Source organism: Pseudoalteromonas sp. SG43-7 (assembly GCF_014164295.1).
Taxonomy (GTDB): Bacteria; Pseudomonadota; Gammaproteobacteria; order Enterobacterales; family Alteromonadaceae; genus Pseudoalteromonas; species Pseudoalteromonas rhizosphaerae.
Map to the genome: position 1 here is coordinate 1 of NZ_JACJEY010000004.1, position 115343 is coordinate 115343.

The window sequence follows — 115343 nt, forward strand, 5'->3', positions numbered from 1 at the left end:
AGCTCTGTTGTTTTTAAGCGATTCATAAGATCACAAAACACCATGAATGTTCCCTCGCTTCCCACATTTTTTAATACTATTAGTTCATTGATATATAAAGGCTAATTCTGGGGATACTTTAGGGTTAATGTAATACCTTACAACGAAAATCTCATTTTCCTTTCTGACAATAGTGGCAACTATGACTTTGTAATTAAAAACCAAAGAGATAAAGTTTTCACGCATCAAATATACGGTGATTACCTAAAGCGAGCTGATATACCAAGCTTTATTGAAGACTATCGTTTTAAGCGTTGGGAATACTTCGCGTATAAAGGTAATCGTGAATTAGATAGTCACTTAGCAGAGCGACATTACTATGCTAATGGTGGTTTAACGAAAAATTACCCTGGACAACCTGTAATACTTCAGAGTTATTATGAAGCTTCTGGTGATTATATTATCGAAAGCCGCAGTTCTAATAAGCACTTATATGGCTTTAAAAAAGTTAGGCTAGCAAATAAAGAGTTAATGGTTTCAGAGCTGATTACCATAGATGAACTAAATGATTTTTTACATAAAAACCATGAATATTTTGCTACCAGAAAGGGCGACTCGTTATCCCCATTAAATAGTGAGACGGATCAAAAGCTAGCCGCAACATGTACCTTTTATGATGTTTTAGCATATATAAACTGGGCAGAAAAAGAAACAAACGTTCCACTAAGGTTACTAGCATACGACGAGTACTTAGCTGTTAGGGATAACGACTTAGGGGTAAATGCTAGCTTTAAAAGCGGTGGCTATATGACCTTTTATACACCTAACGGCAAGCAATACCCAAATCATCCACCTTATATGAGTGAGAGTGACTTTGATGCATTAACACTGCGTTTTCCTGACAATTTAACTTGCTTTGAAAAAAACGAGCTAAAGTTTATAGACTCGAACTTTTTTGCAGAATGGCTGTTGGAAGGTATAAGTATTCGTTCAGCAAGTTTAACCTCTTTTTATGGCGATGCTCATGTATTAAGGGCATCTGGTCCGCGAGATTCAACTGGCAAGTACAAAGGTGTTAAAACCGGCTTTAGACTTTGCTATGAATTAAGCCAGTAGGCTTTATTAAAGCTACCCCGCTATGGGGTAGCATTTTAAGATGCTGTATTTATAGTGTCCCTTTTGCCAATCTTTTCACTTATCCATTCTTCAACTTCACTTTCTACCCAGGCTACTGAGTTGCCACCAAGTTCAACTTTCATTGGAAATCCACCAGCGCTCATAAAGCGATAAACAGTTGAGCGGCTTAAGCCTGTGATATGTAAAACTTCTTTTAATTTGATTAAACGCATGGGATTTCTCCGGTTAGGTTAGTAGTACATATCCTTTCCGGGGGTAGTAATTTTTTACTGGGACGAAACAAAAACGTTAAACATATACATCACTATTTTGCATAAACCATTAAGAGGGCATAACAATGCAAAATAACAAGTCACTATACGAATTTGATCACCCTGTAAGTGATGAACAAATACTTGAAGCAGCAGCTTACATAATCGCTCAAAAGCAATTTAGGCATGGGGCTTTAACATGTCCGAAAGACAGTGAAGAGTTTTTAAGGCATAAGCTGACGTTAATAGAGCATGAGGTATTTGCAGTCCTGTTCTTGGATAGCCAAAACCGTATACTTGAATACAAAGAGTTATTTAGGGGGACTATTAACGCTGCAAGCGTATACCCACGAGAAGTGGTTAAAGAAGTATTAGCGCTAAATGCAGCCTCTATTATTTTGGCTCACAACCATCCTTCAGGCGTTAGTACGCCTTCACAAGCTGACAAACTTATAACCACTAAGTTACAGCAAGCACTTAGCTTAATTGACGTTTCAATACTTGATCACATCATCATTGGTGAAACCAGTTATTCATTTGCTGAACATGGCTTAATTTAAAGGAAGTAAGTTATGGCTATTAAAATAGAACAAGTAGCAGGTTTGAATGTACCTGAGTCATTTATTGATGTGATTGTAAATGCAATTACAGAGGGAAGGGATTTTGTAGGGGTAGCTAAGGCGATAATACTCAACTTTAGAGATCCAGATTACAGTCCTGAAGTTGGAGGTTTTCATCCTGTAGAGGTTCGGCTGGAAAAACAGGCCACCAGCTGGCAGCTTGTTTATATTACCGACTTTTCATATCAGGGGCGATTTGAGCCAGAACTAATAAAAGAAATAGACGTTTGTTTTAGCATTAAGCAGGTCTATCACTTTTTGACTGGTTGGTTGAATGCTAGGGAAGGTAAAGAGTTATTAGCTTTGTTCATTACAAACTTTGTTGATTATTTTAATACCGGTTGCTATCAGGTTACGGTTACTACTGAATAAAGGGAGGTTTTTATGGCTGAAGTGCAGGCGATTAAGGACCTTGATACGGTTAAATTAATTAGCTACTTGCTCGAAAAACGATGCTCAAAGCAAATGAGTGATATTTGGAATATAGGTTTGAACTTGGCATTGCGTATATCTGATTTATTGTCTGTTAAATTTACAGATATTCAAAACGACAGGTTACTTATATTTGAAAGTAAAACAGGCAAGCTTGCAGAAATTAAGTTAAATCAAAAAGCTTTGGCGTTTATCCACGAAGTACGTATTACTCACCCAAATCATGTTTACTTGTTTCAATCGTATCGAAATCAACAAGCTAAAAGTTCAATACCACGGCCTTTATCACGCAGGGCTGTAACAAGAGCATTTGCGTTGGTGGGTGAAGAGCTTAATTTAAAGTTAGGCACGCACTCAATGCGAAAAACGCGAGGTTATCACCTCTACCATAAAACCCAAGATATTGCCCGTGTAATGAAAATGCTTCGCCATAGCTCCGAAGCAACAACACTTCGTTACATCGGCATAACCCAGGAGGAAATCGATAAAGACTTTGAAGAGTTAGAGCTATAAATTTATTACATATAATAGGAGTAAGTTTGTTATGTCGTTAGAAAAAGCCGTTACGTGCGGTGTAGTAGGAAATGAAGTATCTAAACAAATAACCGGCAGTTCTGAGCCTTCACTTAGTAGGACCGTCATTGCTGTAAGCTCTGGTGCTGTAGCAGGAGCTGCTGTATCTGGTGCATTAGTAGTTGGCTTAGGTGTTGCATCTGCACCTGTTACGGTGCCATTGGCTGTTGCTAGTGGCTTATTAGCTGGAGTAGCGAGTTTATTTGATTAGAAGTAAACAAAGAACGCATTTTAGCAGTGCGTTCTTTTTTTGCTTTTGTAGTGTAAATAGCGCTTCTCGTAATGCTATTTTGGGAACTTGCCAGCCTTTATATACCAAGGGTTTGAGCTTATTTAGCTAGTTGAAGGTCTCAAAAGCGCGTTAGAACAAGTTATGAGAAGCACAGGTCTTAATTAGAATATCACCTCTGACTATAACCAAAACAACGCTGCCCTAAGCCGTAATGTTTAGTTCTAAGCTTGGCGAAGTAACTTACTCGACAATAAAGAGCATGGAAGTTTTGAGCAAAATTAGGGTTATTAGCGTCAAGGTAATAGTGTGCATTATCAGGCAAATGAACAAATTCCATCGTTTCATCTACTGGTAAGGTCAACGCACTTGCCCAGGCCTTAGCTATTCGAGTAAACAAGTTATCACTTTCTATATTTATTTTACCCGTACAGTGATACCGGTCCTTATTGAAAAACAGTACAAAATGATAATGCTGATGGTGAGCTTCGTTTTTCTCTCTAGTCCAAATATATCTAATATTACATGGGTGTGGGGTTTTACCATCACGAGCTTTACGTTTTGTATCTGCTTTAATCTGCGCCTCAAGAGAAGCAATAAATCGTGTAATGATTTTATTGTTATCTAAATCAATTGTATTTGAATAAGCAGGTAGCCTTAAATCAATTCTGACTGCAAACGTTCTCTTATGCACAGAACATGCAGCATGTATGACTTTCTCAATAGTATTTAAGTAGGGAATAACTAGAGGTTGATCTACTCTAGCGAGTGTTTGATATTGCTTGTAGGTAGGGTTGGTAGTTACTGGGTATTGGGTTGGGTTATTCATTACCTTTCTCCTGTTATGTATTAGTTCATATCAGGTGTATGAGTCGTAGTTTTTTAATTGGTATTTGTCGTGGTAATGACTTCGTTACTAGTAACTCTAATAAATACTACCAAACCGAAATTTACACTAACAAAACCAGCTCAGTTTGTGATAGCTAATTTCATTAACGCATTGCTGTGATATTGTTTAGCGTATTCATAATCGCTCTGAAGTTATGACTGTCTTATAAAAATGAGCAAATAAACTATAAACACATTGAAAGATAGAGTATTCTCCATCTTTTAGAAGTGATCTAGGCTCTTTAAACTCTGAATACCCTTTTAAAATTTTGACTTTCGCACTCAGGTCTAAATTTGTAGATAAAACGAAATTTTCAATTGTTCTGCTATCTTGTAACTTGACTACTATCTGTGTTTTTATTATCAGAATATCTACCTTATCCCCTGAGCTATTTAATGAGTGTATCCAAGTTAAGTATTTTGAGCGATCAACATCTGCAAGATCATCTCTTTTCTCTCTATGAGAGTAAAAGGCGTATAAAATATAGTGAATAAGTATATTTGATAAATGAGTGATCAAATATGAACTTATACGACCTGCCAAGTTTGTTGCTAATTCATAGTTAGCAGGGCTTAAAATAAGATTGAATGTGTCTTCCTCACATATGGGCTTAATATTAGTACCGTGATTAAGTAAATGCGACAAGCCTTGAGATACTAACTTAAATAGTATTTGGTCAAAATAATTAAAAATATGGCTAGGCTGTTGTGCTAGGAACTTTAATTCATAAAGACAATAATCAGTGGTGATATTTGATTCTTTTGCTTCAAAACGAAGTAAATTTAAGAGCGTTTTTTCTTTAATATTTTCTTTATTCAAAAAATCTAAAAGTATTGCTGTGAATGAATTTCTATTCTTTCTGCTAGCCAAGTAGTGAGGAGTAGTTAGTGGAGGAGTAATAACTAGATATAAAAATTTTTGCTGGGTATCGCTCATGATTCTGAAGCAAGACGCACGCTTTAAATTTTTATTTCTGAAAGTACTTATTATTGTTTTGTTTTTTGTGATTGCAGGTGCTTTTAAAGTACAGCCTCTGATTACTTGAAAGATAATCTTTTTCTCTTTTAGAGCCTCTATAGCTGTTTTTACCTCTGTTACTTTTAACCCACATGCTTTAGCTATTTTAGCTACTGAAAAGCCTTCGATGTACCCCTGCTCATCTTGGTTTAATGCAAAGAAAGACCATACCAACTTTATAGGCACCCTTAGTTTGAGTCCTTCTAACTTTGTTAGCATTTCACTAGGTATTAATTTATCAATTTTGTTAGGGCAATTGTAAATAAAACTGTATGAGAGTGCTGGTCGTCCACGCTTAAAGCTCTCAACTTCGAGTTTTAAAATGGTATTAATCTTTTGTAGTTCTTCTATTACTTTTACGAGTTTATTGTGTGTGCAACCTAATTCAAGGAAGTCAGCTTTAGATAATTTGTCTCCAATTACTCTCCCTGTAATTAAGCGAATTAACACCCACTTTGTATATGGAGATAAATTAGATGTGAAAGTAAAAAACTCATTCATTTGATTGTTTTCGTGTGGGGGAGTATACCTGCTAGTAGAGCAGAATAGATTAATAAATACAATAACAGGGTGTTATTTTGTAATTTTAAAAACAAGGCGTGACACCAAATCTCAATTAGACTCTCATTTAGACTTTTTATTTATTTTAAAAAACTAATTGAGACTCTAATTGAGTGGCTAGCTGGGAGTCTAATTTAGATATTGATTAGTATCTAAAAGATATCTGGTGAGGTAGATTCTGACCGCAAAGCGGTTGCTTACAAATTGGTATTGGATTATTGTTTTCGATAACATCCGCAAACGGTAAAACACATGGAAGAACTAATGACAGATCGGATTGCTAGCAAGAAAATTTTGACGTGGGTCAATGAAGATAATCAAGATTTGCGTAACTGGCTAGCATGCCGCTATGACAGTTACAGTAGTTATTTTAAATCTCCAGATGCCACATTAGATAGCTTTATTAGAGATGAAATAAAACGTATAAGTGATAATGAAGATAGTCAAAAAGTTAGTCTTGATAAGCTCTATAAAGCATGGAAAAGCCATGAAAGAGGCTTAAAGAATATCTCTAATAAAGTCTGTAAACTTCAGCTCGAGGTGTCTAAATCAGCGCGTGATAAACTAAAGACGTTAAGTGCCGCGGATGAAATATCTCAATCTAAATATATTGAAAAGCTAATAAATTACGCTAGAAAAAACCCTAAGCTGATTTCTAAAAATACAAAAGTACAAGAACCTTACAAACACAAACAGAGAGCTTTTGATGATAGCCTTGACTTAAAAGCTATAAGAGAAAACTTATCAACTATTGATGGTAAGATTACTAGATTATTAGATGCTTGGGAGGAGTAGGGCAAGCTGAGCTTTCTTTAGGCCGCCTTGGTTATTTTTAAAAATAAATAACTTTTAGTATACCTATCGGTATTCCTTGGATTTATCTTTTTCAGTATTTTTATTTTTAATCAGTGGGTTATTAGGCTTTTAAGAATCCCTCCCTCCCGCCATTATTCTATATTAGGACGCCTCATGGCGTCCTTTTTTGTGCTTATCAATAAAGCTTCTAATTTTATATATCAATACGCCCCCCTTTATCTAGTAACTTATATCAATCTGTCAAATTATGAGCTCTAATGAGCGCACCGATACTTATCTACTTTTACTAAATTGAACTTAGAAGAATCCAAACAACTTTTAGCCTTATCACGTAAAGAGCCTAATGCGAGAAAGCGAATACGCCTGCTTGCTGTTTCATTATTCTTGAGGGTGAAAACAGAACGAATATTGCTAAGCGGCTAAATACAGCGCGCGGCAGTGTCAATAAATGGGTTTCAAACTACCTTAACAATGGCGTTGCTGGCTTGAACAACAAACCGATTAAAGGTCGTCCAGCTAAATTAACCTCAGAACAACTAAATACACTGTTAGATTATATAAAACAGTCAGCACGTTCTTCAGAAGGAGGCAGACTAATGGGGGAAGATATTGCTCAGTATATTCATGATCAGTTCAATGTAAGATATCACACCGATCATATTTACAAACTGCTCAAGAAGCCTGGGTTTAGCTGGATCACAAGCCGTTCTAAGCACCCAAAGCAGTCAAAAGAAAGCCAAGAGGCTTTTAAAAAAGTTCCAAGTGGAAACGATCCTTCACACCCAGGACATCTCCCTTTAGATCGCATTGATATGTGGTTTCAAGATGAAGCATGGTTTGGTCAGCAAAATCAAACAACACGCTTATGGGCTGAAACAGGCTCGAGGTCTCGCGCAATAAAACAACAACAGTTTGAGTATAGCTACTTGTTTGGCGCAGTATGCCCAAGTAATGGTAAAACAGAAGCGCTGATAAGCCTTATTGTTAATAAAGAAATCATGACTCAACACATGGAATTAATATCAAAAGCCACGGAGGCAGGACGTCATGCGGGAGTGATCGTAGACGGTGCTGGTTGGCATACTTTTGATACTGTCCGGCCATTCAATAATAAAACGTTGATAAAACTCCCAGCTTATTCCACAGAGCTAAACCCAATAGAGCAAGTATGGAGTTGGATACGGCAACATTGTTTATCAAATAGGGTCTTTAGTGATTATGAAGAAATAGTAGAGAAAGTTTCCCAAGCTTGGAATGAATTTATATCCGTTCCTAAAAGGGTCAAAGATATGTGTTTTAGAGATTGGATAAAACTGGTTTAATCTTTATGCAGATTGCTATTATAAAAGGCTAAAATTGATTTTTGTATGCAAGTAAAACATGAAACACACATCCCTAGCGTGATCCCCCACCAATTGGTCTGAGTCCAACTGCTTAATAATGCCATTACAATAGCGTCTAACCAATCAACGAGGTAGACGTAATGATGAAAACTATCACAATCAGCGACACTAAAAAAATGCAACGTTATGCAGCGCAAGTATGGTCAATACTCGTTGATAGCTATGCTCAAGTAAGTGGTGGCTTGCATTATGAATCGCTAAACGAGTTAATACAAGACACGCAGCGTTGGCGTTTAGTTGTTCGCCATGGCGAGGTCGTTGCCCTTACTTTATTTAAATCTAAGCGTGGCTGGAAACTCGTTGCTATGGCTGCTTGTCGTTCGCAAGGCAAGCGTGCTCGTCAAGCGTTAAAGCGCCTTATTCAGGCTGATTTACCTCGTTGCTGGATGGAGTTATCCGAACGCGCTGAAGCTTTTGTATTAAGGCATTGTGGCGGGCAGCACTTTGTTGTTCATGCAAGTTTAGCATCGGATTTACTTGGTAAACCGGTTTCGGATAACGTTGCCGATGGTTTTCATTATCAAAGAGAAGTTTGTGGTTTACTAAAGTCAAAAATGATTGTTGGTACACCGCAATTTTTAAAATAATACGATTTTTAGACACGCTAAAATCGTTTATAAACATTTCTAGGGGTTTTATATGAGCAAAGTACACTTCACCGAACAGCTGTCAAAACTTATCCAACAAGATGAAAGCTTAACTGAGCCGCAAAAAAAGAATTGGTTTAACAGAATGAACCAAATCAAAAAAACTAAGGTGAATATTTTAATTACGGGAGCAACAGGTTGTGGTAAATCATCAACTATCAATGCATTGTTTAACACAGAAAAAGCGAAAGTTGGTCAAGGTGTCGATCCACAAACTATGCAAATCAGCCAGTTTGAACTCGATAACCTAAGCCTGTTTGACAGCCCCGGTCTGGGTGACAGTAAAGAGGCAGACTTGCGCCACGCAAAAAATATTACAGAAAAACTACAGCAAAAAAATCAGCAAGGAGAATTGTTAATCGACTTGGTGTTGGTAATTTTAGATGGCAGTAGTCGTGATTTAGGAACATCGTTTGAATTAATTAACCGCGTGATCATTCCTAACCTTGGTGATAATAAAGGCCGATTATTAGTGGCAATCAACCAAGCCGATATGGCCATGAAAGGGCGTTACTGGGATCATACAAATAATCAACCTATGCCAGAGTTGATAAACTTTTTGGATGAAAAAGTAATGTCGAGCAAAAAACGAATATTAGAAGGCACTGGTGTTGAGGTTTCACCTATTTATTATTGCGCAGGTTATAAAGATGGGTCAGGGCAACAGCAACCTTACAATATGAGTAAGTTACTTTTACATATTATTCAAAATGTTAAAAAAGAAAAACGGGCAGTATTTATCCAAGACATAAACCGCGATAGTGACGTTTGGCAAGCCAATGACAGCCATAAAAATTATCAGGAAGAAGTTAAAAATACTTTGTGGAACTCTATTTGCTCTGCGGCTGAAAAAGGCGCCGATTTAGGTCAAAATATAGGGGAGTCTATTTTAGGATCTAAAGGGCGTGGAATAGGCAAGGTTGTTGGTGGTGTTGTTGGCGGTGCTGTTGGCTTTATAAAAGGGTTGTTTGACTGATGTTTTCTCGGTGTTTACAAAAAACCACTGATCTTTGTGGTTGAAATTCACTCACCTTGGGGTAGTGCAACCGCCTCAAGCGCGCGTGTCTTGCTCATGAACCTTACCATCACTCATGTATGCAACAAAGAGTAAATAACCCCTAAGTCAAAGATAAATTAAACCGGTGCTTTTATACAAAAGGAAAGTTTATGACCCCATTAATGCAACGTTTACAAAATACCATACAGGAACACAACCTATTACTACCTCTGGATATTTTATTAGTTGGTGCAACTGGGAGTGGGAAAAGCAGCACCATTAATGCCATTGCAAAACAAACATTAGCCAAAGTAGGCAAGGGGGTAGAGCCGCAAACGCAAACTATTAGTGCATTTCATTTAAATGAGTACTTTCGATTGCATGATAGCGCAGGGTTAGGAGACTGTATAAAGGCCGATTTACACCATAAAAATATGATTACGCAACAACTAAAAAAAACCTGCTCAGAGATAGGAGACCCTTCGCAAGAGTATGGTTTTATCGACCTAGTGATTGTTATTTTAGAAGGGGGTATTCGTGATATGGGTACAAGCTTACATGTGCTTGAATCTGTTGTTTTACCGTCAATAGAGCCTGAAAGAGTCATTATTATGATTAATCAAGCCGACATGTTAATGAAAGGTCGCTACTGGGATGCGCAGCGTAATGAGCCTGAACCCGAATTACTAACCATGCTTGCTGCAAAAGCAGAGTCAGTACAAAAAAGGATAAAGCACTCTACAGGGATAACTGTTAGAATACCGACCCATTACAGTGCAGAATTTGGTTATAATATTGATAAAGTTATGGCACAAATTATAGAGCAACTTCCCAAAAAGCGACGCGGGGTGAGTAACGCTACTATTAAAGGGTAGATAGCGATTAAAATTGTTTGCCTTGAGCGTACTGGTGTTATCTTAAGTTAATAAAAAAAAGAAGGAAGAAAATGAAAACACTCCACATCAATTTAGTATCTGAGCAAATTATCCCTAACTTAATACCTACATTCTCTGATTCAAACTGTAGCGGTGTGGTTTTGGTTTTTGGTGATGATAAACTCAAAGAAAAAGGCGAAACGTTAAAAGAAATCTACGCAGAACGCCACATACCTGTACTTGAAAGTATAACTGGAACAAGCAGCCATAACCTGTATCAACTAAATAAGCAAGCCGCTAAATTATTAGACTACTTAAAAGCCAACCACGCTGATAAACGATGGGTTCTTAACGTCACATGTGGCACTAAACCAATGGCCTTAGCAATGACGCTGGCATTTTATCAACATAATGAACACCACGCAAAAGGTGAAAACAGCGCCCTAATAATCTATACCGATACGCAAAATAAAACGATTTCAGTACTTAATGAAAATGTAGGATCTCAATTACCTTATCAATCGGTGCTGACGTTAGAAGAGTTACTAGCAGCCAATGGTTTTACAGTGACAGCGTCCACAGGAAGCGAAAACGACAATGACTTACAGCAACGAGCCGATTTGACAACGTATCTGGGCCAACAATTTTCAGGCCCATGCAAAGGTATGTTGAGCAGTTTGCAATATTTAGCAAGCGAAGCTGCTAAACACTTCCCAGAAAGCAGCAAACAAGAAATGCCAAGCGCCCCCCATGGCGCTTATGCTGAGGTGTATTTAAAATTAACGAACGCCAAGTTAATAGATTGGCGTTCAGGTAGTAAAGAAATAACGTTTTGCTCTTTTGATGCCTGCAGGTATTTAGCAGGATTATGGCTAGAAGAACTCACTTATTTACAAGCATTAGCCTGTGATTTTGAAGAAGTGGCAATGAATGTTGAAGGCGTATGGGCAGCAAAAGCAGAACAAAAATTTGCAACAGACTACGACAGTCCTTTAAAGGGTAAAAACAATGAGTTTGATGTGTTAGTACGCCATAAAAACCAGCTTTTAACAATAGAATGCAAAGCACAAAACTGGGGGGCGAATAAACAAGAAAAAGATGTTTCAACCAACCAAGACACCATGCATAAACTAGATAACCTAGGTTCAAAGCTAGGCGGCTTGTATGCGCGTAATTTATTGATTAGTGCAACTGAATTAACAGATGCAATGCATGCGCGAGCAAAAACAAACCATATTAAAGTATGCCAAACCAGTAACCTCTTTAAAATTAAGGCGGCATTACAGGATTTTCATAATGAGATGGATTAATTTGTATTAAAAACCGCAATAGTGTACTTGTAATACAGCACAGTTAAGTTACATATACAGTAGCGTAAGGTAACCAGGCTTTACCAATTGGTGAAACCAGGTTACCAACATTAAAATTGTTATTATATAGGCTAATTATTCAACAGAGATAAGCCTATGACGATTTTAGTACTAGATACACCCAATCACCAACTTTCATTGCAAAATGATTTACTCCATATAGCTCACCCAGAGCAAGCTCCCCGATTAGTGCCCTTGTCGGGTTTTGAAAGACTCGTTGTTGGCAGGGGGATCAGCCTAAGCTCAGACTTACAACTAAAATGTTCAGAACTTGGCAAAGAATTAGTTATACTTGGGCATAAAAGCAGCGCTGTACTTATCAACCCATCCACAGCCCCTAATAATTTGCGTTTATTGCAGTATCATGCTGTGACCCGTGAGGATATACGAACTCGTTTGGAGTTTGCGCTACTTGAAGCGCGACGCCATGGGCAAAACCGAGTATTAAAACGTTTAGCCATGCCCTTATTACCCCCACCGGTTGCTATGCCAAATAACTTAATGTTGCATGAAGCGCATATGAGCCGAACTTATTGGCGTGCATGGAGTTATTGTTTTAAACACGATGATTTTGCAGGGCGAGAAAGGCAACCCCCTCAAGATCCACTCAATGCACTACTTTCTTTAACATCAACATTAGAGGACAGTGCATTAACCGCGCCATTATTAGCTGAGGGTTTTGACCTTACCTTAGGTTTACACCACGCCACCGGTTATCGACGCGCTAGTTTAACGCTAGATATTAAAGAGTTGACCAGGGCAGAGCAAGAACTGTGGATTATTGCACAGTGGCAAACTGCCAAGTTAACTAAACACGATTTTGCGCAAACAGAATATGGGTGTCGCTTAACTCGTTCAGGTCAACAAAAATTTTATCCTGCATGGTTCAAGTGACAAAAAAAGAGGAAACCACGCTTAAGAAAAATGGTGCGACTTTGTCGTCTCATGTTACAAAGGGAATGCACTTATGGCTAAGCCTTTATGGATCATTAGTTACGATATTTCATGCCCAAAACGGTTACGAAAGGTACATAAATATTGTGCAACGTTTGGTTGGCAAATGCAAAAATCACTTTATTTATTTGCGTTTTCACGAAGTGAGCGCGAAAAAGCATGCCACCAGCTTACAGAATTAATAAATTTACAGGAAGATAAATTACTGTGCTTACCATTTAATGTACTTGAAGGGAGTTTTCATCACGTACCAGAGAGTCCGTTAATTTTAATACATGACGATCCTAGGTTAGAGGGGTTTGTATATTAAACGTTGTAATTAGTATAAATGAGTGATGTGTTAAAAATCATGGCTTAGATTATGCATTAATAAGGGGTTTGTGCTCACCGTTTAATGCATAATTTTTCACAATGCTTGCTTTATTTAAATCAATGAGTTATAAAAAACACTTGTCTAAACAGACAACGCCCTGACTGAAGGGATTATGACAGTTGTTTTACTTTTTCTTTAATTTTTTCTAGGGGTCTAAACAGACAACGCCCTGACTGAAGGGATTATGACCGAAGCCCATACGTTATCGACCGGTCCTTTATTGTCTAAACAGACAACGCCCTGACTGAAGGGATTATGACCATGACGATTGATGATAATTTCATAGTAGTAATTCGTCTAAACAGACAACGCCCTGACTGAAGGGATTATGACGATGCTTGGGTCATCCTTTAGTCTTTTCTGTTTAGCCTAAACAGACAACGCCCTGACTGAAGGGATTATGACTCAGCTTTCTCATAATCACGACGTTTGAATAACGTCTAAACAGACAACGCCCTGACTGAAGGGATTATGACTCATTAGTTCATTCGTTAATTAATGATACCGATGGTCTAAACAGACAACGCCCTGACTGAAGGGATTATGACACATGAAGCCACTAGTAAATCCATCATAGTTAACGTCTAAACAGACAACGCCCTGACTGAAGGGATTATGACGCAACTGTTGCACCGATAACTGCACACGTCGTTGTCTAAACAGACAACGCCCTGACTGAAGGGATTATGACGAGAGCAGTTTGTCGATCTCCATGAATAAGTTTAGTCTAAACAGACAACGCCCTGACTGAAGGGATTATGACACGTACGCCTGGTTAAAAACTATTTAGCAGCTATTGTCTAAACAGACAACGCCCTGACTGAAGGGATTATGACAGCGCCGGCAATAGCACCACCGATCACACCTGAGTCTAAACAGACAACGCCCTGACTGAAGGGATTATGACTGGTCGGGTCAAACTCTAACTTAACTATTTGTGTCTAAACAGACAACGCCCTGACTGAAGGGATTATGACTCAAATGTTAACTGTTGTGATGCATGTAAGAACGGTCTAAACAGACAACGCCCTGACTGAAGGGATACTTTAGGATCTAGACCCGTGAACCTGCCTTTGAGCTTACTAAAACAAAAAGCAGAGTAAGTTAACTCTGCTTTGCTTTTAGTTTCAGATACCCTTTATGCCTTTAAAGCTTTAAGTGAATATTCTCTGCTGCTAGTTTTAAACCCTTATATTCAAAGCGTGTTCGCCCATTATCTTCGTCTTTTGCTGTACTTACGGTCACAATTTGATAGTACTCAGCCAACCGCGGCCCTAGGTCATCTTTAATGGCTTGATTGGTTTCTTTTAATAAACGATCCCATAAGTTTTTATGAATTTTAAATAAGTCTTGCTGGTCGCGATCGGGCTGTGTATTTGAATAGAGGCACTCTGTCTTTTCATTACTTTTTAAAAGCCAATTATTGCGAGTCGATATTTTAGTGTATGCAGTCTGTTGTTGCTGCTCGTGCTCTATCATCTTGTATACAGCGTCATTCGCTTGCTCGAATAGCTCATCTAATGTCCAGCTGTTATTCATAGTCACTTCGGGGGGGAGCGTCGCTTTGAGGTAATCTGAGAATCGCTCATCGAGCTCATCCATCTTCATCTCTCGCTTTGGCGGTTCAATACCTTCGCCAGGATATTTTTTACTGTCTTGGGCAAGCCAGCTATAAAAGGCGAAGCAATCAGCCTTCAGCGCAATAGTGATGCCATCGCAACAAATACTCATGGTGGTGAAGTCTAGTTCAACGGTAGCACTTTCGGTGCTCAGTGAGTTAGCGCGGTTAATTCGCGCTACGGTGTTGGTATAACTTACACTCGGTTCATTCATCAAGCTGGTGGGCATTTCTTCACGCATTAACACCAGCGGAATTTTTGCCAGCATCACGTGTGCTTGACTTAAATCATGTTGAGATTTTTTATCGCGGTCGGCGCGCATCACTGTGTTTGGCGTTGGGTAGTAAAAATCGGGAATGGTTTCGTAAGGCTCACTGACCAAAACATGGCTTAAAGTATCTTGTGGGCGGCCAAATAAGCTCATGGCATAACCGAGTGCAAAGCCCATGGTTTTGCGGCCACCGGCCAGTGACGCATGAATAATGATGTTAGGATCTTGACTTAGCTTACGCACGTGGTCGGTAATAAAATCGGTGATAATTTCCTGCTCCCGCTCGCTTTTTATATCATTAAGAGGTTGGCTATCGTCACCTTCAGGAACTTTGATGTCTTCTGGAGTGAAAGTAATATTAGGTAACTGATAATCGTTAATTAGTTGTTTCAACGGGCTATTTTTACCGAGTAAGTTATTAATTAAACGCTCACGGCCATCTTGTGTGGTGATCACTTCAATGCGTTGTGGCACTTTTGTTGGATCTTGACGATAAATGCCGTATAAGGTTTCGGTGATAATTTGCGGTGTCATGCCAGACACGGCAAGTAATACATGTTGTTTGGTGCTCATAATATGTGGTCCTTTGTTTTTATTCGTTGATTAACACATTTTAACAAGGTTTGGTGCGTCGGATATTGCGACCAATTGGTCAAGGTAGTTTAAGTTATCAATTGATATTTACCTAAGCCAAAGGTGGTTTTACCACCAATGTGCAATAACTCACCGATTTTAAGTACTGGAATAAGGTTGGTTAGATCACCATAAAAACTGACTTGGCCTTTTAGGCCCCCAAAGGGTAAATGCTCTTGATTTTTATGGGAAAACCGCTGCCAATCTTCAAAATAACAGTGATTAGTGGTTTTCAGTTGACGTATTGCTGGTTGGTAGGTGTATAGCTCATCAAACAAAACGGGTTCATCTAATACCCAAAAACGCGTTAATTGGATTAAGCGTCTGAGGATTTGCTGGTTAAGAAAATGTATATCGGGTATGTGTGTTTTGCATACTTTACCTTGTGACTTGAGGCGTGTGGGAGTGATGAATGTCACCGCCAGTTCGCGTTCGGTATCGATTAATGGTGGCGTATCTGGCAGTAGTATCATTTGCGCTAATGTTAAAGGTGCGGCCCCAGCTTGCAAGCCATAAGGATTTTGAGTGGCAATGCTAATGACTTGAAAGGGTGTTCGTTGCGGGCCAAAACCTAGGCCTTCACCTATTTTTAAAGCGACAAAAAGTGAGTCGACCAATTGAGTGGCTTGTCCAAATAGTGAAAGTTCAAACCGATATAATTCGCCTTTACGCCACTGCGTTTTATGATCATCGCTTGGGCAAATCACATAAGGTTTAGGCTGTTGATTATGGTGTTCACCATAACAGATAAAGTAGGCGTGTTCATCTGCCGCTTTAAGTGCATGGCCAAACCAGCCATGCAACATTGAGCCTTTGAAAGCAGGTAATTGGGTATCTTGCTGTAACTGAATAGTAATCGTCAGTTTTAGCAAATTGAAATTCGCCATTACGTGCTGTAAAGCTGGCGTCATTTCACCTTCTCCAAAAATGTGGCTGCTTTTTTGGTTTCTTTTGAACAGAATTCAATCTTAGTTACGTTCGCAAACAGGGTTTGAGCCTGCTCTGGCGTTAGTTCCAACGTTTTTAGCGCTTTAATTTGCTCCCGAAATACTTTGGTTTGCTCTTTTTTCTCGGTAGCGGTGAAACCTGCTTGACTTTTTATTAACCACTCAGTAATTTGCAGCAATTTTTCATAAGGGGGGAGATCTGCATTGGTAATAGCTTGTTTTTCCTCAGTTAGTTGTGCTTTTTCTCGGCGCTGTTCAATACGACGTTGATAGTGCGCTTTACCCTCAATCTGTTGTTGGTGAAAGTGATTATCACTATCAAAAAGAGCACTTAAACGCCCTTGAGCAAAGGCGAGTGATGCTGAATGGGTTTTCTCATCCTTATCCACATCAGAGCTGGCTATATCTTCGCGGCTTAATGTTTGGCCATTGTATTCAAGGTCTGGCATTGAAGCCGTTTTATTTTTAATGCTTTGGTAATCTTTTAAATTGAGATAAGCAAATTCATTGGCATTCTCGATGTCTTTATCAGTCAGAGCCAGCAGATATTTTAGTTGTGGAGATTGTTCCCATTTACCATTGGGTTCAAAACGTTGATTCATGTGTTCGGCAAACCTGTTTACCCATTTAGCAATGTCAATGGTTTCTAGGAGAGAGCCATTATTTGCTTTGATGGTTGAGGTTTGTGGGTCGATTTTTATCTGGATCGCGCCAGCACCTAATGGTTTGGCATGGCCTAAACTGTGGTTGTGGATATCACTATTCGCTAGTGTTAAGCACCAAACTAACGCCGCTAGCTCTTCCGCTTTGAGATTATGAAAAACAATTTTACCTTCAAAATCATGGCCTTTTGGGAGCAGTTCAAAACGGTTCTGTACCGATTGGTTACCGTTACTGGGTTCATGGGTTGTATATTCTTTGCGTGTTGGGTAACGCTTCCATCCTGCTAGCAGTGCTCGGTCTTGATCATAGGTGGCATATTTTTGTGCATCCTTTTGTTCAAGGTATGCCCCCAAGAAAGTGGCTTTAGGGGAGGAGAGCACGGTTGGAGCAGCGAGCTTTAAAATGGTATCCCATGGCTGTTTTTGTGAGGGTGAGGCATCTGAAAAAAACACACGGCTTTTTAGGCCTAATCCATTCTCTCGTAAGGTACCAAACATCAGTTCTGCCATATCAAAATAGGCCTCATCCAAATGAGCTGGGTTGAGATGGTTTATGAGATCATGGATGCTGTTTTTATAACTCACCCGAGGCGTTTTTGCAAACCCTAGCGAATCCACTTGCGATGGCGCGTCTTTTTTGATCAGGGCAAAAACGGGTATCCCCAATTCTTGATGCGCATGATCTTGTAAGTATTTAACGTGTTCATCGCCGTGGTTAGCAAACAAGCTTTGCACTTGTTGCTCTAAATCGTTATAGCTTGGTGCAGCTTCTGGTTGGTAAAAGAAATAACTGAATTCATAATCCTGTGCATCACCTTTCCCTTTGATTCTATTATGAGTAAAAACAACGTGACCTTGTGCTTTACCGGTTGTCTGTCCGGCACTAAGTTGTTCTGCCCAGCGATTTTTTTGTTTGCCTTTGGGTCCTGAAATAATGGAACTTAAGCTGGTTGCTAATGGTAGTTGTTGATATTTTTCTTGAGCTGGTGTGGTGTTTTTGATCTGGACGCCAAGTTGTTGCTTGATCTCTTTGTGGGACACTTTGGCAAATTGACATTTTCTTAATTGCCATTGACTGATTGAGGGGTTGAACTTTAACCAACCTGCAATGACATTGTTAGTACCAATCACTTTAGCCAAGTAATGATTTTTACTAGAAGAAAAGTCACGATATGAGAAGCGCTGATCATCGACTGCATTGAATTTACCAAAACTAGCAATTTCTAGTACATTGCGAATCATGCCTTTTAAGCTTGAGCCGGGAATAGTGAGGTTATTATTACCATCCCGTGCAAAGCGTAAGATACCAGCTTGATCGACGCTACCACCAACACATAAATCGGAATGGTTAGTTAAGCGATAGTTAAGTGCACCAGAGTAGCCGTCTTTCAGAGGGACATCATGGCTGATCAGGTGCGCCCAATCTGGCATATAAACCCATTTAGAAAGAGGAACAAAACGGTAAGGTGCTTGAACATCAGTCATATTATTTCTCCTCTTGTTGGCTAAAGCCGATAAATTGTTGGACAAATGCTTCCCAGCGGCCACTGTTTTCACCATTTATATGTTGTTGGTACCAAAGTCGATAAGTAATGGCTTTAACTCCGTTAAAGTGTTTTTGAACCAATATCGATTGCTCTTTGTATACCATATGGCTGTTTGGTGTTGGATTCATCGCCATCTTGCATACTGAATAATGCTCAGGCCCGATTAAACGAATTTGTAAACTCTCTTCACCTCGGCTGTATTCGGCTTCAATTAAGTCGTTTCTGCTGGGTACGTTACTGCTGATAGTGACGCTGTCACGATACATTGCCCAGCCTTGTTGTGGTTGAAAAGTATGTATCTTAGAGCAGAGCTGATCAAAATTGCAGTATTCATGGCTGAGAGTTAAGTTACTTTGGATCAGTGTAGGTAATTCAACGCCTACAAAATCAGGTGCTGTGTGTGTATGAGATTGCAATATAGAATAAGTATTTAGGCTCATTATGCTTGTTCCTTTGCCTGCTTTAACATTGTTAAATGATTTTCCCATGGTGCATTTGGCTGTGGTATTACTAAGCTATTACCACGTCCACTGCCAGCTCCCATAGGTAACAAACCGGCGTGTAAGTCATCGAGAGTATCGCGTAGGGCACTGATTAACTCTGATGATAGCTGCGTTGAGCGTTCAATCAGAAGTGTAATGGTGAATTTGGGTTGATAGAGTAACTGCTCTGAATAGAGTGCACCTTGTTGCACTCCACCGGTAAACCGATCTATTTTATTGTGTGTACGAGTGATGGTTTTATAGTCTTCAAGCTCAACGTCATCAACGTATAGTTTACCTGCTTGGTACTTGCCATCAGTCTCTTGGGGTTTATCTGCAGCATACCCTAATAGCTCAGTTAAGGCTGCGGGTATTTTGTTCCACTCTTCGTGAGGCTGCTCGGCTTTGGTTTGAGCCCACTCTTGGTTGTGGCGTCGCAAGTGATAGGCAATGCGGTGGGCTAAAATTCCTTTAATGCTACTGCCACATAATACGGGACGTTGTGCCGATAGCGTGGCGGTGTTGTCTTCCCAGTTAATGTGTGGCTCGCTGAAAGTTATTAATGAAATTGAACCGCTGGCTTTATCGGCAATGGTGGATTGAGTTGTTGTATCGTTAGCGGTTAGTGAATCAATAAGCTCGCTCCCCGTACCGCATCGCCAGTTGTCTAGGGCTTGTAGGGGCAATTTGGCCAACAAGGTTAGCTGTTGTGTCTCTAGTGGTGGAAGGTCGTTGCCACTGATGTTTGCTTGTGTGAAAAACGTTTGAAATTGGCGAGCGGTTTTGACGCCTTCTTTTAAATCAAAGCTTTTTTGTTGGCAAGCGATAACTTTAATCTTACCAAAGCCATTACGGGTGCTACTACCAAATGCGAACTGTCGGTCATTCCATAGCGCCAATAACAGTTGCCACTCTTGGTGATTAAGTTGTTGTTGATCTTGGCGTTCGTTTAAATGCCATTTTAACGTTAGGCTAAATCGAACGCCTTTGGGGAGTAATATTTGATCAAATTTTCCGGTATCGTTGGCTACGCCACGATCATTAATTGCGACTCGTTCGCGATGATGGGGGCGCTCTAAAGCAAGCTGGTTTAAAATTGGGTCTTTGGTAATGCTTTTTATGTTAGTAAGTGATGACACAGGTTGATTGTGTTGATTATGAACCACCGCGTGCGAGATAACTAAGCTAGAACTCTGCTTAGTTGTTCCTAACCATTTATCTCTTAGAGCCACATTATGATGTTGGCTGATTAAGTGACCCCACACGCCAGCAATTGCACTGGCAGGAATGTAGGGTAAGCCGCTTGCATCAAGGGCAAGCTGGTTATCAAAGCCTTCTTCTCGTCCACCAGAATGGATTGCCATCGGGCTCTGTGTTTCTAGCACTAGTTTGGTGACATGAATGGTACTCATTTTTCCGTCTCCTGATGGTGAGTAAACTCGCGCTCTAGGCGAAAATTAAGTTCTTTTGCGGCTTTTTTTAGCCCTAATAGGGTAGACAAATCATAACGACTTATACGGTTGACTAAGGCCAGCACAATATCTGCTTTTTGCTTGTCTGTTTCGTTTTTAGTCAGGTTTTCTTCAAGTAACAATTTAAAAAACTCAGCAAAGTCGACCATTTTTTTGCCGTTGTGCCAGCGAATACCCCAACCAAGTTGATCATTGTTGGCTTTACAGATGCAATGGTCACCTTCAAAGAGCGTGTTTTTCCAATCTTGATTGGCCTGTCTAAGCTGATTACTGATCCGTCGCCACTGGTTGACGGATGGGCCGGCTTGATAGTGGTCAATAATATAGTTGTAGTGGCGAGCATTGTGGTAGGCAAGGCCTATCTCGGCGATTAAGCTCTGAACTGTGTTTTGAACATTATCTTCGATTTGGGTTTGAGAGTATCGTTCCGCTAGCCACTTAGTTAATACGGATGTTGGCTCATCATTAAAGTTTTCAACCTGAGTGTTAGGTAGGGTAACAGCTTTGAAAATAGCGTCTTGTTGTAGCTGTTGTTGGTTTGCCCATGTTGGATTAACACTGATCCAACCTAAACCTTGTTGCTGGTTGATCCCCATACCTTGCTGTTGTAGGGCACTTAATTGCTCAACAGTTAATGGTTTGTTGAGCTTGTACACCAAGACGGAGCCTTTGGCGATGAGTAATTGTTCAGAATCGAGCCCTTGTCGTTTTTGGTTAAAGCGACGCACTCTATGACTACGAATAAAGCTTTTCTGAGCGTTTAATGTGCCTTGGGCGGTAGAGATGAGATCAGTAAGATCGGGAGTAAGTGTCACTAATCCTTGTTGATTGAAGCATTGGCAGTCACTTAAACACCAAATGGTTAGCGTTTCGATATGAACTTCCGGTTGCGATTGAGATGGCTGGTCAATGATATTGATCATAACTCGTCCAAATTCAGTATTGCGTGAACGCCCGATAGTAAACTGCCCCTTGAGCTGCTCACGGATGACTGCTAGCTGTTGCGGGTTGTCTGATTCTATCCAGCCAATAAAGGTTTGTTTGGCATCTAAGTAAGCAAAAGAAAATAGCGATGATTCTTTGGCTATGCCAGTTTGACGCTCAATTGCGGTTTTAACTGTCATTCCCTGTTTAATATTGGCTTTTTTAGTGTGTGCATTGATGTAGCCATCACGGCATTGTTTGTATTGCACCTGATCTTGCCGGACAAAATGTGGACTGGCTTGGTTGTATATTTGAACTTGATTGAGTGCTTGATCCTTACTAGGGTCCTGACCTTTAGGAAAGTGCCAGCTAGCGGGAATGGGTAAAGCTTGCTGTTGATCAATTGTTGGGTAGCAAGGGCCAAATTTTACCCCACCTGAATGAAATATCTGCCAGCTGGTTGTATCGTCAAGTTGCGTATAAAGTCGAGCGGCTAATGCACCTAATATTGCGCTGCCTGGGATGTAGTCTAAGCATTCATGGTTATTGGTGGTTGCCGTAGATTGACTAACAATAACCGGATCTAAAGTGGTGAGTGAATAATATATACGCATTAGGTTATACCTCTTTTACGCAAATAGTGACTTTGCCTAAACCACGATGACGTTTATTGCCCAATTCGCTGATTAAGCAGACAATATCGGGTAATAGTTCATTAAACTCGTTCGCTGTCTGTGAGTGATAATTAGGATGAGTGGTGTTGAGGCTGATTTGCGCGATTAATGCCATTGGTACGGCAACTTCAAGACTACGCAAGCTGGTTGGTTTTGCGGTGCCAGTAGTCGCGTCAATGGCAGTGAACTGCAAAACTCGGTAAAGATGCTTGCTAGCTTGTTTAGTAAGAATGTAATGGCGTTCTTGAGCAGTTAACTGGGCGCTTGAAATTTGTAGTATGCCTTGCTGAGTTTGACCATCTTTACTTTCTTGGCCGAACCATTGTTGAACTTGTGATGTCTTTAGCCAGCCAGAATGAGAAGCGAGTAGGAAGGCTTCTTTTAATAATCCTTTGCAAGATTTCCCAGGAATGTAAGGCAGGCCATCATTATCTTTTAGACATAAGGCATCTGCATAGGCTCCTCCTTCTTTACCGCAGCCAATGTGCCAGTCACTATGAATATTAAAAATCAGTTGCAAATTAGCCATGGTTAAGTTCCTCTTTGTGCTGAGTTATTTCGGCATTGGCATAGCTTTGAAAATGATGAGTAATTAGCAAGTCATTGATTATCGAATAATATTTTTTGTGATCTGACTTTTGTTTGTTGTGCCAATACCAATTGGTTTGTTCACAGCCATCAGGTGTTAATGAGGCTAAAAGTAAGTTAAGTTTTTCAACCTCTTTAGGGTTAGCTAAACTGCAGCCACGGTGATAAATACGATCGGCTTCGGTAATATCACCTTGTGCAATACAGGTCGCCATTTGTCGCCATCTTGCGATAGATACAGGGGCATCGGTTTGGCACGATAGCTCGACGAGTTGTGCTAGTTTGTCGAAACTAAAAGGCGCTTGACGTGAGGTTTGATCATCAACAAAATAAGCCGATTGACCGATTTGCATACTTTCTTTTTTACGCAAAGTAAACGTCAACGAATTTTCAACTATGTCGTTAAAATCATCATGCACTGCATTAGAAAGACGATGAAATGCCAGCGTTGCTGGACCCACTTGTCGCTCGTTTTCATTAACACTTTTTGTGAGCCTTTTAGCATGATTACACAGTGCTTCTACAAGGTGGTGTGAATGTGTAAAAGGGTGTCCAGCTTTGTGATAAACAATGCCACCACTGGCCGTTAGGTGGTCGAGTATGTGGTTTGGTTTTTCTGTTGCGGATGAACCTTGGCGCAAGTAATTATTAAACAGTGGTTCAAGCGCTTTTTGTGATGCTACTTTAAATTCACTGCAAAATATTTGACTGTATTCTAATGCGAGATCAGCTCGACAAAGTAGGGTGATATCATCCCCACCTAGGACTATTGGCCGAATTGGAACCATTAAGCGTGGTTGTTTTGGGTCGTTATAGTTTAAGTATTTTGCACAGTCATAAACAAACTGCGTGGCTTGTTGAGCTGCTTCAGTGGTCGCTTGATTAAGTGCTTCGGAAAACTGACGAAACGCTTTTCTGAAATCATCATCATTACTACCTTGTAATGCTGATTTTAATGCCATTAGCAATATGCCAAGGCCATTGCCATCAATATGAATTAATGCAATATCTTTAATCGCTTCTGACTGTGAACGATTAAGTTGTTCGTTATTGTGCTCAAATTGAAAGTCATTTTCTAAATCAATTGGATAAAATAAAGTGCCCTTTAATTTACCTGGGGTAAATTTGTCTTGTAGAGCCGCGGCATTGCGCATCTTAAGTGTTTGATAAGCTTGACGATGTAGGTCTGTGTCAATATCAATGTCTTCATCTGACGTTGTGGCTTGGCGGGCTTGAGCTGTTATTGACACGCTCGCCTGTCCAGTGCGAGAGAATGCTCGACATGGCGCAGAGGCTAATGGTAATTTGAGTGAAGGGACATTACGGTCCGCTGCTAATTGACTATGAGCTTTATCTAAGGCATCGGCCAATTGGTCTGCTTCAACTAGAGCATCTGTGTATTCCATCGAAGGAAATAATTGTTGTAAGGTGAGGGTCCATGCCGAGCGTAAGTCGAGAAGTGGCTGTTTCTTTTGTGCGTAACAGTAAAAAGCGCCCCCTTTACAACGCATAAAGCGAATAAGCTTGCAATGGTTGGGTAAATTTTCATCCAGAAGATCAGAGTTGAGCTTTGCACTGGTGAGTACATGATGCAGAACGCTCGATTCGCTGGAGTCAATTAAACGGTCAAGGCGCTCACTGGCGCTTATTACATCAATTAGCTTGCCAGATTGAAACAGATAAGACTGTATCGATTTGGCTTCAAATAAATAAATATACATAACGTCTCCTTTTGTAAATTACTTTCCTAATATCGACTCAAATGTATTTTAATTTTTAAGTTGTTACATTCGTTTCTATAATTAATAACTTTAAGTTATATAATTATGATTTAAAAGGATTATATGAACTTACTGGCATTTATTTAAATTACTTGTAATTTAAGGGGTATGATTTTTAGCGCGTTCGTAAAGTGTATTAGCTATGCTCCACCCTGCAGCTTCAATGATAGCTACAGAGATAGCCGGTGATATTAATTGTCCCAATAGAGGTATTACTTTACTTACTTCCTTTACTAGTACTTTTATAGGTTGCTTCAAGATTGTTTCTTTTATTGCTGCAATTGCTAATCCTTTTGCTACTTCTTCGCTAATGTCTCCTTTAAATAGTGACGATAAGCTCATGCACATAGAGGTCATTGTTGTGATATCTACTGCGATACCAGCCCCTGGGACGGGCATTAGATTGCCTGCTCCAGCTATAGTTGCATGCGTATGTATAATAGCATGACAGCTGTTACGTTGACGTTCGTTCATATAGTTACCTCAAAAATCACAAAGTTCAATGTATGGGGTTCACTTATTGTGTTGTCCCAAGTAGTTGAACTTATCTTAAGCTAAATAGAGTTTTTTTTGGCTGTGACCAATTGGTGGAATAGATTAAATAACGTGTATTGTTTGGGTGTGTTTAATATTGTGTTATGTGGTTTTATTATTTTTGGGATATAAGGGTTACGGTGTGTGTCGGTTGTTGGGTTGTTAATGTCGGATGGCGTGGCTTCGCCACTTAACCGACCTACGTAAACGTTGGAAATAATAAGAGTTAAACATTTGGGAAATCATATCTCATGTTGCCTAAGCGCTTTACTCATAAAAGCACCAATCGCAAAGAAAAGTGTATACCCATAGAGCGACTGAATCGCCTTTCGTTTATAAATCATCATTCAGTTATAAGCGAGGTGGACAATTATATTCAGTTTTACAATTACAAACGTAGGCATTCTACGCTTCATTATATGACGCCACATCAGTAATATAATGAATTAAAAAATGCCGCTTAGAATCTCTACAGAATTAGTTGACCATTACAAATCTCGCTGTCGCAGCTTAATGGACTGTTTTTTGAAGTATCGCGGCCCAACAAATACCCATGAGACTACTCGTCCTTTTTTGTTGAGTTAGCTTGAAAAGTGCCTGTCTTTCCTGCTTTGTTTATCACTGCACCGAGCATCATTGAGATGTTCCGAGCTTAACGAAAGACCTAGTAGCAAATGTTGAACAACTCAAACAGGATCTAACCCATAAAGAAGAAGTACTAAAAGGCTATGATGACGTATTACAAAAAGTTAGCACTGACCTGGCAGGATTAGACTTTAACCAATAAATATTACTATAGTTAAGGCATTATCGTGTTTTAAAAAACATAGATAATGCCTATAAAGCAACCTTACCCATCAATAAGCAGGTAGTGGGTATAACTCCAAAGCTCAGTATCCATCATAATATCGATAATAAATATAAAATGAGCAGCGCTAAAGTTGTAGTTAAACTTAAAACGACCGTTATTTAGTTATTTTGTTTGCTAGGTTAGTTAATAAATCAACGGCTTTAAAGCTCGCCGCTTCCATTTGCGATATATGATCAATCATTTTATCCGAATGGCCATCTGCAAAGGCTTGCAATGCTTGTATGCCATGGTTGTGAATCTCGGCGTGCGGGGCTTCTAAGTTTTTAAATTCAATATGGGAGGCGTATTTAGCTGCACCATCACCTTTATAGTACCATTTACCTAAACGACACATTGTGTGATCGGCAAATTCATCTGTGGTTTTATCAGATAAACCAAGTAGTACCTTATAAACTTCCAGTTTCCAAACGATATGATCCATTTTTACCGTCTGAATAAATGCGTTTTCAGTTGAGTCGGTAATAACTGAATACATGTTTTGTGAGAACGTAACAATTTTATTAGCGGTATCTTCGATAGCCGCTGAACTTTCACTGATCTCATTACTTTGTTTCCCGACGTCGGTAATGTTGCCAACAACGTGGTCCATTTGTTGGTTTACTTGTTCAATTAAGCCTGAAATTTCATTCGATGCATCAGCTGAGCGTTGTGCTAATGTGCGAACTTCATCTGCAACTACGGCAAAGCCTCTACCTTGTTCTCCAGCTCTGGCGGCCTCAATAGCAGCATTAAGGGCTAGTAAGTTAGTTTGGTCAGAGATGCCTTTGATAATGTTTACAAAGTCATTAATCCCTGCTGTGACTGTTTGTAATTGCTTTACAGATTCAGAGGCTGTTTTAGTGTCTCTGGATATCACAGAAGTTGATTGCAAAGTGGCGGATAGCATTACAATAATGTTATCAAGCAACTGCTGTGATGATTGAAAGCCATCTCTGTGCATTACAAGTTCACTTGAATTTGCTGCTAGGCTCTCCCTGATTTGCTCTATTAAAATTGAAGACTGTAGCCACAAGCGGTTTAATTCGTCTTGTTGTTTGGCAGTTTTATCAGTTTGATTTATTTGCGCTACTAACTGACTTTTAGCATTCTTAACTTGTTCTAGTTCATCATGCAGTGCTTCATTTTGGTTACGAATATCTACAATTTCATTTTTTAGTTTTGCAATTTCTTTTTTATACTTAGAATTAAATATCACGTATTTGTCCAACTGTTTCTGTAAATGTGCCCAGAGTAAATCTCAGCGTTGTGCTAGCACACTTAATCTAATAGGTTATTAGGTTAGTTTAGCAAACTATGTCGTAATTTTTTTGAGCAAGCGCAATAAAACAGTGTGCCATTGCTATTTTTAGGTCAACAGAGCAGCCTTAATGCGAGGAAATAACATCGCTTTATTAGTAAACTATATGTTTGAAGATAGTTGCGCGCAAGAACATTTGTTAGTTTAACTGAGACAGACGACTTTATTCCGCCCTGTTTCTTTAGCTTTATAAAGACCAAGATCGGCTTGTTTAACCATGTCTTTATATTCACCTTGTTGATTATATTCACAGACACCTAAAGAAACAGTGACCTGAAGTAGCTTATCTTGGTAAGTCAATTCAATGTTACTTACGGCTAAGCGTAACTTTTCTGCAAGATGCGATGCTTGCTCTTTATTGGTTTCAGGTAAAAACACCAGAAATTCTTCACCTCCCCAGCGAGCAACTTTATCCATACTTCTAATTGAATCTTGCAATGCGCTAGCCACTTTTTGCAATACAATGTCACCATAGTCATGTCCATAGGTGTCGTTGAGTACTTTAAAATGATCTATATCCAGCAAAATAATACTAAAAGTTTTTTTATTGCGATTAACCCGGCTCATTTCTAATTCAAAGATATCGTGCAATGCGCGGCGATTAAATAGTCCCGTGAGCTGATCGCGCAACGCAAGCTCTTTAACTTGCAGGTAGGCAGAGTGTTTTAGTCTATAGGCAATATAAATAAATAAGATAATTAAAAGACTGAAGGCAATGATCCCATAGAGTCGTAGAATTGCATTTTCATTGCTTGTTTGCGCTAGTTTAGCTTCGATTAATGACTTTTCTTTAGAGGCAATATCATAGGCTGCTTGTGATTGATCAAATTTTTCTTTTGCAGCTAATGAGGTACTTTCATCATCTAATTCTTTGTATTCAATCATAAGTTCTAATGCGCGTTGGTAATTTCCTAATGATTGATAATTTTCGATCATTGGCGGATAGTTTTCTAAACGTTTGATGAGTTGACTCTCGCTTGAAAATATAGCAAGGGCTTGCTCAAAATAGTCGGCAGCAAGTTTATAATTACCTAAACTTTGATTTCTTTGTGCCAGATTACTTAAAACGGTAGGCTTATGTATTAAATCATTGTTTTTATTTACAATATCTAACGCTTTTAAATAATAATCAATGGCTTTTTGGTGCTCATTTAGCTCAGCATAAATAGTGCCTTTATTAATAATTATAGGAACTCGGTCAAATATATTATGGAAGTGGGCTACTTTTTCGGCTTGATTAATGGCAATTAATGCCTCTTGGTATTGGGCTTTATCAACGTACATTGCAGCTAAGTTTGCATACAGCTCAGTGAGCAGTATGTCATTTTCAGGGTATGCTGCTATTGCCTGTTGAGTGTATTCAATCGCTTTGTCGTAGTTTTTCATATAATAATTGGTAAACCCTAAACCAATTAATATCTTCGGTGAAGCATATCCTTGAATGTTTATTTGTAAATCGTGAGCATGTAAGATTTTATCGAGTCCATCTACCATTTTTCCTTGTCTAACAGAGTTAATTCCATACAAATAGTAAGTCATACTCGTAGCAAGCTGTGTGTCATCAGCAAAAGACACTGCTTTTGATAAATAAGAATCGGCTTCGGCAAACTTACCTAAGCGATATTTCATTAATCCGAGGTTGTCATAAAGTGCGTATTTAGTTTCTATATCGACTTCGCTATCGAGTAATTGTGAGACATCGTCTTTGAGCAAGTCGAATTCATGCCAGTTCTTGTCTTCATTCATAAATGCAAGCCAAACAACCATTAACTCAGCTTGTTGTGTGGTTGATTGTGCCGAGGAATATGTTGCTCTTAATTGTTGATAAGCTTGTGCGGATTCACCATCACTTTTGAGCTGTTTTATTTCACTGAGTGTGGATTCTAGTGAGTCAATTTGCTCTGTGGCATAGCCACTATTAATAAACGTTAGCAGTAGTAATATTAAAATACCTTGTCGTACCATTATAAAGTCCAAAGAGTAAGGGGCGTGTTGAAGTCAACTAATGCCAAAGTTTTTGCAGTGGGAGCTGTGTTTATTTCACTGATCAGTGTGAATAAGCATAAATTAATTATCGCTAAAAGCGACATTATTGCCGTTATATTTTAATTTTTATAGGTATTAATTTTGTATCTTTGTCTTAAAGCGTTGCGCGTAAAAAATTTAAAGTTTGCGTGGATAAGTCGCAGAACAACACGTCTGCGACTCAATTATAGCGAAGTGTAATTAGTAACGTTTTTTAGGTGCTTTTAGTTGTGAATCAAATTCATCAGGAAATAAAATCGTGCCGTCGTCTTCTTCAGTTGGAAAAACGGCGATAAGTAAGTCATCTTGTTCAAGACCGGGTGTCCATCGGGTTGTCCAATCTTTCAATGGAATTGCTTTAGCTGTGCAATTTTCCCACTCACCGGTAGCCCATGCCTCGGCATAAATACGTTCAGGCCATACCGGTACACAATCATCATCTTCGTTGGCGAGCATAACACAGCCATCGTCGTCATTTAATATCCACACTTGTTTGAACTCTTGGACGGTCTCAAACATAAAAGCCAATCTTTTTTTGGCTCCTAAATTTAAGATTGTCTCGAATTTTTCAGATGCGGTTGCAGTTGCATTACTCATTAATAGACTCTCTCTAGAATGGCTTAGGTATAGTATATTGACTAATATGACAAAATGTCGATTAGTTAAAAATTAATTACACATTGCGTGGTATAAATCGTCGGCGAGTTGGCTTAGATCTTGTTCGCAGCGGTTAGTCAGTGCATAGGTTCGCAAGCCGTAAAGGCCCATTGCTAAAAAACGAGCTAGATGCTCAGCTGTGCGTGTGTTTGGGATTTCACCTTCTTTTATCGCGCGCTCAAATTGTTCGGCGAGGGCGTTTTCGTAGGCATTTAAATTTGTCATCAGTACGTGGCTGATCTGTGAATCTTGCCCTTCAACTTCACTAATACTTTTAGTCAGTAAACATACTTTCATCGCATCACCACTGATACACTCGTTGACTATTGAGTCTAAGTATTGGCGTAGGCTTGGTAAAACGGGTTTATGTTGACAAAAAAGTGCCGTAAATTGCTGATTTCTATCAGCCTGATATTGCTCAATAGCCGCTAAAAAAATACCTTTTTTATTGCCAAACGCAGCATATAAAGATCCCGGATGAAGCGCTGTAACTTGCGTTAATTTTTGCATACTCGTTTTAGCATAACCGTGTTGCATAAAAGCCAGCATCGCTTGGCGAAGTACAAATTCACGGTCAAATTCGGCTATTCTCATAGGGCGCTCTGTTGCATTCTATTTGACTTATAAGGTGTATGTGGGGTTAGTTTACTTAATCTTGAACAAATATTCAAAAATAGACTTGAATGTTTTATTGTTCGCCCTTATCTTGAATGTACACTCAAGATAAGGATTGATAAGAATGACCACTGATCTACTGCAACCGTTTAAGCTTAATGGCACGATTGAATTACAAAACCGTATACTTATGGCACCGCTAACGCGTTGTATGGCTGACGATAACTTAGTGCCAACCCAAGCGATGGTTGATTACTACGCACGCCGTGCTGAAGCCGGTTTAATAATTAGTGAAGCCACGATTATTCGCCCTGATGCGCAAGGTTACCCGAATACGCCAGGTTTATTTACCAGCGCACAAATTCAAGGCTGGAAAAAAGTAACCGATGCTGTGCATGAGCAGGGCGGTAAAATGTTTGCACAACTTTGGCATGTTGGTCGGGTTGCACATCCACACTTTTTTGATGGCGACGTTTTAGCCCCATCTGCGATTGGTGTTGAAGGCTCTGTACCACGTATGCGTGAGCTTACTTATATTACCCCAAAAGCAGCAACCACTGCCGATATTAAGTCATTAATTGCAGATTATGCAAAGGCTGCAGAGAATGCGCTTGAAGCAGGGTTTGATGGCGTTGAGATCCATGGTGCGAATGGTTACTTAATCGATCAGTTTTTACATTATGCAGCCAATGAGCGTGATGATGAATACGGGCAAACTCCAGAGAATATGTCGCGTTTTGCACTTGAAGTTGTTGATGCGGTAATTAACGTCATCGGTGCAGATAAAACTGGGCTACGTTTATCTCCTGGTGCTTACTTTAATATGAGCGAAGATAGCCGCGATAAAGCGGTATTTGATTACCTCTTAAACGAGTTGAATAGCCGAGCACTCGCTTACTTACATGGCGGTATTTTTGACGATAGCATGCGCTTTGCAAGCCTTGCAGATAAAACGACGTCAGAATATTTACGTGCGGCTTATTCAGGTACTTTAGTGGGTGTTGGTAGCTATGATTTTGACACGGCTAAAGCTGCGATTAACGCCAATAAGTTTGATTTAATTGCTATTGGTCGCCCGTTTATTGCAAACCCAGATTACATCAGTAAAATCAAAAATGCTGAAGAAGTGGTTCCGTATAGTGATGAAATGCTGGCTGAACTAATTTAAACGTAATTTATTTTAGTCACTAAACCACCTACGCTCGTAGGTGGTTGCATTAACGCCATACATGTTGATTGCAAACTCGTTTTAGGTATTTATTTGCGATTAGCAATATTGCTTTTTAATCGTTACTAATACTGTGAAAAATACTTTTTCGTATTGATTTAACTCCCTCTCTATTTCCTACAAATATTACCGCGATAGACTGTTATTTAAATTATAATATCTTTATATGTTAATTGGTTAAGCTGCATTGTTGCCATAAATAATCAATATTTTTGTCACTGTTACGTCAATTTTTTCGAGCTTTTTTGTCATATATTCCCTCCATACTTTGCCCGTATACAAAACAATAATTGCAAATGGGACAACAATGCGTACTTTTACTAAAAGATCGACTTTAAGCTTAGCAATCGCTTTAGCGTTTTCAACTAATAGCTTTGCAAATACCAACGAAATCGAAGAAGTCACGGTAGTGGCAAAACCAACGAGCTATGCAAATAGTGTGATTGAGCAATCAATGATTGAACAGCAGAGTTCGGTATCAAGTGTATTATCGGTGATGGATAACCTACCGGGAATTAGTATTAACGAAGGTGATGCATTTGGTGGTGATGATTGGTCTACCACTATTACGATGCGCGGCTTTAGTATCGATGGTAACCAACAGCAGTTAGGTATGACGGTTGATGGTATTCCAAACGGCGGCTCTAATTATGGCGGTGGTGCAAAAGCTAATCGCTACCTAGACAGCGAAAACTTAGCCACGGTTGAAGTGGGCCAAGGTACCTCAGATATCGCCTCGGCATCACTTGAAGCGCTCGGTGGTACGTTTAATTTTGTTAGTAAAGATCCTAGCCTTGAGCGAGGAACTACATTTGCTTACACCAATGGTGACCATGATGCGACCCGTTATTATTTTAAGCATGAAACTGGCACTCTCTTTGATAACACGCAAGCTTATGTGAGTTATTCACAAACCAATACTAGCCGCTGGATAGGTGATGGCAGTAATGGTGGTAAAGATAATCAACATGCTGAGGCTAAATTTGTATCTAATTTTAATGCGCTGACTGTAACAGGGCGTTTATCGTATGATGATGTAAGTGAGACCAACTATAACAGTGTGAGCTTGCAGCAATTTGCGCAAACACCAGATTGGGATCAACTAACTTGGAATTGGACTGGCGTGCCACACTTTGACCAAATGTTTGCAGAAGGTTGGGGTACATTGCGTGAAAATGCGTTAGGTTACGTAAAGTTTGAATATGCAATCTCACCTTCGTCATTATTAACAATCAGCCCTTATTACCATAAAAACTCTGGGCGTGGTGATTGGATCCCACCTTATTTAACATCACCTGTCGATAAAGACGGTAATCCAACAACCGAAGGCGGCACAAATGCTGGCTCATATGGTTTTGCAGATAGCCAAGGTAAGCCATTAACGCCTAACGCAAATTGTACGGATACACTCAGTTGGCCATGGGATTCAGGCACAGGGTTGAATCCGGCGTGTTACCCAGATTCCGCAATACCGGTAATGTCATATCGCCATACACACTATGACAAGGACCGTTTAGGTTTAACCGCCGATTATAAATTAACCTTAGGGATGCACGATATTGAAGCAGGTATTTGGCTTGAGCAAACTGATCGTGACGAATCTCGTGATTGGCATAAAGTTATTGACGCTCGCGTGTATCATCACTTTGATAGCACCCCATACTGGACGCAATATAAAAATACTTTTGAAACAGATACCTTTAAGTGGTACGTACAAGATTCTATCAGCCTAGGCGATTTTACAGTTAATCTTGGCGCTAAACAGTATTTAGTTGAATTACAAAAATACGATCATTTTGCAGATCTACGCTCTGATAAAATAAACAGTGATTCAGATGTGTTATTTAGTGCAGGTGCTTTGTACCAGCTAACTAGCAGTACTGAGTTATTTGCCAGTTTTAGTGAAAATTTCTCAGCAATTAAAGATGGAGTGCTGGAGCGTGATAGTTCTACACTCACAGAAATTGAACCAGAAACAGCTGAAAATATCGACTTTGGTGTACGTTATAAAGCAGACCGCTTGAGCCTAACTGCGACCGCTTATTCTATTGCCTTTGATAACCGTATTACTTTTATCGCACCTGGCAGTGATACCGGCGGGATTGATTATACGATAGGTACAAATGGCTCTTACATCAATGTAGGTGGTATTGACTCGCAAGGTATTGAACTATCAGCAAGTTATATGCTTACAAATGAATGGAATATTTATACTTCATACACTAATAACAGCTCTGAATACGCATCGCACGATCCAAGTGCCTACGATGCCGATGGTGTTATCCTCAAAGATGAAGACGGAAAAGCGCTACCGCCAAGCTTTAAAAAAGGCGATGACGTTATCGATTCACCAAGCGATATGTTTGTGCTTTCGACCGATTATTACAGTGGCGACTTCCGCTTTGGTATATCCGCTAAATATACCGGTGAACGCTTAGGTGCATTTTTAGATGAGCAAACTCGTACACGTAATAAAGTTGATGGTTATACCGTGCTTGATATCAATGCCGGTTATGCTGCAGACGTCAATGCCGGCCCATTTAAATCAATCGATATTGCTTTTGCTGTCACTAACGTAACAGATAAACAGTATTTAGCGGGTGGGACAGGTAATGGCAGCACTTATTTTATTGGTGCACCACGAACTGCAGCACTTACATTTACTGCTAATTTTTAAGCCCTAATTATAAAAATAATAACCAAAACCCATCCTTGTTGATGGGTTTTTATTGATAGGAATACTATGAAAGCAATAGCTAAACTGGCCGTAATAGGCTGTACATTAATGGTAAGTCATATTGTCAAAGCCAGTGATAATGTCGTGCTTGTGACGCTTGATGGAGTGCGTTGGCAAGAGGTATTTAACGGCGCCGATCAAAAATTGTTAGCAAATCCCGATTTTGTTAAACAGCCTGAGCAATTGAAACAACAGTTTTGGCGCGATGACAAACACGCCCGACAAGCTCAGTTAATGCCATTTATTAGCAATACGATTGCTCAACACGGTGTGTTAATTGGCGATAGAGAGAATGGTTCAACAATGTCGGTGAGTAACCCGTGGTATTTTTCATACCCAGGCTACAGTGAGATCTTAACTGGCAGTGTTGATGAGGCAATTAACAGTAATGATAAAACGCCAAATCCAAATAAAACTATTTTAGAGCGATTAGAGCAACGCGCTGACTATAAAAATAAAACCGCCTTATTTGGTAGTTGGGATGTATTTCCGTTTATTGTTAATACCAAACGCAGCGACGTATATGTAAATGCGGGTTTTATGCCAATTGAGGCAGACTTATTTGCCGATGCGCCACTATTAAATGCTTTACAACAGGAGATCCCAAGTCCTTGGCATAATGTGCGTTTAGACAGTTTTACATATCGTTTTGCCAAAGCTTATATGCTGGCAAAAAAGCCTAAGTTATTAGTGATCAGCTTAGGTGAAACCGATGATTTTGCCCATGATGGTCATTACGATCACTATTTGCAGTCGGCTAAACAAAGTGACGCTTTTATCAAAGATTTATGGCAAACCATTCAGACTACATCTGGCTATAAAAATAACACAACGCTTATTATCACCACGGATCATGGCCGTGGCAGTAACGCTAATGATTGGCAGCATCATAGTTCAAAACAAGCAATGGCAAAATCGGAGCAAGGTCGTAAAGCTTTTCCTGAGGGAATTATTGGCTCTGAGCATATTTGGTTAGCTGCAATTGGCCCAGATATTAAACCGCAAGGTTTATTAAAAACAACAACAGAGCTCAAACAAGCACAAGTTGCGGCAACGATTTTAACCGTACTTGGCGAAAACCCTAAGCAGCTTAATCCCGCTATGGCGGATGCAATTGATGAGATTTTAAAATGAAGCATTTAATTAAAGCGGCCGCATTGGTAAGCATTGTTGCGAGTTTTTCAGTATTAAGTACACCGCAAAAACTAACGCCGCAAAAAATACTGTTTGGCTCATGTGGGCATCAAGATAAAGATATTCCGATTTTTGACGCGATCAATAAAGAGCAGGCAGATTTGTTTATCTTTTTGGGTGATAACATCTACGGCGACACCAACGATATGCGCGTACTTGCCGATAAATATCAGCGCTTAGGCGCTAAGCCCGGCTTTAAAACGTTAAAAGCACAGACTCCCCTTATTGCCATGTGGGATGATCATGATTTTGGCCAAAATGATGCAGGTAAAGAGTACCCACATAAAGAACAGTCTCGGAAAATTATGCTCGACTTTTGGCAAGAGCCAACGGGTTCAGTGCGTCGCACACGTGCCGATGGGATTTATACCTCGTATATGTATGGTGAAGGTGAGCACACGATACAAGTGATCATGCCTGATCTGCGTTGGAACCGCGATGCACTTAACCACGTTAGTGAAACACAATACAAGACTGAGCGTAAAGCGAATAATCAAGGGCCTTATAGCCCAAGTGAAGTAAAAGGCGCATCGATGTTAGGTGAGGCGCAGTGGCAATGGCTTGAACAAGAGCTTAAAAAGCCTGCTGCAATTAAACTGATTGCTTCGAGCTTACAGTTACTGCCTGACTTTACCGGCTGGGAGTCATGGGCTAATTTTCCGGAGGATAGAAACCGTTTATTTGCGTTAATTAAAAAACACAAAGTAAACGGCGTGGTAATTATCAGTGGTGACACACATTGGGGTGAGATATCAAGGTATGAACAAAACCTTGATTATCCACTGATTGAAATGACCAGCTCAGGCCTTACTGAAAAATGGAAAAACGTCAGTCCTAATAAACACCGCGTGGGGAAGTTCACACATGACGTTAATTACGGTGATTTAAGCATTGATTGGCAACAAACAGATCCAGCTATTTCACTCCAGCTAAAAGGCATTGATGGCGATGTGATCATGCAAAGCCAATTTAGCTTATCAAGTATTAGCCCATATAAATAATGACTCCCTCAGAAAATAAAACGCACAGTAGCTATACTGTGCGTATAAAAAGTGAGTTAATTATTGTGCTAACTCGCTGATTTATTAATGCCAATTAGCGACAATGGCTACCCCTATAATTGAAAATATCTTACACTGTTTTTATCTCAAGCAAGAACAGTGTCGCTATGCTCAATATTATTCAATCTAACCGTATGGAAGCCCTGCAAGCGCAGTTTCATCAGCTTTTAAAAGTAAACCCATTAAGCAGCCCGTTTGATAAAGAAGTGGTGTTGGTGCAATCTCCGGGTATGTCGCAGTGGCTGAAAATTGGTTTAAGTGAAAGTTTGGGGGTGGCAGCACAGGTAGATTTTCCATTGCCATCGAGTTTCATTTGGCAGTTATACCAGCAGCTATTACCGAATGTACCCAAAGAGTCGGCGTTTAATAAACCTAATCTTGCTTGGAAATTATTTGCTATTTTACCAAACTGCATTGATGAACCGTTATATTTACCCCTTAAAACCTACTTAGCAGGTGACACAGACGGTCAAAAAACCTTTGCTTTATGTGAAAAAATAGCCGATGTATATGACCAATATTTAATGTACCGTCCGCACTGGATAGCCACATGGGACAGCGGCACTGATAAATTAGATGATGTAGATATTAGTATCGCGCCGTGGCAGCCTGATCTGTGGCGAAAAATAGTAGCGCATAGTCAAGTGCTTGGGCAAAGTCAGTTTCATCGCGCCAATATGCAAGGGCAGTTATTAGCCGCGCTTGATAAAATGGACAGTAGCTTATTACCAAAGCGGATCAGTTTATTTGGTATTTCAGCCATTGCCAGTTCGCAACTTGATGTGTTTGATGCATTGAGTAAAAAAACCGAGGTGTTTTTATTCTTTTTTAATCCCAGCGAACATTATTGGGGGGATTTAATTGATGAAAAAACGGCGGCTAAAATAACGGCTAAATACGCCAAAATGCCATTGTTGGAAGCGCAGCAAAAAAAGCAAAGTGAGCCAGAGCAAGACTACTATTTTATTGGTAATCCGTTGTTATCATCGTGGGGTAAATTAGGCCGTGATTACTTTGAACAACTGGTACAGCGTGACGCAAGCTGGATTGATGGCTTTATTGATGTGTTTGACGACAGTTTACTTGGTCAAATTCAAAGCGAAATTTACCAGTTAGCGTTTAAAGGTGAATCCCTTACTGACAATAAAGAATGGTTTATAAACGATGAAGGTAAGCTTGCAATAAGCACTACCGATACCAGCATTGCTCTAAGTGATTGCCATACTCCACTTAGAGAAGTTGAGCGTTTGCACGATTACTTACTTAATTTATTTAATCAAAACCCCGCACTCACCCCAAAAGATATTATAGTAATGATGCCGGATGTTGGCACTTATAGCCCTTACATCGAAGCGGTATTTGGCGGTGCGCAGGGTAACCGTTTTATTCCCTATGCGTTAGCTGATCTAGCCATTGAGCAAGAAAAACCGGTACTGAGTTCGTTTGCAAGCTTAGCTGATCTGCCGTTTTCGCGCTTTGGTGTGTCAGATATCCTTGATTTACTGCAAGTGACGCAAATAGCTGAAAAGTTTAGTGTTGAAGCGCACGAATATGAGCAAATTCAATATTGGCTTGAGCGTGTTGGCGTCAAGTGGGGAATAAACGCCGAGCATAAGCATAGCTTTGATTTACCCGCGATAGAATTAAATACCTGGCAACATGGCTTAAACCGCTTATTGTTAGGTATTGCCCAACGTGATGAACAATGCCCGTTTAATGGCATATATAGCGCTGATGAAGTGGAAGGGATGGCACTTGATACACTCAATAAATTAGTGCATTTTATTGATGTATTGCAACACTTTAAACACAGGCTCACCCCAGACGACACGCTAACTAATAAAACCCTTATCCTGAGTGAACTATTAACGGCTATTTACGAGAGCGAAAGCGACGATAGCTGGGATTTACTGGTACTGCAAAAGGTGCTCGAAGAGCTGCAAAAGCACCATGATAATGGCGATTACACGCAAGTAGTGTCACAGCGTATTGTGAGTTATTTAATTAAACAAGGCATTCAAGAAAAAGGTGTAGGGCAACGCTTTTTAGTCGGCCAAGTGAATTTTTGTACGCTAATGCCAATGCGTGCTGTGCCATTTAAAGTGGTGTGTATGTTAGGGCTTAACGATGCCGATTACCCACGAACGGTGCAGCCGATTGGTTTTGATTTAGTGCCTTATTCGAAAAAGCAAAAAGGTGACCGATCGCGCAAATTAGATGACCGTTACTTATTTTTAGAAGCGCTGCTCAGTGCCCGTGATAACTTATACATGAGTTATATTGGCCGTTCATGTTTTGATAATCAACCGCGTATGCCATCAACCTTAGTGAGTGAATTACTAGAATACATTGGCCGCAGTTTCAAATTTGCTGAGCCAAGTGAGCAAACCTTGCCTGAGTGTTTGATCAATAAACAGCATTTACAGCCTTTTAATAGCCTAAATTATCAGGCAGATACCACTAATACGCTGCAATCCAATCACAGTTATAATCCAATTTGGTTACCCGCTCAGGCGATAATCCCAGAGCCACTGACGGCGCTTGAGGTCAGCGCACCTGAACATCTTGAGCTGGATATGTTTATCCGCAGCGTATGCAATGCACAAGAGAGTTTTTATCAGCAAAGTTTAGGGTTGCGTTTAGCACAATTTAACGAAGTAGCTAAAGATGAAGAGCCATTTAGTTTAGACGCACTGCAGCGTTATTTTTATCTCGACGAAATACTCGAAGCGGCTATTTTTGAGCAGCCCCTTAGTCGTGAGCAAATACTGCAACGAGGCGAGTTACCGCAGGCGCATGTTGGAGATTTGATTTTTGATAAAATGCAGCACCGGGTTGATGCACTGGCAGGGCAAGTTAAAGAGCACATCAAGGGCGGCAAAAATGAACCGATTGAAGTTGCGCTAACACTTCACAGTGATAACAACAGTACTGAGCTTGAAGGCTGGTTAAATCATCTTTATCAGCACAAACAAGTGTTTTATCGAAGTGCCAGTATCAAGGCAAAAGATCTCATCAAGGGCTTTATATATCACCTTGTTGCGCAGTGCGTGGATCAACATGTAGAAACTGTATTACTTGGGCTTGATAAACAAATCACTTTTGCAGCTTTGGATAAAGCAGATGCCCAAGCACTGTTGCAAGATTGGTTTACTTTATATAACGCGCTACTTAAAGAACCCGTAGCGTTTTTTCCTGTGAGTGGCTATGAGTACGTAAAAAGTGGTGGCGATATCGGCAAAGCAATGAGCAAATTTAGCCCACAATATATTGGCCGAGGCGAGGGCGAGAACCCCTATATTCGCTTAACAACGCAATCGTTGAATGAGTGCCAAGAGGAATTTATACGCTGGAGCGATATGCTACTTGCGCCGTTATTTGCACATGCAAAGGAGAGTGACCATGCAAGCGCTTAATCCACTTACGATGCCGCTTATTGGGCAAAGTCTCATTGAAGCCAGTGCAGGCACCGGTAAAACTTATACTATTACAGGTTTATATTTACGTTATTTACTCGGCATGCAAATCGCGCAACAACACTCATCGCCCGTAAATACTCCGTTGAGTGTTGAACAAATATTGGTCGTTACGTTTACCGATGCCGCCACCCAAGAAATTAAAGACCGTGTGCGCACTCGTATTATAGCAGCACGTGATGCACTGCTTGGCCAAGCAACAGAGGATGAGCTGATCAATGCTGTGATCGCCACAATCGATGATAAACACCGTGCATTTGATTTGCTCGATGCCGCCGCTAAATCGATGGATGAAGCAGCAATATTCACCATTCATGGTTTTTGCCAACGAATGTTAAAACAGCATGCGTTTGAGTCTGGTGTGGCGTTTAATTTGGAGTTTATTTTAGATCAACGGGAGATCTTGCTTGAAACCATTAAAGATTTTTGGCGAGTGTTTGTATATCCACTCAATAAAGAAAAAACCGATGCAATTTTAGAGGTATTTGCTGCCCCTGAAGCGTTATTTAGTAAAGTGGCCAACATACTTAATAAAGGCAATGCGCTGGTTACTCCGCAAATAAAACTAGATGATGTGTGGCAAGCACGCGAGCTATATCTTGGTAAAGTCGCGAGCTTTAAAAAAGCCTGCCTTGATAGCGAATTTATTGCAGCTGTAAAAAGCTCTGGCTTAAGTGGTGCCAAAACACCTGCACGTAAAGGTAGCCTTGCAGCGCTTGAGGCATTTTGTAAAGGTGATGAGCTATTTTTTGAGTTTGGTACAAACAAGTACTCTTATGAAATATGGAGTACTGAAAACCTCAGTGACGAAGCTAATTATAAAAAAAATCAGCCTTTGTTTAGTCATGTAATGCTTAGCCAGTTTGATGAAATGGCTAAGCTTGTTAACACTGTTAATCAAGGCTTGGCAATCGCTATTGTGCAACATGCGGCAAGTTGGGTTAAACAAGCCATTGTAAAACGCAAGCAAGAGCAAAGCGTTATAACTCCTGATGATTTATTAACTAATTTGCACAGTGCACTCAATACAGAGCAAGGCGCAGCACTGGCAGAAAAAATAGCGCAGTTGTTCCCGGTAGCGATGATTGATGAGTTTCAAGATACTGATCCCATTCAGTACGGTATTTTTAGTAAAATTTATAGCCAAGAAAACACCACGCTTGCCATGATAGGCGACCCTAAACAAGCTATTTACGGTTTTAGGGGCGCGGATATTTTTACGTACATTGGTGCTAAACACGAAGTGGCAAAGGAGCAGCAATTTACCCTTGGTACTAACTTTCGTTCCAGTAGCGATGTGGTTGCAAGCGTCAATGCACTGTTTAGTAAACACGATAACAGCTTTATTTATAACGATGCGATCCCGTTTAATCGCGTGGCGGCACAAGGTAAAAAAGCCGATAAATCGTTTTTAATAGATGGCCAACCTGCCACCGCCTTTGAGTTTTGTGTGTTTGCAGATAGCGCCGCAGATGAAAAAAATAAACCAACTAATAAAGGCATTGGCCAGCAACATTTAGCTAGCTATTTTGCCAATAAAATAGTGATCTTACTTGAGCAAGCACAGCAAGGGCGTGCGTGTATTGCGAATAAGCCAGTCACGGCGGCAGATATTTGTATTTTGGTGCGTGATCGGGTTGAAGCGCAAATTATGAAAAAAGCCCTCAGTGATGCCAAAATTGCGAGCGTGTACTTATCCCGTGAGAGTGTATTTAGCCAAGAGCTGAGCCATCATTTACTTAATTTTTTATCGGCTTTACATGGCCAATACAACGAATCATTGTTGCGAGGCGTGTTAGCTGGGCCACTATTTTGCTTAAGTTATAATGACATTTATGCCTTGGCTGATGATGAAGCACAGTGGCAAGAGCATCTTAACTTTTTTGCTTACCTGAGCTCTATTTGGTACAAACAAGGTGCAATGGCAATGCTTGAGCACTTACTCAGTCACAATCAATTAAGCGCGAAATGGCAAGGGTTGGGTTACAACGTTGAACGTTGGCTGACCGATTTTCGTCATTTAGGCGAGATCCTACAGCAAAAACAAATCGAGCTAGAGGGTACTTTACGGTTATTACGTTGGTTTGCGCAGCAAGTAAGTCAACAAGATGGTGAAACCGTGCAAGTACGCCTTGAGAGTGATGCCAATTTGGTAAAAATAGTCACTATGCATGCTTCAAAAGGGCTTGAATACCCGCTGGTATTTATGCCATTTGCCAGCGGTTATCGTGAAACGAAAGATGCGTTGTATCATCAGGATGGCCAGCTGATTTACGATCTCAGTAAAAACGATGATGCGTTACAAAAAGCGGAGCAAGAACGCCTAGCTGAAGATCTACGGTTATTGTATGTTGCACTCACTCGCGCCGTTCATTACTGCGCAATTGGTATGTATAACCTAGGCCAAGGACAAAGTAGTCGGTTGGCAATTCAAAGTAGCTCCTTAGGGCATGTATTATTTGCAGGACTTGATATCACCAGTAGTTTAGTGTGGCGCACGCATTTACAAGAGTTTTGTGCTGACAAACCAGCCATGAGCTATCAACAGTTTACTAGCGAAGAGTTATCTCAGCAGGGTGCATTATCACTGCAATCAAGCCAAACACAAAGTCACAGTGTGAGTGTTAATAAGGTTAAAGTTAAAATTGAACGTGATTGGCGCACCACCAGTTTTAGTGCGCTGAGTTTTAAAAGTCATAGCGAGCATTTAGAACCTGGGCGCAGCGACGAAGATCATCAAAAAGATGAGTTTGCCACGCAACAAGACGATATTCGCTCACCTTATAGCTTTCCCAAGGGGGCAAAACCGGGTAGTTGTTTACACGAGATTTTTGAGCAATTGGATTTCACCAGCCCAGAGCAGCACCCCACAAACCATGAGCAAAACCTAAGCGTGGTAGTTGAGCGCAGCTTAAACAAATACCATATTAGTGAGCAATGGCAAGAGACAACTGAGCAATGGGTGCTTGCCGCGTTAAACTGCCCATTGAATGAAAACGGTTTAAGCTTAAGTAAATTAACGCCACGGGATTGTTTGGTTGAAATGGAGTTTAATCTGCCAATTACCAGTTTAACGGCAAAAGGCTTGAATGAAACATTGATTAAGCACTTTGGTTTTAATCAAAGTAGGCTCGATTTTTATGATGTAAAAGGCTTATTAAAAGGGTTTGTCGATTTAATATTTTGTCATAACGAGCAGTATTTTATTTTGGATTATAAGTCTAACTTTTTAGGCAACCAGCCAACTGATTATGAGCAAGAGCATTTAGAGCAAGCTATGAGTAGCCACCAGTACCATTTACAGTATCTAATTTACACCGTGGCATTGCATCGGTTATTAAAACAACGGATCAACAATTACAGCATTGAGCAGCATTTAGGTGGCGTATATTACACCTTTTTACGTGGTATGGCAGATGGAAAAGGTGTGTACTTTAAAAAGTTGACCGCCGAGCAAGTTATTATTTTAGATGGGCTTTTTAGTCAAGGCAGGGTTGCCCAAAGCATAGATGAGGCAACCGAAAATAGCCAAGGAGCAATGCTATGAGCGTGTTAGATACCAATACAGCCATTGCAACAGCAGCGACGAACGACGTACAAATAGTGCCATTATTTGATTACCTACTTAGCGAAAACCGGCTACGAATGGTTGATATAAAACTGGCAGAATTACTGTGTAGCAGTGAGCAAACTCAACAACCAAACGACGTTTATTCACTGCTTTTATTACTCTGTTTATCGCAGCAAAGTCAGCACAGCTGTTTAGATTTAGCGCAGGTAGATTGGCGTAATCCGTTTAATTTACGCCAAAGTGATTTTACCAAACTAGCGGGCATAATTCCTGACACACTCAGCCCGTTTAACGACACATTTACCACCGCAGAGGCAATTAATTGCTTGCAAAACCATCCTAGTGTCGGGGAGACTAAACCGTTACAGTTACTTGAACAACGACTTTATTTTGCACGTCTAAGCGGTTATGAGCAAACACTGGCATCAAGATTGTTGTTAATGAGTGAGCGTAAGCTCGATATTGATAGCGATAAGTTAACTCAGTTACTTTGTGACTATTTCCCCGAACAAGATGCACCAGAGCAAGGGCTCGATTGGCAAAAGGTTGCCTGTGCGATGGCAGCAACCAAAGGCTTTAGCGTTATTACCGGTGGCCCAGGAACAGGTAAAACCACGACCGTGACTAAGCTACTAGCAATTTTACAATCGCTTTATCAAAATGCCCCACTGAGTATTAAGTTGGTGGCACCGACAGGCAAAGCCGCTGCGCGATTAAGTGAATCAATCCTTGGGGCAAAACAACAGTTAAAAGATAAAATAAGCGCTGCTATTACGCCGCTGATCCCAGAAAGCGCGCAAACGATTCACCGGTTACTGGGGGTAAAACCGTTTACTAATAAGTTTAGGCATAACCGCAGTAATCCATTGCATTTAGATGTATTGATCATTGATGAAGCGTCGATGGTTGATTTATCGCTGATGGCTAAACTAATTGAGGCCTTACCAGAGCATGCGCGACTTATATTACTCGGTGACAAAGACCAGCTTGCCTCGGTTGATACCGGCAGTGTAATGAGCGATTTATGCCAAGGTTTAGTGCTTGGCCAAACACCAAGTTATTCAGAGGCGCGTTGCGCTGAACTAAACAGCTTATGCTTTAATAACCAGCGCAAATTAGTCGCAGGTAATAGTCAATTCAAACTGGCCGACTGTATCGCGTTTTTACAGCACAGTTACCGTTTCACAGCCGACAGCGGCATAGGTCAATTAGCATTAGCGGTTAATACCAATAACAGCGGCAAGCTCAATTATGTAGAGCAAGAGCTGAGCAGCGGCCAATTTAAAGACGTTATTTTAGACTATGACATTGTAAGTAAACCGATTGATAAACTAGTACAAAGCGCCGCCAGTAAATACGCTCAGTATCTTAATTTAATTAAACAACACGCGAGCGTACAAGACATACATAAAGCTTTTGCCAGTTACCAGTTGTTAGCCGCAGTACGCGAAGGCGATTATGGCGTTCATAGTTTAAATAAACGCATTGAAACGCAATTAAGCCAGCAAGGATTGATTAATGTAAACTCAAATCAGCGGCATTATTTGGGCATGCCGATTATGATTGCGCAAAACGATTATCAGCTAAAACTATTTAATGGAGATATTGGGATTTTAATGCACGACGACAGTGCCCAGCTCAAAGCCATATTTATTGACGAGCAGGGCAATCAACGGGCATTTTCACCAGCCAGACTACCAGCCCATGACACAGTTTATGTAATGACTATTCATAAATCACAAGGCTCCGAGTTTGCCTATACGGCTATGGTACTGCCACCACAAAACCAAGCAACTGCCGGCATCAACCGCCAGTTAGTCTACACCGGCATTACCCGTGCTAAAAACACTTTCGAGCTGGTGGCTGATAAAAAAGTGTTGTTAATGGCAATGAATAAATCAGTCAGCAGGGCATCAGGATTGTATGAGAGGTTGGTGGAGTTTTGAAAGGGAAAGCTTTAAGTTTTAAGCTGCTTGCTCTGACCCCGTTAAATTTATCATGTAGGTCAAGCTTTAGCTTTTTTGTTGTCACAGATGCTTTGATATAAAATGCTGGTTAATCAGAATCATGGGATTAAATAGATGAATTCTTTATTGGTTATTTTGCTTTTAATACCATTTGTGGCATTTTCACATAGCCCAAAATTTCAACAAGTGGAGCAAGAAGCTAGGTTAATCGAAGTGACGCTTTCGGGCCGGATAGGGGTAACGGTTCTTGATACTAAAAATGGAGAATACTGGGATTACAAAGGTGATGAACGCTTCCCTTTGACAAGTACTTTTAAAACAATTGCTTGTGCAAAGTTATTGTATGACTCTGAGCAAGGGTATATTAATCTTAATAGTACAGTCAAAATTAAAAAGACAGATCTTGTGACGTATTCTCCGGTTATAGAAAAGTATGTAGGACAAGCAATAACCCTTGATGATGTGTGCTCTGCAACCATGAAAACAAGTGATAATACCGCGGCAAACATCATCATAAATGCAGTAGGGGGCACAGAAAGCATAACTGATTTTGTAAGGCACACAGGGGATGAAAAAACTCGCTTAGACCGTTTTGAGCCCGATTTAAATGAAGGAATACCAGGAGACTTAAGGGATACAACGACTCCTAAATCAATAGCAAACACTTTAAATGAGCTATTATTCGGCTCAACACTTTCTCCAATGAGCCAAGAAAAGTTAAAAACATGGATGGTCAATAACCAAGTAACTGGTAACTTGTTGCGCTCAGTGTTGCCTGAAGGTTGGAACATAGCCGATCGTTCCGGGGCTGGTGGCTTTGGTGCTCGAAGCATTACAGCTGTAGTATGGAGTGAACATCAATCACCGATCATAATTAGCATCTACATAGCGCAAACTGAGGTCTCAATGAAAGAACGCAATGAGGTGATCGCTAAACTAGGGAACTCTATTTTTAAAGTTTATACATCGCAGTCTCGTTGATAAAGCTAACGTTGAGGTCTTTCATGGATAAAGAGTTAAGTCTGATGATCCTGCCAGAACAGCTAAACCATTGAATCAAAATAGCAACTCGGCTATGGTTGATGGATTAAAAGATAAATAAAACGAGTCACTCTTAAGGCTCGTTATAGAGGGAGTTGGTACAGGTGGATATTGAAGTTGCTTTGGTAAACGCGTTTACAGTAAATGGCAAAGGTGGCAACCCTGCAGGCGTTGTTTTTAATGCTGACAGGCTCACAGATGCTGAAAAATTAAAAATTGCTCAAGTTGTCGGGTATTCAGAAACGGCTTTTGTTGCTAGTGATAATGAAGCTGATTTTGAGGTGTCTTTTTTTACTACAACAGCAGAAGTTGATTTTTGTGGTCATGCTACGCTAGCTACTTTTTCTACTATGTTCCAAGAAGGTATGCTTACTGCGGGCACTTATGTTCAGCGCACCAAGGCTGGCATGTTATCTGTGAGTATTGAACCAAATGGTAAGGTTGTCATGGAGCAGCAATTACCTGAAAAAATAGCTGGTTTTTCATATCAAGAAATTGCCCATGTGATAGGTATTGAAAGTAATATACTTGAAAGCACAAACTTACCTATTGAAGCTATCTCAACAGGACTAGCCGATGTCATTATTGCTGTTCCTCATGGCTATTTAGATGCAATAGAGCCAAACGATGAACGTATCGCTGATTTTTGCAAACAGCATAACCTTGTTGGCTTTCATGTTTTTGAGCTTTGTGAAGTGCAAAGTAAACATACAGCCAGCTGCCGTAATTTTGCTCCTTTGTTTGGTATTTCTGAAGAGTCAGCAACAGGAAGCTCTTGTGGGGCTTTAGCATGTTACCTTACCGAGCATCTTGCTGAGTTAGGGAGTGAATATGTTTTTGAACAAGGTAGGGCTATGAATTGCCATTCAATAATTACAGCATCTGTTGAGTCTAACAATTCAATAATAAACAGCGTAAAGGTGGGTGGTTTTGCCAATAGTATAGGCTCAGTAATAGTCGCCGTATAACAGCTACTCTCTTAAGCCTAGTAATTGACAATAGCGTACAATTGACTGTTTTTATTCTATGTTGAAGAAGCTTGTTTTAGCGAAGGTTAGATTACTTTAAAGGACTCAGTGTGAAATGAATACTATATTTTTGCCCATGTTCGCGCACGTGATTTTGTGTGTTGTGCTATATGGTTTGCTCACTATTGCCAGAGCCCCAAGTGTATGGGGGCTTGGTAAAAGAGCGGATGGCTCTAATCCATTTCAATCTATACAGCCAAAACTCAGCGCTAATTTGAGCAACCAATTCGAGTGGCCGGTATTTTTTCATCTGGTTTGTGTGCTTTTAATTTCTACTGATTCAACAATTAGTTCAGCTTATTATTTGCTAGCTTGGGTCTTTATCGCTGGGCGAGTGTTGCACAGTGGTGTTCAAATATTCACTTCAAACATCAGGCTGCGAGGAAGTGTTTTTACAATTAACTTCATCGCAGTACTCGCAATGTGGGTGATGTATAGCATTGAAAAAATGAGCAGTTAACAAGGTGGAAAGACTCGCAAACGTATCAAAAAATCAAACTAAACAGCTTGTAACCACTTAAGCCAAAAATAAGCACTAACACCGGTAAAGTAAGTAAGTTTACCAACATTGAGTTGGTGTATTTGCCCATTACTGTTTTTTGGTTAACCAGCCACACTAGGTAGGTGGTTACAATAGGCAGTAATAGTCCATTAGCTGCTTGGGCAAAAATTATCACGGCAACAGGGTCTAAACCCAGAGACGCCACGGCTGCACCAAATAATAAAATAACAATGGCGACACTTTTAAAGCGGGTGTTATCCATTTTATTTGACCAACCTAACATGCCACATACTGCATACGCACCGGCAAGAGGGGCTGTAATTGCACTGGTTAAACCAGCTGCAAATAAGCCAATAGCAAAAAAGTAATGGGCGGCATCGCCAAGTAATGGCTCAAGTTGTACCGCCATGTTGGCAGCGCTAATTTGCCCTGCATCTGTGCCATAAAATGCCACTGACGCGGTTGATAAAATAGCCAGGGTGATCACGCCACCTAAGGTGATAGATACGCCAGTGTCTACATTAGTTTGCTTAATGACTTTTTGCTTATCACTTTTGCTGTCGTGTCTTGCAGCTAAAACACCTGAGTGTAAAAATAAGTTATACGGCACTATGGTGGTGCCCACTAATGCCAATACGGTGGTAATTGAACCCTCAGGCATACTAGGAATAAACCCTGCTAACACATCACTGAGCGAGGGAGCAGCCATAACAAGTGTAGAGATAAACACTAGGCTCATTAAAATCACTAATAAAATAAGCGCGTTTTCAACGACTTTGTGTTTACCGCTGTAAAGTAACACCGCACTTAAAAATGCAATGAGTGGCGTCCAAAGCTGGGCATTAACATGAGGGAATATTTCAATTAATCCCATGCTGGCACCGCTAAGGTTGCCAGCTTCATAGGCGGCACTGCCTACTCCAATGGCGCTGATCACTAAAAATATAGCGAGAGATTTAAATAGGGGCGTTTCAATGTGAGCTCTTAGCGCTTGCGCTAAATCTTGCCCGGTGGCTACGCCAAGGCGCGCCGCCATAGATTGTAATAATATGGTGGCAATAACTGAAAACAGTAATGTCCATATTAGTGCAAAACCAAAGTTTGCACCTGCCACGCTGGCAGTCGTAATAGTCCCTGGTCCAATGAAGGCAGCGGTGACGAGTAGTCCTGGTCCTAATCGCATAATTGACCTTAATAGTACTTTTGTATATTGCTATTTAAAGTTACATCTAACGTTTTATAACGCGATGCCTGTATTATTGCTGCCACTTATATTAAGTGCCTTGCAGCGATAGCCGCCCCTTGGCAAACCCTTTTTTGATGATAATCATATGTTAAAAAAGGTCGCGTAGCATACCAACTTATATAAATTTAAAGGGTGTGTGGCGCGTTTGCACAAAATTAATACAATCAATAAATAACAGTAATAACCGCTTACCTCAGTTTAGGGCTTATTTAACGGCTTAGAGGATGACTGAATAACCTTAAATTGTTCACAGGTTTATGCCAATAACTATAGGCACTATAAACGCTTTGCACGCACTGTATTCACGCAAAGGGTTTGAATGCCCTAAATATCAATTCATGCCATCACGGCTTTAATAGCCTCTAAGCCTTTTCGCAAAGTGCTGGCATCGGTTGCATAATTAATGCGAATACACTGGTGTTTGTGTGCCCAAGCATCATCAATACCAATAAAAAAATTATGCCCGGGAATAATATAAACATCCTGCTCTTTGAGCTTTTGGTAAAGTTGTTCGCTGGTTATTTTTGCCTCTTTAAACCACAGCCACATAAAAAATGCGCCTTCTACTTTGTGTAAGTAAACGGGGAGGTGGGCAAATATTTCATCAAACAAGTTCATTGCTGTTTGTGCTTTTTCTCGATAAAAAGGCAGCACTGAATTTTTACACAGCGGAAGGAGTTCATCTTCATTAATAAGGCGCGTTACTAAACTTGGGCCAAAACTGTTCGGCGACAAAACCATACTGCCATTCACACGGCCAATGGCTTTAATTATGTCATTGTTAGCCACTACAATACCGGTTCGCAAACCCGGTAGGCCAAGCTTTGAAAGTGACATGCATAAAATAATGTTTGAGTTCCAGGTTAAGTTTGCGTCGGTATAAATACACCCAGGGAATGGGTCGCCGTAGGCGTTATCAATGATCAGTGGGATATTATATTGCTTAGCTAATAAATCGAGATGATGTACTTCTTCATCAGTAATGACATTGCCTGTTGGGTTAGTCGGGCGCGATACACACAGTGCGCTAATGCTGCTGTCGCTTGCTAATACTTGCTCAACAGCTTTAAAATTAATGATATATTTAAATTGGTTTGAGCCACTTTCAGTATTTAAAATTTCGATATCGGGCTTTATTGCTACAAACATATCGTCAGTTAAGCCTTGATCTGCATAGCCTACATATTCAGGTGCCAGCGGAAATAAAACCTTTTTATGGCTTCCATCAGGCATACTTCCAGCTAACAGATTAAATAACACAAAAAAATTGGCTTGGCTGCCATTACCAAGCGCTATATTATTTGCGGTTAAATCCCATGAGTATTCACTTTTTAGTTGCTTAGCCAGAGCTGCACGAAATGCATCATTACCCGTTGGGCCATCGTAAAGTCCAAATACGTTGGAAAGTGTATTATTAGCAACAAGCTTTTGTAACTCATTGATAAAAATATCATTAACCTCAGGCACTAAGGCCGGATTACCACCACCGAGCATAACAATATTTGGATTGTTACTGTTTTTAGCATCACCTAAATCTTCCATTAACTGAGTAATACCATTAGGTTGAGTAAATTTAGTGCCGAAGTTTGAGTAATCCATAATGACCGTGTGCCTTAAAAAATGATAAGTTAGTGTAAATTAACACTAAGAATTTGATATTGAAAAATTTTCACCGCTTAGATTAATATAGCCATAACCCGCTATAATCGTTTTTCATATTTTAAGTAGGGCAGCCTTATCAGCAACCTTGAATCACACACTAAAACACATTTAAACACCACTGCAGACGATTCGGTTATTACTAATACGATTCTTAAAATTGCCACTTTTAACTTGTTTAATTACCTTGAGCCGCCTAATGCCTATTATGAATTTGAACGCATATACACCGCAGAGCAGTGGGCTAAAAAGCAGCGTTGGCTTATTAATTACTTAACCGAGCATCAGCCTGATGTGATTGGCTTTCAGGAAGTATTTAGTATTGAGTCGCTTAAAGAATTAGTTAAAGAGCAAGGTTATACGTACTTTGGCGTGGTAGATGAGCCCCAGGTAATCGACGACTTTATTTACAAACGCCCTGTTGTGGCAATAGCCGCAAAATACCCAATTGCTGAAGTGGCAACTGTTGAGCATGACCATGAGCTTGCTGAAACCCTTGGTTTAACTGAGGATTTTACATTTAGCCGAAAGGTGCTTAGAGCTACAATAACCTTACCGCATATCGGCAACACGGATTGTTATGTGGTGCATTTTAAGTCTAAGCGCTCAATGATAGAGCTTGATGAGCAAAACAAAGACCTCACACCCGAAAAAAATATTATCGAGCTATTAAAAGCCGATATAGCAGGGAGTTGGGGCTCAACTATTCAGCGCGGCAGTGAGACTACATTGCTGATGATGGACATCATTGCACGCCGCGAATCTACACAAAACCCAATGGTTTTAATGGGCGATTTTAACAACGACTTAGCTGATGGCGTTTTAAGCCATTTACTAACAAATACACTGCGCTTTGCCCCCACGTTTGACAGTAACACGTACCTTGCAAAATATTGCCTTAACGATGCATGGCAGTTATTTGCAAAGTCGCAATTAAATTCGGCTAATCAAAATAATGAAAATACAGTGGATTTAAAGCGAAAGCCTACCCATTATTTTGGCGCGAGCAGCTCAGTGCTTGACTACATTTTGTTATCTTGCGAGTTTGACTCAAGTTACGACGACAGCTTTTTTGAGGTGAGCCAGTACCATACTTACGATCGTCATTTAATTAACCCTGAATTTGAGCGTGATGATTTAAGCACCGATCATGGCGTGGTATTGGTTACCTTAGCATTAAGGTCGTAACGCGTTTTTTACTAAAAATTATAAGCTAATCTGCCGCTGGCATAATTAATATCAAGGCGCTCAGTAGGTGCCTTGATGTTCTCTCTTTCTTTTATCCTGTTGTTTTAAAAAATCACTAATAATTAGTGCATTAACTCTAATTTATATTGATCCACATCATCTTTATTAACGGTGAGAGTGGTAGATTAGTGACGATGGATTTTTAAGTTCGTTTAAATCGCTTATTACAACTACCCTTGTTGCACTTACAAAGCAGGGTTGCTTTCATATAACAATTAGCGTGCTGTATCCTAAAAATTATTTACCTTGACTACCCTCACTTACATTACTTTTACATACATGGAGTTTTAGCACATGACAATTAAATCAACGTTCAAATCTTTGAGTAAACTCGCTGTTTTGGTCATTGTGGGCGGGGCTGGCTGGTATGCTTGGCAAACCTTGCAACCTACATCATTTTCTGAACAACTCCCTGACAGTGTTGCCTATGGAAATGGGCGAATTGAAGCGACCGAGTACGATATTGCTACAAAATTACCGGGCCGCTTAGTTGACGTTATGGTACAAGAAGGCGATATGGTCAAAGCCGGTCAAACGTTAGCGGTTATTGATACTGATGATTTAAATGCACAGTTACGTGAAGCTCAGGCGGGGCTTCGTGTTGCTAATGAGTCTCGTAAATACGCATTAGCGATTGTAGAGCAGCATAAAAGTGAGCTTAATTTTGCACAAACTGAATTGCGCCGCTCTGCAAAATTATTGGAAAAAGGCCATATTTCAAAAGAAGTGGTAGATCAACAACGAACCACCTCTGCTATTGCGCAAGCTGCTTTAACCGCGGCAAACGTAAAAGTTGTGCAGTCGGATGCTGAAATAGAAGCAGCGCAGGCACGTATTGAGCGATTACAAAGCAACATAGCCGACAGCACGCTCACAGCACCAATCAATGGACGTATATTGTATCGATTAGCTGAACCTGGCGAAGTGCTTGGCAGTGGTGGTAAGGTTTTATCGTTATTGGATTTAACCGATGTTTATATGAGTATATATTTACCAACAGCGCAAGCGGGCAAGGTAACAATAGGCTCACAAGCGCGCATTGTTATTGATGCTGTTGCCGAGTATACATTACCGGCTAAAGTGACGTTTGTATCTGCACAGGCGCAATTTACCCCTAAATCGGTAGAAACCCGAAACGAGCGCGATAAACTGATGTTTAGAGTTAAGGTAAAGCTCGACTCGCAGTTATTAAAAGATCATATCAAACAAGTAAAAACAGGGGTGCCAGGGCTTGCTTATGTGTTGTTAGCGCCTGAAAAAAATTGGCCTACGTCATTACAGGTACGAGTGCCTGAATAATGGATAACGACGATAAAAACATTCAAGAGCCACCAAGTGAAAGTGTGGTTACGCTTACTAAGGTGAGCCATCGCTATGCTAATAATCGCGTGCTGGACAACATTAGTATTTCATTACCTGGCGGGAAAATGGTCGGGTTTATAGGCCCTGATGGCGTAGGAAAATCAAGCTTGCTGGCACTTATAGCGGGGGCAAGGGCGATTCAAGTGGGAGAGGTTGAGGTATTAAACGGCAATATGCGCAGCAGTGGTTTTCGTAATACGGTGTCGCCACGCATTGCTTACATGCCTCAAGGGCTTGGCAAAAATGTGTATCCAACACTTTCTGTGTTTGAAAATATAGATTTTTTTGGTCGTCTATTTTCTCAAAATAAAGCCGAGCGAAAACAACGAATTAATAACCTTTTAAAAAGTACAGGCTTAGAGGCATTTGCCGATCGCCCCGCAGAAAAGCTCTCTGGCGGGATGAAACAAAAACTCGGTTTGTGCTGCGCACTGATCCATGACCCTCAATTATTAATTTTAGATGAGCCAACTACCGGAGTTGATCCGCTATCGCGTCGTCAATTTTGGCAATTAATAAACAGTATTCGCGCTGAAAATACACAAATGAGCGTACTGGTTGCGACCGCCTACATGGAAGAAGCCGATGATTTTGATTGGCTAGTTGCTATGGACGATGGAAAAGTAATCGGTACGGGCAGCCCACAAAACCTGAAAGCGCAAACTAATAAAGAATCGCTTGATGAAGCCTTTATAGCATTACTTCCTGAAGAAAAGCGCCATGATCATCAGCGGTTAGTTGTGCCACCTCGTAAACAAGACATAAAAACAACTCAGTTCGCTATAGAAGCAAATGGATTATGTAAAACATTTGGCGATTTTACCGCCGTTAACAAGGTGAGCTTGAGTATTGAACAAGGTGAAATTTTTGGCTTTTTAGGCTCAAATGGCTGTGGAAAAACTACCACAATGAAAATGCTTACGGGGTTACAACCCACAACCAGTGGCGAAGCAAAATTGTTTGGTGAAAAGGTCGATGCCAATAACATCGAAAGCCGCAAGCGCGTTGGTTTTATGTCACAAGCGTTTTCGCTTTATAACGAGCTTACAGTGAAGCAAAACTTGGTATTGCATGCGCGTTTATTTCACTTACCCGCAGAGAAAATAGAGCCGCGCGTTAAAGATTTAATTACTCGGTTTAACCTTAAAAAATACAGTGACGATTTTCCTACCGATTTGCCCCTAGGTATTCGCCAGCGTTTATCGCTTGCTGTTGCGGTAGTACATAGCCCTGAAATGCTCATACTTGATGAGCCCACATCGGGGGTAGACCCCGTTGCAAGGGATGACTTTTGGCAGCTACTCATTGAGCTTTCGCGCGAACAAGGCGTGACTATTTTTATTTCGACTCACTTTATGGATGAAGCGGCACGTTGCGATAGAATTTCGTTAATGCATGCAGGTAAAATACTTGCCAGCGATACGCCAGCTGCACTGTGCCAAGCGCGTAATACCGACACACTAGAAGCTGCCTTTATTGAATATTTAGAAGAGGCGGTAAATGCAGCCGGAGCAAGCTCGGCGATACAAGCATCGATAACGGATAAACCCAAAGCATTGGCTACAGCGCCGGCTACTCGTAAAAATAACATTAACCCCGCATTTAGTTTGTTGCGGTTATTTGGTTATGCGCATCGCGAAACGCTAGAGTTATGGCGCGATCCTATTCGCCTAACGTTTGCTTTAATGGGCTCGATAATTTTGCTGTTTATTTTAGGTTACGGCATTACATTTGATGTTGAAGATTTAAGCTTTGCGGTACTAGATCAAGACCAATCACCCGAGAGCCGCAACTACATTCAAAATATGGCAGGTTCACGTTACTTTATTCAAAGAGCAGATATTAAAAGCCCGCAAGAACTTGATAAACGAATGCGCAGTGGTGAGTTAAGCGTGGCCGTTGAAATTCCACCTAACTTTGCTCAGCAATTTAAACGCGGCCGTAAACCTGAAATTGTAGTGTGGGTTGATGGTTCTATGCCGTTTAGGGCAGAAACGATTAATGGTTATATGAGCGGCGTGTATTACAGCTATTTAACCAACTTATCTTTACGCACTTATGCACAAGTACCAAACTTAGTGCCAGCTAATATTGAATCTCGATATCGTTATAACCAAGATTTTAAAAGCATTGAGGCCATGGTGCCGGCGGTTATTCCACTACTATTGGTATTTATACCTGCGATATTGATGGCGCTTGGCGTAGTGCGCGAAAAAGAGTTGGGTTCAATCATAAACTTATATGTAACACCGGTTAACCGGCTGGAATTTATTATTGGCAAACAGCTGCCTTACATTTTAGTGAGTATGATTAGCTTTTTTGGCTTAGTTGCACTTGCTATTACTGTGTTTGGTGTGACGCTAAAAGGCAGCTTTTGGGCGCTTAGTTTGGCTGCATTATTATACGTTACAGCGACTACCGGAGTGGGGCTGTTAATTTCGGCTTTTACAAAAACACAAATTTCAGCACTGGCAGCCACTACGGTGGTGGTGTTAATGATTGCCGTTAACTTTTGTGGGCTAATTGACCCTGTTTCTTCCTTGGAAGGGGTTGGGGCGATTATTGGCAAACTGTTTCCGACCACCTACTTTTTAGAGGCGTGTCGGGGGGTCTTTAATAAAGCGCTTAATTTTTCTGATTTATCAGCCCAGCTACTGCCTTTATTCGCTTTTATACCCGTGCTGACTCTGGCCAGTGTATTTTTACTTCCAAAGCAGGACAAATAGCCATGCAACGTCGCGGAAACATTATTAATTTAGGTATTAAAGAGTTGCGTAGTTTATGGCGTGATAAGGTTTTGCTGCTATTCGTTTTTTTTGCTTTTACTGGGCTGATTTATGTAGTGGCTTCAGCCACGTCGATAGAGTTAAATAATGCACCAATTGCAGTTGTTGATCACGACCAATCGCAATTATCCAAGCGTATTATTAATGCCTTTTATGAGCCTTACTTTAAAACGCCAGACAGTCTTTCATTAAGCGATATTGACTCAGCTATGGATAATGGCCGTTATACTTTTGTGCTTAATATCCCGCCTTATTTTGAGCGTGATGTACTTGCAGCTAAGCAACCTACGATTCAAGTAAATATAGATGCTACGCGTATGTCGCAAGCATTTATTGGTGATAACTATATTCAAACTATTATTAACGGCGAAGTAAATGAGTTTGTGCAAGGTTATCGAACCGTTTATTCACTGCCAATAAAGCAATCGGCACACATTATGTTTAATCCAAACATGACAAGTGTATGGTTTGGTAGCGTGATGGAATTGATGAACGTGATCACAATGATTTCGATTATTTTAACTGGCGCCGCGGTGATCCGTGAACGCGAACACGGCACATTAGAGCATTTATTAGTGATGCCATTAAGCCCCTTTGAAATAGTGATGGCGAAAATTTGGGCCAATGGGTTAGTGATTTTATTACTGACTACGTTTTCATTATTTATTGTGATCGAAGGTTTGTTACAAGTGCCTATTCATGGCTCGCCGGGCTTATTTTTATTTGGCGTTGCTATTCATTTATTTGCGACCACATCGCTGGGTATATTGTTAGGAACGCAGGCGCGCACTATGCCGCAACTCGGGTTACTGATGATCTTAATTTTATTACCATTACAAATGCTGTCTGGCGGTGTTACGCCGCGAGAAAGTATGCCTGAGGTGGTGCAAAATATTATGTTATTGGCGCCAACAACGCATTTTGTAAAATTTGCTCAAGCTATTTTATACCGAGGGGCAGGGTGGGATGTAGTTTGGCCTTACTTTTTAGCGTTAGTTGTTATTGGCAGTGTGTTTTTTACTGTTGCATTAATGCGCTTTCGTAAATCAGTGGCGCAAGGTTAGGGTAATATACCAACCTGCATAAATATTTGAACAATTTAACGAATTAAATCACCCTATAACGTTGTTAAAAATTTTTCATTTAGAACAACTAGATATCAAAAATTTTGCCTAGTTATAGAGCAATTTTCTTATCGTTAAAATAGATCCCATATCCAAGCAGATTGGTATTAAATATAACGCGTGTTTTCAAAAAAGTGGCTGTTTAAGATAAAGCCACCCGTTAACGTTAAAGCGCTAATGGGTGGCTACTGAAGATACCATCCGCAATAATAATTAAGCGAATGGGGATGACTTAGTTTAGTCTTGGGTTAATTTCTAAAGGAGACAGCGTAATGGTCGCATTACTGCTTGCTCCTTTATATTCTTGATAGTCTTTGTTTTCAAACAGCGTGTAAAAAACATCAACATAATCGTCATTATTAGTAAACCATTCATCCGGCATTGCTTTTAGTAGTTCATTGGTCAGCTTAGGGATAATGGCATAACCTTGCGCTTGTAAATCAGGAATGCTCGCCATTACTTGCTCTGATATTTCTAATAATTTTATTGCTAGAGTTTTATAGTTGGTGTTGTCATCTTGTTCCATTAAGAGTAAATCGACCGCTTGCCAACGATAACGCTGCCAATGAATTAAAACCTGATTAGGGCTGTAATCGGTTTTGTCATGATCTAAATAAGGTAAATCAACGATATCTAATATTGGTTCATCTCGGGTGGGGTCGATACCCGTTACAATGGCATAAATTTCAGCACCACCTGAGATCCAAGGTTCTTTGTCATCTTCTAAGCGTATTTTTTTCAATACACTGGTTTGCAGGGGTTGTTCATTGCTTAACTGGTTTTGTGGACTAACCGTGGTTTTACTGAATTTGTTAGCAGATAAAATTCCTCTCATTACTGCAATACCCGCATCTTGTACTTTTTGTTGATCTAATTCGACAATAAATACAGGTTGGGTCGGCATTTGATCAACACTAAGATAGTGAATGTCACCAAACTGATCGAACGCTTCAATCTCGCTCCATTGCGAATCGTCACCAGCAGGTGCAAATGCAAATAAAGGGCGTTCGCCTTGCTGCCAAGCGCTAAGCATTTCATCGCTAGCCAAACGCACTTGTAACAAACTACCGGTGTTTTGTGGTAAACCTTTAAGCTGTTGTAATGCGCTGTTTGCTAAACGAGTATTTTGTTGTGTGTGCATGCCTAAAGACGGTAGCTGATCCGCATTCAAAATCAGTTTATATTGGCTTAGCGTTTGTTTAAGATCAGCGTTTAATACACTGTAATTAAGCGCTATTTGTTTTGCGAAATTGCGTTTAATGGTGGTTACGTCTTTGTATTGCGCCAACTTAGACAAGTTTTCACCTTTTTCGATTTCATATTGAGCTGAAAAAGCGGGCGCTGATACACAGTTCAACAGAGCTAAGGTTGCCAAGCATTTGGTTATTTTATTCATCATATTTATTTTACCGTTCCGTTATCAGTAACGCTATAAAACAATACTTAGAATAAATAATCAAACAAAATTTATAAAGTAAGTAATTAGTATTGTTTTTGTGGTTGCGCTTAGGCTGCAAAAAATACCAAGCCGCTGTTATAGAGTAAGTTTTATATAAAGAATGAATCTATTACAAAAAATCATTTTACTAAAAAGTAATTTCTATATATATCAGTGGCTTATATGTGGCTTGATAGTTGCTATAACTACTACTCTAATACCAACACAAAGGATTAAGCAATGACCGATATAGCACATTCAGCGTTTATAGCATTTTATTTATATTTAATTATGGTGTTAGTACAGTGGGCAGTGGCGACGTTTAGTAAAGCCAAACAGCCTGGCGCTGTGCCAGGAAAAATTGATAAAGACCTATCTCATGAGAGTTTTATATTTAGAGCGCATCGCACCTTTCATAACACATTAGAAAACAGCGCGTTATTTATAGGAACGGTTTTATTTGCCTTTGTGATTAATTACCACAGTTCGGTTTTTGCAATCTGTATTTGGGTTTACGTCATTGCACGTTTAATTCATATGGTACTGTATTACGCAATTGCCACAGAGAAAAACCCCAGCCCGCGTAGCTACTTCTTTTTGATTGGCGTAATTGCGAATCTAGTTATGCTGGTGATGCTAGGGCTAAGATTAGCCAACTAATAAAACCTGATAAAGCGAAAAGCGTTATTTGCTTTTCGCTTTTACATTTAGTTATCTACTACAGGTTTTTTTGTGCGGGTAACCCAAAAGCAAATTAACGACCCAATAGTCACGAGTACAACACCTTGTAAAAAATAGTCAGCTAAAGCAACGGATAAGTTAATAGAGGCAAACACAGTGGAGAAAATAGGGGTAAAATAAGACAAGGTGCCTAAAAGTATCATATTTCCACCTATAAATGGCTGACTTCACAAAGCAAATCCTGACCCAATAACAAGAGTATCGAGACTGGAAATACGATGATCTACTTATGGAGCTTGAATTTAAGGCAAACGATATATTCTTGCTTATTTCAGCTTAAATAACTATGAATTTTATGCTGTAACCTGGTACGAAAAATGGACATTGGGATGTAAGATTCAGTTTAATACGTCATCATCGATGAAAAAGGTACGTACAAAAGTTCGGCGTTTTAATCGGAACTTCACATAGCAAACTATTGTTTTCTAACCGACCTTTTTCTAAATATATTTGGTTGCCATCCCCAGTGTAGGGAACCGAGCCGTAAAAATACGGTAATAAAGAGTGCGCCTAAAATACACCAAACATAAGGTACTTCTAATAGAAACAGTGTGGCATAAGTTAAGCCACCAGATAGGCACGCGGTGGAGTAGAGCTCTTCGCGCATGACAAGGGGGACTTCACGGCATATTACATCGCGCATTAGACCACCAAAGATGCCCGTGGTCATGCCCATAGTAATAGCCACAATCATCGTAGTGCCTTCGATTAAGGATTTTTCAATGCCAACAATATTAAAAATTGCCATGCCCAAAGCATCGACCAGCAACATGTAATAGTTTGATACGTGAGGTAAATGACGAATAAATATTACGGCGATAAATATGGCGCTGTATGTTGCGTATAAGTAATCCGGTTCGGCTATCCAAAATACTGGCTGGTTTAACAATACGTCGCGCAGTGTGCCACCGCCGAGCGCTGTTACTGACGCGACAACCACAACACCAAAACCTCCAATGTTTTTTTCATGGCCCATCAGAGTACCTGAGATGGCAAAAAACGCTACCCCGATCAAATTTAACAAATGAAAATAGTCAGATGCCATTGTGGTCTCCATACCATTACCAAAAAAGTAGCTTATTAGGATAGCGTACTGATGATTTATTTAGCCTGAACATAGGTATTGTGCATGATTAAGTTTTAAAACAGTGCTTGCAGGGCTCTTATATTCTCAGTACAAGAATGCAAATAAGCGCTGATACAGATAAATTCGGCACTATAAATTGACTTAAATCGCAAATAAATTGAACGCATTAAATGGTTGTTCGTCCATAAATCATTGCTATTAGCTGTTGTTATAGTTATAACTGATGTTGGTTGTTTCAGAAATTTCTGAAAGTAAAAAGGAGGTTGCCGAGTGTTTTGCACTCAAATTACCAGAATAATACCCATCTAATGCGCGTGCTTTGCGCCTCTCTAATTGGAGAAGTAAGTGAATAAACATGTTTTTGCTGCTGCCGCCCTCAGCTCTGTTATGGGCTTTACGCTTCCAGCGTTTGCTGATGTTCCAAACCCGATTGATACTCCATATTCCGGCACTATAAAAATAGCGGTTGATGCCACAGATCTAGCTCATCGTATTTTTAAAATAAACGAAACTATCCCTGTTAGTGCTGGTGAAATGACTTTGCTTTATCCACAATGGATACCTGGACATCACTCACCAGTTGGACCAATAAGTCAGTTGGCTGGATTGAAAATGTCAGCAAAAGGTAAAGTGATCGAATGGCAACGAGATCCTGGCAATGTATATGCTTTTAATCTTAAGGTTCCTAAAGGTGTACGTGAGTTGCATGTTGAATATCAATTCTTGTCACCACAAAGTTCAGCGCAAGGGCGCGTTATGATGACGCCAGAAATGCTCAATTTACAATGGGATACAGTAGCGCTTTACCCTGCTGGGCACTATAGCCGTAAAATTAAATTTCAACCGAGTGTAACGTTACCAAAAGGGTGGCAGTTTGCTACTGCACTTGAAAAATCTTCGCAAAAAGGCAATACAGTTACCTTTGAGGGAATTGATTTTGAAAACCTTGTAGACTCGCCAATGTTTGCCGGTAGCCACTATAAGCGTGTTGATTTAAACCCAAATGCAGATACTCCGGTGTTCTTAAATGTCTTTGCCGATAAAGAAAAAGATCTTGAGATCAGTGCTGAAGGGTTAACAGCACACCGTGAGCTTATTCAACAAATGTATGCGCTTTATGGTGCACATCACTTTGATCATTATGACTTTTTACTTGCCCTGACAGATAAGTTAGGCGGTATCGGCATGGAACATCATCGCTCAAGTGAAAATAGCGCGAAAGAAAATTATTTTACTGACTGGGATAAGTCATGGGTCGGTCGCGATTTATTAGCACACGAATTTAATCATTCATGGAATGGTAAATATCGTCGCCCTGACGCATTATGGACACCGACCTATAACCAAGTTAAAGAAGCTAATGGTTTATGGGTATATGAAGGGCAAACACAGTTTTGGGGGCAAGTCATTGCGGCTCGTTCTGGACTTTGGAGCCAAGAAAATGCGATGGATATGCTAGCTCGTTTAGGTGCAACCTACGACCAAGGCCGACCTGGCATGGCATGGCGTAATATTTTAGATACAACCAACGATCCAACTATCGCTCAGCGTTCATCTTTGCCTTATCGTAGTTATCAAATGAGCGAAGACTATTACTCTGGTGGAGAATTAATTTGGTTTGCGGTTGATGCAAAATTACGTGAATTGAGTAACAACAGTCATTCATTAGATGATTTTGCCCAGAACTTTTTTGGCGTAAACCCGGGTGATTGGAATGTGTTGACCTATAAATTTGATGATGTGATTAACACGCTTAATGGTATTGAAAAGTATCAATGGGATGACTTTATTAATTCGCGTTTAAAAGGCCATGTTAACTTATCTAAATCACTGGAAGACCAAGGTTGGAAATTGACCTATAACGATAAAGCCTCTGATGGCATTAAAGCAATTGAAAGCCGCTATAAATCGACTGATTTACTTTATTCTCTGGGCTTCTCGGTAAATAAAGAAGGCAAAATGCGTGACGTATTATGGGATAGCCCTGCATTTAATGCGGGTCTTGCGCCAAGTATGCAAATTGTTGCCGTTAATAATACTCAGTTTAGTGCTGATGCACTCAAAGATGCAGTGACGGATGCTAAAGGCTCAAAAGCGCCAATTAAGCTCTTGGTGAAAAACTTTGATCAGTACAGTGAAATCCAGATCGATTATCATGATGGCCTTAAATATCCTCACCTTGAACGTATTGAAGGTAAGCCTGACTATTTATCACAACTACTAACCGCACGATAAAATAAATCCGCGTAGGTTTATCAATACTTTTAAATATACCCACAGAGTGTGGGTATATTTATTTCATGCCAACCGATTATGATTTTGCATGTACGTTGAAGTTATGGTTATTTTTTCATTGCAAAGTAATCCACAACTAACTGCGTCATAGCATTCACGCCTAATTGCAGTGCTTGCTCGTCAGCGAAAAACTGTGGTGAATGATTACTTGCTGCCGTTTTTGCATCTTGACCTTGTGGGGTAACACCTAAAAAGAAAAACAATCCAGGAGTTTCTAAAGCGTAATAGCTGAAATCTTCAGCGCCGGTGATCAAATCAGTGGTAATGATATTCTCAGCCCCAGCAACTTTAGTTAGTGTTGGCGTCATTTTTTGCGTGAGTTTTACATCGTTTACGGTGACAGGGTAGCCGTGGTCGATATGTACATCAGCTTTAGCACCACCGGATTCAGCGACCATTTCAGCTGTTTTCACTAAACGTTTTTTGATATCAGCGCGCATTGCTTGGTCAAAGGTGCGAATCGTGCCAATTAACTCGACACTATCGGGAATGATATTGGAACGTACGCCGCCATTAATAGCACCAAACGAAATAACTGACGGCGCTTTAGTAACATCAACTTGGCGAGATGAAATTGTTTGTGTGGCCATAATTATTTGTGATGATGCCACAATCGGATCAACACCATTCCATGGTCGTGAACCATGAGTTTGGCGGCCTTGTACATTGATTGTAAATGAATCTTCACTGGCCATAAGCGGACCTTCACGGAAGCCAATTTGGCCTGTGTTTAATGAACTGGTTACATGTAAACCAAACACGGCATCAGGTTTTTCTTTAAATAAGCCTTCTTTTAGCATGAGTTCAGCACCGCCTTCTTCACCTTCTGGGGCACCTTCTTCAGCTGGTTGAAAGACAAATAATACATCACCCGCTAAGTCATCTTGAATTTTAGCCAAAGATTCAGCTACAGCCATTAGAATAGCGACATGGTTATCATGGCCGCAGGCGTGCATAACACCTACTTCATTACCACGGTAGGTTGAGGTCTGAGTTGAAGCAAACGGTAAATCAACTTGCTCAGTGACAGGCAAGGCGTCCATATCGGCACGCAGTGCCACCAAAGAGCCTTTTTTACCACCTTTGAGTTTAGCAACTACACCAGTATGGGCTATCCCAGTTTGTACTTCGAGCCCCAGTGCTTTTAAATGTTTAGTAATGTATTTAGCCGTTTCAAATTCGCGGTTACTAAGCTCTGGGTATTGGTGAAGATGGCGTCGCCAAGTGATCACTTTTTCACTTACACTGTGGTTAGCTTTTTTTAGATTCTTGTTGATCTGTTGATCAGGAGCTGCTGCAAAACTTGGTGCAGATAACGTACTTAGCAATAACCCGCTGTAAATAACTTTGTGTAACATAGTGATCCCTTTTATTATTTGATTATTAAAACTAATGTAGAGTAAACCGATATGAATGAACAGGACCGTGCGATAATTAACCAAGGAAATTGGTTTAGTAGCCGCTCGGAAGAATTTCAACACCAGCTATTGTTACATGCAAAAGTAATTAAACTCGATGCGGGTGAAGCATTATTTTTAAGAGGAGATGAAAATGCGGGTTTATACGCTGTTGTTAATGGAGTTATGCGAGTCAGTGGAGTAAATGGAGGAGGTAAAGAAGCGGTACTGAGTTTTATAGATCCCGCTATTTGGTTTGGTGAAGTTGCTTTATTTGATGGTGGTTTGCGTACCCACGATGTTTATGCACAAACACCCGCTCGATTGCTACATGTACCGCATCGGGCACTGATACAATTATTAACAATCACGCCTGTTTATTGGCATGATTTTGGTGTTTTACTTTCACAAAAAATGCGGCTGCTGTTCACTTCATTAGAAGATCATGCTTTATTAACTGCACAGCAGAAAGTCTGTAAACGGCTGGTTATGATGGCAACCATGTCGCTGCCCAGTAATACCGCTACTATTATGTTATCGCAGCAACAACTCGCAGATATGACCTATTTAACTCGTCAAACTATTAATCAAATCTTGCAGTTATTAAGTGAAAAAAAGCTTATTTCACTGCATTACCAGCGTATAGAAATTCTTGATAAACAACAGCTGGCTTTACTTGTACATTAGCTGTGCTATTTTTTACCTGATATGGGTTCACTGGCCTTAAATTTGCTTTATAAAATAAAACTATCAATGGATTCGAAGCAATAACCGAATTGCCAGAAACGGCAAAAAATAGCCAAGCTGATACTGTTAGTAGCCTTAAAAACCCTTCATATGGAAAAGACTTTTTAGAAGAAGTAAATGAAGCGCTTATTTATCAACGACTAGGTGTTGATAAAGATTAAATAGCTGAACATAAGGCCGCGATTGAAAAGCTGACAGAAAAAATACAACAGCAGGGGGGAATGACGAATTAGCAAAACAAATGGAATCGTTACAAAAAATGCTTGGACAAGAATATCAAAAAGGCCGTGAGTTACAATCTCAACTTTGTAGCGAGTTACCGGCTGGACAACACAAAGTAATACCTCTTGATTTATCACAACCTGAGCGGGTACTTGAGTATGTTACAAATAGTATGGCTACGATTGGTAACGTTGATATTTTAATTAATAATGGTGGCGTGTCGCAGCGTAGTTTGTTTTTAGAAAATGACTTTATTGTGTATCGTCAACTTATGGAAGTTAACTATTTTGGTTTGATTGCGCTAACTAAAGCGGTATTACCGAGTATGGTTAAAAATGGCGGCGGCTGTGTAGTATCAATCAGCAGTGTCGCAGGTAAAGTTGGCTCTAAGTTCAGAACCGGTTACTCAGGCTCTAAATATGCAGTCGTTGGTTTTATGGATTGTTTGCGAGCTGAAGTGGCCAATAAAAACATTCATTGTTTGACTATCTGCCCAGGCTCTATAAAAACGGCTATTGCTCATAATTCACTTAATGAACATGGTATTGCGCAAAATAAGGCTGAATACTCCATTGAAAATGGTATGGATGTAACGGCTGCTGTGAAGCAAATGGTCAGTGCAATAGCTAAACGTAAAGATGAAGTGGTGGTTGGCGAGGGGATCAGTGGCTGGGCTCCGACTATAAAACGTTTCTTTCCTAGTTTTTTTAATCGTATGACAGCGAAAAAGAATTATCGTTAAACAAACGATGAATAATACCGTGCTGGTATGCATTAACAACGGCTTTATAGTTTATAAATTAGCTATAAATTGATTTTTCTGCTGTATTAGTAAACAGTTGTGCGTAGAACGATGGGTTAGAGTGTAGAAAAAACAGGCGATCGTTTATGATCTCGCTGGAATTGGTCTTTTATACTTGCACCGATAATTATATGCACTTAAAGTAGCTAAAATGATGTAAACGAGTGATGAATACTGTGGAACAAAAACAACTTAAAGAATTAACACCAGAAGAACAAGAACAAGCAAAGCAGCAAAGTATTGCATGGCAACGTGAGTGTTTTCAAAATGCACAAAAGCATTTAGCAGAGAAGGGCGTAATGCCAAAAACTTTGCTAGAAAAAGAAAGCCGCTTTATCGCTCCGTTATGTGCCCTATGGAAGTTTAAAGGCCAAGACGGTAAAAGTTATTGGGTTATCACAGGTCGCTTACCAACTGATCATGCGTTAGCATCAGTTGCCGAAAATGCGCGTGATGCGCTGCGATATTTTTCTCTGCAATGGCAGTTAAAAGCAGATCAAATTATGCAAACCGGTGGACACGATAAAACTAAAGTTGATTTTGCAAACCTACTAATTAATCGTGCGCATGGTATTTATGAAATGTACGAAAAAGAACAGCTGTGGGCAAACGAAGTTAATTGACCTGAAAGCTTATTTATAATTTTAACTTAAAGATTTTAATATAAAGAACAGCTTTAAAAATTAAAAAAGCGAACGTGTTATGTGGAGTTACACATTAATATGTTCGCTTTTTTAATGCCCATTGCGTTAAATTGGTGGTTTTTAACTCGCTAGGATGGCCATTTTTAATAAATTTTTATCAATGCACCAGTGTAAATGGTTTCGTATTGAATTTATTAATGGGGCATTGCATACGAAGCCGTGGAATACCTGCTTCCATAAACACACAACCTTGTTGTTCAAAGCCATTACGTTTAAATCGTTCTACCTCATTTAAAATACAATTAATGCTGACGCAATCACAACCCTGCTGTTGTGCAAGCTCAACAATATAATTCAGCAATGAACGATAGACGGAGCGATTACGGTGCTCTGGAAGCACCGCAATACGGCCAATAAGGCCATCGCTACATAATCGGCCTGTTGCAACTGGGCCTTGGCTGTCATCTGTTACCAGTATATGATGAGCATATCTATCAAGATTATCAAACTCGATATGTTTGGGAATATGTAGTTCACATACAAATACCCGCTCTCTGATCTGTTGTAGTAACTCCTTGCCTATATCCCATTCTACCTTGTTGATATGATAGCCCATACAAACACACTCCTAGCAAAACCAAATCCCCTCATTAATTAGTGTAGTAAAGGTTTGTATAAAAACTAAACTATTTTTTGAACTATTTAGTTGCTCTGCTGTCACCATAGTATGGTCAGTGAGTAATTTAACCGCAGTTAAGTCACTAACAGGGAGTGGGTAGTTTTCACCATTTACGCTGAGAAGTATTTCATTTTCAAAAACTTGATACAATGCACGGGTGCCACCGAGGCGCTCAAAAATCACATCATCATTCAATAGCTCAGCTATTTGTTCACTATTAAATAAATCTTCTGGCGGCATTAAATCCATTTCATGCTTAGGTTGACTAAGTGTATTACCTAACCAAGATTTAAGTAATGCATCGTCATTTAGGGCCGCTTGCATTAATAGTTTAATGTTTTCGACTTCGCAAGCTTGGATCTCACCTTTAGAATCGCGCAGTGTTATTGCAGGGTCTTGATAACGGCTATTTCCCGCTTCTTTATCAATAATGTGATCAGCAAAGTTTGATAATAGATCGCGTTGATTTGGTGCACGAAATCCGATCGAGTAGTTTAATGCGTTTTCTACAGCATAACCTTCATGTGGACAGCCCGGCGGGATGTATAAAATATCGCCTGGTTCTAGGATGCAATCAATCACGGCTGGAAATTGTTCAACTTGTAATAAACTTTTATTTTGTGCAAATTGTTTTAGTTTATTATCTGGCATACCGACACGCCAATGACGCTTGCCTTCACCTTGAATAATAAATACGTCGTATTGATCTAAATGCGGACCGACTCCACCCCCAGGCGTTGAAAAGCTGATCATTAGGTCATCAATACGCCAATTAGGAATAAACCGAAATGGTTCCAGCAGCTGCGCAGCATTAGGATGCCAATGATCGACTGCTTGTACGAGTAGGGTAGAATGTTGCTCGGTTAGTAATTCAAAATCTTCAAATGGGCCATGATGCGCTTGCCAGTCATTATCATGATTAGTGATAATACGCGATTCAATGCTCTCTTCCATGGCAAGACCGGCAAGCTCATTAGCATCAAGCGGGTCGGCAAAGTCTGTAAACCCTTGCTTGATCAAGAGCGGTTTTTTTTGCCAAAACTGTGTTAGAAAGTCTTGCTCGGATAAGTCGTTAATCGTTAATTGATACATGCTGCGCCCATTAAAATGAAAAAAGCGAAAGGCAAGAGCCTTTCGCTTTATAGTGTATATAAAATAAGTTGTCGCAGAAAGCTTAAACTAGGTTGTCGATAAACTCGACAGCACGACCAATATAGTTAGCCGGTGTTAGTTTTTTCATTTCTACTTTTGCTTCTTCCGGTAACTCTAAACCATCGATGAAGTCAGCCATGATCTCTTGATTTACACGTTTACCACGGGTTAAATCTTTTAGCTTTTCGTATGGTTTTTCGATGCCGTATTTACGCATTACCGTCTGAATTGGCTCTGCTAGCAGTTCCCAGTTCTGATCCAACTCGTCAAGTAATCGTTGCTCGTTTACTTCTAACTTGCTTACACCTTTTAGGGTTGACTGGTATGCAATTAGCGCATAACCCATACCAACACCTAAGTTACGCAGTACTGTTGAGTCAGTAAGGTCACGTTGCCAGCGAGATACCGGCAGCTTTTGCGCTAGATGAGCGAAAATAGCATTTGCTAGACCTAAGTTACCTTCTGAGTTTTCAAAATCAATCGGGTTAACTTTATGTGGCATAGTTGATGAACCAATTTCACCCGCAATGGTTTTTTGTTTAAAGTGATTTAGCGCTATATAGCCCCATGCATCACGGTCAAAATCTAATAAGATAGTGTTAAAGCGAGCAATCGCATCAAATAACTCGGCAATGTAGTCATGCGGTTCAATTTGCGTTGTAAATGGGTTGAATGTTAACCCTAGGCTAGTTACAAATTGCTCAGCATGATTGTGCCAATCGTAATCAGGGTAGGCACTGAGGTGAGCATTGTAGTTACCTACAGCACCGTTGATTTTACCTAGCATTTCAACTTGTGAAATTTGGTCACGTTGACGCTTTAAACGCATATATACGTTGGCAAATTCTTTGCCCATAGTTGAAGGTGTTGCAGGTTGACCGTGAGTACGTGTCATCATTGGTACTGCTTTGTACTCAATGGCTTTTTCTTTAATTGCATTAAGTAGTTGATCACAGTAAGGAAGTAATACTTCGTTACGTGCTTCAGTGAGCATTAAACCGTGAGACAGGTTATTGATGTCTTCTGATGTACATGCAAAGTGAATAAATTCATTAATTGCATGTAACTCGGCGTTGTCAGCTACTTTTTCTTTTAATAAGTATTCAACGGCTTTAACATCGTGGTTTGTAGTACGCTCGATATCTTTTACACGTTGCGCATCGGCTTCGCTGAAGTTATCAACAATCGCGTTAAGTAAAGCATTGGCTTCGTCGCTAAATGCCGGTACTTCTTTGATCGCATCAGCTGCTGCAAGGGCTTGTAACCAACGAACTTCGACTGTTACACGGTATTTTATCAAGCCAAATTCGCTGAAAATACTGCGTAGTTCAGTGGTTTTGCTGCCGTAGCGACCATCCACCGGAGAGATAGCTGTTAACGCTGAAAGCTCCATAATAACTCCTAAATTTTAGTTTTGAACGATAATTAAATATGGTTTTTAGCAATGGCGATAATTCTTCTTTTCGCAAAGAAAAAGTGACGGCGTTTACCGCCCATTTGTCGCCATAATACTGCACTGCGAATACCTGCTAATAATAATGCACGTATTTTGTGTTGTACTAATTGCTGTTTTAGTAAGTCAGGCTTGCCATAAACCTGAATTCGGTGCCCTAGGGGGCTAAGCACCTTTGAATAAATATCGGCAAGAGCCGTAATAACAGTGTCATCAGTAATAGCAAAGTGATCAAGACGTCGCTTGATATCATCAATGCTTTTACCAAGCTCTGCTAAGCTACTTGCTTTTGCGCTCAGTGCACGCTCAAGTTGCATTAAACCGCCAACGTATTTGACGATTTCAACATCTTTCTTTTCACCTGCACTGAGTTGATCAAGTAAGATTTTATAACCATCTCTTAGATTCTCAGTGCCTTGATACACATCACTGGGTGAATCAGGGGAGGTTTGTACAATACTGGTTAATAGTTTTTCTAATTCGTAATCGTTGCTACTGCCGTACTGCGCTATTTTTTGAACTTGTTTAGCAACTTGGCACATGGCTGCTAATGCCATGACTTGGTGTTCATTCATTATTTGATCACCGAATCAATAATACCGCCACCTAAACATATTTCGTTGACATAAAACACCGCAGATTGTCCTGGGGTTACTGCTTTTTGTGGTTCATCAAATAATACTCGGGCAAAACCATCATCGCCAACGAGCAGCGTACAGTTTAGGTCTTCTTGACGATAGCGAGTTTTTACCGTGCAGCGGGTGGTACCTTTTGGCCCAACACGATCAACCCAGTGTAATTGGTTGGCATTTAGTCCATTGCTGTAAAGACGCGGATGGTCTTTACCTTGACCAACAATCAATACGTTGCGTTCTAAGTCTTTATCTACTACATACCATGGTTCGCCAGAGCCTTCTCTCATGCCACCAATTAGCAAACCTTTGCGTTGACCGAGAGTGTGATACATTAAGCCTTCGTGCTCACCAACGTTGTTACCGTCTGTGTCTTCAATAACACCCGGTTGTGCAGGTAAGAATTTTTGTAGGAAGTCTTTAAACTTACGCTCACCGATAAAGCAAATACCGGTACTGTCTTTTTTATCGTGGGTAATTAAGTCTTGCTCTTCAGCAATGCGACGCACTTCAGGTTTGGCAATATCACCAACTGGGAACAGCGTTTGTGCAATATGTTCATGACTTAATGTGTATAAAAAGTAGCTTTGGTCTTTGTTATCATCAAGACCACGACACATAACGTATTTATCATCGCGTAATTCACGGCGTACATAATGGCCCGTGGCTATAAAATCAGCGCCAAGCGCCGTTGCTGCAAATTCTAAAAAAGCTTTGAATTTGATTTCTTTATTACACATGATGTCAGGATTTGGCGTACGGCCTGCTTTATATTCAGCAAGAAAGTACTCAAATACGTTATCCCAATATTCTGCGGCAAAATTAACTGTGTGTAGTTCAATCCCCAGCTTGTCACAGACTGCTTGCGCGTCTTTTAAATCGTCGGCAGCAGCGCAATATTCATCATTATCATCTTCTTCCCAGTTTTTCATAAACAGGCCTTCAACTTGATAGCCTTGTTGTTTTAATAAATAAGCTGATACAGAAGAATCAACACCGCCGGACATGCCAACGATGACTTTAATGTGACTATTTTCGCTCATGGATAATTTCGCTTATACAGGTTGCTGTCATTTAAACTACTAGCGCATATGCGTATTACAGAGCTAAAAGGAGACACTCTGACAAATTACGCAGGCTATGAAAGGCCGCGATTATAGCAGTATACCCAAACCACCTCAAGGTGCAGAATTCAGCGTTTCACAGGGGCTTAATATCAAGGCGTTACTTTGCAACAATGGCAGTCCCTTTTAAGAAGTAACAACGCTGAGAGTAAGTGCCTGTGAAACTCCCAACAGGTTGGTTTAAAGCGATTTATACTGCGTTATTGATTTTAACAATAGAACCACTATTCCTTGCAAGCAATGCCTTGCCTAAATCGCTTTTAATTCCAACGACGCTCGCATCTTGAGGTGGTTTGGGTATAAAGAGACGGCCAAGCCACCCAAAATATGAGTTTTGTAGGGAACAGTTTCATAGCCAAATTGGCAGGGAAGGTATGGTTTTTAAGTTGTATTAAAAACGATAAAAATTTTCGTAATGACACTTGGCTGGTTAAGTTTCAAAAAACAGCGCTTGGATTTTGAAACTTAACTAAGGCGTTATGGCTAGGTAAAAATTATTCTACACCAATAAACCCGCCGGTTTGGTGTGTCCACAACGCGGCATAAATACCATTTTGTGCCAGCAGTTCTTCATGGCTACCTAGCTCTACAATGCCGCCCTCATCAAGTACGATGAGCCGATCCATTTGTGCAATAGTGGATAGTCGATGCGCGATGGCAATGACGGTTTTACCGGCCATTAAATCATCAAGACTAGCTTGAATAGCCGCTTCAACTTCAGAATCGAGCGCGCTGGTGGCTTCATCTAAAATTAATATCGGGGCGTTTTTCAGCAGCACCCGAGCAATGGCGATACGTTGGCGTTGACCTCCAGAGAGTTTTACGCCGCGCTCACCCACTTGGGCTGCAAAACCTTTGTTGCCTTTGCTATCTTCAAGGTCATCAATAAACTCTAGCGCTTTGGCTTGTTTAGCCGCTTTCATCATTTCTTCATCGCTGGCATCTGGGCAGCCATAAAGGATATTTTCTTTGACTGTCCGATGCAGTAAAGAAGTATCTTGGGTAACCATCGCAATGTACTTACGCAGGCTTTCTTGACTCACTTTTGAGATATCTTGGCCGTCGATGTTGATACTACCGCTATCAATATCGTAAAAACGTAGCAACAAATTAACGAGTGTTGACTTACCAGCGCCAGAGCGACCAACAAGACCTATTTTCTCTCCGGCTTTGATGTTGAGATTTAAGCCATTGATAACAGCGCCGCGATTCGTTTCGTTTGCGGCCTTACCATAGTTAAAATGCACATTATTAAAGTCAATTGCACCTGTGGTTACACTTAATGTGCTGGCATCAGGCAGATCATCGACTTCAATTGGGTTTGATAACGTTTTCATACCATCAGCGACAGTGCCGATGTTTTCAAACAAGCCACTAATTTCCCACATGATCCACTGTGCCATGCCATTTAAACGCAGTGCTAAGCTTACCGCAATTGCAATTGCGCCGGCACTAATGGCACTCAGAGTCCATAAATACAAAGATAATGCCGCAACACTAAATACTAAGAAGTAGTTAAGCGTTTGAATGGCAAAATTTAAACTGGTAACTAAGCGCATTTGCTTATACACAGGTTGTAAAAATACATCCATGCTGTCTTTTGCGTACTGCTCTTCACGTTGGGTATATGAGAACAATTTAATAGTCGAAATATTCGTATAACTGTCAACTATTCGGCCGGTCATCTCAGAGCGAGCGTCTGCTTGCGAGCTAGCCACTTTTTTGAGCTTAGGTACATAGTACATTTGGATCAAAATATACAGAGCTAACCATACAAGCAAAGGAAGCATTAAGCGCCAATCGGCTTCGGCTACTAAAAACACCATAGCGCCAAAATAAACCACGATATACATTAATACATCAAGTAGTTTCATCACGGTTTCACGCACCGCGAGGGATGTTTGCATTACTTTGGTGGCGATGCGCCCTGCAAATTCATTTTGGTAAAAGCTCACACTTTGGCGAAGCAAATAGCGATGTGCTAACCAACGAATTGACATCGGGTAATTACCTAACAAGGCTTGGTGCAATATCGCAGAATGAAAAAACACCACGATAGGTAGGACAACAAGTAGCACTATCGCCATTTTTATGAGTTCAGATTTTTGCTCAACAAATAATGTTTCAGGGGTGTAGATACTTAGCCAATCAACAAGCTGGCCCATATAGCTAAACAGTGATACTTCTAAAATCGCGAGCAATGCTGCGCTTAGCGACATAAAAAATAGCGAGACTTCCATACCTTTAGTGTAGTGACGACAAAATGCAAATAGCGTCGCAGGAGGCTGGGTAGGCTTTTGTTCGGGAAACGGCTTGATCATCCGCTCAAATAATCGATACATTTTAATATCTTGAATAGCAAAAATGGCGTTAACTATATCACTGAAAAGCGACAAAAACAGGTTTGCATAATGATCTTTTTGCTTGTTTGTCGGTTATTACAAAACAACAGTGACTACCATTTTATTTTGCCAATCAGCATATCTTTAAACATCACCCAGTCTGCCCATAAGCTATAAAACGGGTATTTGAAGGTAGCAGGGCGGTTTTTCTCAAAGAAAAAATGACCAACCCAGGCAAAACCATAACCAATAATGGGTAGCAACCACAACAGCATAAATTGTTGGCTATACAGCACATACAAAACGATAATAAGCACCAAAGAGCTACCAAAAAAATGTAACCGTTTGCAGGTAATATTTTTATGTTCTTGTAAGTAGTATGGGTAAAACTTCTTAAAGCTAGTAAATTCTGGTGTACTTTTCATATCACATATCTTGTTAATGCTAGCTATTACTTGAAAAAAGGCGTTGGTGTGTTTTAAACGCATACTCGTCAGTCATGCCACTTAAATAATCACAAATTACTCTGTGTGTATTACCATTTTGTTGTTGTGCTAGGCGAAACACATTTGCTGTGGTTTCAGGTAAAAGTCGTAATGGTTCGCAGGCAAATGCTTCAAATAATTCAATAATTAACTTTTGTCCTTTAAACTCAATTTGCTGCATATGTGAAGCACGAATGAGTCGTTGATAAATAAATGACTTTAAAGTCTCAAGTAAATGCTGATAACAGTGGGGTAGTTCAACGGTGTAATTTAAAATTGGATTTTCAAACTCAAGTTCTGTGTGCACAATGGATGATTGAGTAATAAATAAGTTTACTAATTCCCCAATCACATCTTTACGTTGTGCTTCGCTACCTAAAAATAGCCGCTCGGTTAAGTTACTGTCGCCAAGCCACTCACATTGCACAAGCTCAAGTGCGGGTAAGGCATGATTTTGCCACTCTTTTAGGGTGATTTGCTCTGTTGCAATTGCGTCTTCAAGGTCATGTACGGCATAAGCAATATCGTCGGCAAGTTCCATAATTGCTGCATCAAGGGATTTAAAACTGGTTTTAGATCTAAACTCATCGACGGCCTTAAAATCGCCTAAGCGTTGTTTATCAGCGTCAGATAAAGGCGCTACAATCCAGTCAAAGGTCGCTTTATCATCCTTGTATAAACCTTTTGCTGGACGCCAGTCGTCAGCTTTTATAAATGCACGTTGCGGATCATGATGTGGGATGGTGTGCCATAAGTCATCAATAAAAGCCGGGTATTTTATAAAGCCAAGCAAAGTACGGCGCGTTAAGTTCATACCATGACCATCACTGTATGGTTCGAGTCTTGAAACAATGCGCAGTGTTTGTGCATTGCCTTCAAAACCACCATGTTCACGCATCATGTAGTTAAGGGCAATTTCACCGCCATGGCCATAAGGAGGATGGCCTATATCATGCGCCAAACAAAGCGTCTCAAGCAAACTAGGGTCGGGGAAATGTGTGAAGTCAGGGTGTTGTTTCTCTAAATGACGAAGTAAACCACTGCCAATTTGCGATACCTCTAAAGAATGAGTTAATCGTGTACGATGAAAATCATTTAGGCCAATTCCCATTATCTGAGTTTTAGCTTGCAAACGTCTAAATGCAGCTGCATGGATTATCCGGGAGCGGTCTACTTGCCACGCTGAGCGATTGTCATTAGGGCGAAACTTGTTTTGATTTATTATGCGGCTTTGCCAGTCTAATTCCATTAATGAGTATCCGGTAACTTTTTTAGCGTTTCTATGCGCTTAATTGTAGCTGATTTTTTGAGATTATAAATCCTTCCAATGGGTATATTCGCCTTTATTGAAGGGCTTAGGTATAATGAATGGTCAGATGCGTGTGGATATACCATGCATAAATGTTAGTTTCTTTGAGAGAATACATGCTTAAGTATCTTTTTCGTTTAATCGTTAGCCTATTTTTTATTTGGGCATTGAGTTACCCATTTATAGAAAAATCGGATCCAGTTATTGAGGACGAAACAACCTCAATCAAGCCACCAGTCAAAAAGAAAGAAAAGCCATTACATAATGTTAAACTTCCTGACTTTGATGGTTTTAGTGATGTAAAAGAAAAAAAACATGCTTTTTTTAACTTTATTCGGCCGCATGTTGAGGCTGAAAATAAAAAAATTCTGCAGCAGCGGGCAACGTTGGAGATTGCATTGATGATGATGCAATACGATGAACCATTAAGTCGCACGCAAACCAAGCAAGTTAAAACGATTTTAAATAGCTATAAATTACCAGAAACGATTGATAGTTTGTCTTTGCGTAAGGCATTAAACCGAGTTGATATTATTCCTAAAGAGTTAGCGCTGATGCAAGCGGCCAACGAATCCGCATGGGGGACGTCTCGGTTTGCTCGAATAGGTTTAAACTTTTTTGGTCAGTGGTGTTATAGCAAGGGCTGCGGTATGGTGCCTAATCGTCGAAATACCGGTGCAGATCATGAGGTGGCGGCATTTAAATCTGTGCGCGCAGCCGTGACTTCTTATTTTAAGAATATTAATACTCATGCCGCCTATAAACACTTACGTAGTATCCGCGCCGATTTACGTTTACAAGAAAAGCCAATTTCAGCGACTAAACTAAGCTACGGATTAACCTCATACTCTGAGCGTGGTGAGGCGTATATCGAAGAATTAAATCAAATGATCAACCAAAATAGAGCCTACTTTGATGAATAACCCAGTACGTAGTATCAGTCATATTATGGCAGCTGCCGTTGTACTAATAGCAACGTTTACTGTGCAAGCAAAAGAGTTTGTGGTCTCCTATGATGGCTTTTATGATCGTTTAAAAGTCGTCAATAAAGGTGATTTTCAATTTGCTCAGGTCAATTTTTACATCACCGACATTGCTAGTAATGATGAATGTTTAATTAAAACCGGGCGCATTATTACTGAGCGAGAGGAGTTTCCACTTAATTATACTGAGCATGCTCAGCTTTTACTTCCTTTTGATAAACAACTTGATACAAATAAAGCTGTGGTGGTTATCGAGCCTCAGAACGAAAATCACGATTGCCAGTTAAAACTGCAAATTGAAGCGCGTGAGTTTAATAATAGTAATTTGAATAAACACCAGTTGTATCAGCTTAATAATGAGTTTGATGAATTATTATCGGATCTGTCGGGTTTTTTTGTTAGCAAACTGATGAGCTTTTTATTGCCTGAACAACAAGGTGTAGTGCTGACTTTTGCAGAGCCAGTCACTATTGCCGATCCTGCTTTGGATTGCCAAGGGGCAATTTGTCATGTCAGAGTTACTGAGCAGTGGGAAGACGATAAAACAGCATTTGCTGTGTCGGTGCCATTACTAAAAGTAACGCCATGGATAGCTAAGTAGTAAAAAACAGTTCAGCAAGCGTTGTTAACAGCAGCGCTTGATTTATGTTATTACTAATCAATGCCTATGAATAACCTTGTTTTTAGGCAATTAAGTTACACGCAGCCCAAAGCACGTTAAAATACAGTCATTATAGATTTAAAATAATTCCTTAGATATGAATAAAACCCATGTGATTGAATGCCTGCGTTTTGCTTTAGAAGCGCAACTTACTACCGCGCAGGCTGCTGCAAAGACAGCCCATGACACCGCCACTCATGAAGAAAATATTGCTGAAAATAAATACGATACATTAGGCCTAGAAGCTGCCTATTTGGCACAAGGGCAAGCACAGCGTGTGAATGACTGCCATTTGAGTATTATCGAGTTTGAAAAGGCATTTAAAATCGCTGTATCAAGTAAAGTTACCATTGGTTCGCTGGTCTGTATCTGCGATGAAGACGAAAATCTAAAATGGTATTTTTTAGGACCACTTTCTGGTGGTTTAAGCATTAAAATAAAAGACACCACAGTGTATGTTCTCACACCACTGTCACCATTAGGTCAATTACTGATGGATAAGCAACAAGGTGATGAGTTTAGTTTTACAATAGCAAATAAATCCACGTTATTAGAAATTGTTTCAATAAGTTAGTGGTGCTGAAAGGCGCTTTAACCAGCTTTATTAGACCTTACTGTGGTTGATTAAATTTACTTATCTTAACGCTAAAAATTACTCGTTGGTAAGGTAGCGAAAAACCCTTTATAAATCACCTGTAGGTTAAGCAGTAGCTGAATCTAAAGCACCCATCCTGTTAAGTACACCAGTAGCACAACAATGACTTAGCAGTATGGGTGTTTCTATTTACATTCACTCTTATATTTGTATTTTGACTTATTTTAGGAAAAGTCGTGTTTAAAACCTTGATTGTGGTTGATAACAACGAGCAGGCACTTGCTCATTCATTCGAAAACGTAATTACCTTCAACACTTACTTACGAGATTACCCAAAGCATAATGAGCCAAAAACGCGCATTATTAATCTATGCGACTCAAGCCAATACTTGAGTAAAGGCTATTATTGCTCATTACTTGCTGAGGCACGTAAACATCAGGTATTACCAAGTGTAAAAACGATTAATGCGCTACGTAGTGGCCAAACTTTAATGCTTAATGTTGGTCATCTTGATGATGCCTTATATTTTGGGCACGCAGTAAATGAATTACAAAACAAAGCGGCAAAAATGGTATTTAAACAATACCCAGCGCCTATTTTATTTGTAGATGAAGCTGGGCTGTTACAGCAAGGTTCATTGGCGTCGCTTAATGCTCAGCAGCATCAAGACTTTGTTGCTAAATTAACTGAGTTTACGCAAACACAGTGGCGTATAAGCAGTACGCAAAAACGTTACCGCTGGGATATGGCTATTTTAGTTGATCACAATGAAAAAGTACCACCAAGCGATAAAGATGCTATAGCCCGTTTTATTAAAGCGGCAGCTAAACATGGTATCTATGCTCAAGCGCTAAGCTTTGACGAAATAGATAATATCGCTCAGTTTGATGCGCTATTTATTCGCCAAACAACTGCAATTGACCACCCAACTTATCGTCTGGCAAGTAAGGCGCAGAGCCTAGGATTAGTGGTGATTGATGATGCTGAGTCTATTTTACGCTGTTGTAATAAAGTGTATTTGCATGATGCGTTTAATTATCAAAAAGTACCGAGCTTAAAAACCGTAGTAGTAGTTGATCAAAGTGATGAAACCATCAGTCAGCTTGAAGAGGCATTTACTTATCCATTAGTGCTTAAAATGCCGGAAGGGTCGTTTTCAAAAGGTGTCTACAAAGTAACTGATCGCAATGAGCTGGCAGCAAAATTGGCTGAGCTATTTGAATTTAGCGCTTTAGTTCTAGCCCAAGAATATATGTACACAGAATACGATTGGCGAGTAGGGGTACTAAATGGTCGTGCTATCTATGCATGTCGTTATTTAATGGCTCGCAATCATTGGCAAATTTATAATCATGATGCAAAACGGTTTTTCTCTGGTGGTTTTGAAACACTACCTACTTTTGAGTTGCCAAAAGCAGTTTTAGATGCGGCATTAAAAGCATGTAAAACTGTCGGTAAAGGACTCTATGGTGTGGATGTTAAAGAACACCAAGGCCGTGCATATGTGCTTGAAGTAAACGATAACCCAAGTATTGACCATAAAGTAGAAGATGGTTACTTAGGTGATGAACTTTATATGATCATTATGGAAGAATTTAAACAACGCCTCGAAGCACGAGGCCGGAGTTAATGACCGAGCATAGTGTGGCAGTTCGCGCTGCCACAGACAGCGATTTAAAAGCGTTACTTGAGATAGAGCAGCAAAGTTTTAATCAAGATAGATTGAGTGCGCGTAGCTTGAAGCGCTGGATTGCAGCCAAACATGGTATTTTAATGGTTGCAGAGTTAGATCAACAGATACTCGGCTATGGCTTAGTGTGGTGTCATAAAGGCACTCGTTTAGCACGTTTATATTCGCTAGCAGTTGCACCAAATGCACAAGGCAAAGGCATTGCTCAGCAGCTTTTGAAAGCACTAGAAAGAGCAACGGCTGAACGCGGGCGGTTATTTATGCGTCTTGAAGTGGCGGTAAATAATAAAGCTGCAATCGCACTTTATGAAAAGCTTGGCTATCGGGTATTTGGGCAATACAGTGACTATTATGATGATCATAGCGATGCCTTGCGGATGCAAAAAAACATTCGTAAAACTAATGAGCTTGAGTTTTCGCGTGTAACGCCTTGGTATCAGCAAACAACCGAATTTACTTGCGGGCCAGCGGCATTATTAATGGCAATGTCATCAATAAAAAAAGCGATTATTTCACAAGTGAATGAGCTTGATATTTGGCGTGAAGCAACCACTATTTTTATGACCTCTGGTCATGGTGGTTGTCATCCATTAGGACTTGCTTTAGCTGCCAATAAACGCGGTTTTACAGCCGATGTGATTATTAATACACGTGATACATTGTTTGTTGATGGCGTAAGAAGTGATAAGAAGAAAGCAATTTTACACACGGTTCATAATCAATTTGTGGTTGAGGCAATTAATCACAAACTAGATGTGAAGTATCAAGACTTAACCCTTGAGCACATAGAGCGCTGGTTAGCAGCCAAAATGGCCGTGGTGCTATTGATCAGTACGTATCGCTTTGATGGTAAAAAGTCACCGCATTGGGTGTGTGTAACGCATTTAGATGAGCATTGTCTATATGTTCATGACCCTTTTTGTGAAAGCGATAAACAGCTGGCGATTGATTGTCAACACGTACCAATCGCTAAGAGTGACTTTTTAAAAATGGCCAGTTTCGGTAGTTCTCGTTTGAGTACGGCACTGGCTATACACATGCAGTAATTTTAGGATTTTGAGTGACTTTTTTTGAATTAGTAGATATCGCCCCCTATTCGTGGTCGGCAATAGGCAGTGCTGCATTTTGTGGCGCTTTGATTGGTATGGAACGCCAGTTACGAGGCAAACCAGTAGGAATAAGAACCTCAGTACTGATTATATTAGGTACTTATTTGTTCTTAGCCACGGCGTTTATGCTCCATGGTGATGTGATTGACCACTCGCGCGTGGTTGGTCAAATTATTACTGGCATCGGCTTTTTAGGTGCTGGAGTGATGCTCGCTAAAGATGGTGCTGTGGTTGGGGTAACATCGGCGGCAACTATCTGGGTTTTGGCATCTATTGGTGTAGTGATTGCAACCGATAATTTATTGGCAGCTATTAAACTATCCATTTTAGTGGTGGGTATTTTATATGGTGTAGATGTCCTTGAAGCTAAGTTTAAAAGCTTAAGTAAAGGTGTACACGCTAAAGTTAAAAGTTATCACAAACGATACTATCGAAAAGAAATTAACGAGTCAGAACGCCACTAAGCGTGGCGTTTTTATGTTGATAAAGTCATGCTTTGATAGCTCAATGCATCTTCAATAGGAGCAGGGCGGCCAATAAAGTAACCTTGCACATTATCAACATTTAATTTTCTTAATGCGTTAAGCTCTGCTTGCGTTTCAATGCCTTCGGCAACAATCGTACAGTCTATTGCTTTAGCAAAGCCACACAGTGCCTTGGCCAGTAAAAACTTCCGATTGTCTTTATTTATATTTTGCGAAAGGCTGATATCTAATTTAATAATGTCGGCTTCTAGTTCTAAAATATGTTGAAACGACGAAAAGCCAGCACCTACATCATCAATAGCCAAACGTAGCCCTTTTTTTCGCAGTGGCGCTAATGCAGCTCGCATTACTGTATAGTCTGATATTGGTGAATGTTCAGTTATTTCTAATACCAACCTTGAACAATCGGCTCCTTGCAGAGTATATTCAAGTGCACCCGAGAGTATATGGGATGGTGAACAATTAATGGCGATATAAGTGGTATCATTAAATTGCGCAATATAGGCGAGGCTGTTTTTTATTGCCAGCATTTCCAGAAATTCACCTAGGCCCACATCTGTTGCCTCTTTAAACCAGAGATCAGGTGTTTTATAAGGTTTGGTAAAAAAGCGTGACAGTGATTCAAAGCCCGCAATTTTATTACTAAATAGATTAAAAATAGGCTGAAAATAAATACTTATATTGTTGCTTGCAATAACCTCCTCAATTGCTAATTTGGTTTGCCTATGCAATGCAGTGTTATGCAGGTTTTTTTCAATTAATCCAGTTGCAATTTCAGAGATCATCTTTAAAAAAGACAAGTCCCGCTCGTTTAAGCTTTCATCATGATGCGATTTGTAACAACAAAACGTACCATATAATTTACCATTTGAAAGATTGATAGGCACACCAATATAAGCGCCTATGTTTAACTTGTCGGTTACTGGCATTATTTGAGTAATTGGATTTGTTTTTGAATTGGTAATAATAGGGCTAAGCTGTTTCTCACTGATTTTATGGCAATATGTTTCATTAATAGGATCGGAATTGCCCACTTTAACCGTTTTATTTGCTGATGGATTATCGACAACTTTGAAAACGCGCTCATCGTTAATAAACTCTGAAATAAAAGCAACATCCATATTTAAATGTTTGCGCACCAATCCCAGCAAATTTGTCAATTTAGCATCGATTGTTGAATTATCTTTTTGATCCAAAAGCACATCGCTAAAATTTGCCGTCATGGCGCCTCCATGTAATTTTTAGCACTTTTAATGCTATTCCTATAATTTATATAGATATAAACGTCTAATTAGCGTTTGATTTTATTTGCTGTTTAGTTCGGTTTTCTCTATCTATAATCGAGGGAGGGACTAGCTCGTTTAAAGATTTGCAGTCCAGCGCGATTAAATCGGTCGTTAATGGCCTAGAAAGTCCGGCACTTAGATAGTCCTTGTCGTACGCTTATCGTAATAATAAGAGTAAGCCTTATGCTTTTGTTATTTTAGCGTTTGAGTAGGTATAATATTTGGGGATGGTAAGATTTGTAAAAAATATGAATCTGACTACGCTAATAACCAGTGATTATTTATTTAGGTGTTGTTTAATGGAATCGAGTTGGCAAATAATACAGTGGAATGGGCCGAAAAGAATTGCATTACTGCTGTTTGCTTTCTTTTTTACAATACCGGTAGTGGCCAAACCAAGCTATCGTGTTGTGATATTAGTCGATGATAGTTATCCCCCATATTCTTACCTTAAAGACGGTGAGTTAGTGGGCTTATATGTTGATGTAGTTCGTCAAGCTGCCGATTTGATCAGTGAAAAATATATTATAGAGTTGCAACCAGTACCTTGGAAGCGCGGTGTTGACGCACTTAGACGAGGAGAGGACTTTGCCTTACTACCTCCTTATAAAAATGTGCAAGGGCGCAGTTTTATTTGGCCTTACTCAGAGCCGCTGCATGAAGAAGTAATACAAGCTTTTTGTAATCCAAACTCAAGCTTACTCAAGATTGAAAACACAGAATATCCATTAAAGCCGATTAATGTTGGTATCAATGCAGGGTATCTCTTATTCGATCAAGCATTGAACACTGCCCTGGAGCAAAACAAAATAAAAATATGGGAAAACAAAGATACATTATCAAATATTTTGAAGCTGGCTAAAAATAGAATCGACTGTTATATCAATGACAAGTGGGCCATCTTATCAGGTATTAAAGCACTTAAGCAAAGCCATCCATTTGTTGATTTGAGTCAACTTCAGCAAGACAGAATTATTTTCAAGCGAACTGCTCACATTGGTTATTTGAAAGCGCCATCAGAAAAATTTCCATTTAAGGATGACTTTATTAAAGAAATGGACGCAGCATTGAAGTTAGTATTTGAAAGGCGTACTCAAATCGACAGCGATGGTAAATGATGCGCGTTAAACGTCGATACTCATGTTTAACCCGCACTGTATATTTTGCTATCTAAAAGGTTTAACTGTTTAAAAATAACACCCCGCAACTTATTAACCAAATAACTTTCTTCTAACCACTTTTCGATACTCGCTAGGCGTTTGCGAGAGCACTTTCTTAAACACGCGGGTTAAATGACCTTGATCATTGTAACCCACCTCTAAAGCAACCTCCTGAATTGATAAGTTAGATGATGCAAGTAGCTCTTTGGCTGTTTGTACGCGTAATTGCTGCCAATATTCAATGGGGCTTTGGTTGGTCGCAATGCGAAAACGGCGGGTAAAAGAGCGGTAACTCAAACTAAATAGTTGAGCGACCTCTGTTAAACTTTGTTCTGTGGTTAAGTTGTTTTTTAACCAAAATTGAATTTGCGCGATGAGTTCATCTGGATGCCGATCAACGGCGCCTTCAAGGTAGCGCTGATCTTCGTAAGGTTTCCTAATTTCGTGAGAAAAGTTGCGCTCAACATGCTGAGCGGCGGCCTGTCCGTAGTATTGGCTAATAATATGCACGATCACATCTGCTAAGGCATTTAGACTTGCCACACTGTATAAGCGCTCAGATTGAGTGATAAAAAAATCAGGCTTGAGCAGTACTTGTGGGTAGTCGCGTTTAAATTGTTCTGCATAATGCCAATGAGTGGTAGCGGGGTGACCATTTAATAACTTAGCTTCAGCGACTAAGCAATTGCCAGTACCCACGCCAATGATTGAGCTACCCGTTTGCCAGCTGCTGGCAAGCCACTGAACTAACCCAGAGTTTGCTCTGACAACAGGGCGAGGATTGCGCCAAATACCGGGCACAATAATCAAGTCACTGTAAGGTGCTGTGCCGTAAGTGTGATCCGGTAATATTGCTAAGCCGCTGCGATTTTTGATAGGTTCGCTGTCCTCAGCGATTAAATTAATCGTTAATGGCCGAAAAGTTCCGCTGTTTATATGCCCTTTGGCGTACGCCTCACCGGCTCTGAGCATTTCAATTGGCAAGGTGACACTGGTGATCAATAAGTGCTGGTATACCAAAATACTTATTTGCAAAGGGCTAAGTACCAAGTTGTTGTCCATTTAATTGCTCCGACCAGTTTGATTTGGCCTCATAGGCTCATTATTTGGCTATTTAAGCACAATGTTGATAATTAAATCCATCTAAACTGCAAGCTTCTCCTATAACACGTTTTCTCAAGGTAAATTATGACAGCATTACCCGTTATTATCGGCATGGGTGGAATTAACGCCGCAGGCCGTACTTCTTTTCATCAAGGTTATCGTCGTATCGTGTTAAATAACTTAGATACTCAAGCCCGGCAAGAAACATTTTTAGGCCTCGCCACGTTAATGAATTTAGTGAGTCTTGTGAATGGGCAACTGCAAGATTTAAAAGGCAATACTGTTGAGCAAAGCGACATAGAAGCACGCTTTGGTGAGCAAATTATTGCCGGTACGTTAATTCGCAAAATTGAAAAAGAGCATTTTGATGTCGATGCAACACCATGGCAGCAAAAAATGACGTTAACCGCGTCAGATGAAAGCGCCATTGTGTTTGAAACACGTCGTCGAGATTTACCTTCGCCGGTCCCTACAAGTTGGCAAGTAGAAGAGCTTGAAAATAAAAAAGTAAAAGTAACCATTGCGGCTCAGTTTGATATTAAACATGATTCTACTCGCGATAATCCGATTAAATCGGCTGGGCAACTACCAACAGGGTTTGATCCATCTATTATGTACAACAGTCGCTACCAGCCACGTGGTTTACAAGCCACTATTTTTGCTGCTACTGACGCGATTAAATCAACCGGACTTGATTGGCAACACATTATGAATAGTGTTGAGCCTGATAAAATTGGCACTTATTCAGCGTCGGTTATTGGTCAAATGGATGACAAGGGCTTAGGTGGTTTAGTAAAAGCGCGCCAGCAAGGTGACCGCGTCAGCACCAAGCAGTTAGCGCTTGGCTTAAATACAATGTCGACCGATTTTATTAATGCCTATGTGACGGGCAATGTAGGCACTACGTTTTCAACTTCTGGCGCGTGTGCAACATTTTTATATAACTTGCGCGCTGCAGTAAACGATATACAAGCAGGGCGAACACGTGTTGCTATTGTGGCAAGTGTTGAATGCGCAATTACTCCTGAAGTTGTTGAAGGCTTTGGCAATATGAGTGCGCTGGCGAATATTGAAGGTTTACGCCGCTTGGATAACTTAAGCAATGATGATGAGCCTGATTATCGTAAAAGTAGCCGCCCATTTGGCGAAAATTGTGGCTTTACTTTAGGTGAAGGCGCACAAGTAGCGATTCTAATGGATGATGCGTTAGCACTGGAGTTGGGTGCAGACATTCTAGGCTGCGTGCCTGATGTATTTGTAAATGCTGATGGCGTTAAAAAATCAATTACATCACCGGGACCGGGTAATTATATAACCATGGCGAAGTCGGCGGCATTAGCCACGAGCTTATTAGGTAAAGAAGCATTACAACAACGTAGCTTTATTTTAGCGCATGGTTCAAGCACACCGCAAAACCGCGTAACAGAGTCATTAATTTATCATAAGGTGGCACAAACGTTTGCCATTGATAATTGGAAAGTAGCAGCACCAAAAGCGTATGTAGGGCACACAATTGCGCCAGCTAGTGGCGACCAATTAGCGATGGCGCTGGGTGTATTTGCACATAATATTATGCCGGGTATTACCACCATAGATAAAGTGGCCAAGGATGTGCATAACCAGTATTTAGATATTCGTACTGAGCATTATCAATGCGAAGACATGGATATTGCTTTTATTAATTCAAAAGGCTTTGGCGGAAATAATGCCACCGCCACTGTTTTGTCACCCATGGTGACCATGAAAATGTTAGCAAAACGCCATGGTAGTGCGGTGATGGATGCATATGCATTGAGCAATCAAACCGTTACAGCTGCTCAGACTAATTATCAGCAACAAGCTGACTTAGGACAATATGAGCTAATCTATCGCTTTGGTGATGGCATGATTGATGAAGATGAAATTGTCATTTCTGATACCGACATGCATATTCCCGGTTTTGATAAAGCCATTGCATTTAGTAAAACGAATCCTTATCAAGATATGTTTTAAGCACATTATTCTTGAGTGGCAAGGCGCTTTTATAGCGCCTTTTTTAATGCGTGAAAATTAGCCCTATAAAATTTTTAAATTGTCATTGGCTGCATTTTTTTGTTGAATCACCGCAGTTTACGCGATCTGTCATTTATCCTTGTTATAATTTCAAGCTATTAAAGAGGCCAACGTTTGAGAGTCCTATGATCGCCAGTTTATTATTGTTAAGTGCCAGTGTTACATTAGATAGCCATTTACCGCCATTGTTGCCATGGCAAGGTCAAAGTTTGGCACTGATACAACAAAAAGGCCCATTAACCACTGATTTCGAACTAAGCGAAGGGCTAAAGTCACCAAATTATCAGCAAACTATGGCCTTTGTAGATCGTCTTGTTGCAGCAAACCCTACCCAATTCCAAGTGCAAACTATTGCACATAGTGCCAGTGGCCGTGCGATCAACATGATGGTAGCAAGCGAAGATGGTGCATTTACACCTTCGCAGTTAATGCAAAACGCCAAGCCGACTATTTTTATTCAAGCGGGAATTCATGCCGGCGAAATTGACGGTAAAGATGCGATGTTTATGTTGCTACGCGATATTGCAACCGGTAAACGTCGAGATATTTTAAGCCAAGTGAACATCTTATTTATTCCTATTTTAAATGTTGATGGCCATGAGCGTAGTAGTCAGTTTAATCGCATAAACCAGCGTGGGCCAGTTGAAATGGGCTTTAGAACCAATGCTAATAATTTAAATTTAAATCGTGATTTCACCAAACTAGATACGCCGGAAGTACGTGGTGTATTAAAGGTGATCAAGCAGTTTAACCCAGATTTATATATCGATGTGCATGTGACTGACGGTGCAGATTATCAATACGATGTAACTTACGGGTACAACCCCGTATTTGCCAGTGAATCGCCAAGTGTGTCAGATGCGCTCAATAATTATTTTAAACCTATCATCGACACAAAACTACAAGAGCAAGGCCATATACCTGGGCCGCTGGTATTTGTAATGGATAAGCGCGAGTTTAAAAAAGGCTTAGCGGGCTGGGTTGCCACGCCTCGTTATTCGAATGGTTGGGGGGATTTAAGATCGTTACCCACAATTCTTGTCGAAAATCATTCATTAAAACCGTATAAACAACGTGTACTTGGCACCTATGTATTTTTAGATGGGGCTATTTCAGCATTGGCGCAACATCATCAACAATTAACCGAAGCGGTTGAAAAAGAACGTACTTTTGTGCCAAGCCAGCTTATTGTTGAACGCGGTTATGCAAAAGAGCCAAACACTATCGCATTTGCAGGGATCAAGTATTCGCGCAGTAAAAGCGCCTTGAGTGGCCAGATGGAAGTAAAGTATTTAGGCGAAAAACAGCACTATGATGCGTTGCCCATTTACTGGCAGAAGGACGCAAAAACCGTGATCACCGTACCAAGTACATTTTATATTCCACCTGCGTATCCACACATTGTCGAAAAACTCAAATTACATGGTATTACAGTAGAAAACGTGAGCAGTGATGAGCTGGTAACTAATTTAAAAGTCGCGGTAGTAACAAAGCATGAATTTGATAAAGCGCCGTTTGAAGGACGCTTTCGAGTAAACGCAGATTTTGATTTTGTTGATGTACCAGAAAAGTCTTTGACCGGTTGGTATAAAGTTGAAACTGCTCAACCTTTCGGTGAGTTAGTTGCCCATCTTTTACACCCCAAAGCACCGGATTCATTTTTTGCGTGGGGTGAGTTTAATACGATTTTTCAACGTACTGAGTACATGGAAAACTATGCATTAGCGCCGTATGCTCGCCATATGCTCAAAGAAAAACCGGCACTTGCACTTGAGTTTGATAAAAAAATTCGTGAGGATGCCGCTTTTGCTAAAGATGCACAAGCACGATTAAACTGGCTCTATGAGCATACGCCATTTTATGATCAAGCTTATTTAAAGTATCCTGTGCTGATGACATTTGACACTAAACCGCAAATAAAGAATTAACATATGGAAATAATTACCGTACCGGTGACCGCTTTTGCACAAAATTGCCGAGTGGTTATTTGTAAACAAACACGCCACGCAGCGGTTATCGACCCGGGTGGCGACGCTGATAAAATCATTACTGAGCTTGCCAAGCATCAGTTAAGCTTGCAGTGTATTTTACTCACCCATGGCCATCTTGATCATGTCGGTGCGGCAAAAGTACTTGCTGAGCATTTTTCTGTTGATATTGTCGGGCCACAAAAAGACGAATTGTTTTGGTTTGATGCATTACCTATGCAAGCGCAAATGTTTGGCTTTGCACCAATTGCGCCTTTTCATCCTCAGCATTGGTTAAGTCATGGCGATACGTTTACATTGGGTCAATTGCGATTTGACATTCGTCATTGTCCGGGCCACACGCCTGGGCATATTGTATTTTATGAAGCAACACATCAGTTAGTGATAGTGGGTGATGTTATTTTTAAAGGCTCAGTAGGGCGTACAGACTTCCCTAAAGGGGATGCCCAGCAGTTACTTGACTCGATTAAAAATCAAATTTTGACACTGCCTGATGAAACGCGAATTCTATCTGGGCATGGACCTGACACTAAAGTGCTGACTGAGCGCATATCGAATCCATTTATAAGTGGTAAATTTGGTTAGTTGCGCATAATAAATGCATAAAAGTACAAGACTCAACCTATAAACCAATGTATAATTTAACCAATTTAGTAAAATAAATAAGAAATAAAATGTCTCTAAATCATGTTGACCGCCAAATTTTGGCACTGTTACAGCAAGATGCAAGTCTTTCGACCGCTGATATTGCTGATAAAGTCGGTTTATCTCAATCACCTTGTTGGCGTCGTATTGCTAAGCTTGAGCAAGATGGTTACATCAAAGGCAAAGTTGCCTTATTGGATGAGAAAAAGCTCGGCTTTGATATGCTAGTGTACGCTCATGTTCGTTTATCAAATCATGGCCGTACAAATTTAGCTGAGTTTGAACGACTTATCCTAAGTTATGATGAAGTAACAGAATGTTACAGTATGGCTGGCACTATGGACTTTATGTTGCGGATCATTTCTAAAGGCATTGAAGGCTATGAACAGTTTGTTCGTGATAATTTATTGAATCTTGAATTTGTTCAAGAAGTTCACTCAAACGTCACTATGACTTGTGTCAAACGCAGTACATCGCTGCCACTTTAATCGTATCTAATCATGCTAGCGCTATAAAGGCGTTAGCTTGTTCCTCTTACTGCAATTGTTAACCTTAGCTTAATTTGTTAGAATTCAGCGCTTTTTTGATCCCACACCCCGAAGAGGAATTCAATGTTTAACTTATTAAGCAAGGCGCCGAGCTCTGCTAAAAACGATATCTTATCAGGTATAACGGTTGCCCTAGCACTCGTTCCTGAAGCTGTTGCATTTGCGTTTGTTGCAAATGTAGAGCCTTTAGTTGGTTTATATGCAGCATTTATTGTTGGCTTGATCACCGCTATTTTTGGCGGCCGCCCAGGTATGATCTCCGGTGCAACCGGTGCACTTGCCGTTGTTATGGTAAGTTTAGTGCTAGATCATGGGGTTGAGTATCTCTTCGCGACTGTATTGCTGATGGGGATACTGCAAATACTAGCAGGGGTGTTTAAGCTCGGTAAGTTTATTCGTATGGTTCCGCATCCGGTGATGCTTGGGTTTGTAAATGGTTTAGCGATTGTCATCTTCTTAGCGCAACTAGGTCAATTTAAGGTGTCCGATGGTCAAGGTGGCATGCAGTGGATGACAGGCACGCCGATGATGATCATGCTAGGATTAGTCGCTTTAACGATGGCTATTATTCACTTTTTGCCAAAGTTGACTACAGCTGTGCCATCAACATTAGTCGCTATTGTTACTGTAACCGCCATTGTTATCGGATTTGATTTAGAAGCGCGTACAGTACTTGATTTCTTAAAAGATATGACCGGTGACAGTGCGGCAACTATTGCTGGTGGTTTACCACAATTTCACATTCCAATGGTGCCATTTACCTTTGAAACACTGAAAATTATTTTACCTTATGCACTTATTTTAGCGGCAATTGGTTTAATTGAATCACTATTAACCCTTAGCCTGATTGATGAAATCACAGAAACCCGTGGTCACAGCAATAAAGAATGCATTGGTCAAGGCGCTGCAAACGTTACCTGTGGTTTCTTTGGTGCGATGGGAGGCTGCGCGATGATTGGTCAATCAATGATCAACATTAACTCAGGTGGTCGTTCGCGTCTATCTGGTATCACAGCAGCATTAATGCTCCTAGCATTCATTATTTTTGCCGCCAGTTTGATTGAAATGGTGCCGCTGGCAGCATTGGTTGGCGTGATGTTTATGGTGGTATTAGGCACCTTTGAATGGGCGAGTTTCAAAATGATGAAACGCGTCCCAAAATCAGATGCTTTTGTCATTGTATTAGTATCGGGTGTAACGGTGATAACTGACTTAGCAATTGCAGTATGTGTGGGTGTGATTGTGTCAGCCTTAGTATTTGCATGGCAACATGCTAAACATATTTTTACTACAAACTACATTGATGAAGAAGGTTCTAAAGTCTACGAACTACACGGCCCATTATTTTTTGGCTCAGTGAAAAAGTTCGCGGAGTTGTTTGATGTTAAAAATGACCCTAAAGACGTTATCATCGAATTTAAATACAGCCGAGTGGCAGATCACAGTGCCATTGAAGCAATTGATACTTTAGCTGATAAATACACCAAGGCAGGTAAGCAGTTGCATTTACGCCACTTGAGCCCAGACTGTATACAGTTATTACATAAAGCGCGCGACTTAGTCGAAGTTAATGTAATAGAAGATCCAACTTATAAAGTTGCTTCAGACAAGCTTGCTTAAACGAGACGTTTGATAAAAAAGCGAAGGCACTGCCTTCGCTTTTTTATTGCTATCGAACAAATCATTGGCTGAAACCGTAGATGACATTAAAATTTATTTAAGTCACATAAAAACCAGTGCTCGGTGAGTCAATTATTGAGACTAAGCTCGACTAGTGCAGCTAGTGCCTGTATAATTCGCGGCCTCTTTATACCGTCTTATTGCCTGTATTAACTTTTCCTTATTCAGCGAACAGTGTACTTGTCAGTATTTGCTTAGGAAATTCATTTTGATCTCTACCGCTAATATCACCATGCAGTTTGGTGCCGAACCCTTGTTCGAAAATATCTCCGCTAAATTTAGTAACGGTAATCGTTATGGCTTAATTGGCGCCAATGGATGCGGTAAGTCAACCTTCATGAAAATCCTCAATGGCTCATTAGTGCCAACATCAGGTAACGTATCAATTGGCCCAGGACTGAAAGTCGGTAACTTAAGCCAAAATCAGTTTGCATTTGAGCAATACTCAGTGGTTGATACTGTGATCATGGGTGACGTTGCATTATGGAAAATAAAGCAAGAACGTGAACGTATTTATTCACTGCCAGAAATGAGTGAAGAAGATGGTATGAAAGTCGCTGAGCTTGAAAGCGTTTTTGCTGAAATGGATGGTTACAGTGCAGAAAGCCGCGCGGGTGATATTTTATTAAAAGCGGGTATTGAAGAAGAATTTCATTTTGGTCTAATGTCACAAGTAGCCCCTGGCTGGAAGCTGCGCGTCTTACTTGCGCAAGCCTTGTTTGCTAACCCTGATATTTTATTACTGGATGAGCCAACCAATAACTTGGATATTCATACCATTAGCTGGTTAGAGCACGAACTTAACCAGCGTAAATGTACCATGATCATTATTTCTCATGACCGCTATTTTCTTAATGCGGTATGTACTCATATGGCTGATATTGACTACGGTGAGCTGCGTATTTACCCAGGTAACTACGAAAAATACATTGAAGCATCAACACTTATTCGTGATCAATTACTTGCTGGTAATGCTAAAAAGCAATCTGAAATTGAAGAGTTACAAGATTTCGTTAACCGCTTTGGTGCTAATGCGTCAAAAGCAAAACAAGCGAGTTCACGTGCTAAACGCATGGATAAAATCAGCTTAGATGAAGTGAAGTCGTCAAGCCGAATGGCGCCGTCATTGTATTTTGATGAAGGTAAAAAGATGCACCGCCAAGCATTGATCTTAGAAGACTTTGGCCATGGTTTTGACGGTGAAGTATTGTTTGAAGGCGGCGAGCTGATTTTAGAAGCAGGTTCAAAACTTGCGATTATTGGTGAAAACGGTGTTGGTAAATCAACCTTTATTCGCTGTTTAGTGGGTGAACTTGAAGCTAATCACGGTGTTGTAAAATGGTCAGAAAATGCATCGATTGGCTATTGTCCGCAAGATAGTAGTAAAGACTTTGATAACGATTTAACCTTGTTTGATTGGATGTCACAGTGGCGTACAGCCAAGCATAACGATTTAATGGTGCGTGGCATGTTAGGTCGGTTATTGTTTACTGCGGATGATGCGAATAAAAAAGCTAAAAACTGCTCAGGTGGTGAGAAAAATCGCCTATTGTTTGGCAAATTAATGATGCAAGACGTAAATGTTTTGGTGATGGACGAACCGACAAACCACATGGATATGGAAGCCATTGAAGCGCTTAATAATGCATTAAAAGGCTTTGAAGGTACGCTGATTTTTGTCAGCCATGACCGTGAGTTTGTTTCATCATTGGCAACTCGTATTATTGATATTCGTGACAAAGAAGTGGTTAATTTCCACGGCACCTTTAACGAATTTATGGCAAGCCAACAAGAGCAAGCGAAGCTTTTGGCTGCAAAGTAAAGTTTATTGATCTCAGTTTTATTAAATGCATGATCATGCAAGCGAGTTCAAGAGCTCTGTAAATCAATATAATTGGTATTAAGTATCAGAAAACCGGCTGCGGCCGGTTTTTTTATGTCTAAATTATGTAAAATTAAAAAGTTGCTTTGGTGTAGCTTTAAAGCGTCGTAACGTTAGCGCTGATAAAACCGATTTAATTAGTATAATTTTTAAGGTATCTATGTGGTAATTAAAGCTCGTATTACTAAATTAGTGTCGAATCTTGAAAAACTAGCGCTCACCTTGTGTGTGCTATTTGTTAGCGGGGCTCTATTATTTCCTGATATGCTCACCGCGCATATTCAACCACTGATCATTAATGCATTATCAGTGTTGGGTGGACCATTTTTTCTGTTAGTTAATTTTTTATTGATAAGCGTTATTGTGCTGGCTATTAGCCCACTCGGACAACGTAAAATAGGTGGAGAGCATACATCTGTCGAGTTTTCAACTTTTGGTTGGTTGTCAATGTTATTTGCTGCAGGAATGGGATCGGGTTTAATTTTTTGGGGCGTAGCAGAGCCTGCCATGCACGTATTGCAACCGCCATTAAAGCAAAGTCTTTACCCTGATAGACAAGGTGCTGCATTGGCTATTACGTTAGTAAACTGGGGCGCTCATGCATGGGCACTCTACGCAGTATTTGGCTTAGTCTTAGGTGGTTTGAGCCATAACAGTGGCAAAGCGGGAGATATAAGTGCTCCGGTGTTGAGTGTAACAACTTCATTTTTAAGTCGCGCAGGGCAGCTAAAGTGTAAATACGTGATCCAGTTAGTGGCCATTTTAGCTATTTTTTTTGGTGTAGTTGGCACGATTGCAAATTCAACATTATTACTACGAAAAGGGATTGAGCTTGAGCTTGGCATTAACTCGCCTTGGTTAGTTGGTTTGATTATTATTATGTTATTAGCGCTGTTGTTTAGCTTATCTGCGCGCTTAGGATTAAAAAAGGGTATTCAAACACTCAGTCAATTTAATGTTTTTTTAGCATTTGGAGTACTTATTTGGCTCATCATGATGGTACCACTACAACCGATTATAGATGTGGCGATCAGTGGCGTTAAATTTTATAGCCACTTATTAGTGACAGGGACATGGCAATTATCAAGTCAACTAAATGATCCTGCTTGGGCTAATAGTTGGACGTATAATTATTATTTTTGGTGGCTAGCGTGGGGACCTTTTGTTGGGGTTTTTTTAGCTAAAATAAGTCAAGGTCGGCCAGTTTGGCAATACATTGTTGGCGTAGTAATTGTGCCAACTTTCGTCACTTTAATTTGGTTTAGTGTTTTTTCGAGATCTGCTATTGCTTGGGATAGCGGCCATAGTAGTGGCATTATGGCCGCTATTAAAACTGATTATACACAAGGCTTATTTGTATTTTTTAAGCAGTTAGGTTGGCAAGGAGGTGTGCTTATTTGGTCGAGCTTATTATTATTACTGATCTTTGTTGCTACTTCGGCAGATTCTGCAATTTTAGTGATCCGTAATTTAGCGGGGACAAAAAGCAGTCATCGATTTAGTTTGTATGTGTGGTCTTTTACTTTAGCTCTAAGTAGCTGGGTATTGTTATTACAAAATAATGAATTACTTAACCGAAGTATTGCAATTATTGGTGCAGTGCCATTTTTGTTTATTTTTATTTTGCAGCTGATAGGATTTGTAAAAGAGTTTATGAAGGAGTTACAAGTGTAGTTAAACCTATTACTGTTGCTATGCTCGAGCTAGTTTATAGTTTAATTACTTTATTGTCATTCACTTACAGTTTTTTACAGTGTTTTATACTCGTTCGTTTATAGTGAGTATTACAGATACAACCACTAAGCAATACTAATGCTATTAAAAACTGGCTCATTCGAGGTAGTTAAATAATAACTTACGCATTTAAGCAATGGGATATAAAGGATTAAATTTATGTTCAAGCACTTTATTACTGTTTTACTTGTCAGCCAATTACTAAGCGCATGCACTGTAGCGGGTGTATTAGTTGATGGAGTTATTTATTCAAAAGCGGATACAAATTATGATGCTGATTTAGCGCAGGCCCCCGCACATGTATCGCCTCAAGATAATACTTACTTTAGTCATGAACAGACTTTGTCATTTGCGGACTTAGGCATCGAAGTAGATCGTTTTTTAGTGGGGTTAGTGCAAGAAAGCTCAGAGCCTACTCTGGTATGCAAAAGAATAACTAAATCAATACAACAATGTGAGGAAGCAACGACTGACAACCTCACAGTAGAGGATACAATTAACGCTGAAGATACAGTTGATGAAATGATAAGTGTTCGTCGATAAAGCTGCTGATAAAAAAGTAACTATGATCGTAGCCTGCGTGCATATTCAACGTTAGCGGGTAATTAACTTGCTCTGCTACTGCAGTTAGGTTGTCTGGTTTTAGTTGCTCGACTAAAAAATTATCGGCATCACCTTGGTCAATACGCATTGGTAAAAATTCGTTACTGTGTGCCTTTTTCATTAGTTCACAGCTATCGTAATTGGCCCATTGTGATTGATCATCTCCTAAGTACTGACTAAACGCTTTTTGCCCCCAAGGACAGTCAATAGGGTTAGTGATTGGGCTAAAAGCAGAAACACTGGTGTAACTTTTTGGATTGCGCAATGCAATCATCAACGCACCGTGCCCCCCCATAGAATGCCCGCTAATCGCTTTTTTATCAGTCACGGGAAAGTGCTGTTCAATTAGCGAAGGCAATTCATTTACCACATAATCATACATATTATAGTGCGTGTTATAGGGGGCTTGGGTGGCGTTTAAATAAAACCCTGCGCCTTGGCCAAAATCATAACTGTCTTGGTCTGGCACAGTGTCGCCACGAGGACTGGTATCAGGTGCAACGATAGCAATACCAAGCGCTGCCGCTTTTTTAAATGCACCTGCTTTTTGCATAAAATTTTCATCCGTACAGGTTAAGCCTGATAACCAATACAGCACCGGTACTTTATTAGTTTGGCTGGCACCGGGTGGCAAGAAAATAGCAAACCGCATTGGGCAATGGGTGCTTGTAGATGTATGGCTGTATTGCTTGTGCCAGCCACCGCTAACTTTTGTGGCGCTTAAATTGTCTAACATAGATTCCTCGCTAAAATACCACATAGCTTACACGCTATGCGGTATCTGTATTTTTAATATTAGTAGTGGATCACAGTACGAATACTTTTGCCTTCATGCATTAAATCAAACGCGTCGTTTATGTCTTCAAGACCCATGGTATGAGTGATAAAGTCATTTAATGCAAATTCGCCAGCCATGTAACGTTCAACAATCTCAGGTAGTTGTGAACGACCTTTAACCCCACCAAATGCGCTACCACGCCAGACGCGGCCAGTGACTAGCTGGAATGGGCGAGTTGAAATTTCTTGTCCTGCACCAGCAACACCAATGATCACCGATTCCCCCCAACCTTTATGACAACATTCAAGGGCTGAGCGCATGACATCAACATTACCTATACACTCAAATGAGAAATCAACGCCACCATCGGTCATCTCGACAATAACTTCTTGAATAGGCTTATCGAAATCTTTTGGATTGATCAAGTCTGTGGCACCTAATTTAGTGGCTAGATCAAACTTAGACGTGTTGATATCAATACCGATAATACGCGAGGCACCAGCCATTTTCGCGCCGATAATTGCTGACAAACCTATACCACCTAAACCAAAGATAGCAACGGTATCGCCTGCTTGAACTTTTGCAGTGTTTGTGACCGCGCCCATACCAGTTGTAACACCACAGCCTAGTAAGCAAATTTCTTCAAGTGATGCTGCTTTGTTTACTTTAGCCAGTGAGATCTCTGGCAGTACCGTATATTCAGAAAAGGTTGATGTGCCCATGTAGTGATAAATTGGTTGGCCATCTTTGAAAAAGCGAGTCGTGCCGTCTGGCATTAAGCCTTTACCTTGCGTTTCACGTACAGCGGAACACAAGTTTGTTTTGCCTGAAGTACACATTTTACATACACCGCATTCTGCAGTATATAAAGGAATAACATGATCGCCTACAGCAACACTGGTTACGTCTTCGCCGATAGCATAAACGACACCGGCGCCTTCATGCCCTAAAATGGCTGGGAAAATCCCTTCAGGATCGGCACCTGATAATGTAAATGCATCGGTGTGACATACGCCCGTAGCAGTAATTTTTACCATTACTTCGCCTTTTTTAGGCATCATTACATCCACTTCTTCTACAGATAGTGGTTGATTTGGACCCCAAGCAATTGCGGCTTTTGATTTTATAAATTCAGACATAGTAACTCTCTTGCTGGTTAAATACGAAGATGACTTGAAAACAATAACGCTATTTTATTTGTTTCTCAAACAATGTTAATCTTCATTTTAATAAAACACTTTTACAGTATGGTAATAATGAGTCGTTGGTTAGGCATAGACGAATTTATCGCAGTCGGTGAAGAAGGCAGCTTTACCCGCGCTGCAACCGCATTAGGGGTATCCGTTGCACACATAAGCCGCCATGTAACGCAATTAGAGCAGCGCTTAAATACCCAATTATTAACGCGTACTACCCGTAAAGTTGTACTGACTAAAGAAGGCGAAGTCTTTTTACATCAAACAAAACATTTACAGCATGCAATGGACGACGCCACCGCGTTATTAGCACAACAGCAAAATGCTCCTAAAGGTAAAATTAAACTCACAGCTCCGGTTATGTATGGCGAAAGCTTCGTGATGCCAGCAGTGCATACTTTTATGCAACTGCACCCTGATGTAGAAGTGGTGATGGCGCTGAGCAATGAACAAGAAAATTTACTTGAGGGCGGCTTTGATTTAGCTATTCGCCTTGGTCATTTAAAAGACTCTAGCTTAAAAGCACGACGCTTAAGTGCACGTCATTTTGTAATTTGCTGCTCAAAAGCCTATTTAGCCCGTTTTGGCGAACCTCACACATTAGCTGAATTACAGCACCATCAATGCTTAGTCGGCAACAGCAGTTATTGGCGGGTTTGCGAGCAAGGGCGTGATAAACATATCAAAATTGCGGGGCGGTTACAGTGTAATAGTGGCTGGGCCTTAGCTGATGCAGCTAAAAAGGGTCTTGGCATCATACAAGTGCCAAACTACTACATTGAGAGTGATTTAGCCACGGGTGAGTTAGTGCCTATTTTAACCAATAATCAGCCAAAACCAGAAGGTGTATGGGGAGTGTATCCTCCGCGACAATTTGTTGCGACCAATGTCAGAGCATTACTCGATCACCTTATTAAATCTCTAAACTAAAAGTTTAAATAAAGCGGCTTAATTTTGATACAGCAGTTGATTTGTCATGAATTTTTACACTTTTGCGCATACCCAATGGCGCTTTATTTATGCTAGTATGAGCGCTGAATTGGCATTAAATGTGACCATAAATAATTATGTTTCAACCTGTTAGCCTGTTTATCGGGCTGAGATACAGTCGCTCCTCGAAAGGGAACGCATTTATCTCTTTTATTTCGTTTTTCTCCATTGCCGGTATCGCCATTGGTTTAATGGCATTATTTACTGTCAGCTCAGTGATGAATGGTTTTGAAAATAACCTTAAAACCAATATGTTGGGCCTCATTCCTCATGTTGAAATTGCGTCTGATGGACAAACTCAAGCACAAATGATCCAGCTGCAAGATACCATTGTTGCGTCCAAATTTGTGAAAAGAGCGAGTTTGTATCGCCATGGTGAAGCCATTTTACAAACCAATCGCGATTTACATGGCGTGCTATTGCAAGGTTTGTACGACGATAACGCATCGCTTTATAAAATCAGCGATAAAGTTATTCAAGGTAATTGGCAAACAGTCATGACATCGCGCTATCACATTGCGGTTAGTCGTTATTTAACACGTAAACTGGGAATTGGTTTAGGTGATAAAGTGCGCGTGATCATGCCTAATGCGTCAACCTATACACCTTTAGGTCGCGTACCAAGCCAACGTTTGTTCACCGTTGCTGCCATTTATGAAACAGGTTCTGAAATTGATATGGGACTTGCTTTTACTAGCGGCGAATCGCTACAACGGGTATTAAAGTTGCCACAAACTAGTGCTCCTAATTTGAGTATTTCACTGAACGATCCTTTTCAACTAGATGCCTTTAGCGCTTCAGCTAGTGCAATTTTAAGTCAACATACAGTCACCGATTGGCGCCAGTCACAAGGTACTTTGTTTGCAGCAGTCGCAATGGAAAAACGCATTATGTCGATGCTGCTGGCGCTGATTGTATTAGTTGCGGTATTTAATATTGTCTCTGCGTTGACCATGATGGTGAGCGAAAAACAAAGTGAAGTGGCTATTTTACAAACGCTTGGCTTAACGCCGGCTCAAGTGCAGCAAGTATTTATGATCCAAGGTTTGTACAATGGTTTGATTGGCACCAGTATCGGTGCAGCCCTTGGCTTATTACTCAGTGCTTATATCAACGAAGTGCTGGCAGGCATAGGTTTAAACTTGTTAACAGGGATTGCCTTACCAGTAAAATTTGACGTAATGAGCTTATCGCTGATTGCCGTAGGCAGTATTACCATGAGCTTTTTAGCCACTTTATATCCGGCGCGTAAAGCTGCCAATGTTAGCCCAGCAGAGGTATTGCGCTATGAATGATTTAGTTATCCAATGTGAACAGTTAAGTAAAGTGTATCAAGATGGTGAAAATCACGTTGAGGTTTTAAAAGGGGTTGATTTAACCTTACAACAAGGTGAGATGCTGGCTATCGTTGGCAGCTCTGGTTCTGGTAAAAGTACTTTACTGCACATTTTGGGGACTTTGGATTCACAAAGTGCCGGTGTGGCAAAAATTAAAGGTCAACAAGTTGCTAAGCTATCACGTGCTGAGCAAGCAAAATTTCGTAATGAGCATTTAGGGTTTATTTATCAGTTCCATCATTTATTAATGGAGTTTAACGCGTTAGAAAATGTTGCGATGCCGCTGTTGATCAAAGGTCTCAGCGCTAAAAAAGCCAATGCTAAAGCCCTCGTAATGCTCGATAAAGTAGGGCTATCGCACCGTAGTAGCCATAAACCATCAATGCTCTCTGGTGGCGAGCGTCAACGGGTGGCAATTGCGCGGGCATTGGTGAGCGAACCTGATTTAGTATTGGCCGATGAGCCAACAGGTAACTTAGACAAACAAAATGCGATTAAAATTTACGATTTGATCAAAGAGCTTAATAGCAGTTTGAATACCAGTTTTGTAGTGGTGACGCACGACTTAGAATTAGCCGATAAGCTGGGTAAAATTGCTTACCTTGATGATGGGAAATTGGCAATTAAAGAGGCCAGCCATGTTGCTTAGTGCCTATTTAAGTAAACGTTTTAGAGCAAGCTCCGGCAGCAGCGATGAAAAAAATGGCTTTGTTAGTTTTATTGCCAAAGCGTCAACCATTGGTATTTTACTCGGCGTTGCAGTGTTAATTGTTGCTTTGTCGGTGATCAATGGCTTTGAACAACAACTAGTACATCGCTTATTAAGCGTTGTGCCACAAGTTGAATATGTTGCGCCTAATCGTCCAATTGATAACTGGCCGGATAAAGTTCAAAAGCTCTCAGAGCAACGTGGCGTAACCGGTGCAGCACCTTTTATTAGTGTCAATGGCATGGCGCAATATAAAAGTGAACTAAAAGCGGTTGAAGTGCGAGGGGTTGATCCTGCTCTAGAAAGTGACGTATCGGCGGTTAATCAGTTTACCCATGGCAAGTTGGTCAGCCAAATAAGCGAAGACGAAATTATTTTAGGCCAACAAATTGTTAAACAATTAGGTGTTAAGCAAGGGGAGTTAATTACCTTATTGATCCCGCAAGTTAACGAGATAAGTACTGAGATTTTAGCACCCAAAAGGGTCACTTTAACCCTTGCGGGTATTATTGAAATGGGTGGCCCTATTGATAGTTCTGCTGCCTTCATCAATATCAGTAAGGCGCAATCAGTACTTGGTTATGAACCACAGCAAGTAACAGGGCTTCGCTTAGCAGTAACCGATGTTTTTCAAGCGCACCAAATTGCGCTACGGGTTGGCCAAACAATTGATGATTATGTTTATATCTCTAGCTGGTTTAGAACCCAAGGTAGCTTATACCAAGATATACAAATGGTCAGAACTATTGTTTATATTGTGGTGTTTTTAATCATTGCGGTGGCAAGTTTTAATATTGTTTCGTCATTAGTGATGGAAGTACGTGAAAAACAGGCCAACATAGCGATATTAAAAACCATGGGCGCTAAAGACAGTACGATATTAGCGACCTTTATTTTACAAGGACTTAGCCAAGCATTTATTGGCGTGGTACTGGGCTCATTTATAGGTGTGATACTGGCGCTGAACATCAGTGAGCTTTTTACCCTACTGAGTCAGTTGTTAGGCTCAAACCCGCTGGAAGGGGTGTATTTTATTGAGTTTTTACCCAGTAAGCTGGTATGGCAAGATATTGTGATCACTGTTATTGTAACTTTTGTGTTGGCAGTATTAGCCACTATTTACCCTGCATGGCAGGCAACAAGAGTGGAACCAGCCAAGGTATTAGGCAACTAAGGGAAATTTATGTTTAGTTATCAAGTAGTAATAGATTATTGGTTTGATGAACTCGGTCCATCTGGTTGGTATAAAAAATCTGATGCTACAGATATTAAGATACGAGATACATTTAGTGATCTGTTGATAGCTATTACAAAAGGCGAGTATGCGTCTTGGCGAGTGACTGCCTTAGGTGCATTAGCTGAAGTGATTGTGCTTGATCAGTTTTCTCGTAATATTTACCGGGATACCCCTCACGCGTTTAGTCAAGATCCGCAAGCGTTAACATTGGCACAGTTGGCAATCGAAAAAGGCTTTGATCAATTATTACCTGTTGAGCAGCGGGTGTTTTTTTATATGCCGTTTATGCACAGCGAATCGAGCTTTATACACCAACAGGCGATGGTATTATTTAAAGGTTTGAGTAATGAAGATTATGAACTTGCCCATAAAAATATTATCGATCAGTTTGGTCGCTACCCACACCGAAATACTATTTTAGGGCGTCAGTCCAGCGCCGAGGAAGTTGCGTTTTTAGCTCAACCAGGCTCGCAATTTTAATCTAGCTTAGGTATATAAAATAATTGTTTAATTTCAGCAGCTAAATCAGGCGAGCTAAAATCTTTGTGCTGTTTTATCTGTTCAATATTAATAGCATCAAGGCGTTGCTCACTGGCGATCAGCACAATATTTTTATATTGGTTAAATTCAATCACCACAATATGACTGAATAGACTTCGAAGTGTCGTTAGTAGAGCGATTAATTGTTGTTTATTTTTTGCAGTAAAGTTGATGCAGATCTTACCGTATGTGCTAAGTCGCGCATGACAGTCGCACAAAAATGCCTGCTTTTGTAAAAACGCTGGCTGCGATTTACCACTAAAAACATCAATTAAAATCACATCAAATTTGCGGCTACTTTGAGCAATAAATTGTTCAGCACATTGCGCTACAATATGATTGTTGTCATTGAGGAAAAAATACTGCTTAGCTGCTTTAATTACATTCGGATTAATTTCGACAGTCGTTAATTCAAATCCGGCTTTATTAGTCACTGCTCGTTCAAAACAACCGCTGCCTAAACCTAAATTTAATATCTGTGAGGAGGGTTCGCTACAAAGCAAAAATAGCAGCATAGCTTGATTTACCGGATTACATACTTGCTGCGGTTGTGATTTTTCCATTACACCTTGTAAAGTTAGCTTATCCCCGAGTGTAAGCCAACGATAATCAGCATTTTCAAAAATCTTTAGCGTGTCTTGCTTACTTTGGATTGTTGCTACTAGGTATGCATCGGTAGTAAATGGCGTTAAATCAATCATGCCGTTCCTTCATAATGGGGATGTTGAGCAAAACAAAAAATCAATAGGGTGGCCTTGTTAACTCTGCTAAACTGTATGGCTACTCATAAGCCAGCAATACCTGCTTGGTTGTCTTATCTTACTCTGGAATTTACTTTGACTAATAATGATATTTTACGCCGCCTTCGCTATACCTTTAATTTAGCTGATACTACCATGATTGAAATTTTTGCTGCAGCAGATCATGACGTGACTCAACAACAAGTGATTGGTTGGCTAACCAGAGAAGGGGAAGAGGGTTACGTAGATCCAAGTGATACTGAGTTTGCCATTTTTCTAAATGGTTTTATTAATACAAAGCGTGGTAAGCGCGACGGTGAGCAACCAGCGCCAGAAAGTAAATTAAATAATAATATTATTTTAATGAAATTACGTATCGCATTAAATATGAAAACGGAAGACGTGATCGATGTCCTTGCCTTAACTGATTTTAGTTTGAGTAAGCATGAGTTAAGTGCATTTTCTCGTAAAGCCGATAACAAGCATTATCGTGTATGTAATGACCAAATATTACGTAACTTTTTAACTGGTTTACAGCTACAACTTCGTCCAGAGGCAAGCGGCGAATAATTTACGTGTTCATATCCGTATTTATATCGTACGGGTATGATTTTTAACCCCACTTTAAGCATCGGTGTTTTAAGCAGCCCTCTGCGTTAGTATTTAAATCTTTATTTATTCACATTTCATAAATTTATATTCTTTTTTAATGAGCGTTAATTGTTGCTCTTGCGTATCAACTCAAAAATAATTCACGTTATCGAACGTTAAATATATAGGTTTATCATGTTACAGTGTTAAAAATATTACAATTTTTAAGGCTCTTAACTAGATGACCCATAAACTTGATCACGTCTATTTTAACATCTGAGACAAGCATAACTTTTAACACGGAAGAATAATTATGAATTATATCCATGATACCATTGCACATTTAAAACAAACTAGCCCAGCACAATGCGAATTTTATCAAGCCGTTGAAGAAGTGCTTGAATCACTTGAACCTATTCTTGAAAACTCAGCCGACTATCAAAAGAATGCGATTATTCAACGTCTAGTTGAACCTGAACGTCAAATTATGTTTAGAGTCCCTTGGGTTGATGATGACGGTAACATTCATGTCAATAAAGGCTATCGAATTGAATTTAACTCAAGCTTAGGTCCATACAAAGGTGGTTTACGTTTCCATCCAAGTGTAAATGCCAGCATCATAAAATTTTTAGGGTTTGAGCAAATTTTTAAAAATGCGTTAACTGGCTTACCGATTGGTGGTGGTAAAGGCGGCGCAAACTTTGATCCTAAGGGCCGCTCTGACAGCGAAATAATGCGTTTTTGCCAATCATTTATCAATGAGTTGTATCGTCATATCGGCCCAACCACCGATGTGCCTGCGGGTGATATTGGCGTTGGGGCACGCGAAATAGGCTATATGTTTGGTCAATATAAACGGTTGACCGGACGTTACGACGGTGCGTTTACCGGCAAAAGTTTATTGTGGGGTGGATCATTGGCTCGAAAAGAAGCGACAGGATATGGCGCTGTTTATTTTGCCAATTACATGTTGCAAGACAATGATGACTCACTTAAAGGTAAGCGCTGTTTAGTTTCTGGTGCCGGGAACGTGGCAATTTACGCGATGGAAAAACTTTATCAATTAGAGGCAACACCTATCACTTGCAGTGATTCAAGCGGTACGCTGTATCATGAATCAGGTATTGATGTTGCACTTGTTAAAAAGCTTAAAGAAGGTGCGCGTGAAAGTTTAGCTGTCTATTTAGAAACCCACAGCGATGCGAAGTATATTGCTTGTGCAGATTACCCAAGTGATGGACATGCGGTATGGCGTTTTGTTGCTGATGCCGCTTTTCCCTGTGCGACGCAAAATGAGTTAACTGAAGCTGATGCGCGAACGTTAATAAACAATGGTTGTATATTAGTTTGTGAAGGCGCAAATATGCCAAGTACTAAAGAAGCGGTCGATGTGTTGCTTGCTGCTGAAATAGCCTATGGCCCTGGCAAAGCAGCTAATGCGGGTGGTGTTGCGACGAGTCAATTAGAAATGGCGCAAAATGCCAGTATGCAAATGTGGACGTTCGAAGAGGTCGATACTAAGCTGCAACAAATAATGAAAAATATCTTTGATACTGCAAGTAATACAGCCGCTGAATTTGATCAACCTGGTAATTTAGTGTTAGGTGCTAATATTGCTGCTTTTCGTCGTGTAGCAGATGCTATGATTGAGCAAGGTGTTGTTTAACATACGATAGTTTTACTATGCATAAGCCCACTATATTGGTGGGTTTTTTATTGACGTATATTTGTTCATACCGCGATTATTATCCCGTTTATCTAACCAATCAGTGATTGAACGAGTTAAACAGGTGTTGGTCTCAAAATTATTTGCAGCAGGTAACTGCTCACGTATTGTATATTTATCAAATAATAAAGAGCATCAACACTATGTCTGATCATAAAACCTATCAGCTATCGACCCTCAAGCCCGCAATTTTAATAACTACATTGTTTATTTCAACAAGCACCTTGGCCGCTGAGCTAAATTATCAAGATCAAACCAAGCTTCATGATATTGCCGCTGATGTTTCAGCAACACGTATTGGCAGTGATATTCAAACACTTGTTGATTTTGGCACTCGTCATACGTTATCAGAAACGAAATCAAACACCCGAGGAATTGGTGCAGCTCGGCGTTGGATCAAGGCTGAGTTTGAGAAAATTTCTCAGCAATGCGGTGGCTGTTTAGAAGTAATAGAAGTTAAAGATACCATTTCTGGCGAAAAGCGTATTCCAAATCCTGTTGAAGTGGTGAATATTATTGCTATTCAACGCGGTACTGATCAGCCAAACCGGATGGTGATGATGTCGGGCGATATTGATTCACGGGTCAGCGATGTAATGGATTTTACCAGCGACGCACCAGGGGCGAATGATAATGCATCGGGTGTTGCTGGGGTGATTGAATCAGCTCGCGTGTTATCTAAATATAAATTTAATGGCTCAATTGTTTATGCCGCGCTTTCAGGCGAAGAGCAAGGACTTTTTGGTGGTAAAATTTTAGCCGACTATGCACAAAAGCAAGGCTGGCAAGTACACGGTGTACTCAATAATGACATGATTGGTAATATTACTGGTATTAATGGCGTTACTGATAACACGACTGCACGTATTTTCTCTGAAGGTACGCGGGTTATCGAAACCAAAGAGCAAGCGCATAAACGCCGTTTTACCGGTGGCGAGGTCGATTCAGCTAGTCGTAATTTAGCCCGTTATATCGATACCATTGCCGATCGCTATATTCCCAATCTTGACACATTGCTAGTTTATCGACTCGATCGCTTTGGTCGAGGAGGGCATCATCGCCCGTTTAACGACATGGGTTATGCTGCTGTAAGAGTAATGGAAACGAACGAAAATTATAACCATCAACATCAAGACTTACGCACTGAGGATGGTATTGTTTATGGTGATACCATTGATGGCGTTGATTTTGATTATACCGCAAAATTAACAGCGCTTAATGCGGTAAGTTTAGCGTCAATGGCATGGGCACCTGCACCACCTAATAACGTTGAAATATCAGGTGCTGTGCAACCTAGTACGACCTTAAAATGGCAAAAAAATAATGATAAAACGACCACGGGGTACAGACTCTATTGGCGTTATACCAGTGAACCACAATGGCAATTTAGCCGCTATGTGGGTGATGTAAGTGAAGCGACTCTTAAAAATGTAGTCATTGATAATTATTATTTTGGGGTTGCTGCGGTTAATAAAGACGGTATTGAATCACCGGTGGTTTTCCCTGGCGATGTAGGTGCGTTTGAGCAAACACTAAAGTAATGTGTAGCGTCTGATATTCAAGCGTAATATAGTTGCGCTTGAATATCAGGCAAGACAATTTAGTAGCGGACTTCGCAATTGAACAGCAATAGTTGTATTTTATGTTGACCTTAGTTTATGAAAGTACACTTTTCATACAATAATTTCAGTGAATACTTGAAGTTAATGGCTTTTTCGTATTATGGTGGAGTTAAATGTGAATTAGTTGACAGTGTATGAACCTATTTTTGCTGATTGCAGGCAGCTTGAGTGCTTTAGCCGCACTCGCTCACCTTGGTTGTATTGTTTTTGGTGCGCCGTGGTATCGCTTTTTCGGTGCTGGTGAGCACATGGCAATGCTCGCAGAGCAGGGCAAGTTGACGCCTTCGCTGATCACTTTCTTCATCGCTTTTGTATTAAGCGTTTGGTCGTTATATGCTTTTTCTGCCGCGGGTTTGTTCAAACAGCTACCTTTCATACGCTTTGTGTTAGTTGTGGTAACTGCGATTTATTTGTTTCGCGGTATTGCAGGATTATATTTAATGACTAATCCGCTAGGACGCAGTGAGATGTTTTGGCTTTGCAGCTCGATCATTTGTTTACTGATTGGCGGCTTTCATTTTATAGGATTAAAACAACAATGGCTGGTTTTATCAGTTAAATATTAGCAAGGAAGGAAGCAATGTCTTTATTTGTATCGACGGATTTTAACCCCCCAGAAGCGCTGCAAACAACTGCGTTTTATTTTACCCCATTAAATGAGCAGGTAGTCGAGCTTGATTTTACTGCTGTAATGTTAAGTGTGCCGCAGCTAAAAGGTATATTCGCCACCAAGCCTGATTGGCCAAAAGCCGATATGACCCTTGAAGAGAATCGTCAAAGCTTAGCTCAACATGCCGCAGAGTTTAACGAAAAAAAAGCATTTGCTTATGCGATATTAAACCCGAAAAAAACACGCTGCCTAGGCTCAGTGTATATCGATCCTGGGGTAAACAATGAATTCGATAGTGAGATTACTTTTTGGCTACGTAATGATAGTCAGGAATTAAATAATACCTTACGGTTATGTATCTTACATTGGCTCGCTGAGCATTGGCCATTTGATCGAGTACGATTAATTTCAACTAAGTATCAGGCAAGCTTTAGTTTGTAATACCAAAAGTTTATAACGCAATACAGGTCATACTCATTAGCGGATGTGTTGTGTTAGCTGGCTGATAACGTACTGCGGTTTGTTATCTGTGTCAGTGCTGTTAATCCGGGTAGCGCATTTGGAAATTACATTATCAAGGCTGTTGTTATGTGTCCTCAGCTGTTGTATTTAAATCAGGCATAAGATTAAGTCTGTTATGGATCGCGTGATGAACGAACGAAAGCTTAGTGCGTACCGCCTGCGTTAAAACAAATGGATAAGCATCAGCTAAGCCCATGCTGCGATTTAACGAATTTAAAATAATCGAAAATTCCATCCAGCTATCCAACATTACTGAGATTGATGTTTGGCTATTAAAGTAATACGAGTTTTGCGGTAGCCTTAACTCATCAGTGTCCTCAACTTCAAATTCATTACCGAGTGTAGAACCGGTAATAGAGAAATTTTTTGCTGTCTCTAAAGTATCAATAATATGCATGTAGTGCGCCCAAGTTTCTGCCCAGTCTTCAAAAGGGTGCATGGTGGCGTATTCACTAATATAGTTTTCATGCCAATTAGCAGGAGCGCCATTTTTATAATGGGCATCAATCGCTTGTTGGTAATCTAAAGAATCATCGCCAAAATATTGTTTACATAGAGCATGTTTATGCGGTGAATTTGCAATTAACTGGTCAAAATAATAATGTCCTAACTCATGACGAAAATGACCAAGCAAAGTGCGATAGCGCTCACCCATAGCATGCTTTGTTTGTGATCGAGCGACATCATCAGCTTCAGCCAAATTAATTGTAATATGGCCGCAGTTATGGCCAGTAAAAACATTTTCTTGACCTGCTAATTTAGTCACGAAATGGTCATTAACACTGCGGTCGGTTATAAAATCAAAACTAAGGCCACCTTCGGCATCTTGGCTGAGGTTATTTAATGGTAAAGAAAGCGCTTTAAGCGTATACAATGCCCGACGTTTTGCTGTTTCCATTTTGGTCCAAAGTGGAATGTGTTGATTAATACTTAGATCTGGGATTGTTTCATTAAACCGACATGCGAAACACAGCACTTCTTCTGTGTCTGGCGCTGGTACAAAACTGTTGATATCAACCATGCCATTGCATGCCTTATAGTGTGCATTGTTATCACATTTTTGATAGGGCACATCAGGGGCTGACGCTTTGTAATATAAGCCCGTTGTGTCATTAAATTCGTAGGGTTCTACAAGGTTAAAATTGTCATCAATACCAACAGTTTTGCCACAGGCAAGGCAGTGACTACTTTCAAAAAACAATATTTGATTATCTTTGCAGTTACATTTAAAGGTTTTCATATTTTTACCGTATCCGTTGATAAATACAATGACAAATTATTCAGTGAACAGACTTACATTAGCTATATTGCTAACAAATTATAAAGTTAGCAAATTATAAAATTACTAAGCCTGAGATTACTTGCCGTTAAATTCGTTGCAATAAATCTGATTTTTTCTCATTAAACTCAGCATCAGTGAGTGCGCCTAAATCACGTAATTGTGCTAATTTTTCAATAATGTCGAGGGTTTCATTCACTGAGTATTGCGAAGCATTAATAGCTGTCGATTCGCTACTCATCATTTTATCATTTGAGCCTGTCTCAGGGGGGGATTGCTGTTGTTTTGCAAAGTCTGTTGATTGGGCAAAGTTGGTATTGTGACTTGAATGTGTCTGAGTAAAGCTATCATCAGCAATCACTGGCAAACTATTTACGCTAATGTTTCCCCACTGGCTACTAAAGGTAAGCGATATATCGTTGCCTTGTTGCTGGCTTACTCCCCCGATCTGGTGATCGAGCGTATCATAGAGTGTGACCTGACCATTTTTTTCAATGGCTAAGCGATTAGGAAAAACAGCATAACGGGTGTTGTTTTGTGAACCGGTACTCGATGGATTACCTAAATTAACTGGCCACCACTGGTTGCTTCCTAAAGTACCTGCAGGAATGACGGGGAAAACTTGGTTGTTTGCTAAAATAGTGGCAAGTTCGTTACATAAGTTATCAACGGTGTTTTTCAAGCCATTATTGAACATGTCTCCTACCATTGTCATTCCACCGCGCATCCATTGACCTGAGCCGCCAAGTTCAGGGCAATTAAACTGCGCCATTGAACCGCCGCCATTATTTACTGCAACTAACATATGTACTACTGCCCCATAACTTAAACCATAGCGGGCAGATATCCCTTTAACCAAGTTGTCACCAATGTTTGTTAATGTTTGCATAAATAGCGTCCTTAATATGAAGATAGGCGGGATGTGTATTACGTCATGATCTAACTGTGAACAATCTACCTTAAGCATTGATGCTAATCATAAATTAGCAAAATAAAATGCCAACATTGCTTGTTTAAAGACACTAAGCTTGCTAGTTTGGCTTTCAGGGCGATTAAAAATCAAACTACTATAACACTGTTAAGAAGCTTAATCGTGGTTTTATTGTGAACTATTTTTTAAGTTTGTTTTAGCGAAGCATTTAACTGGTGTTGTGATTGATTGGGACTTTTTTCTATTTAATCGCTAGAAAAAACAGGCATGCTTTATTGGTGAATTACATAAAATAATAAGCGCTGTGTGATTTTTAATACTTAGCTTTGTGCTAATTTGGTGCGGATGTCGCACCAAATAATTCTTCACAGCGCTCACTCTTTGATTCTAAACAGTCAATAGTGACCAATATATAGGCTAACAGCCTAATTTTATTATGTAATCTATATGGAATGTATATTGCTTAAATAGCAGGCAGGTAGTAGTAAGTTTTACTTAAATGGCTATACAAAAAATTAAAGAGGGATTAATCGATGACAATTACTGTTGGTATAGCGCACCATACTCAATACAAGTACGACCGCCCAGTAAATATGGGGCCGCATATTTTCCGCTTACGTCCAGCACCGCATAGCCGAACTAAAATTAAAAGCTACTCATTAAAAATAGTGCCGGAAGATCATTACATCAATTGGCAGCAAGACCCTTTTGGTAATTATCAGGCAAGAGTGGTATTTAATAGCCCCACAACTGAGTTTAGTTTTACTGTTGATTTAGTGGCCGAAATGACGGTAATTAATCCGTTTGATTTCTTTTTAGAAGAATATGCTGAAGAGTTTCCATTTGAATACGATAAAGTCGCAAAGGCTGAGCTTAATCCCTATTTAAAAAAGCGTAAGGCGAGTCCTAAGTTTTTAGAATTGATTGATTCGTTACGTCCGGAAAAACCAATCAGAAGTGTTGATTTTTTAGTTGCGGTCAATCAGTCAATTTATAATCTTGTTGGCTACGGCATTCGTTTAGAGCCTGGAGTTCAAACGGCGAACGAAACCATCACAAAAAAAACCGGTTCATGTCGAGATTCTGCGTGGTTGTTAGTACAACTGTTTCGTCACTTAGGTTTGGCGGCTCGTTTTGTATCTGGTTATTTAATCCAACTTACATCAGATCAAAAATCACTTGATGGCCCAAGTGGTCCTGATGAAGATTTTACTGATTTACACGCATGGACGGAAGTATATATTCCAGGCGCAGGTTGGATCGGGCTTGATCCTACCTCCGGCTTATTTGCTGGCGAAGGCCATATTCCGCTTGCGTGTACACCTGAACCTAGCTCAGCAGCACCTGTCTCTGGTGGCATAGATAAGTGCAAATCAGAATTTAGTTTTTATAACAAAGTAACGCGCGTACATGAAGACCCTCGCGTTACAAAGCCGTATTCAGAAACACAATGGGCTGCAATAAACCGCTTGGGTCAGCAAGTTGATGATGTATATGTTAAGGAAGGTGTTCATTTAACAATGGGCGGTGAGCCGACGTTTATTTCAATTGATGATATGGAACATCCCCAATGGAACACAGAAGCCGACGGTAAAGAAAAACGAGTGCTAGCACAAAGCTTATTTATTGCGATGAACAAAGCATATACCAAAGGTGGCTTTACACATTATGGGCAAGGTAAATGGTATCCGGGAGAGTCACTGCCTCGCTGGCAATATGCATGTTATTGGCGAAAAGACGGTGAAGCTTTGTGGCAAGATGCCAGTTTATTAGCTGATCCGAATAAAGATTATAAATTAGACCACACAGATACCAAGCGTTTTACAGAACAGCTATGTGCAGAAATAGGCCTTGAAACCAAGGCTATCACTACAGCCTATGAAGATATTTTATATCATTTATGGCAAGAGGCATCGTTACCCAAAGAGGTGGGGCCTAAACAGCCTGAACTTCTTAGTGCAATGAGCCGTAAAGGCTTTTTAGCTAAAATGGAACAAGGTATTGAAAAGCCTGTTGGTTATGCATTGCCGCTGCAGTTTAATCAAGCAAAACATTGCTGGCAGTCATGCAAATGGGAATTTAAACGCGAATACTGTTTTTTATTACCAGGTGAATCACCCCTTGGTTATAGATTACCGCTTGATAGCCTTGAGTGGACAAGCAACATTATTGAGCGAGATCCGTTTGATATTCCAGATAACTTTACAAAAGCTAAAAAACTGCAAAAAGGCTTTATTGGTCAACAGATGATCAAAACCGCAATGGCATTGGAAGTAAGAGAAGGGCGGTTGTACATCTTTATGCCGCCAACGAGCCATTTTGAACATTATATGTCGCTATTAAATGCGATTGAAAGCACCGCAAAAGCCCTGCAAATCCCGGTTGTTATTGAAGGCTATAGCCCGCCTAAAGATAGTCGTGTAGAAAAATACGCCGTGACACCTGATCCAGGTGTCATTGAAGTGAACATCCACCCATCTTCGTCATGGCAGCAATTAGTTGATAGAACAACGACACTTTACGATCTAGCCAAACAAGCACGCTTAGGAACAGATAAGTTTATGGCGGACGGTCGTCATACCGGCACCGGGGGTGGTAATCATGTCACTTTAGGTGGTGAAACACCGCAGCAAAGCCCGTTCTTACGACGCCCAGATATTTTAAGAAGTTTTATTACTTATTGGCAGCACCATCCTGGATTATCTTATTTATTTTCAGGTTTATTTATTGGCCCTACAAGCCAAGCACCTCGTGTGGATGAGGCACGTGATGAGTTGCTCTATGAGCTTGAAATCGCATTTTCACATATGCCTGAAGGGGAAGTGCCTGAGCCATGGCTCGTTGATCGTTTGTTACGCAACTTACTTGTTGATTTAACAGGTAATACACACAGGGCGGAGTTTTGTATTGATAAGCTATATTCACCCGATTCAGCAACAGGACGACTAGGTATTGTCGAGTTTAGGGGATTTGAAATGCCACCTCACTCACAAATGAGCTTAGTGCAAATGTTGTTATTACGGACTTTATTAGCTTGGTTTTGGAAAAAGCCTTATCACAAACCGTTGATCCGTTGGGGCACCGAATTACATGATAAATTTTTATTACCTCAGTATGTTGAAAATGATTTAGCTGAGGTTGTTAGAGATCTGCAGCAAGCTGGTTTTGCATTCCAAGTAAGTTGGCTAAACCCATTTTTTGAGTTTAGGTTCCCTGTTTGCGGAACCCGAGAACTCGATGATGTGACGTTAGAGCTTAGAACCGCGATTGAACCTTGGCATGTACTGGGTGAAGAAGCCAGTGCATCTGGTACTGCTCGGTATGTCGATTCGTCATTAGAGCGCGTGCAAATCAAAGTAATTGGCACAATGAGTGACCGCTATATCGTTACGTGTAATGGCCGACGCGTACCGCTTAAAATTGTTAAAGGCAAAGCGAAAGATGAAATGGTTGCCGGGATCCGTTACCGTGCATGGCAGCCACCAACAGCGCTGCATCCTACAATTGGTGTACATGCACCGTTAGTATTTGATCTGATCGATACCTGGGAAGGCCGCTCAATGGGTGGTTTTGTCTACCATGTTAGTCATGCTGGTGGGCGAAATCCAGAAACATTACCCGTTAATGCATTTGAAGCTGAAGGGCGAAGGGTTGCACGATTTTGGGAGCATGGTCACACACCATCATTATTAGCATCTGATCAGCCAAGTTGGAGCCCATCGGCTGCGACACGAAGCTTTGTATCAGCACAATCGGTGAGTGAATTTGTTGTTCCCGATGAAGAAAATACTAATTCAGATTACCCTAATACGCTCGATTTAAGGAGAC

Annotated in this window: 95 protein-coding genes, 3 pseudogenes and 1 CRISPR repeat array (1 of these 99 running past the window's edge); of the genes and pseudogenes, 61 read left to right on the forward strand and 37 right to left on the reverse strand. The window is 40.3% G+C overall.

All coding sequences use genetic code 11. The features are described from left to right. Positions 1 to 510: 510 nt before the first annotated feature. The gene (locus H5200_RS02400) at positions 511 to 1095 is read left to right on the forward strand and encodes a hypothetical protein (RefSeq protein WP_182760857.1); all 585 of its coding nucleotides are present in this window, start codon (positions 511 to 513) and stop codon (positions 1093 to 1095) included. 35 nt (positions 1096 to 1130) lie between these two features. Here H5200_RS02400 and H5200_RS02405 read toward each other — a convergent pair whose 3' ends face one another. After that, positions 1131 to 1328 (reverse strand): AlpA family transcriptional regulator, encoded by a 198-nt coding sequence (locus H5200_RS02405; protein ID WP_182760858.1) that lies wholly within the window; start codon positions 1326 to 1328, stop codon positions 1131 to 1133. Positions 1329 to 1453: 125 nt separating this feature from the next. Between H5200_RS02405 and radC the strand changes: the two genes are divergently transcribed. Genes radC through H5200_RS02425 form a run of 4 tightly spaced genes read left to right on the forward strand, consistent with a single transcriptional unit; the run spans position 1454 to position 3203 of the window. Beyond that, entirely contained in the window at positions 1454 to 1927 is a 474-nt protein-coding gene (gene radC / locus H5200_RS02410; protein ID WP_182760859.1) for a DNA repair protein RadC, read from the forward strand. A 12-nt stretch (positions 1928 to 1939) separates the two neighbouring features. After that, positions 1940 to 2359, forward strand: a complete 420-nt coding sequence (locus H5200_RS02415; protein WP_182760860.1) for a DUF2787 family protein — start codon at positions 1940 to 1942, stop codon at positions 2357 to 2359. Positions 2360 to 2371: 12 nt separating this feature from the next. Further along, complete coding sequence (locus tag H5200_RS02420) at positions 2372 to 2932, forward strand: tyrosine-type recombinase/integrase (RefSeq protein ID WP_138595236.1); 561 nt, start codon at positions 2372 to 2374, stop codon at positions 2930 to 2932. 31 nt (positions 2933 to 2963) lie between these two features. After that, positions 2964 to 3203 carry a hypothetical protein gene (locus tag H5200_RS02425; RefSeq protein WP_182760861.1) on the forward strand — a complete coding sequence of 80 codons (240 nt, stop codon included), beginning with the start codon at positions 2964 to 2966 and terminating at the stop codon, positions 3201 to 3203. 190 nt (positions 3204 to 3393) lie between these two features. Here the strand turns inward: H5200_RS02425 and H5200_RS02430 are convergent, their stop codons facing one another. Together H5200_RS02430 and H5200_RS02435 are read right to left on the reverse strand one after the other, a co-directional pair. Then, a complete protein-coding gene (locus tag H5200_RS02430; RefSeq protein ID WP_182760862.1) occupies positions 3394 to 4050 on the reverse strand; it encodes an inovirus Gp2 family protein in 657 nt (218 codons plus the stop codon). Positions 4051 to 4245: 195 nt separating this feature from the next. Continuing rightward, positions 4246 to 5628: a hypothetical protein gene (locus H5200_RS02435; protein ID WP_182760863.1), complete on the reverse strand. Its 1383-nt coding sequence runs from the start codon at positions 5626 to 5628 to the stop codon at positions 4246 to 4248. A 324-nt stretch (positions 5629 to 5952) separates the two neighbouring features. Here H5200_RS02435 and H5200_RS02440 point away from each other — a divergent pair, with 324 nt between their 5' ends. From H5200_RS02440 to cas2, 8 genes are all read left to right on the forward strand, one after another. Beyond that, positions 5953 to 6483 carry a hypothetical protein gene (locus H5200_RS02440; RefSeq protein ID WP_182760864.1) on the forward strand — a complete coding sequence of 177 codons (531 nt, stop codon included), beginning with the start codon at positions 5953 to 5955 and terminating at the stop codon, positions 6481 to 6483. 312 nt (positions 6484 to 6795) lie between these two features. After that, positions 6796 to 7826 (forward strand): IS630 family transposase gene (locus H5200_RS02445; protein WP_182760865.1). Its coding sequence is split into 2 segments (ribosomal slippage): positions 6796 to 6889 and positions 6889 to 7826, totalling 1032 coding nucleotides; the frame shifts between segments, so codons are not numbered across the junction. A 161-nt stretch (positions 7827 to 7987) separates the two neighbouring features. Then, complete coding sequence (locus H5200_RS02450; RefSeq protein WP_182760866.1) at positions 7988 to 8494, forward strand: hypothetical protein; 507 nt, start codon at positions 7988 to 7990, stop codon at positions 8492 to 8494. 52 nt (positions 8495 to 8546) lie between these two features. Continuing rightward, positions 8547 to 9530: a GTPase family protein gene (locus tag H5200_RS02455; protein ID WP_182760867.1), complete on the forward strand. Its 984-nt coding sequence runs from the start codon at positions 8547 to 8549 to the stop codon at positions 9528 to 9530. Positions 9531 to 9721: 191 nt separating this feature from the next. Continuing rightward, positions 9722 to 10426, forward strand: a complete 705-nt coding sequence (locus tag H5200_RS02460) for a GTPase family protein (RefSeq protein WP_182760868.1) — start codon at positions 9722 to 9724, stop codon at positions 10424 to 10426. A 71-nt stretch (positions 10427 to 10497) separates the two neighbouring features. Further along, positions 10498 to 11736: a Card1-like endonuclease domain-containing protein gene (locus H5200_RS02465; protein ID WP_182760869.1), complete on the forward strand. Its 1239-nt coding sequence runs from the start codon at positions 10498 to 10500 to the stop codon at positions 11734 to 11736. 156 nt (positions 11737 to 11892) lie between these two features. Continuing rightward, positions 11893 to 12690, forward strand: coding sequence for a CRISPR-associated endonuclease Cas1 (cas1, locus tag H5200_RS02470; protein WP_182760870.1), 798 nt, complete (start codon positions 11893 to 11895; stop codon positions 12688 to 12690). Between the two features lie 73 nt (positions 12691 to 12763). Beyond that, on the forward strand, positions 12764 to 13060 hold the full coding sequence (cas2, locus tag H5200_RS02475) for a CRISPR-associated endonuclease Cas2 (protein WP_182760871.1): 297 nt from the start codon (positions 12764 to 12766) through the stop codon (positions 13058 to 13060). Positions 13061 to 13202: 142 nt separating this feature from the next. Next, positions 13203 to 14172: direct repeats of the CRISPR family, unit length 38 nt; unit sequence GTCTAAACAGACAACGCCCTGACTGAAGGGATTATGAC. Positions 14173 to 14269: 97 nt separating this feature from the next. On the opposite strand, the gene csm6 is transcribed toward cas2, so the two are convergent. The 9 genes from csm6 to H5200_RS02520 all read right to left on the reverse strand — a co-directional run bounded on the left by csm6 (position 14270) and on the right by H5200_RS02520 (position 25197). Continuing rightward, the gene (gene csm6, locus H5200_RS02480; protein ID WP_182760872.1) at positions 14270 to 15586 is read right to left on the reverse strand and encodes a CRISPR-associated ring nuclease Csm6; all 1317 of its coding nucleotides are present in this window, start codon (positions 15584 to 15586) and stop codon (positions 14270 to 14272) included. Between the two features lie 89 nt (positions 15587 to 15675). Beyond that, entirely contained in the window at positions 15676 to 16557 is an 882-nt protein-coding gene (gene cas6, locus H5200_RS02485) for a CRISPR system precrRNA processing endoribonuclease RAMP protein Cas6 (RefSeq protein ID WP_182760873.1), read from the reverse strand. Then, entirely contained in the window at positions 16554 to 18740 is a 2187-nt protein-coding gene (locus tag H5200_RS02490) for a TIGR03986 family CRISPR-associated RAMP protein (protein WP_182760874.1), read from the reverse strand. Before H5200_RS02490 ends, cas6 begins: the two co-directional genes overlap by 4 nt. Before the next feature lies 1 nt (position 18741). After that, a complete protein-coding gene (locus tag H5200_RS02495) occupies positions 18742 to 19242 on the reverse strand; it encodes a hypothetical protein (RefSeq protein WP_182760875.1) in 501 nt (166 codons plus the stop codon). Further along, positions 19242 to 20696 (reverse strand): RAMP superfamily CRISPR-associated protein, encoded by a 1455-nt coding sequence (locus tag H5200_RS02500; RefSeq protein WP_182760876.1) that lies wholly within the window; start codon positions 20694 to 20696, stop codon positions 19242 to 19244. Before H5200_RS02500 ends, H5200_RS02495 begins: the two co-directional genes overlap by 1 nt. Then, positions 20693 to 22294 carry a hypothetical protein gene (locus tag H5200_RS02505; RefSeq protein WP_182760877.1) on the reverse strand — a complete coding sequence of 534 codons (1602 nt, stop codon included), beginning with the start codon at positions 22292 to 22294 and terminating at the stop codon, positions 20693 to 20695. Before H5200_RS02505 ends, H5200_RS02500 begins: the two co-directional genes overlap by 4 nt. Before the next feature lie 4 nt (positions 22295 to 22298). Beyond that, positions 22299 to 22883, reverse strand: coding sequence for an RAMP superfamily CRISPR-associated protein (locus tag H5200_RS02510; protein ID WP_182760878.1), 585 nt, complete (start codon positions 22881 to 22883; stop codon positions 22299 to 22301). Beyond that, positions 22876 to 24663 (reverse strand): Cas10/Cmr2 second palm domain-containing protein, encoded by a 1788-nt coding sequence (locus H5200_RS02515; RefSeq protein ID WP_182760879.1) that lies wholly within the window; start codon positions 24661 to 24663, stop codon positions 22876 to 22878. The genes H5200_RS02510 and H5200_RS02515 overlap by 8 nt, the downstream gene beginning before the upstream one ends. A 159-nt stretch (positions 24664 to 24822) precedes the next feature. Next, positions 24823 to 25197: a hypothetical protein gene (locus H5200_RS02520; RefSeq protein WP_182760880.1), complete on the reverse strand. Its 375-nt coding sequence runs from the start codon at positions 25195 to 25197 to the stop codon at positions 24823 to 24825. A 368-nt stretch (positions 25198 to 25565) separates the two neighbouring features. On the opposite strand from H5200_RS02520, the pseudogene H5200_RS02525 reads away from it, so the two are divergent. Further along, positions 25566 to 25694, forward strand: a pseudogene (locus H5200_RS02525) (IS3 family transposase); the annotation flags it as partial. Between the two features lie 528 nt (positions 25695 to 26222). On the opposite strand, the gene H5200_RS24315 reads toward H5200_RS02525, so the two are convergent. The 4 genes from H5200_RS24315 to H5200_RS02545 form a co-directional block, all read right to left on the reverse strand. After that, complete coding sequence (locus H5200_RS24315) at positions 26223 to 27323, reverse strand: methyl-accepting chemotaxis protein (RefSeq protein ID WP_274803910.1); 1101 nt, start codon at positions 27321 to 27323, stop codon at positions 26223 to 26225. A 246-nt stretch (positions 27324 to 27569) separates the two neighbouring features. After that, positions 27570 to 29390, reverse strand: a complete 1821-nt coding sequence (locus H5200_RS02535) for a tetratricopeptide repeat-containing diguanylate cyclase (protein WP_182760881.1) — start codon at positions 29388 to 29390, stop codon at positions 27570 to 27572. A gap of 261 nt (positions 29391 to 29651) precedes the next feature. Continuing rightward, entirely contained in the window at positions 29652 to 30047 is a 396-nt protein-coding gene (locus tag H5200_RS02540) for a DUF2750 domain-containing protein (protein ID WP_145233101.1), read from the reverse strand. Between the two features lie 72 nt (positions 30048 to 30119). Beyond that, on the reverse strand, positions 30120 to 30701 hold the full coding sequence (locus H5200_RS02545; RefSeq protein ID WP_145233102.1) for a TetR/AcrR family transcriptional regulator: 582 nt from the start codon (positions 30699 to 30701) through the stop codon (positions 30120 to 30122). A gap of 145 nt (positions 30702 to 30846) precedes the next feature. Here H5200_RS02545 and H5200_RS02550 point away from each other — a divergent pair, with 145 nt between their 5' ends. The 10 genes from H5200_RS02550 to H5200_RS02595 all read left to right on the forward strand — a co-directional run bounded on the left by H5200_RS02550 (position 30847) and on the right by H5200_RS02595 (position 48485). Continuing rightward, positions 30847 to 31890, forward strand: coding sequence for an alkene reductase (locus H5200_RS02550; RefSeq protein ID WP_182734291.1), 1044 nt, complete (start codon positions 30847 to 30849; stop codon positions 31888 to 31890). Positions 31891 to 32257: 367 nt separating this feature from the next. Beyond that, complete coding sequence (locus H5200_RS02555) at positions 32258 to 34627, forward strand: TonB-dependent receptor domain-containing protein (RefSeq protein ID WP_182717389.1); 2370 nt, start codon at positions 32258 to 32260, stop codon at positions 34625 to 34627. Positions 34628 to 34693: 66 nt separating this feature from the next. Continuing rightward, positions 34694 to 35821 (forward strand): alkaline phosphatase family protein, encoded by a 1128-nt coding sequence (locus H5200_RS02560; protein WP_182760882.1) that lies wholly within the window; start codon positions 34694 to 34696, stop codon positions 35819 to 35821. Continuing rightward, positions 35818 to 36882, forward strand: coding sequence for an alkaline phosphatase D family protein (locus H5200_RS02565; RefSeq protein ID WP_182760883.1), 1065 nt, complete (start codon positions 35818 to 35820; stop codon positions 36880 to 36882). Before H5200_RS02560 ends, H5200_RS02565 begins: the two co-directional genes overlap by 4 nt. A 167-nt stretch (positions 36883 to 37049) precedes the next feature. After that, the gene (gene recC / locus H5200_RS02570; RefSeq protein ID WP_182760884.1) at positions 37050 to 40358 is read left to right on the forward strand and encodes an exodeoxyribonuclease V subunit gamma; all 3309 of its coding nucleotides are present in this window, start codon (positions 37050 to 37052) and stop codon (positions 40356 to 40358) included. Next, on the forward strand, positions 40345 to 43965 hold the full coding sequence (recB, locus tag H5200_RS02575) for an exodeoxyribonuclease V subunit beta (RefSeq protein WP_182760885.1): 3621 nt from the start codon (positions 40345 to 40347) through the stop codon (positions 43963 to 43965). Before recC ends, recB begins: the two co-directional genes overlap by 14 nt. Then, positions 43962 to 45935 (forward strand): exodeoxyribonuclease V subunit alpha, encoded by a 1974-nt coding sequence (gene recD, locus H5200_RS02580; RefSeq protein ID WP_182717394.1) that lies wholly within the window; start codon positions 43962 to 43964, stop codon positions 45933 to 45935. The genes recB and recD overlap by 4 nt, the downstream gene beginning before the upstream one ends. 135 nt (positions 45936 to 46070) lie before the next feature. Further along, positions 46071 to 46937 (forward strand): CARB/PSE/RTG family carbenicillin-hydrolyzing class A beta-lactamase, encoded by an 867-nt coding sequence (gene blaCARB, locus H5200_RS02585; protein ID WP_182760886.1) that lies wholly within the window; start codon positions 46071 to 46073, stop codon positions 46935 to 46937. 164 nt (positions 46938 to 47101) lie between these two features. Beyond that, positions 47102 to 47965 (forward strand): PhzF family phenazine biosynthesis protein, encoded by an 864-nt coding sequence (locus H5200_RS02590; RefSeq protein ID WP_182760887.1) that lies wholly within the window; start codon positions 47102 to 47104, stop codon positions 47963 to 47965. Between the two features lie 115 nt (positions 47966 to 48080). Continuing rightward, a complete protein-coding gene (locus tag H5200_RS02595; protein WP_145233112.1) occupies positions 48081 to 48485 on the forward strand; it encodes an MAPEG family protein in 405 nt (134 codons plus the stop codon). Positions 48486 to 48510: 25 nt separating this feature from the next. Here the strand turns inward: H5200_RS02595 and H5200_RS02600 are convergent, their stop codons facing one another. Continuing rightward, positions 48511 to 49710, reverse strand: coding sequence for an Nramp family divalent metal transporter (locus H5200_RS02600; protein WP_013464769.1), 1200 nt, complete (start codon positions 49708 to 49710; stop codon positions 48511 to 48513). A gap of 399 nt (positions 49711 to 50109) precedes the next feature. After that, positions 50110 to 51372, reverse strand: coding sequence for a valine--pyruvate transaminase (locus H5200_RS02605; protein WP_182760888.1), 1263 nt, complete (start codon positions 51370 to 51372; stop codon positions 50110 to 50112). Between the two features lie 234 nt (positions 51373 to 51606). On the opposite strand from H5200_RS02605, the gene H5200_RS02610 reads away from it, so the two are divergent. The 4 genes from H5200_RS02610 to H5200_RS02625 all read left to right on the forward strand — a co-directional run bounded on the left by H5200_RS02610 (position 51607) and on the right by H5200_RS02625 (position 57892). After that, a complete protein-coding gene (locus tag H5200_RS02610; protein ID WP_182760889.1) occupies positions 51607 to 52620 on the forward strand; it encodes an endonuclease/exonuclease/phosphatase family protein in 1014 nt (337 codons plus the stop codon). Positions 52621 to 52974: 354 nt separating this feature from the next. Next, positions 52975 to 53979 carry an HlyD family secretion protein gene (locus H5200_RS02615; protein ID WP_182760890.1) on the forward strand — a complete coding sequence of 335 codons (1005 nt, stop codon included), beginning with the start codon at positions 52975 to 52977 and terminating at the stop codon, positions 53977 to 53979. Continuing rightward, positions 53979 to 56768, forward strand: a complete 2790-nt coding sequence (rbbA, locus tag H5200_RS02620) for a ribosome-associated ATPase/putative transporter RbbA (protein ID WP_182760891.1) — start codon at positions 53979 to 53981, stop codon at positions 56766 to 56768. Before H5200_RS02615 ends, rbbA begins: the two co-directional genes overlap by 1 nt. Before the next feature lie 2 nt (positions 56769 to 56770). Continuing rightward, positions 56771 to 57892 (forward strand): ABC transporter permease, encoded by a 1122-nt coding sequence (locus H5200_RS02625; RefSeq protein ID WP_182760892.1) that lies wholly within the window; start codon positions 56771 to 56773, stop codon positions 57890 to 57892. 292 nt (positions 57893 to 58184) lie between these two features. Here H5200_RS02625 and H5200_RS02630 read toward each other — a convergent pair whose 3' ends face one another. Beyond that, positions 58185 to 59351, reverse strand: coding sequence for a DUF3103 family protein (locus tag H5200_RS02630; RefSeq protein WP_182760893.1), 1167 nt, complete (start codon positions 59349 to 59351; stop codon positions 58185 to 58187). 279 nt (positions 59352 to 59630) lie between these two features. Between H5200_RS02630 and H5200_RS02635 the strand changes: the two genes are divergently transcribed. Continuing rightward, positions 59631 to 60050, forward strand: a complete 420-nt coding sequence (locus H5200_RS02635; protein WP_145233119.1) for an MAPEG family protein — start codon at positions 59631 to 59633, stop codon at positions 60048 to 60050. 47 nt (positions 60051 to 60097) lie between these two features. Here H5200_RS02635 and H5200_RS02640 read toward each other — a convergent pair. Beyond that, positions 60098 to 60328 (reverse strand): annotated as a pseudogene (locus H5200_RS02640) (EamA family transporter); the annotation flags it as partial. Between H5200_RS02640 and H5200_RS24320 the strand changes: the two are divergent. Beyond that, positions 60325 to 60542: pseudogene (locus H5200_RS24320) on the forward strand (ClbS/DfsB family four-helix bundle protein); the annotation flags it as partial. The pseudogenes H5200_RS02640 and H5200_RS24320 sit on opposite strands and share 4 nt — an antisense overlap. A gap of 4 nt (positions 60543 to 60546) precedes the next feature. Here the strand turns inward: H5200_RS24320 and H5200_RS02650 are convergent. Then, the gene (locus tag H5200_RS02650; protein ID WP_182717403.1) at positions 60547 to 61176 is read right to left on the reverse strand and encodes a trimeric intracellular cation channel family protein; all 630 of its coding nucleotides are present in this window, start codon (positions 61174 to 61176) and stop codon (positions 60547 to 60549) included. Positions 61177 to 61563: 387 nt separating this feature from the next. On the opposite strand from H5200_RS02650, the gene H5200_RS02655 reads away from it, so the two are divergent. Further along, positions 61564 to 63453: a peptidase M61 gene (locus H5200_RS02655; protein ID WP_310736230.1), complete on the forward strand. Its 1890-nt coding sequence runs from the start codon at positions 61564 to 61566 to the stop codon at positions 63451 to 63453. Positions 63454 to 63560: 107 nt separating this feature from the next. Here the strand turns inward: H5200_RS02655 and H5200_RS02660 are convergent, their stop codons facing one another. After that, positions 63561 to 64871, reverse strand: a complete 1311-nt coding sequence (locus H5200_RS02660) for an amidohydrolase (RefSeq protein ID WP_182760895.1) — start codon at positions 64869 to 64871, stop codon at positions 63561 to 63563. 51 nt (positions 64872 to 64922) lie between these two features. Between H5200_RS02660 and H5200_RS02665 the strand changes: the two genes are divergently transcribed. The 4 genes from H5200_RS02665 to H5200_RS02675 all read left to right on the forward strand — a co-directional run bounded on the left by H5200_RS02665 (position 64923) and on the right by H5200_RS02675 (position 67304). Then, positions 64923 to 65597 carry a Crp/Fnr family transcriptional regulator gene (locus H5200_RS02665; RefSeq protein WP_182760896.1) on the forward strand — a complete coding sequence of 225 codons (675 nt, stop codon included), beginning with the start codon at positions 64923 to 64925 and terminating at the stop codon, positions 65595 to 65597. A gap of 89 nt (positions 65598 to 65686) precedes the next feature. Continuing rightward, positions 65687 to 65818 (forward strand): hypothetical protein, encoded by a 132-nt coding sequence (locus H5200_RS23865; protein WP_259398447.1) that lies wholly within the window; start codon positions 65687 to 65689, stop codon positions 65816 to 65818. 80 nt (positions 65819 to 65898) lie between these two features. Continuing rightward, the gene (locus tag H5200_RS02670) at positions 65899 to 66621 is read left to right on the forward strand and encodes an SDR family NAD(P)-dependent oxidoreductase (protein ID WP_182760897.1); all 723 of its coding nucleotides are present in this window, start codon (positions 65899 to 65901) and stop codon (positions 66619 to 66621) included. A 227-nt stretch (positions 66622 to 66848) separates the two neighbouring features. Beyond that, complete coding sequence (locus H5200_RS02675; protein ID WP_220491234.1) at positions 66849 to 67304, forward strand: DUF4826 family protein; 456 nt, start codon at positions 66849 to 66851, stop codon at positions 67302 to 67304. A gap of 178 nt (positions 67305 to 67482) precedes the next feature. Here the strand turns inward: H5200_RS02675 and H5200_RS02680 are convergent, their stop codons facing one another. The 8 genes from H5200_RS02680 to H5200_RS02715 all read right to left on the reverse strand — a co-directional run bounded on the left by H5200_RS02680 (position 67483) and on the right by H5200_RS02715 (position 76441). Further along, complete coding sequence (locus H5200_RS02680) at positions 67483 to 67941, reverse strand: GNAT family N-acetyltransferase (RefSeq protein ID WP_145233126.1); 459 nt, start codon at positions 67939 to 67941, stop codon at positions 67483 to 67485. 12 nt (positions 67942 to 67953) lie between these two features. Then, entirely contained in the window at positions 67954 to 69096 is a 1143-nt protein-coding gene (locus H5200_RS02685; protein ID WP_182717409.1) for a cupin domain-containing protein, read from the reverse strand. Positions 69097 to 69178: 82 nt separating this feature from the next. Further along, positions 69179 to 70549: an adenylosuccinate lyase gene (gene purB / locus H5200_RS02690; RefSeq protein ID WP_182717410.1), complete on the reverse strand. Its 1371-nt coding sequence runs from the start codon at positions 70547 to 70549 to the stop codon at positions 69179 to 69181. 32 nt (positions 70550 to 70581) lie between these two features. Then, positions 70582 to 71184 carry a high frequency lysogenization protein HflD gene (hflD, locus tag H5200_RS02695; protein ID WP_149982535.1) on the reverse strand — a complete coding sequence of 201 codons (603 nt, stop codon included), beginning with the start codon at positions 71182 to 71184 and terminating at the stop codon, positions 70582 to 70584. Beyond that, on the reverse strand, positions 71184 to 72284 hold the full coding sequence (gene mnmA, locus H5200_RS02700; RefSeq protein ID WP_182717411.1) for a tRNA 2-thiouridine(34) synthase MnmA: 1101 nt from the start codon (positions 72282 to 72284) through the stop codon (positions 71184 to 71186). Before mnmA ends, hflD begins: the two co-directional genes overlap by 1 nt. A 575-nt stretch (positions 72285 to 72859) precedes the next feature. Beyond that, entirely contained in the window at positions 72860 to 74707 is a 1848-nt protein-coding gene (locus H5200_RS02705; RefSeq protein ID WP_182760898.1) for an ABC transporter ATP-binding protein, read from the reverse strand. Positions 74708 to 74820: 113 nt separating this feature from the next. Then, positions 74821 to 75132 carry a DUF962 domain-containing protein gene (locus tag H5200_RS02710; RefSeq protein WP_149982533.1) on the reverse strand — a complete coding sequence of 104 codons (312 nt, stop codon included), beginning with the start codon at positions 75130 to 75132 and terminating at the stop codon, positions 74821 to 74823. Positions 75133 to 75151: 19 nt separating this feature from the next. Then, positions 75152 to 76441, reverse strand: coding sequence for an anti-phage deoxyguanosine triphosphatase (locus tag H5200_RS02715; RefSeq protein WP_149982532.1), 1290 nt, complete (start codon positions 76439 to 76441; stop codon positions 75152 to 75154). Between the two features lie 176 nt (positions 76442 to 76617). On the opposite strand from H5200_RS02715, the gene H5200_RS02720 reads away from it, so the two are divergent. The 6 genes from H5200_RS02720 to H5200_RS02745 all read left to right on the forward strand — a co-directional run bounded on the left by H5200_RS02720 (position 76618) and on the right by H5200_RS02745 (position 82004). Continuing rightward, a complete protein-coding gene (locus tag H5200_RS02720) occupies positions 76618 to 77424 on the forward strand; it encodes a glucosaminidase domain-containing protein (RefSeq protein ID WP_182760899.1) in 807 nt (268 codons plus the stop codon). Further along, positions 77417 to 78085, forward strand: a complete 669-nt coding sequence (locus H5200_RS02725; RefSeq protein WP_182760900.1) for a DUF2987 domain-containing protein — start codon at positions 77417 to 77419, stop codon at positions 78083 to 78085. Before H5200_RS02720 ends, H5200_RS02725 begins: the two co-directional genes overlap by 8 nt. 157 nt (positions 78086 to 78242) lie before the next feature. After that, complete coding sequence (locus tag H5200_RS02730; protein WP_149982529.1) at positions 78243 to 78719, forward strand: GreA/GreB family elongation factor; 477 nt, start codon at positions 78243 to 78245, stop codon at positions 78717 to 78719. A gap of 257 nt (positions 78720 to 78976) precedes the next feature. Beyond that, positions 78977 to 80371: a RimK family protein gene (locus tag H5200_RS02735; RefSeq protein WP_182760901.1), complete on the forward strand. Its 1395-nt coding sequence runs from the start codon at positions 78977 to 78979 to the stop codon at positions 80369 to 80371. Next, the gene (gene rimI / locus H5200_RS02740; RefSeq protein ID WP_149982527.1) at positions 80371 to 81477 is read left to right on the forward strand and encodes a ribosomal protein S18-alanine N-acetyltransferase; all 1107 of its coding nucleotides are present in this window, start codon (positions 80371 to 80373) and stop codon (positions 81475 to 81477) included. Before H5200_RS02735 ends, rimI begins: the two co-directional genes overlap by 1 nt. A 14-nt stretch (positions 81478 to 81491) precedes the next feature. Beyond that, positions 81492 to 82004, forward strand: coding sequence for an MgtC/SapB family protein (locus tag H5200_RS02745; RefSeq protein ID WP_145233140.1), 513 nt, complete (start codon positions 81492 to 81494; stop codon positions 82002 to 82004). Positions 82005 to 82015: 11 nt separating this feature from the next. On the opposite strand, the gene H5200_RS02750 is transcribed toward H5200_RS02745, so the two are convergent. Next, on the reverse strand, positions 82016 to 83248 hold the full coding sequence (locus H5200_RS02750; RefSeq protein WP_182760902.1) for an EAL domain-containing protein: 1233 nt from the start codon (positions 83246 to 83248) through the stop codon (positions 82016 to 82018). A gap of 362 nt (positions 83249 to 83610) precedes the next feature. Here H5200_RS02750 and H5200_RS02755 point away from each other — a divergent pair, with 362 nt between their 5' ends. Beyond that, a complete protein-coding gene (locus H5200_RS02755) occupies positions 83611 to 84429 on the forward strand; it encodes an ABC transporter substrate-binding protein (RefSeq protein ID WP_182760903.1) in 819 nt (272 codons plus the stop codon). Positions 84430 to 84522: 93 nt separating this feature from the next. Here H5200_RS02755 and H5200_RS02760 read toward each other — a convergent pair whose 3' ends face one another. Further along, positions 84523 to 85533: a GlxA family transcriptional regulator gene (locus H5200_RS02760; RefSeq protein ID WP_149982524.1), complete on the reverse strand. Its 1011-nt coding sequence runs from the start codon at positions 85531 to 85533 to the stop codon at positions 84523 to 84525. 126 nt (positions 85534 to 85659) lie between these two features. Between H5200_RS02760 and H5200_RS02765 the strand changes: the two genes are divergently transcribed. The 8 genes from H5200_RS02765 (at position 85660) to H5200_RS02800 (ending at position 96647) form a co-directional block, all read left to right on the forward strand. Then, entirely contained in the window at positions 85660 to 87567 is a 1908-nt protein-coding gene (locus H5200_RS02765) for a beta-ketoacyl synthase (protein ID WP_182739617.1), read from the forward strand. Positions 87568 to 87752: 185 nt separating this feature from the next. After that, the gene (locus H5200_RS02770) at positions 87753 to 89555 is read left to right on the forward strand and encodes a M14 family metallopeptidase (RefSeq protein WP_182760904.1); all 1803 of its coding nucleotides are present in this window, start codon (positions 87753 to 87755) and stop codon (positions 89553 to 89555) included. A gap of 3 nt (positions 89556 to 89558) precedes the next feature. Beyond that, positions 89559 to 90200, forward strand: a complete 642-nt coding sequence (locus tag H5200_RS02775) for an MBL fold metallo-hydrolase (RefSeq protein ID WP_145233146.1) — start codon at positions 89559 to 89561, stop codon at positions 90198 to 90200. 89 nt (positions 90201 to 90289) lie between these two features. Next, positions 90290 to 90748 carry an Lrp/AsnC family transcriptional regulator gene (locus H5200_RS02780; RefSeq protein ID WP_016707271.1) on the forward strand — a complete coding sequence of 153 codons (459 nt, stop codon included), beginning with the start codon at positions 90290 to 90292 and terminating at the stop codon, positions 90746 to 90748. Positions 90749 to 90871: 123 nt separating this feature from the next. After that, positions 90872 to 92428 (forward strand): SulP family inorganic anion transporter, encoded by a 1557-nt coding sequence (locus H5200_RS02785; protein WP_145233147.1) that lies wholly within the window; start codon positions 90872 to 90874, stop codon positions 92426 to 92428. A gap of 268 nt (positions 92429 to 92696) precedes the next feature. Continuing rightward, positions 92697 to 94310: an ABC-F family ATPase gene (locus H5200_RS02790; protein ID WP_182760905.1), complete on the forward strand. Its 1614-nt coding sequence runs from the start codon at positions 92697 to 92699 to the stop codon at positions 94308 to 94310. Between the two features lie 222 nt (positions 94311 to 94532). Then, positions 94533 to 96044 carry a BCCT family transporter gene (locus H5200_RS02795; protein WP_310737035.1) on the forward strand — a complete coding sequence of 504 codons (1512 nt, stop codon included), beginning with the start codon at positions 94533 to 94535 and terminating at the stop codon, positions 96042 to 96044. A 219-nt stretch (positions 96045 to 96263) separates the two neighbouring features. Beyond that, the gene (locus H5200_RS02800; RefSeq protein ID WP_182760906.1) at positions 96264 to 96647 is read left to right on the forward strand and encodes a hypothetical protein; all 384 of its coding nucleotides are present in this window, start codon (positions 96264 to 96266) and stop codon (positions 96645 to 96647) included. Here H5200_RS02800 and fghA read toward each other — a convergent pair. Further along, the gene (fghA, locus tag H5200_RS02805) at positions 96601 to 97443 is read right to left on the reverse strand and encodes an S-formylglutathione hydrolase (RefSeq protein WP_182760907.1); all 843 of its coding nucleotides are present in this window, start codon (positions 97441 to 97443) and stop codon (positions 96601 to 96603) included. The two genes, H5200_RS02800 and fghA, sit on opposite strands and share 47 nt — an antisense overlap. A gap of 59 nt (positions 97444 to 97502) precedes the next feature. Then, positions 97503 to 98624, reverse strand: a complete 1122-nt coding sequence (locus tag H5200_RS02810) for an S-(hydroxymethyl)glutathione dehydrogenase/class III alcohol dehydrogenase (RefSeq protein ID WP_182739613.1) — start codon at positions 98622 to 98624, stop codon at positions 97503 to 97505. 117 nt (positions 98625 to 98741) lie between these two features. On the opposite strand from H5200_RS02810, the gene H5200_RS02815 reads away from it, so the two are divergent. The 5 genes from H5200_RS02815 to H5200_RS02835 all read left to right on the forward strand — a co-directional run bounded on the left by H5200_RS02815 (position 98742) and on the right by H5200_RS02835 (position 103434). Then, positions 98742 to 99611, forward strand: a complete 870-nt coding sequence (locus tag H5200_RS02815; RefSeq protein WP_182760908.1) for a LysR family transcriptional regulator — start codon at positions 98742 to 98744, stop codon at positions 99609 to 99611. Positions 99612 to 99748: 137 nt separating this feature from the next. Further along, positions 99749 to 100966: a lipoprotein-releasing ABC transporter permease subunit gene (locus H5200_RS02820; protein ID WP_145233153.1), complete on the forward strand. Its 1218-nt coding sequence runs from the start codon at positions 99749 to 99751 to the stop codon at positions 100964 to 100966. Further along, a complete protein-coding gene (lolD, locus tag H5200_RS02825) occupies positions 100959 to 101657 on the forward strand; it encodes a lipoprotein-releasing ABC transporter ATP-binding protein LolD (RefSeq protein WP_145233154.1) in 699 nt (232 codons plus the stop codon). Before H5200_RS02820 ends, lolD begins: the two co-directional genes overlap by 8 nt. After that, a complete protein-coding gene (locus tag H5200_RS02830) occupies positions 101647 to 102891 on the forward strand; it encodes a lipoprotein-releasing ABC transporter permease subunit (protein WP_182760909.1) in 1245 nt (414 codons plus the stop codon). Before lolD ends, H5200_RS02830 begins: the two co-directional genes overlap by 11 nt. 9 nt (positions 102892 to 102900) lie before the next feature. Further along, positions 102901 to 103434, forward strand: coding sequence for a DUF924 family protein (locus H5200_RS02835; RefSeq protein ID WP_182717426.1), 534 nt, complete (start codon positions 102901 to 102903; stop codon positions 103432 to 103434). Here the strand turns inward: H5200_RS02835 and H5200_RS02840 are convergent. Next, positions 103431 to 104195: a spermidine synthase gene (locus tag H5200_RS02840; protein WP_182739609.1), complete on the reverse strand. Its 765-nt coding sequence runs from the start codon at positions 104193 to 104195 to the stop codon at positions 103431 to 103433. The two genes, H5200_RS02835 and H5200_RS02840, sit on opposite strands and share 4 nt — an antisense overlap. A gap of 135 nt (positions 104196 to 104330) precedes the next feature. On the opposite strand from H5200_RS02840, the gene H5200_RS02845 reads away from it, so the two are divergent. The 5 genes from H5200_RS02845 to H5200_RS02865 all read left to right on the forward strand — a co-directional run bounded on the left by H5200_RS02845 (position 104331) and on the right by H5200_RS02865 (position 109224). Further along, positions 104331 to 104804: a DUF1456 family protein gene (locus H5200_RS02845; protein ID WP_145233406.1), complete on the forward strand. Its 474-nt coding sequence runs from the start codon at positions 104331 to 104333 to the stop codon at positions 104802 to 104804. Positions 104805 to 105138: 334 nt separating this feature from the next. Continuing rightward, on the forward strand, positions 105139 to 106491 hold the full coding sequence (gene gdhA, locus H5200_RS02850; RefSeq protein ID WP_182760910.1) for an NADP-specific glutamate dehydrogenase: 1353 nt from the start codon (positions 105139 to 105141) through the stop codon (positions 106489 to 106491). A gap of 203 nt (positions 106492 to 106694) precedes the next feature. Beyond that, positions 106695 to 108092 carry a M28 family peptidase gene (locus tag H5200_RS02855; RefSeq protein WP_182760911.1) on the forward strand — a complete coding sequence of 466 codons (1398 nt, stop codon included), beginning with the start codon at positions 106695 to 106697 and terminating at the stop codon, positions 108090 to 108092. A 215-nt stretch (positions 108093 to 108307) separates the two neighbouring features. After that, positions 108308 to 108739: a hypothetical protein gene (locus tag H5200_RS02860; RefSeq protein WP_149982511.1), complete on the forward strand. Its 432-nt coding sequence runs from the start codon at positions 108308 to 108310 to the stop codon at positions 108737 to 108739. A 14-nt stretch (positions 108740 to 108753) separates the two neighbouring features. Then, positions 108754 to 109224: a hypothetical protein gene (locus tag H5200_RS02865; RefSeq protein WP_182760912.1), complete on the forward strand. Its 471-nt coding sequence runs from the start codon at positions 108754 to 108756 to the stop codon at positions 109222 to 109224. Between the two features lie 145 nt (positions 109225 to 109369). Here the strand turns inward: H5200_RS02865 and H5200_RS02870 are convergent, their stop codons facing one another. After that, a complete protein-coding gene (locus H5200_RS02870) occupies positions 109370 to 110545 on the reverse strand; it encodes a putative zinc-binding metallopeptidase (protein ID WP_145233162.1) in 1176 nt (391 codons plus the stop codon). A 127-nt stretch (positions 110546 to 110672) separates the two neighbouring features. Then, on the reverse strand, positions 110673 to 111473 hold the full coding sequence (locus H5200_RS02875) for an SHOCT domain-containing protein (protein WP_182760913.1): 801 nt from the start codon (positions 111471 to 111473) through the stop codon (positions 110673 to 110675). Between the two features lie 575 nt (positions 111474 to 112048). Between H5200_RS02875 and H5200_RS02880 the strand changes: the two genes are divergently transcribed. Then, positions 112049 to 115343 carry the 5' portion of a DUF2126 domain-containing protein gene (locus H5200_RS02880; RefSeq protein ID WP_182760914.1) on the forward strand. It continues 17 nt past the right edge of the window, so the window shows 3295 of its 3312 coding nt (coding positions 1–3295); it begins with the start codon at positions 112049 to 112051; its stop codon lies beyond the right edge, outside the window.

Bases quoted from the DNA above. Each gene is read 5' to 3' on its own strand.
- H5200_RS02400 (WP_182760857.1), top strand. From the start codon at position 511: ATGGTTTCAGAGCTGATTACCATAGATGAACTAAATGATTTTTTACAT.
- H5200_RS02405 (WP_182760858.1), bottom strand. From the start codon at position 1,328: ATGCGTTTAATCAAATTAAAAGAAGTTTTACATATCACAGGCTTAAGC.
- radC (WP_182760859.1), top strand. From the start codon at position 1,454: ATGCAAAATAACAAGTCACTATACGAATTTGATCACCCTGTAAGTGAT.
- H5200_RS02415 (WP_182760860.1), top strand. From the start codon at position 1,940: ATGGCTATTAAAATAGAACAAGTAGCAGGTTTGAATGTACCTGAGTCA.
- H5200_RS02420 (WP_138595236.1), top strand. From the start codon at position 2,372: ATGGCTGAAGTGCAGGCGATTAAGGACCTTGATACGGTTAAATTAATT.
- H5200_RS02425 (WP_182760861.1), top strand. From the start codon at position 2,964: ATGTCGTTAGAAAAAGCCGTTACGTGCGGTGTAGTAGGAAATGAAGTA.
- H5200_RS02430 (WP_182760862.1), bottom strand. From the start codon at position 4,050: ATGAATAACCCAACCCAATACCCAGTAACTACCAACCCTACCTACAAG.
- H5200_RS02435 (WP_182760863.1), bottom strand. From the start codon at position 5,628: ATGAATGAGTTTTTTACTTTCACATCTAATTTATCTCCATATACAAAG.
- H5200_RS02440 (WP_182760864.1), top strand. From the start codon at position 5,953: ATGACAGATCGGATTGCTAGCAAGAAAATTTTGACGTGGGTCAATGAA.
- H5200_RS02450 (WP_182760866.1), top strand. From the start codon at position 7,988: ATGATGAAAACTATCACAATCAGCGACACTAAAAAAATGCAACGTTAT.
- H5200_RS02455 (WP_182760867.1), top strand. From the start codon at position 8,547: ATGAGCAAAGTACACTTCACCGAACAGCTGTCAAAACTTATCCAACAA.
- H5200_RS02460 (WP_182760868.1), top strand. From the start codon at position 9,722: ATGACCCCATTAATGCAACGTTTACAAAATACCATACAGGAACACAAC.
- H5200_RS02465 (WP_182760869.1), top strand. From the start codon at position 10,498: ATGAAAACACTCCACATCAATTTAGTATCTGAGCAAATTATCCCTAAC.
- cas1 (WP_182760870.1), top strand. From the start codon at position 11,893: ATGACGATTTTAGTACTAGATACACCCAATCACCAACTTTCATTGCAA.
- cas2 (WP_182760871.1), top strand. From the start codon at position 12,764: ATGGCTAAGCCTTTATGGATCATTAGTTACGATATTTCATGCCCAAAA.
- csm6 (WP_182760872.1), bottom strand. From the start codon at position 15,586: ATGAGCACCAAACAACATGTATTACTTGCCGTGTCTGGCATGACACCG.
- cas6 (WP_182760873.1), bottom strand. From the start codon at position 16,557: ATGACGCCAGCTTTACAGCACGTAATGGCGAATTTCAATTTGCTAAAA.
- H5200_RS02490 (WP_182760874.1), bottom strand. From the start codon at position 18,740: ATGACTGATGTTCAAGCACCTTACCGTTTTGTTCCTCTTTCTAAATGG.
- H5200_RS02495 (WP_182760875.1), bottom strand. From the start codon at position 19,242: ATGAGCCTAAATACTTATTCTATATTGCAATCTCATACACACACAGCA.
- H5200_RS02500 (WP_182760876.1), bottom strand. From the start codon at position 20,696: ATGAGTACCATTCATGTCACCAAACTAGTGCTAGAAACACAGAGCCCG.
- H5200_RS02505 (WP_182760877.1), bottom strand. From the start codon at position 22,294: ATGCGTATATATTATTCACTCACCACTTTAGATCCGGTTATTGTTAGT.
- H5200_RS02510 (WP_182760878.1), bottom strand. From the start codon at position 22,883: ATGGCTAATTTGCAACTGATTTTTAATATTCATAGTGACTGGCACATT.
- H5200_RS02515 (WP_182760879.1), bottom strand. From the start codon at position 24,663: ATGTATATTTATTTATTTGAAGCCAAATCGATACAGTCTTATCTGTTT.
- H5200_RS02520 (WP_182760880.1), bottom strand. From the start codon at position 25,197: ATGAACGAACGTCAACGTAACAGCTGTCATGCTATTATACATACGCAT.
- H5200_RS02535 (WP_182760881.1), bottom strand. From the start codon at position 29,390: ATGGTACGACAAGGTATTTTAATATTACTACTGCTAACGTTTATTAAT.
- H5200_RS02540 (WP_145233101.1), bottom strand. From the start codon at position 30,047: ATGAGTAATGCAACTGCAACCGCATCTGAAAAATTCGAGACAATCTTA.
- H5200_RS02545 (WP_145233102.1), bottom strand. From the start codon at position 30,701: ATGAGAATAGCCGAATTTGACCGTGAATTTGTACTTCGCCAAGCGATG.
- H5200_RS02550 (WP_182734291.1), top strand. From the start codon at position 30,847: ATGACCACTGATCTACTGCAACCGTTTAAGCTTAATGGCACGATTGAA.
- H5200_RS02555 (WP_182717389.1), top strand. From the start codon at position 32,258: ATGCGTACTTTTACTAAAAGATCGACTTTAAGCTTAGCAATCGCTTTA.
- H5200_RS02560 (WP_182760882.1), top strand. From the start codon at position 34,694: ATGAAAGCAATAGCTAAACTGGCCGTAATAGGCTGTACATTAATGGTA.
- H5200_RS02565 (WP_182760883.1), top strand. From the start codon at position 35,818: ATGAAGCATTTAATTAAAGCGGCCGCATTGGTAAGCATTGTTGCGAGT.
- recC (WP_182760884.1), top strand. From the start codon at position 37,050: ATGCTCAATATTATTCAATCTAACCGTATGGAAGCCCTGCAAGCGCAG.
- recB (WP_182760885.1), top strand. From the start codon at position 40,345: ATGCAAGCGCTTAATCCACTTACGATGCCGCTTATTGGGCAAAGTCTC.
- recD (WP_182717394.1), top strand. From the start codon at position 43,962: ATGAGCGTGTTAGATACCAATACAGCCATTGCAACAGCAGCGACGAAC.
- blaCARB (WP_182760886.1), top strand. From the start codon at position 46,071: ATGAATTCTTTATTGGTTATTTTGCTTTTAATACCATTTGTGGCATTT.
- H5200_RS02595 (WP_145233112.1), top strand. From the start codon at position 48,081: ATGAATACTATATTTTTGCCCATGTTCGCGCACGTGATTTTGTGTGTT.
- H5200_RS02600 (WP_013464769.1), bottom strand. From the start codon at position 49,710: ATGCGATTAGGACCAGGACTACTCGTCACCGCTGCCTTCATTGGACCA.
- H5200_RS02605 (WP_182760888.1), bottom strand. From the start codon at position 51,372: ATGGATTACTCAAACTTCGGCACTAAATTTACTCAACCTAATGGTATT.
- H5200_RS02615 (WP_182760890.1), top strand. From the start codon at position 52,975: ATGACAATTAAATCAACGTTCAAATCTTTGAGTAAACTCGCTGTTTTG.
- rbbA (WP_182760891.1), top strand. From the start codon at position 53,979: ATGGATAACGACGATAAAAACATTCAAGAGCCACCAAGTGAAAGTGTG.
- H5200_RS02625 (WP_182760892.1), top strand. From the start codon at position 56,771: ATGCAACGTCGCGGAAACATTATTAATTTAGGTATTAAAGAGTTGCGT.
- H5200_RS02630 (WP_182760893.1), bottom strand. From the start codon at position 59,351: ATGATGAATAAAATAACCAAATGCTTGGCAACCTTAGCTCTGTTGAAC.
- H5200_RS02635 (WP_145233119.1), top strand. From the start codon at position 59,631: ATGACCGATATAGCACATTCAGCGTTTATAGCATTTTATTTATATTTA.
- H5200_RS02650 (WP_182717403.1), bottom strand. From the start codon at position 61,176: ATGGCATCTGACTATTTTCATTTGTTAAATTTGATCGGGGTAGCGTTT.
- H5200_RS02660 (WP_182760895.1), bottom strand. From the start codon at position 64,871: ATGTTACACAAAGTTATTTACAGCGGGTTATTGCTAAGTACGTTATCT.
- H5200_RS02665 (WP_182760896.1), top strand. From the start codon at position 64,923: ATGAATGAACAGGACCGTGCGATAATTAACCAAGGAAATTGGTTTAGT.
- H5200_RS02670 (WP_182760897.1), top strand. From the start codon at position 65,899: ATGGAATCGTTACAAAAAATGCTTGGACAAGAATATCAAAAAGGCCGT.
- H5200_RS02675 (WP_220491234.1), top strand. From the start codon at position 66,849: ATGAATACTGTGGAACAAAAACAACTTAAAGAATTAACACCAGAAGAA.
- H5200_RS02680 (WP_145233126.1), bottom strand. From the start codon at position 67,941: ATGGGCTATCATATCAACAAGGTAGAATGGGATATAGGCAAGGAGTTA.
- H5200_RS02685 (WP_182717409.1), bottom strand. From the start codon at position 69,096: ATGTATCAATTAACGATTAACGACTTATCCGAGCAAGACTTTCTAACA.
- purB (WP_182717410.1), bottom strand. From the start codon at position 70,549: ATGGAGCTTTCAGCGTTAACAGCTATCTCTCCGGTGGATGGTCGCTAC.
- hflD (WP_149982535.1), bottom strand. From the start codon at position 71,184: ATGAATGAACACCAAGTCATGGCATTAGCAGCCATGTGCCAAGTTGCT.
- mnmA (WP_182717411.1), bottom strand. From the start codon at position 72,284: ATGAGCGAAAATAGTCACATTAAAGTCATCGTTGGCATGTCCGGCGGT.
- H5200_RS02705 (WP_182760898.1), bottom strand. From the start codon at position 74,707: ATGTATCGATTATTTGAGCGGATGATCAAGCCGTTTCCCGAACAAAAG.
- H5200_RS02710 (WP_149982533.1), bottom strand. From the start codon at position 75,132: ATGAAAAGTACACCAGAATTTACTAGCTTTAAGAAGTTTTACCCATAC.
- H5200_RS02715 (WP_149982532.1), bottom strand. From the start codon at position 76,441: ATGGAATTAGACTGGCAAAGCCGCATAATAAATCAAAACAAGTTTCGC.
- H5200_RS02720 (WP_182760899.1), top strand. From the start codon at position 76,618: ATGCTTAAGTATCTTTTTCGTTTAATCGTTAGCCTATTTTTTATTTGG.
- H5200_RS02725 (WP_182760900.1), top strand. From the start codon at position 77,417: ATGAATAACCCAGTACGTAGTATCAGTCATATTATGGCAGCTGCCGTT.
- H5200_RS02730 (WP_149982529.1), top strand. From the start codon at position 78,243: ATGAATAAAACCCATGTGATTGAATGCCTGCGTTTTGCTTTAGAAGCG.
- rimI (WP_149982527.1), top strand. From the start codon at position 80,371: ATGACCGAGCATAGTGTGGCAGTTCGCGCTGCCACAGACAGCGATTTA.
- H5200_RS02750 (WP_182760902.1), bottom strand. From the start codon at position 83,248: ATGACGGCAAATTTTAGCGATGTGCTTTTGGATCAAAAAGATAATTCA.
- H5200_RS02755 (WP_182760903.1), top strand. From the start codon at position 83,611: ATGGAATCGAGTTGGCAAATAATACAGTGGAATGGGCCGAAAAGAATT.
- H5200_RS02760 (WP_149982524.1), bottom strand. From the start codon at position 85,533: ATGGACAACAACTTGGTACTTAGCCCTTTGCAAATAAGTATTTTGGTA.
- H5200_RS02765 (WP_182739617.1), top strand. From the start codon at position 85,660: ATGACAGCATTACCCGTTATTATCGGCATGGGTGGAATTAACGCCGCA.
- H5200_RS02770 (WP_182760904.1), top strand. From the start codon at position 87,753: ATGATCGCCAGTTTATTATTGTTAAGTGCCAGTGTTACATTAGATAGC.
- H5200_RS02775 (WP_145233146.1), top strand. From the start codon at position 89,559: ATGGAAATAATTACCGTACCGGTGACCGCTTTTGCACAAAATTGCCGA.
- H5200_RS02780 (WP_016707271.1), top strand. From the start codon at position 90,290: ATGTCTCTAAATCATGTTGACCGCCAAATTTTGGCACTGTTACAGCAA.
- H5200_RS02785 (WP_145233147.1), top strand. From the start codon at position 90,872: ATGTTTAACTTATTAAGCAAGGCGCCGAGCTCTGCTAAAAACGATATC.
- H5200_RS02800 (WP_182760906.1), top strand. From the start codon at position 96,264: ATGTTCAAGCACTTTATTACTGTTTTACTTGTCAGCCAATTACTAAGC.
- fghA (WP_182760907.1), bottom strand. From the start codon at position 97,443: ATGTTAGACAATTTAAGCGCCACAAAAGTTAGCGGTGGCTGGCACAAG.
- H5200_RS02810 (WP_182739613.1), bottom strand. From the start codon at position 98,624: ATGTCTGAATTTATAAAATCAAAAGCCGCAATTGCTTGGGGTCCAAAT.
- H5200_RS02815 (WP_182760908.1), top strand. From the start codon at position 98,742: ATGAGTCGTTGGTTAGGCATAGACGAATTTATCGCAGTCGGTGAAGAA.
- H5200_RS02820 (WP_145233153.1), top strand. From the start codon at position 99,749: ATGTTTCAACCTGTTAGCCTGTTTATCGGGCTGAGATACAGTCGCTCC.
- lolD (WP_145233154.1), top strand. From the start codon at position 100,959: ATGAATGATTTAGTTATCCAATGTGAACAGTTAAGTAAAGTGTATCAA.
- H5200_RS02830 (WP_182760909.1), top strand. From the start codon at position 101,647: ATGTTGCTTAGTGCCTATTTAAGTAAACGTTTTAGAGCAAGCTCCGGC.
- H5200_RS02835 (WP_182717426.1), top strand. From the start codon at position 102,901: ATGTTTAGTTATCAAGTAGTAATAGATTATTGGTTTGATGAACTCGGT.
- H5200_RS02840 (WP_182739609.1), bottom strand. From the start codon at position 104,195: ATGATTGATTTAACGCCATTTACTACCGATGCATACCTAGTAGCAACA.
- gdhA (WP_182760910.1), top strand. From the start codon at position 105,139: ATGAATTATATCCATGATACCATTGCACATTTAAAACAAACTAGCCCA.
- H5200_RS02855 (WP_182760911.1), top strand. From the start codon at position 106,695: ATGTCTGATCATAAAACCTATCAGCTATCGACCCTCAAGCCCGCAATT.
- H5200_RS02860 (WP_149982511.1), top strand. From the start codon at position 108,308: ATGAACCTATTTTTGCTGATTGCAGGCAGCTTGAGTGCTTTAGCCGCA.
- H5200_RS02865 (WP_182760912.1), top strand. From the start codon at position 108,754: ATGTCTTTATTTGTATCGACGGATTTTAACCCCCCAGAAGCGCTGCAA.
- H5200_RS02870 (WP_145233162.1), bottom strand. From the start codon at position 110,545: ATGAAAACCTTTAAATGTAACTGCAAAGATAATCAAATATTGTTTTTT.
- H5200_RS02875 (WP_182760913.1), bottom strand. From the start codon at position 111,473: ATGCAAACATTAACAAACATTGGTGACAACTTGGTTAAAGGGATATCT.